At 64.3% G+C, this 115,343-nt stretch carries 89 protein-coding genes, 1 tRNA gene, 1 other RNA gene and 4 pseudogenes (2 of these 95 only partly in view); 42 read left to right on the top strand and 53 right to left on the bottom strand.

The genetic code is table 11. The features are described 5' to 3' along the window. Positions 1 to 1,059, bottom strand: the start of a protein-coding gene (locus QZ656_RS11110; protein ID WP_291993445.1) for a UvrD-helicase domain-containing protein. 1,131 nt of this gene lie to the left of the window's left edge; 1,059 of the gene's 2,190 nt are visible here — the first part of the coding sequence; it begins with the start codon at positions 1,057 to 1,059; its stop codon lies beyond the left edge, outside the window. Between the two features lie 109 nt (positions 1,060 to 1,168). Continuing rightward, a complete protein-coding gene (locus QZ656_RS11105; protein WP_291993444.1) occupies positions 1,169 to 2,791 on the bottom strand; it encodes a methyl-accepting chemotaxis protein in 1,623 nt (540 codons plus the stop codon). Between the two features lie 499 nt (positions 2,792 to 3,290). On the opposite strand from QZ656_RS11105, the gene QZ656_RS11100 reads away from it, so the two are divergent. From QZ656_RS11100 to QZ656_RS11075, 6 genes are all read left to right on the top strand, one after another. Next, positions 3,291 to 4,103 (top strand): FecR family protein, encoded by an 813-nt coding sequence (locus tag QZ656_RS11100; protein WP_291993443.1) that lies wholly within the window; start codon positions 3,291 to 3,293, stop codon positions 4,101 to 4,103. A gap of 106 nt (positions 4,104 to 4,209) precedes the next feature. Beyond that, the gene (locus tag QZ656_RS11095; protein WP_291993442.1) at positions 4,210 to 5,958 is read left to right on the top strand and encodes a CHASE2 domain-containing protein; all 1,749 of its coding nucleotides are present in this window, start codon (positions 4,210 to 4,212) and stop codon (positions 5,956 to 5,958) included. 82 nt (positions 5,959 to 6,040) lie between these two features. Next, positions 6,041 to 6,736, top strand: coding sequence for a DUF599 domain-containing protein (locus QZ656_RS11090; RefSeq protein WP_291993441.1), 696 nt, complete (start codon positions 6,041 to 6,043; stop codon positions 6,734 to 6,736). After that, positions 6,733 to 7,620 (top strand): EamA family transporter RarD, encoded by an 888-nt coding sequence (gene rarD, locus QZ656_RS11085; protein ID WP_291993440.1) that lies wholly within the window; start codon positions 6,733 to 6,735, stop codon positions 7,618 to 7,620. The genes QZ656_RS11090 and rarD overlap by 4 nt, the downstream gene beginning before the upstream one ends. 143 nt (positions 7,621 to 7,763) lie before the next feature. Then, positions 7,764 to 8,384, top strand: a complete 621-nt coding sequence (locus QZ656_RS11080; protein WP_291993439.1) for an MliC family protein — start codon at positions 7,764 to 7,766, stop codon at positions 8,382 to 8,384. A gap of 74 nt (positions 8,385 to 8,458) precedes the next feature. Continuing rightward, positions 8,459 to 9,802 carry a TRAFs-binding domain-containing protein gene (locus QZ656_RS11075; protein WP_291993438.1) on the top strand — a complete coding sequence of 448 codons (1,344 nt, stop codon included), beginning with the start codon at positions 8,459 to 8,461 and terminating at the stop codon, positions 9,800 to 9,802. A 21-nt stretch (positions 9,803 to 9,823) separates the two neighbouring features. Here the strand turns inward: QZ656_RS11075 and QZ656_RS11070 are convergent, their stop codons facing one another. From QZ656_RS11070 to QZ656_RS11060, 3 genes are read right to left on the bottom strand one after another with little or no spacing between them, the layout of a single operon-like run. After that, on the bottom strand, positions 9,824 to 10,279 hold the full coding sequence (locus tag QZ656_RS11070) for a YaiI/YqxD family protein (RefSeq protein ID WP_291993437.1): 456 nt from the start codon (positions 10,277 to 10,279) through the stop codon (positions 9,824 to 9,826). A 54-nt stretch (positions 10,280 to 10,333) separates the two neighbouring features. Next, a complete protein-coding gene (locus QZ656_RS11065; protein ID WP_291993436.1) occupies positions 10,334 to 10,597 on the bottom strand; it encodes a hypothetical protein in 264 nt (87 codons plus the stop codon). Continuing rightward, positions 10,594 to 13,416, bottom strand: a complete 2,823-nt coding sequence (locus QZ656_RS11060; RefSeq protein ID WP_291993435.1) for a cation-transporting P-type ATPase — start codon at positions 13,414 to 13,416, stop codon at positions 10,594 to 10,596. Before QZ656_RS11060 ends, QZ656_RS11065 begins: the two co-directional genes overlap by 4 nt. Before the next feature lie 380 nt (positions 13,417 to 13,796). Between QZ656_RS11060 and QZ656_RS11055 the strand changes: the two genes are divergently transcribed. Both QZ656_RS11055 and gpmI read left to right on the top strand, forming a co-directional pair. Further along, positions 13,797 to 14,768: a hypothetical protein gene (locus tag QZ656_RS11055; RefSeq protein ID WP_291993434.1), complete on the top strand. Its 972-nt coding sequence runs from the start codon at positions 13,797 to 13,799 to the stop codon at positions 14,766 to 14,768. Positions 14,769 to 15,001: 233 nt separating this feature from the next. After that, on the top strand, positions 15,002 to 16,642 hold the full coding sequence (gene gpmI / locus QZ656_RS11050; RefSeq protein WP_291993433.1) for a 2,3-bisphosphoglycerate-independent phosphoglycerate mutase: 1,641 nt from the start codon (positions 15,002 to 15,004) through the stop codon (positions 16,640 to 16,642). Positions 16,643 to 16,701: 59 nt separating this feature from the next. Here gpmI and lysA read toward each other — a convergent pair whose 3' ends face one another. Then, the gene (gene lysA / locus QZ656_RS11045; RefSeq protein WP_291993432.1) at positions 16,702 to 17,949 is read right to left on the bottom strand and encodes a diaminopimelate decarboxylase; all 1,248 of its coding nucleotides are present in this window, start codon (positions 17,947 to 17,949) and stop codon (positions 16,702 to 16,704) included. Further along, positions 17,946 to 18,125 (bottom strand): lipoprotein, encoded by a 180-nt coding sequence (locus tag QZ656_RS24110; protein WP_366522151.1) that lies wholly within the window; start codon positions 18,123 to 18,125, stop codon positions 17,946 to 17,948. The genes lysA and QZ656_RS24110 overlap by 4 nt, the downstream gene beginning before the upstream one ends. Before the next feature lie 36 nt (positions 18,126 to 18,161). Here QZ656_RS24110 and cyaY point away from each other — a divergent pair, with 36 nt between their 5' ends. After that, positions 18,162 to 18,479 carry an iron donor protein CyaY gene (gene cyaY / locus QZ656_RS11040; RefSeq protein WP_291993431.1) on the top strand — a complete coding sequence of 106 codons (318 nt, stop codon included), beginning with the start codon at positions 18,162 to 18,164 and terminating at the stop codon, positions 18,477 to 18,479. A gap of 179 nt (positions 18,480 to 18,658) precedes the next feature. Here cyaY and QZ656_RS11035 read toward each other — a convergent pair whose 3' ends face one another. From QZ656_RS11035 to QZ656_RS11025, 3 genes are read right to left on the bottom strand one after another with little or no spacing between them, the layout of a single operon-like run. Next, positions 18,659 to 18,916, bottom strand: coding sequence for a DUF6587 family protein (locus QZ656_RS11035; RefSeq protein ID WP_291993430.1), 258 nt, complete (start codon positions 18,914 to 18,916; stop codon positions 18,659 to 18,661). Continuing rightward, a complete protein-coding gene (locus QZ656_RS11030; RefSeq protein WP_291993429.1) occupies positions 18,909 to 20,807 on the bottom strand; it encodes a ferrous iron transporter B in 1,899 nt (632 codons plus the stop codon). The genes QZ656_RS11035 and QZ656_RS11030 overlap by 8 nt, the downstream gene beginning before the upstream one ends. Further along, the gene (locus QZ656_RS11025; protein ID WP_291993428.1) at positions 20,804 to 21,094 is read right to left on the bottom strand and encodes a FeoA family protein; all 291 of its coding nucleotides are present in this window, start codon (positions 21,092 to 21,094) and stop codon (positions 20,804 to 20,806) included. Before QZ656_RS11025 ends, QZ656_RS11030 begins: the two co-directional genes overlap by 4 nt. Before the next feature lie 356 nt (positions 21,095 to 21,450). Between QZ656_RS11025 and QZ656_RS11020 the strand changes: the two genes are divergently transcribed. Genes QZ656_RS11020 through QZ656_RS11000 form a run of 5 tightly spaced genes read left to right on the top strand, consistent with a single transcriptional unit; the run spans position 21,451 to position 24,537 of the window. Next, the gene (locus QZ656_RS11020) at positions 21,451 to 22,818 is read left to right on the top strand and encodes an ATP-binding protein (protein ID WP_291993427.1); all 1,368 of its coding nucleotides are present in this window, start codon (positions 21,451 to 21,453) and stop codon (positions 22,816 to 22,818) included. A 4-nt stretch (positions 22,819 to 22,822) separates the two neighbouring features. Next, positions 22,823 to 23,398, top strand: coding sequence for a response regulator transcription factor (locus tag QZ656_RS11015; RefSeq protein WP_291993426.1), 576 nt, complete (start codon positions 22,823 to 22,825; stop codon positions 23,396 to 23,398). Between the two features lie 17 nt (positions 23,399 to 23,415). Next, the gene (locus QZ656_RS11010) at positions 23,416 to 23,826 is read left to right on the top strand and encodes an RNA-binding S4 domain-containing protein (RefSeq protein WP_291993425.1); all 411 of its coding nucleotides are present in this window, start codon (positions 23,416 to 23,418) and stop codon (positions 23,824 to 23,826) included. A gap of 6 nt (positions 23,827 to 23,832) precedes the next feature. Beyond that, positions 23,833 to 24,135 (top strand): TfoX/Sxy family protein, encoded by a 303-nt coding sequence (locus tag QZ656_RS11005; protein WP_291993424.1) that lies wholly within the window; start codon positions 23,833 to 23,835, stop codon positions 24,133 to 24,135. A gap of 21 nt (positions 24,136 to 24,156) precedes the next feature. Then, a complete protein-coding gene (locus tag QZ656_RS11000) occupies positions 24,157 to 24,537 on the top strand; it encodes a DUF2784 domain-containing protein (RefSeq protein WP_291993423.1) in 381 nt (126 codons plus the stop codon). Between the two features lie 270 nt (positions 24,538 to 24,807). Here QZ656_RS11000 and QZ656_RS10995 read toward each other — a convergent pair whose 3' ends face one another. The 7 genes from QZ656_RS10995 to QZ656_RS10965 all read right to left on the bottom strand — a co-directional run bounded on the left by QZ656_RS10995 (position 24,808) and on the right by QZ656_RS10965 (position 33,053). Continuing rightward, the gene (locus tag QZ656_RS10995; protein ID WP_291993422.1) at positions 24,808 to 25,431 is read right to left on the bottom strand and encodes a PEP-CTERM sorting domain-containing protein; all 624 of its coding nucleotides are present in this window, start codon (positions 25,429 to 25,431) and stop codon (positions 24,808 to 24,810) included. Between the two features lie 712 nt (positions 25,432 to 26,143). Continuing rightward, positions 26,144 to 26,608: a hypothetical protein gene (locus tag QZ656_RS10990; protein ID WP_291993421.1), complete on the bottom strand. Its 465-nt coding sequence runs from the start codon at positions 26,606 to 26,608 to the stop codon at positions 26,144 to 26,146. A 39-nt stretch (positions 26,609 to 26,647) separates the two neighbouring features. Next, positions 26,648 to 27,406 carry a matrixin family metalloprotease gene (locus tag QZ656_RS10985; protein WP_291993420.1) on the bottom strand — a complete coding sequence of 253 codons (759 nt, stop codon included), beginning with the start codon at positions 27,404 to 27,406 and terminating at the stop codon, positions 26,648 to 26,650. Between the two features lie 392 nt (positions 27,407 to 27,798). Continuing rightward, the gene (gene djlA / locus QZ656_RS10980; RefSeq protein ID WP_291993419.1) at positions 27,799 to 28,572 is read right to left on the bottom strand and encodes a co-chaperone DjlA; all 774 of its coding nucleotides are present in this window, start codon (positions 28,570 to 28,572) and stop codon (positions 27,799 to 27,801) included. Between the two features lie 180 nt (positions 28,573 to 28,752). Continuing rightward, a complete protein-coding gene (locus QZ656_RS10975) occupies positions 28,753 to 29,670 on the bottom strand; it encodes a carbon-nitrogen hydrolase family protein (RefSeq protein WP_291993418.1) in 918 nt (305 codons plus the stop codon). Between the two features lie 316 nt (positions 29,671 to 29,986). Continuing rightward, positions 29,987 to 32,056, bottom strand: a complete 2,070-nt coding sequence (locus tag QZ656_RS10970) for an acyltransferase family protein (protein ID WP_291993417.1) — start codon at positions 32,054 to 32,056, stop codon at positions 29,987 to 29,989. A 79-nt stretch (positions 32,057 to 32,135) separates the two neighbouring features. Then, the gene (locus QZ656_RS10965) at positions 32,136 to 33,053 is read right to left on the bottom strand and encodes a carbon-nitrogen hydrolase family protein (protein WP_291993416.1); all 918 of its coding nucleotides are present in this window, start codon (positions 33,051 to 33,053) and stop codon (positions 32,136 to 32,138) included. A gap of 250 nt (positions 33,054 to 33,303) precedes the next feature. Here QZ656_RS10965 and QZ656_RS10960 point away from each other — a divergent pair, with 250 nt between their 5' ends. Next, positions 33,304 to 33,807, top strand: coding sequence for a hypothetical protein (locus QZ656_RS10960; protein ID WP_291993415.1), 504 nt, complete (start codon positions 33,304 to 33,306; stop codon positions 33,805 to 33,807). A gap of 17 nt (positions 33,808 to 33,824) precedes the next feature. On the opposite strand, the gene QZ656_RS10955 is transcribed toward QZ656_RS10960, so the two are convergent. From QZ656_RS10955 to QZ656_RS24105, 3 genes are all read right to left on the bottom strand, one after another. Continuing rightward, the gene (locus tag QZ656_RS10955; RefSeq protein WP_291993414.1) at positions 33,825 to 36,041 is read right to left on the bottom strand and encodes a helix-turn-helix domain-containing protein; all 2,217 of its coding nucleotides are present in this window, start codon (positions 36,039 to 36,041) and stop codon (positions 33,825 to 33,827) included. A 327-nt stretch (positions 36,042 to 36,368) separates the two neighbouring features. Continuing rightward, the gene (locus QZ656_RS10950) at positions 36,369 to 37,517 is read right to left on the bottom strand and encodes a phosphoserine transaminase (protein ID WP_291993413.1); all 1,149 of its coding nucleotides are present in this window, start codon (positions 37,515 to 37,517) and stop codon (positions 36,369 to 36,371) included. Further along, entirely contained in the window at positions 37,514 to 39,628 is a 2,115-nt protein-coding gene (locus tag QZ656_RS24105) for a hypothetical protein (protein WP_366522150.1), read from the bottom strand. Before QZ656_RS24105 ends, QZ656_RS10950 begins: the two co-directional genes overlap by 4 nt. An 894-nt stretch (positions 39,629 to 40,522) precedes the next feature. Here QZ656_RS24105 and QZ656_RS10940 point away from each other — a divergent pair. Together QZ656_RS10940 and QZ656_RS10935 are read left to right on the top strand one after the other, a co-directional pair. Continuing rightward, entirely contained in the window at positions 40,523 to 41,104 is a 582-nt protein-coding gene (locus tag QZ656_RS10940) for a PEP-CTERM sorting domain-containing protein (RefSeq protein WP_291993412.1), read from the top strand. A 128-nt stretch (positions 41,105 to 41,232) separates the two neighbouring features. After that, complete coding sequence (locus tag QZ656_RS10935) at positions 41,233 to 41,856, top strand: hypothetical protein (RefSeq protein ID WP_291993834.1); 624 nt, start codon at positions 41,233 to 41,235, stop codon at positions 41,854 to 41,856. A gap of 46 nt (positions 41,857 to 41,902) precedes the next feature. Here the strand turns inward: QZ656_RS10935 and QZ656_RS10930 are convergent, their stop codons facing one another. The 3 genes from QZ656_RS10930 to QZ656_RS10920 all read right to left on the bottom strand — a co-directional run bounded on the left by QZ656_RS10930 (position 41,903) and on the right by QZ656_RS10920 (position 46,168). Further along, positions 41,903 to 45,418, bottom strand: coding sequence for an AsmA family protein (locus QZ656_RS10930; protein ID WP_291993411.1), 3,516 nt, complete (start codon positions 45,416 to 45,418; stop codon positions 41,903 to 41,905). 98 nt (positions 45,419 to 45,516) lie between these two features. Then, positions 45,517 to 45,894: a hypothetical protein gene (locus QZ656_RS10925; RefSeq protein WP_291993410.1), complete on the bottom strand. Its 378-nt coding sequence runs from the start codon at positions 45,892 to 45,894 to the stop codon at positions 45,517 to 45,519. Continuing rightward, a complete protein-coding gene (locus QZ656_RS10920) occupies positions 45,887 to 46,168 on the bottom strand; it encodes a DUF6516 family protein (protein ID WP_291993409.1) in 282 nt (93 codons plus the stop codon). The genes QZ656_RS10925 and QZ656_RS10920 overlap by 8 nt, the downstream gene beginning before the upstream one ends. A gap of 296 nt (positions 46,169 to 46,464) precedes the next feature. Here QZ656_RS10920 and QZ656_RS10915 point away from each other — a divergent pair, with 296 nt between their 5' ends. Next, on the top strand, positions 46,465 to 46,962 hold the full coding sequence (locus QZ656_RS10915) for a hypothetical protein (RefSeq protein ID WP_366522149.1): 498 nt from the start codon (positions 46,465 to 46,467) through the stop codon (positions 46,960 to 46,962). A 121-nt stretch (positions 46,963 to 47,083) separates the two neighbouring features. Here the strand turns inward: QZ656_RS10915 and QZ656_RS10910 are convergent, their stop codons facing one another. The 3 genes from QZ656_RS10910 to QZ656_RS10900 form a co-directional block, all read right to left on the bottom strand. Continuing rightward, positions 47,084 to 49,339, bottom strand: a complete 2,256-nt coding sequence (locus QZ656_RS10910) for a hypothetical protein (protein WP_291993408.1) — start codon at positions 49,337 to 49,339, stop codon at positions 47,084 to 47,086. A gap of 592 nt (positions 49,340 to 49,931) precedes the next feature. Then, positions 49,932 to 52,817, bottom strand: coding sequence for an adenosylcobalamin-dependent ribonucleoside-diphosphate reductase (locus QZ656_RS10905; RefSeq protein ID WP_291993407.1), 2,886 nt, complete (start codon positions 52,815 to 52,817; stop codon positions 49,932 to 49,934). A gap of 386 nt (positions 52,818 to 53,203) precedes the next feature. Beyond that, positions 53,204 to 54,622, bottom strand: a complete 1,419-nt coding sequence (locus QZ656_RS10900) for a bifunctional enoyl-CoA hydratase/phosphate acetyltransferase (protein WP_291993406.1) — start codon at positions 54,620 to 54,622, stop codon at positions 53,204 to 53,206. A gap of 472 nt (positions 54,623 to 55,094) precedes the next feature. Here QZ656_RS10900 and QZ656_RS10895 point away from each other — a divergent pair, with 472 nt between their 5' ends. From QZ656_RS10895 to QZ656_RS10870, 6 genes are all read left to right on the top strand, one after another. After that, positions 55,095 to 56,936, top strand: a complete 1,842-nt coding sequence (locus tag QZ656_RS10895) for an NAD(P)H-dependent oxidoreductase subunit E (RefSeq protein WP_291993405.1) — start codon at positions 55,095 to 55,097, stop codon at positions 56,934 to 56,936. Then, the gene (locus QZ656_RS10890) at positions 56,933 to 57,661 is read left to right on the top strand and encodes a 2Fe-2S iron-sulfur cluster-binding protein (protein WP_291993404.1); all 729 of its coding nucleotides are present in this window, start codon (positions 56,933 to 56,935) and stop codon (positions 57,659 to 57,661) included. Before QZ656_RS10895 ends, QZ656_RS10890 begins: the two co-directional genes overlap by 4 nt. A gap of 1 nt (position 57,662) precedes the next feature. Continuing rightward, the gene (locus tag QZ656_RS10885; RefSeq protein WP_291993403.1) at positions 57,663 to 58,217 is read left to right on the top strand and encodes an NADP oxidoreductase; all 555 of its coding nucleotides are present in this window, start codon (positions 57,663 to 57,665) and stop codon (positions 58,215 to 58,217) included. A 19-nt stretch (positions 58,218 to 58,236) separates the two neighbouring features. Beyond that, on the top strand, positions 58,237 to 59,715 hold the full coding sequence (locus tag QZ656_RS10880; RefSeq protein WP_291993402.1) for a Ni/Fe hydrogenase subunit alpha: 1,479 nt from the start codon (positions 58,237 to 58,239) through the stop codon (positions 59,713 to 59,715). 19 nt (positions 59,716 to 59,734) lie between these two features. Continuing rightward, positions 59,735 to 60,229: a hydrogenase maturation protease gene (locus QZ656_RS10875; protein ID WP_291993401.1), complete on the top strand. Its 495-nt coding sequence runs from the start codon at positions 59,735 to 59,737 to the stop codon at positions 60,227 to 60,229. 170 nt (positions 60,230 to 60,399) lie between these two features. After that, positions 60,400 to 60,487 (top strand) — tRNA-Ser (locus QZ656_RS10870). 156 nt (positions 60,488 to 60,643) lie between these two features. Here the strand turns inward: QZ656_RS10870 and QZ656_RS10865 are convergent. From QZ656_RS10865 to QZ656_RS10805, 13 genes and pseudogenes are all read right to left on the bottom strand, one after another. Further along, on the bottom strand, positions 60,644 to 61,396 hold the full coding sequence (locus tag QZ656_RS10865) for a pseudouridine synthase (protein WP_291993400.1): 753 nt from the start codon (positions 61,394 to 61,396) through the stop codon (positions 60,644 to 60,646). Beyond that, positions 61,389 to 61,838, bottom strand: a complete 450-nt coding sequence (locus QZ656_RS10860; RefSeq protein WP_291993399.1) for a YchJ family metal-binding protein — start codon at positions 61,836 to 61,838, stop codon at positions 61,389 to 61,391. The genes QZ656_RS10865 and QZ656_RS10860 overlap by 8 nt, the downstream gene beginning before the upstream one ends. A gap of 19 nt (positions 61,839 to 61,857) precedes the next feature. Then, positions 61,858 to 62,118, bottom strand: coding sequence for an RNA-binding protein (locus tag QZ656_RS10855; protein ID WP_291993398.1), 261 nt, complete (start codon positions 62,116 to 62,118; stop codon positions 61,858 to 61,860). Between the two features lie 63 nt (positions 62,119 to 62,181). Continuing rightward, on the bottom strand, positions 62,182 to 63,591 hold the full coding sequence (locus QZ656_RS10850) for a DEAD/DEAH box helicase (protein WP_291993397.1): 1,410 nt from the start codon (positions 63,589 to 63,591) through the stop codon (positions 62,182 to 62,184). Between the two features lie 256 nt (positions 63,592 to 63,847). After that, complete coding sequence (gene recR / locus QZ656_RS10845) at positions 63,848 to 64,450, bottom strand: recombination mediator RecR (RefSeq protein ID WP_291993832.1); 603 nt, start codon at positions 64,448 to 64,450, stop codon at positions 63,848 to 63,850. Positions 64,451 to 64,507: 57 nt separating this feature from the next. Further along, positions 64,508 to 64,771 (bottom strand): annotated as a pseudogene (locus tag QZ656_RS10840) (YbaB/EbfC family nucleoid-associated protein); the annotation flags it as partial. 31 nt (positions 64,772 to 64,802) lie between these two features. After that, positions 64,803 to 66,485 carry a DNA polymerase III subunit gamma/tau gene (gene dnaX, locus QZ656_RS10835; RefSeq protein WP_291993396.1) on the bottom strand — a complete coding sequence of 561 codons (1,683 nt, stop codon included), beginning with the start codon at positions 66,483 to 66,485 and terminating at the stop codon, positions 64,803 to 64,805. Positions 66,486 to 66,605: 120 nt separating this feature from the next. After that, an RNA gene (gene ffs, locus QZ656_RS10830) (signal recognition particle sRNA small type) lies at positions 66,606 to 66,704 on the bottom strand. Positions 66,705 to 66,722: 18 nt separating this feature from the next. Beyond that, on the bottom strand, positions 66,723 to 66,986 hold the full coding sequence (locus tag QZ656_RS10825; protein WP_291993395.1) for a hypothetical protein: 264 nt from the start codon (positions 66,984 to 66,986) through the stop codon (positions 66,723 to 66,725). A gap of 24 nt (positions 66,987 to 67,010) precedes the next feature. Then, positions 67,011 to 67,265 (bottom strand): MoaD/ThiS family protein, encoded by a 255-nt coding sequence (locus tag QZ656_RS10820; RefSeq protein WP_291993394.1) that lies wholly within the window; start codon positions 67,263 to 67,265, stop codon positions 67,011 to 67,013. Beyond that, positions 67,265 to 68,512: an FAD-dependent oxidoreductase gene (locus QZ656_RS10815; protein ID WP_291993393.1), complete on the bottom strand. Its 1,248-nt coding sequence runs from the start codon at positions 68,510 to 68,512 to the stop codon at positions 67,265 to 67,267. Before QZ656_RS10815 ends, QZ656_RS10820 begins: the two co-directional genes overlap by 1 nt. Position 68,513: 1 nt before the next feature. Beyond that, positions 68,514 to 70,361 carry an aldehyde ferredoxin oxidoreductase family protein gene (locus tag QZ656_RS10810; protein WP_291993392.1) on the bottom strand — a complete coding sequence of 616 codons (1,848 nt, stop codon included), beginning with the start codon at positions 70,359 to 70,361 and terminating at the stop codon, positions 68,514 to 68,516. Positions 70,362 to 70,373: 12 nt separating this feature from the next. Then, a complete protein-coding gene (locus QZ656_RS10805) occupies positions 70,374 to 70,847 on the bottom strand; it encodes a 4Fe-4S dicluster domain-containing protein (protein ID WP_291993391.1) in 474 nt (157 codons plus the stop codon). Positions 70,848 to 71,422: 575 nt separating this feature from the next. On the opposite strand from QZ656_RS10805, the gene QZ656_RS10800 reads away from it, so the two are divergent. After that, on the top strand, positions 71,423 to 72,706 hold the full coding sequence (locus QZ656_RS10800) for a DUF3422 domain-containing protein (RefSeq protein ID WP_291993390.1): 1,284 nt from the start codon (positions 71,423 to 71,425) through the stop codon (positions 72,704 to 72,706). Positions 72,707 to 72,862: 156 nt separating this feature from the next. Here the strand turns inward: QZ656_RS10800 and QZ656_RS10795 are convergent, their stop codons facing one another. From QZ656_RS10795 to QZ656_RS10765, 7 genes are all read right to left on the bottom strand, one after another. Further along, positions 72,863 to 73,732 (bottom strand): GIY-YIG nuclease family protein, encoded by an 870-nt coding sequence (locus tag QZ656_RS10795; RefSeq protein ID WP_291993389.1) that lies wholly within the window; start codon positions 73,730 to 73,732, stop codon positions 72,863 to 72,865. A gap of 62 nt (positions 73,733 to 73,794) precedes the next feature. Beyond that, the gene (locus QZ656_RS10790; protein ID WP_291993388.1) at positions 73,795 to 74,583 is read right to left on the bottom strand and encodes a nuclease-related domain-containing protein; all 789 of its coding nucleotides are present in this window, start codon (positions 74,581 to 74,583) and stop codon (positions 73,795 to 73,797) included. Continuing rightward, positions 74,580 to 76,127, bottom strand: coding sequence for a class I SAM-dependent DNA methyltransferase (locus QZ656_RS10785; RefSeq protein WP_291993387.1), 1,548 nt, complete (start codon positions 76,125 to 76,127; stop codon positions 74,580 to 74,582). The genes QZ656_RS10790 and QZ656_RS10785 overlap by 4 nt, the downstream gene beginning before the upstream one ends. 300 nt (positions 76,128 to 76,427) lie before the next feature. Further along, a complete protein-coding gene (locus tag QZ656_RS10780; protein ID WP_291993386.1) occupies positions 76,428 to 78,137 on the bottom strand; it encodes an RNA-binding domain-containing protein in 1,710 nt (569 codons plus the stop codon). Next, positions 78,134 to 79,378, bottom strand: coding sequence for a restriction endonuclease subunit S (locus tag QZ656_RS10775; RefSeq protein WP_291993385.1), 1,245 nt, complete (start codon positions 79,376 to 79,378; stop codon positions 78,134 to 78,136). Before QZ656_RS10775 ends, QZ656_RS10780 begins: the two co-directional genes overlap by 4 nt. Beyond that, a complete protein-coding gene (locus QZ656_RS10770; RefSeq protein WP_291993384.1) occupies positions 79,375 to 82,194 on the bottom strand; it encodes a type I restriction-modification enzyme R subunit C-terminal domain-containing protein in 2,820 nt (939 codons plus the stop codon). Before QZ656_RS10770 ends, QZ656_RS10775 begins: the two co-directional genes overlap by 4 nt. A gap of 5 nt (positions 82,195 to 82,199) precedes the next feature. Further along, complete coding sequence (locus QZ656_RS10765; protein ID WP_291993383.1) at positions 82,200 to 82,580, bottom strand: hypothetical protein; 381 nt, start codon at positions 82,578 to 82,580, stop codon at positions 82,200 to 82,202. Between the two features lie 77 nt (positions 82,581 to 82,657). Between QZ656_RS10765 and QZ656_RS10760 the strand changes: the two genes are divergently transcribed. After that, positions 82,658 to 83,296, top strand: coding sequence for a histidine phosphatase family protein (locus QZ656_RS10760; protein WP_291993382.1), 639 nt, complete (start codon positions 82,658 to 82,660; stop codon positions 83,294 to 83,296). Positions 83,297 to 83,351: 55 nt separating this feature from the next. On the opposite strand, the gene QZ656_RS10755 is transcribed toward QZ656_RS10760, so the two are convergent. After that, positions 83,352 to 83,882, bottom strand: coding sequence for a MarR family transcriptional regulator (locus QZ656_RS10755; protein WP_291993381.1), 531 nt, complete (start codon positions 83,880 to 83,882; stop codon positions 83,352 to 83,354). A 106-nt stretch (positions 83,883 to 83,988) separates the two neighbouring features. Here QZ656_RS10755 and QZ656_RS10750 point away from each other — a divergent pair, with 106 nt between their 5' ends. The 4 genes and pseudogenes from QZ656_RS10750 to QZ656_RS10735 form a co-directional block, all read left to right on the top strand. Then, on the top strand, positions 83,989 to 84,915 hold the full coding sequence (locus QZ656_RS10750; RefSeq protein WP_291993380.1) for a mechanosensitive ion channel family protein: 927 nt from the start codon (positions 83,989 to 83,991) through the stop codon (positions 84,913 to 84,915). Next, a complete protein-coding gene (glgB, locus tag QZ656_RS10745) occupies positions 84,912 to 86,846 on the top strand; it encodes a 1,4-alpha-glucan branching protein GlgB (protein ID WP_291993379.1) in 1,935 nt (644 codons plus the stop codon). Before QZ656_RS10750 ends, glgB begins: the two co-directional genes overlap by 4 nt. 306 nt (positions 86,847 to 87,152) lie before the next feature. After that, entirely contained in the window at positions 87,153 to 90,536 is a 3,384-nt protein-coding gene (gene treS, locus QZ656_RS10740) for a maltose alpha-D-glucosyltransferase (protein WP_291993378.1), read from the top strand. 39 nt (positions 90,537 to 90,575) lie between these two features. Then, positions 90,576 to 91,154 (top strand): annotated as a pseudogene (locus QZ656_RS10735) (sugar phosphate nucleotidyltransferase); the annotation flags it as partial. A 293-nt stretch (positions 91,155 to 91,447) separates the two neighbouring features. On the opposite strand, the gene QZ656_RS10730 reads toward QZ656_RS10735, so the two are convergent. From QZ656_RS10730 to QZ656_RS10720, 3 genes and pseudogenes are all read right to left on the bottom strand, one after another. Further along, positions 91,448 to 92,554 (bottom strand): transposase, encoded by a 1,107-nt coding sequence (locus tag QZ656_RS10730; protein WP_291991620.1) that lies wholly within the window; start codon positions 92,552 to 92,554, stop codon positions 91,448 to 91,450. Then, a pseudogene (locus QZ656_RS10725) lies at positions 92,551 to 93,458 on the bottom strand (site-specific integrase). Before QZ656_RS10725 ends, QZ656_RS10730 begins: the two are co-directional and overlap by 4 nt. A gap of 72 nt (positions 93,459 to 93,530) precedes the next feature. Beyond that, positions 93,531 to 93,686, bottom strand: a complete 156-nt coding sequence (locus tag QZ656_RS10720) for a hypothetical protein (protein WP_291993377.1) — start codon at positions 93,684 to 93,686, stop codon at positions 93,531 to 93,533. Here QZ656_RS10720 and QZ656_RS10715 point away from each other — a divergent pair. Genes QZ656_RS10715 through QZ656_RS10700 form a run of 4 tightly spaced genes read left to right on the top strand, consistent with a single transcriptional unit; the run spans position 93,615 to position 103,324 of the window. Then, a complete protein-coding gene (locus tag QZ656_RS10715; protein ID WP_291993831.1) occupies positions 93,615 to 94,211 on the top strand; it encodes a sugar phosphate nucleotidyltransferase in 597 nt (198 codons plus the stop codon). The two genes, QZ656_RS10720 and QZ656_RS10715, sit on opposite strands and share 72 nt — an antisense overlap. Before the next feature lie 13 nt (positions 94,212 to 94,224). Beyond that, positions 94,225 to 96,357, top strand: coding sequence for a glycogen debranching protein GlgX (gene glgX, locus QZ656_RS10710; RefSeq protein ID WP_291993376.1), 2,133 nt, complete (start codon positions 94,225 to 94,227; stop codon positions 96,355 to 96,357). Further along, positions 96,354 to 98,189: a malto-oligosyltrehalose trehalohydrolase gene (gene treZ, locus QZ656_RS10705; protein WP_291993375.1), complete on the top strand. Its 1,836-nt coding sequence runs from the start codon at positions 96,354 to 96,356 to the stop codon at positions 98,187 to 98,189. The genes glgX and treZ overlap by 4 nt, the downstream gene beginning before the upstream one ends. Further along, positions 98,186 to 103,324 carry a malto-oligosyltrehalose synthase gene (locus QZ656_RS10700; protein WP_291993374.1) on the top strand — a complete coding sequence of 1,713 codons (5,139 nt, stop codon included), beginning with the start codon at positions 98,186 to 98,188 and terminating at the stop codon, positions 103,322 to 103,324. Before treZ ends, QZ656_RS10700 begins: the two co-directional genes overlap by 4 nt. Positions 103,325 to 103,406: 82 nt before the next feature. Here the strand turns inward: QZ656_RS10700 and QZ656_RS10695 are convergent, their stop codons facing one another. Further along, positions 103,407 to 104,186, bottom strand: coding sequence for a type 1 glutamine amidotransferase (locus tag QZ656_RS10695; RefSeq protein WP_291993373.1), 780 nt, complete (start codon positions 104,184 to 104,186; stop codon positions 103,407 to 103,409). Between the two features lie 378 nt (positions 104,187 to 104,564). Between QZ656_RS10695 and QZ656_RS10690 the strand changes: the two are divergent. The 8 genes and pseudogenes from QZ656_RS10690 to QZ656_RS10650 all read left to right on the top strand — a co-directional run bounded on the left by QZ656_RS10690 (position 104,565) and on the right by QZ656_RS10650 (position 112,722). Beyond that, positions 104,565 to 105,499 (top strand): annotated as a pseudogene (locus tag QZ656_RS10690) (site-specific integrase). Then, positions 105,496 to 106,602 carry a transposase gene (locus QZ656_RS10680; RefSeq protein ID WP_291991620.1) on the top strand — a complete coding sequence of 369 codons (1,107 nt, stop codon included), beginning with the start codon at positions 105,496 to 105,498 and terminating at the stop codon, positions 106,600 to 106,602. Before QZ656_RS10690 ends, QZ656_RS10680 begins: the two are co-directional and overlap by 4 nt. A 432-nt stretch (positions 106,603 to 107,034) precedes the next feature. After that, positions 107,035 to 108,339: a chloride channel protein gene (locus QZ656_RS10675; RefSeq protein ID WP_291993371.1), complete on the top strand. Its 1,305-nt coding sequence runs from the start codon at positions 107,035 to 107,037 to the stop codon at positions 108,337 to 108,339. A gap of 118 nt (positions 108,340 to 108,457) precedes the next feature. Next, positions 108,458 to 108,961, top strand: a complete 504-nt coding sequence (locus tag QZ656_RS10670; protein ID WP_291993370.1) for an OmpA family protein — start codon at positions 108,458 to 108,460, stop codon at positions 108,959 to 108,961. A gap of 113 nt (positions 108,962 to 109,074) precedes the next feature. After that, positions 109,075 to 109,491, top strand: coding sequence for a hypothetical protein (locus tag QZ656_RS10665; RefSeq protein WP_291993369.1), 417 nt, complete (start codon positions 109,075 to 109,077; stop codon positions 109,489 to 109,491). A 368-nt stretch (positions 109,492 to 109,859) separates the two neighbouring features. Further along, complete coding sequence (locus QZ656_RS10660; protein WP_291993368.1) at positions 109,860 to 110,762, top strand: ROK family protein; 903 nt, start codon at positions 109,860 to 109,862, stop codon at positions 110,760 to 110,762. Positions 110,763 to 110,784: 22 nt separating this feature from the next. Beyond that, on the top strand, positions 110,785 to 111,483 hold the full coding sequence (locus tag QZ656_RS10655; protein WP_291993367.1) for an MOSC domain-containing protein: 699 nt from the start codon (positions 110,785 to 110,787) through the stop codon (positions 111,481 to 111,483). 33 nt (positions 111,484 to 111,516) lie between these two features. Continuing rightward, positions 111,517 to 112,722 carry an MFS transporter gene (locus tag QZ656_RS10650; RefSeq protein ID WP_291993366.1) on the top strand — a complete coding sequence of 402 codons (1,206 nt, stop codon included), beginning with the start codon at positions 111,517 to 111,519 and terminating at the stop codon, positions 112,720 to 112,722. Positions 112,723 to 112,766: 44 nt separating this feature from the next. Here QZ656_RS10650 and QZ656_RS10645 read toward each other — a convergent pair whose 3' ends face one another. After that, positions 112,767 to 114,005 (bottom strand): hypothetical protein, encoded by a 1,239-nt coding sequence (locus tag QZ656_RS10645; RefSeq protein ID WP_291993365.1) that lies wholly within the window; start codon positions 114,003 to 114,005, stop codon positions 112,767 to 112,769. A 63-nt stretch (positions 114,006 to 114,068) separates the two neighbouring features. Then, positions 114,069 to 115,343, bottom strand: the 3' portion of a protein-coding gene (locus tag QZ656_RS10640; protein WP_291993364.1) for an exopolyphosphatase. The gene runs 276 nt beyond the window's last position; only the last 1,275 of its 1,551 coding nucleotides appear in the window; the start codon falls outside the window, past its right edge; the stop codon is at positions 114,069 to 114,071.

Below are 115,343 nucleotides of genomic sequence, written 5' to 3'. Positions count from 1 at the left end.
CTGGCGCGACACGCCCGCGCGCAGCAACTCGGAAATCTCCTCGACGACGAAGCGCGCCTCGGCGATGTCCGAATAGCCCTCGAAAACACGGATCGGCTCGCCGGCGCCGGCTTCGGTCCATAGCGTCTTGCCGAGGCGGCCGCGGTTCTGCTTGATCAGCGCGTTGGCGGCGTCAAGGATGTTGCCGTGCGAGCGGTAGTTCTGCTCCAGGCGAATGACGTTCGCCAGCTCGAACTCGCGCTGCAGGTCGCGCATGTTGCCGATCTCGGCGCCGCGAAAGGCGTAGATCGACTGGTCGTCGTCGCCGACCGCGAAGAGGTAGGCGCCAGTGCCTGCTGAACTGGCGCGGCCGTGGCCGGCGAGCAGCTTCAGCCAGGCGTACTGCAGGCGGTTGGTGTCCTGGAATTCGTCGACCAGGATGTGCCGGAAGCGGGCCTGATAGTGCTCGCGCAAGGGCTCGTTGCGTTGCAGCAGCTCGTACGAACGCAGCAGCAGCTCGGCGAAGTCGAGCACGCCTTCGCGCTGGCACTGCCCCTCGTATTCGGTGTACAGCTCGACGCGGCGGCCGGTGTAGCTGTCGTAAGCCTCGGCCTGCGCGGCGCGAATCCCCTGTTCCTTGTGCGCGTTGATGAAGTGCATCAGCTCGCGCGGCGGATATTTCTCGTCGTCGATGTTGAGGTTTTTCAGCAGGCGTTTGATCGCTGACAGCTGGTCGGCCGAATCGAGAATCTGGAACTGCGCCGACAGCCCGGCCTCGCGGTAATGCGCGCGCAGGAAACGGTTGCACAGCCCGTGAAAGGTGCCGATCCACATGCTGCGAGTGTTGATCGGCAGCAGCGCCGCCAGGCGCGCCTGCATCTCCTTCGCCGCCTTGTTGGTGAAGGTCACCGCCAGGATGCCCTGCGGCCCGACCTGTGCGGTCGAGATCAACCACGCGATGCGGGTGGTCAGCACCCGCGTCTTGCCGCTGCCGGCGCCAGCGAGGATCAGCGCGTGCTGTGGCGGTAGCGTGACGGCAGCGAGCTGCGGCGGATTGAGGTGGGCGAGTAGATCGGACATGGCACGGGGCTTCCTGGCGAGGCAGGCCCGATTATAGCCGCCGCGCCCAAGCCGCCGATCGTCAGCGATCGGCGGCGCCCGGGCGCCGCCGAATTTGGCCCTTCGCCGTTCACACGCGGAAGCCGTTGCAGACGCGTTCGAGGCCTCGCGACATTTCTTCCAGACTGCTGACGTTCCTGGCGATCTCGGCCTGTGAGTAAGCGTTTTGCTCGGCCATCCGGGCGACCTGCTCGACGCTCAAGGCGATCGTCGTGCTCGCCAGTCGCTGCTCCTCGACGGCGCCGGTGATCTCGCTGACCTCGGCCGCGACATGGCCGAGATTCTCTTTGACCATCGCCATCGCCGCGTAAGCCTTGTCGGCCTGGGCGACGCTCTGGGTGACCGCCGCCAGGCTCGCCGCCATGCCCCGTGCGGCCTCGTCCGAGCGATCGCCGATGGCGTCGACCATCGTCGAGATTTCCTGCGTCGATCGCGTCGTACGCTCGGCCAGCTTGCGGACTTCGTCGGCCACCACCGCGAAGCCGCGTCCCTGCTCACCCGCACGAGCCGCTTCGATGGCCGCGTTGAGTGCCAGCAGATTGGTCTGGTCGGCGATCTCTCGGATGGTGTCGACAATGCTCGTGATCCGCCGCGCCTCGTCGCCGAGCGCGCCGATCACCTGCCCGGCGATGTGCACGGAATCGGCGACGCGGCCGATCTCGGTGGTCATCGCGTGCACCTCGTCGCCGCCGCGCAAGGCGAGTTCCGCGGCCTCGTCGGTGCGGTTCCGGACCTTGTTCGCGAAATCGGCGACCTGCGTGATGCTCGCCGCCGTTTCTTCGACCGAGGCCGCCATTGAGGCGGCGGCGTCGGTCTGCGTTCGCGAGCTCTCGACAACCCGGCCGGCCTCGGCGGTCAGCCGCTCGGCAGCGCCCAGCACCTGGCTGGAACTGCCACGGATGCTGCGCACCGTCGTGGCCAGTCCCTGCTGCATGATTTTCATGTGTGCCAGCAGGCTGCGTTGGTCGTTGGCGTCGACCCGGACTTCTCCGGTCAGATCGCCCGCCGCGACCTGCGCCGCGACTTCGCCCGCGTAGGCCGGTTCACCGCCCAGCAGCTTCATCAGAACGCGGTACACCAGCAGATGCGAGGCGACCACGAAGAGCAGCGCCAGCGCGCCGACCCCCATGCTCGATTGCAACATCCAGTGGCGCGTTTCGGCCTGCGCCGCGTCGCTCCGTTCGCCGAACGCCTGCAGCTCGCCGGCCAGACTGTCAAGCTGTTTGGTCACCTGCTCGGCCGAACTGTCGAAGCCATCAGCGCCCTTCATCATCGCGTTGCCTGCCTCGCGCCCCTGGTCGATGTAGGTACGCGCCATCGCTTCGCCGGTCTCGTAGAGCTTCCCGACCGCCGCCTTGAGCGCCTTGACCGGCGCCTGCCGGTCGGGCAGCAGGCTGGCCAGGCGGTCGAGCTGGGCCAGCGCCAGGTCACGCTGGTGGGCGGCGTCGGCGAATTCGGGTTCGCCAACGGCGGCCGCGTCGGTCAGATACTGCTGGATCTGCACGACGTGGAAGCGGGTGTCCTTGAACGCCTGGATACCCTGCTGGGCGATCGCCGCATGGCCTACGGCGGCCTTCAACAGGACGTTGCTGTTCCAGATGATGGCGTTGCCAAGCGCCAACAGCGCGCAGAGAACCAGCGCTGATACGGCGAGCAGTCGCTTGATGGTCAACCCGGCCATGATTTCAGTCACCTTTCTTCTTGCTTGTTGTCGGAACCGGCTGGCGTCGATCGGGAAGCTGACGCCCGCTCTGTTTATTGCCTGGGCATTATCCATGGCGCGCGTATTTTAGCTGTTAAAACAGGCCCGAAGGAAGTGTCTCGAAAGAGCTCCCGGGCACGCCATGCGAGGCCCGCGGCCGTCGCTGCTGGTACCGAAAGAGTGTCTCCGGGTGATGATCTGCGCGGTCGCCGGCGTGCTCGACATAAGCGGCAATGGCCCACTGCCGCTGACCGCGCGGCAGCCGACAACGCCCGACAATTGCCGCTGGTGGCGGAGCGCGTTTGTCTTTGCTGCTCGCGCTGAATATACTCGGGCCGTAGTTCATCGACACCCCGCTGGCTGGCCGCCGTCGCTGGCCGGAAGTTCCAGGCTTTTTACCCTGGCCTGCTTCAGTTCGCCTGACTCGCTGGCTGCGCGCGCAAAGAGCAAGGCCGTGCCGCTGCCGAGCCACCGCATGGAGGGCATTCGCATGGCTTCAAGCACGCTGAGAGATAGTCCGTCTGACTGGTTCACGTGGCTTCATTGCTGCCGGCTGGCGGCGCTGCTGGTGTTGGCCCCTGGCCTTGGCGGCTGCGCTTCGACGACGCTCAACGTCGTCCAGAATGGGCAGCTGATTGAGGGCAGCGCCATCGCTGGCGTCGACGTCGTACACCGGGGCGTGCGGATGCAGCCGCAGCACCGTATGGCGCTGGAGGTCGGTGATGAAATCGAGACCGACGCGCAATCGACCGTCGTCCTGAGTTTCGCCGACGGCGCGCGGGTCTACGTGCAGCCCGCCACGCACGTTCGCCTGGGATCGATCTTCGTCTTCTTCGGCGAGGTGCTGGTCAAGGTCAAAGGCTATTTCAAGGTCCAGACCGAGTACGCCACCGCCGCTTCGGAAGGCACCGAGTACCTGGTTCGCGTCGACCCCGAGCAGCGCGTCAGGGTCGTCGCTGCCGAGGACAGCGTCGGCTTGACGTCGAACAGTGGGCGGTGGACCAGAACGTCGCTGGCCGTCGGACGCGCGGCGTCGATTGTTGGCGCCGGGCTGCTCGAAGTCGGGCCAGCGAATGCCGGCGAAGTCGAACAGATCCGCCGCCGGATCAGCGATCTCGACAAGCTGGTGCCGACGCCCAGCAACTTTGGCACGGCGGCGCTGGTCGGCGGCATATTTGCCATCGGCGTCGGCACGGCCAGTAGCAGAGGGTCGCACGATAGTTATGACGACGTTCGGCAACCGCCGTCGGAACCAGCACCGCGAGGACGAGTGCCACAACCCCTGCCGAAAGAGCAGAAATGAGCGATCGACGGCAGCTGCCGCGGCGTTGCCCGGATCAGCACCACGATCCAGCCTGGCGTCCTTGCTTGGGTTCGCTGCGGCCAGGCTGAGCGGCGGCGCCTGACCCGTGCGGCACGACCCGCCGAGGCTGTTCATCAGCTATCGCCGCGAAGACAGCGTCGCTTACGCCGGGCGCCTGTACGACCACCTGAGCGCGCACTTGGGCCGCGAGCGGGTGTTCATGGATATCGGCCAGATCGCTCCGGGTGACGATTTCGTCGCTGTCCTCGAGGCGCGTATCAAGGCCAGCGAGGTGGTCATCGCGCTGATCGGCCCGGCCTGGCTGAGCGCGCATAACGAGCAGGGCCGACGTCTCGAGCAGGCCGACGACTTCGTTCGCTACGAACTCGCCGAGGCGCTCAAACAGCGCAAGCGAGTCATCCCGGTGCTGGTCGGCGGCGCGCGCATGCCCGACGTGAAGGAGCTGCCGGCGGCGCTTGGCGCGCTCGCCCGCCATCAGGCGCAGCCACTTGACGACACGCGCTTTCAGCTCGACCTCGACGCGCTGATTCGCAGCATCGAGCAGCGGCCATCCCTGCTCGGCCAGTTTGCGCAGCTGCTGAACAGCGAACGCTTGCGCAAGTGGCGGCGCTACAGCGTCGTCAGCGCCGCGCTGCTGATGCTCTTCCTGGCCTGGCTGCAGCTCTTCGACGCGCTCGGCGTCGATACGCGAATCGAGAGCTATACCATGGCGCTCGGTGACCTGGTCGCCAGCGTGCCGGTCAGCGAGCGCATCGTCATTGTCAGCTTTAACGAGAAATCCGAAGAGCGCCTGGGCAAGTTCGGTCCGCACTGGCGTCACGAACACGCGCGCGTCATCGACCGCCTGGTTGATGCCGGCGCCAAAGTGATCGTCTTCGACGTCTATTTCGAAAAACCGGCGGCGGCCGACGGCGAACTGATTGCCGCCGTCGAACGCGCGCGCCAGCATGGAACGTCAGTGATCGTCGGCGTCAATCGACTGATCGACGAGCAGCCGGCCGTGATTGCCGGGCTCGCCGGCAACAGCTGGGGAATGCTCTGCGTCGGTGGCCGGCTCGGCTATGCTGCGGTGGCGCCGCTGGCCGTTCGCAAAGCGGCCCCTGCCGGCGCCGGTGGTGATCGCATCACTGGCAAATTCGGCGCCATCGGCACGCTCGCCGTCGGCGCTACGACGCTGGCCGTGGACGAGCAGCGGCACGAGCTGACGGTCGTCAGTGAAGCCGGCAAGACGCTCTGGCGCGGGCCGCTACAAGCGCTGCCGGCGCGCGTCGGGCAAGCGGGGCAGGCGCGCAACGATTGCCCCTTGCTGAGCGCCGGCGACGAAGTCGCCGAGACGCTGATTCGCCTGGCGCCGCTGCCGGCCTGGCGAGCCGCACCGCAGCGCTACGATTACGAACAGCTCGCCGGGCCAGCGGCGACGATCGGCAGCGGCGAACTCGCCGGCAAGATCGTCCTGATTGGCGACGGCCGTGCGGGCAGCGACGAATTCCGCGTCCTGTACGGCATCGGCGCGGAACGACGCCACGGCGTCGAATTGCACGCCGACATCGTCAACAACCTGCTGCAGGGAATCCACGTTCGCCCGCTCGAGCCCTTGCTGCAGGGCCTGCTGATGGTCGGCATGGCCGCCGCCGGTGCCTGGCTGCGCGTCTTCAGGCCGGCGCTGCGCGCGCTGCCGCGGCGCCTGCTGGTCGCCGCCGCGCTGCTGCTCTACCTGGCGCTGACCGTCGTCGCCTATACGCAGTACGGCGTTCTGTTCAATACCGCTTACCACCTCGGGGCCTTCCTGCTGACGTACTGGCTGCTCGGCCGGCTCGGCAAGCTCGAGACCTGACGTCGCGGCGGACTGACGCGCCGCTGCTCCGGCGTCGGCAGCGTGGGCATGGCGGCCGCGCATTCTGTGGCAAGATGGCCCGATGCGCGCGCTTCAGCAACTCTCTACCGCCGACTGGCTGGCCCTGCTCGTCTTCCTGGCGTGCTGGACGGGTTACTCCTGGTTTTCCGAACACAGCCGCTGGGCGTGCAAGGGGCTGATCGGCAGCAGCCATTCGTACCGCGTCGAATGGGCGTACCGCATGCTCGAACGCGACGTTCGGGTGACCGACTCGACGCTGATCGGCAACCTGGTGAGCAGCGTTTCGTTCTACGCCAATACCACCATCTACATCATCGCCGGCCTGGTCGCCGCGCTCGGCGCGGCCGACCGCCTGCTCAGCTTTACCGCCGACCTGGCGTTCGCCGGAGCGGGCGGCCGGACGCTGCTGGAGATCAAGCTGCTGCTGGTGCTGGCGAGTTTCGTCTACGGCTACTTCAAGTTCACCTGGGCGCTGCGGCAGTTCAACCTGTTGTCGATCCTGGTCGGCGCGGCGCCGATCGGTCAGCGCGGCGACCCCGAGATTGAACCCTACGCACGGCGGATCGGCGGCCTCAACAACCTCGCCGGCGATGACTTCAATCGTGGTATCCGCGCTTATTACTTCGGTCTGGCGGCGTCTGGCTGGCTGCTCAATCCGATCGTTCTCGGGCTACTCTCGGTGATCATCCTGGTCGTCCTCTATCGCCGCGACTACCGCTCGGCAACGCTCGCCGTCCTGCGGCGCGAGTCGCAATGAGCAGCGACCGGCAGCTCGCCGGCGTCGGCTTCGGGCTGCTGGCGTATGGCATCTGGGGCTTCTTTCCGCTGTTCTTCCGACAGTTGTCGCAGCTCTCACCCATGGATGTGTTGAGCAATCGCGCCGTCTGGGCCTTCGTCCTGGTCGGTTTGCTGCTGACGCTGCGCCGGCAATGGCCAATGGTCGCCGCCGTTTTCGGCAACGGCCGGCATCTGGCGATGCTCGCCGTCGCCGCGCTGCTGATCGGCAGCAACTGGCTGGTCTTCCTGTGGGCCGTCGCCAACCAGCAGGTGATGGCGTCCAGCCTCGGCTACTTCCTGACGCCGCTGGTCAACGTCCTGCTCGGTCTGCTGGTGCTCAAGGAGCGCCTGAACCGCCTGGAGTGGTTTTCGGTCGCCCTGGCACTGCTGGCGATCGCCAATGAAGTCGTCGCCCTGGGCAGCTTGCCGTGGGTGTCGCTGGTCCTCGCCACTACTTTCGGCACCTACGGACTGGTGCGCAAGCAACTGCCCGTAGACGCCATCTCCAGCCTGTGGCTGGAAACCCTGGCGATGCTGCCGGCTTGCGGCCTGTACGCGTTGTGGCAGGCGCAGCACGCGCACGCGGTGTTCAGCGGTCACGACCTGCGGACGACGCTGTTGCTGATTAGCGCTGGCGCGATTACCGCGCTACCACTGATGGCCTTTGCCGCCGCCACGCAACGCCTCAAGCTGGTGACCGTCGGGATGCTGATGTACATCAATCCGACGCTGCAGTTGCTGACCGCGGTGTGGGTCTTCGGCGAGCCGATGAGCAGCGCTCGGCTGCTCAGCTTCGCGCTGATCTGGTTGGGCCTGCTGGTTTTCAGCTACAGTGCCTGGGGCAAATACCGGCGGCGAACGTAGGCCGCCGCGTCAGGGCGTCCGACACTTGTCAACCCTCGCCGAGCCAGCGGACAATCAGGCTACGTTCCGGAAACGGCACGCCGACCGGGCGGCTCGCAGCGAACACTGAATGCCGAGCGCTGCCGCTCGGCGGGAGATGCACCATGAACAGCAATCGATGCAAGACCCTGTTGGCTGCCGTGACCGTCGTCCTGGCGCCGCTGTGCTCGGCGAGCGTGCCGACGCCAGTCGTTGTGCAGTCGGTCGACTGCCGCCAGGCGACGACCAGCAGCATCGACGAACTGGTCTGCAAGGACCAGGAACTCGCCGCGCTCGACCGCCAGCTGGCCGGCGTTTTTGCCGAGGCGCAGCAGAAGGCGATCGACGAACACCCGCCGCGGCTGCCGGCGAGCCAACGGCGATGGCTGCGCGAGCGCAACGATTGCTGGAAGAGCACCACCCGGCGCGAGTGCGTCGACCACCGCTACCGTCTGCGCATCGCCGAGTTGCAGGCCAGGTATCGCCTGCTTCCGGGCAACGGCCCGATCAGCTATCGCTGCGCTGGCCGGCCGGCGAGCAAGGTCGTCGTAACCTTCTTCAAGACCGAGCCGCCGACACTGATCGCCCAACGCGGCGAGAAGACGTCGCTGATGTTCGTGCAGGCGAGCGCCAGCGGCGTCAAATACCAAAGTCAGAACGAGTCGTTCTGGGAACATCAGGGCGAGGCGACGATCGTCTGGGGCCGTGGCAGTCAAGCGCTGCGCTGCCGCCCGGGCCCTGAGTGATCCTGCGGCGCGCAGGTCCGCGCGTGCGGCTATCGCGGTAGCGCGGCCGACGTTGACTTTTGGTCAAGGAGAAAATGATGCGACAGCTCTGTTTCGTGCTCATGCCCTTTGGCAAGAAGCCCATTGCCTCGGGGACGACGGTCGATTTCGACGCTGTTTACCACGACTTGATCGCACCGGCGATCGAGGCCGCCGGCATGGAAGCGCTACGCGCCGACCAGGAGCTCAGCGGCGGCGTGATTCACAAGCCGATGTACGAGCGGCTGATTCTCTGCGATTTCGCCGTCGCCGACCTGACCGGTGCCAACGCCAACGTCTTCTACGAGCTCGGACTGCGTCACGGCGTTCGCCCGTCTACCACCGTCCTGCTTTACGCCGGCAGCGAGCGCATGCCTTTCGACGTCGCGCCTTTGCGTGCCTTGCCCTACCAGCTGGCGCCCGACGGCAAGCCGAGCGACGTCGAGGGTGCCTGCCAGGCACTGCGCAAGCTGCTCGAAGCCGCCAGGGCCGGCGCCGGCGGGGCGAGTACCGACAGTCCGGTATTCCAGTTGGTCGACGGCTACAGCGCGCCCGATATCGCTCGCCTGAAGACCGACGTATTCCGCGATCGCGCGCAGTATGCCGTCGCCGCCCGCCGGCAGCTGGCGGCCGCGCGTCGCCAGGGCAGCGCAGCGCTCGGCAAGGCCGTCGGCGAACTCGGCGAGCTCGGGGATCTCGAAGCCGGCGTGCTCATCGACATCTTCCTGTCGTATCGCGCGCTCAGCGACTGGCAGGCGATGGTCGACCTGGTGGCGCAGATGCCGGCGCCGCTGGCGCGGAGCGTCATGGTCCGCGAGCAGCTGGGCTTTGCCCTCAATCGTCTCAAGCGCCGCGACGAAGCCGAACAGCAGCTGCTCGAGCTGATCGGCGAGCGCGGCGCGAGCAGCGAAAGCAACGGCCTGCTCGGTCGCGTATATAAGGATCGCTGGGACGAGGCCTGCCAGGCCGCTGATGGGTTCGTCGCCGACGGCTGGCTGCGCAAGGCGATCGAGACCTATCTGCAGGGCTTCGAAGCCGATTGGCGCGACGCTTACCCGGGAATCAACGCGGTGACGCTGATGGAGCTGCAGAACCCACCCGACCCGCGCCGCCTTGAACTGCTGCCGGTCGTCGCTTATGCCGTCAAGCGGCGCCTGGCCAAGGGCACGCCGGACTACTGGGAGCACGCGACCTTGCTCGAACTGGCCGTTCTGCAAAAGGACGAGGTGGCGGCAAACAAGGCGGCCAGCGATGCCCTGGCGGCGATTCGCGAGAAATGGGAAGCGGCAACGACGGCGCGTAACCTGGCGCTGATTCGTGCCGCGCGCGCGACGCGCGGCGACGAAATGGCCTGGGCGACAGCGATCGAGCAGGCCCTCGACAAGCGCGCGGCCGACTGACCCGGCGCGCTGCCTGGCCAGCTACACCTGCCCGGCTTGCCTGGCGAGAAAGCGATCGAGTTGCGCGGCAAACGCCTGCCGGTCGCTGTGCCTGAAAGCCGCCGGACCGGAAATGTCGACGCCGCTGCCGCGCAGCTCTTCCATGAAGTCGCGCATGCGCAGGCGTTCGCTGATGTTCTCGGTGGTGTACAACTCGCCGCGCGGATTCAGCGCGTGCGCCTGCCTTTCGATGACCAGGGCGGCGAGCGGGATGTCGGCGGTGATGACCAGGTCGCCCGCCTGCAGCTCGTTCACGATGCGCTGGTCGGCGACGTCGAAACCCGACGGCACCTGCCGCGCGCGGATGTACGGCGACGGCGGCACGCGCAACATCTGATTGGCGACCAGCGTGGTCATGATCCGCGTTCGCTGGGCAGCGCGAAAGAGGATCTCCTTGATCACGCCGGGGCAGGCGTCGGCGTCGACCCAGATTTGCATGTGTTCTACCTCGATGAACACCGCCCGCTCAGCAAGACGGCGTGTTTTTGTGCGCTACTTGTCGCTGCCGAGCCGCGCCATGGCTTCGCCGTGCGTTTGTCCGGGTGCTGCCCGGTGCGCCGCGACATAGGTCAGCAGGGTGTCGTTGAGCGGCTTGCCGGCGACGGCAAAAGCACTCAGTGCCGCCAGCAGTTCGAGCGCCGTGGCCTTGATCTGCGCGGCGTCGTGCAGGTGGCCGACGTAGCGTCGGCAGCTGGCGAAAATCGCCGTTGGGTCGTTGCCGCTCAGCGCCAGTAGCAAAACAAGAAATTTCTTCATCGGACGAGGGGGGCTTCCGTTTGCTTTGCCGGTGCTCGCTGCCGCTCGCGCAGCCGCTTTTCGATGCCGACGATGAGGTAGGCCAGGACGCCGACGGCGAAGATCTCAAGCCACTGACGGACGCCGATCGGCGCCGTCGCGAAAAGGCGGTTGAGTAGCGGCAGGTAGGTCAATAAGGCTTGCAGGACGGCCATCGTCAGCACCCCGTACCAGACCGCCGGATTGGAGAACAAGCCGATGTGCAGCGCCGAGCGCGTCAATGAGCGGCAATTGAAGAGGTACATCGCCTCGACGACGACGAAGACGTTGAGCGCCACGGTACGCGCTTCGGCCAGCTCGTGGCCGAGCGCCAGTTCGCGCAGGAACAGTCCGAAGGAACCGGCGAGCAGCAGCAAGCTGACCAGGACGATCCGCCAGACCAGCGCCTGATCGAGAATCGGTGTACCTGGCCGGCGCGGTTGTCGCTCCATGACATTGGCCTCGATCGGCTCAAAGGCCAGCATCAGCCCCAGGAAGACCGCGGTGGTCATGTTGATCCACAGGATCTGCAGCGGCGTGATCGGCAGGGTGGCGCCCGCGACAACCGCCGCCATGATCACCAGTCCTTCACCGAAGTTGGTCGGCAGCGTCCAGGTGATGAACTTCACTAGGTTGTCGTAAACGCCTCGCCCTTCCTCGACGGCCGCCTCGATGGCGGCAAAGTCGTCGTCGGTGAGGACCATGTCGGCTGCGTCCTTGGCCACCTCGGTGCCGGCCAGGCCCATGGCGATGCCGATGTCGGCCTGCTTCAGCGCCGGCGCGTCGTTGACGCCGTCGCCGGTCATCGCCACCACCTCGCCGTTGTTCTGCAGCGCGCGCACCAGGCGCAGCTTCTGCTCGGGATCGACGCGTGCGAAGACGTTGACCTCGCTGACCACCCGGCGCAAGCCAGCATCGTCAAGTGCCGCCAGCTCGACGCCGGTGAGCGCGGCCTCACCGTCCTTGGCGATAGCCAGTTGGCGGGCGATCGACAGCGCGGTGACCGCGTGATCGCCGGTGATCATCTTGACGACGATGCCGGCGGCGTGACAGGTGTGGACCGCGGCCATGGCTCGCGGGCGCGGCGGGTCGATCATGCCAACCAGCCCGATAAACTCCAGGCCGGCGTCGGCGCTGCTCTCGACGAGGCTCATTGCCGGGCCGACGGCGAGGCGAGCGATGGCTAGGACGCGCAAGCCATCGGCCGCCATCTGGCGAGCGTGGCTCTCGATCTGCTCGGCAAGCAGTGGCACCGTCTGGCCATCGCCGTCGAGCATGCTCAGCGAGCGCGGCAGTAACTGTTCGAGCGCACCCTTGAAGTACGCCAGTCGGCGGCCGTCGATTTCGTGCAGCGTCGCCATGTACTGGCGCGTCGAGTCGAAAGGGATCTCGTCCAGGCGGGGGAATTTCTTCACCAAGCTCTCTTCGTCGAATCCTGCTTTGCGGGCGACGACCAGCAGCGCGCCTTCGGTCGGGTCGCCGACGATCTGCCACTGCCCCTGGCCTTTCTTTTCGCCCTTGCCGGCGTCTGCCGGCACTTGGCGTTTCTCGCGCTTCTCGTCTTTTTCGTCGTTCTCTTCGTTCTCTTCGTTCTCCTGGCGCAGGCCGGCGTCGTTGCACAGCACGCCGGCCAGCAGGCATTCAGCGAGCGCGGCGCCGATCTTCTCGCCGCCGCCGACCTGGCCGATCGGCGAGTAACCGCTGCCGCTGACCGCGACGAGCTCGCCGCCGGCGTACAGCTCGCGGACCGTCATCTGGTTTTCGGTCAAGGTACCGGTCTTGTCGGAACAGATCACCGTCGTGCTGCCGAGCGTTTCAACGGCCGGTAGCTTGCGGATGATCGCTCGCCGGCTGGCCATCCGCGAGACGCCAATCGCCAGGGTGATGGTCATCGCCGCCGGCAGGCCCTCGGGGATTGCCCCGACGGCCAGCGCCACGGCAGCCATGAACATCTCGAAGGCCGATGAACCGCGCCACATGCCGACGACGAAAGTAAGTAGCGCCAGCAAGCCGATGGCGATCAACAGCCAGTTGCTGAACGTCGCCATCTTGCGCGTCAGCGGCGTGGTCAGGTCCGGAGCGTCGGCGATCAGCTGCGATATGCGGCCGGTTTCGGTGCGATCACCGGTGGCCACGACGACGCCAGCGCCACGACCGGTGATCATCACCGTGCCGGCATAAGCCATATTGCTGCGGTCGGCAAGAACCGTTTCTTTCGGTAGCGCGTCGCCGTGCTTGGCGACCGCCGTCGACTCGCCGGTCAGTGCCGACTCAATCGCTTGCAGCTCCTTGGCGCGGAACAGCCGCAGGTCGGCCGGGACCTTGTCGCCAGCAGCCAGCAGCACGATGTCGCCAGGAACCAGCGCGGTCGATGGCAAACGTTGCTTGCCGCCACCGCGCAGGACCGTCACCTCGCTGCTGAGCGAACGCGCCAGCGCCGCCAGCGCGTTCTCGGCACGACCTTCCTGGATGAAGCCGATTAGCGCGTTGATCACGGTGACGGCGAAGATCACGCCAGAATCGACCCATTCGCCGAGGAAGGCGGTGACCACGCCGGCCAGCAGCAAGACCAGGACCAGTGGCTGGACGAATTGCAGGGCAAAACGTAACAAGGGTCCTTTGCCGAGCTTCGGGGTAATCCGGTTCTCGCCGTGCACGGCGCGGCGAGCAAGGACTTCGTCTTCGGCGAGTCCGTCGTCGCAGCACGCGGCCAGGCGTGCCGCCGCTTCAGCGGCGGCGATGTGATGCCAGTCGTTGTGCTCGGGCTGTTGGCCTGCTTGTTTGGCTGGCTGTTGTGTCATGGTCTCGCCGAGTGCGCTGATCGGTGTGTCGACCGCCATCTGCCAAGCATCATTTTGTCTTCCCGATATCCCCAGTCTGGTCAGGAACATTATAGGGCAGAGCGCAAGCAGCCCCGTCGCGGGCCGCTTGCTCCGACCGGAAATCCGCCGCAGGTGAACGCGCTGAAAGGCTGCGCCGCCGGCTCTGCGGCGATTGTGGCGGGCTCTGGCAAGGCGCAAACTCGGGGGAAGGGCAGCCTTGGCGCTGCGCAAAGCTGTCGAAAAATTTTACAATCGTCGGGCCTTCTTGCGGCGTTGTTTTGCATCACCCTGTTTTAACGCGAAGTTAACTTCAAGGCGTGATTCTTGCTTTGCCACCTCTAGTCGTCCTGGATTTTTTCATGCCTGGATATTTCAACCGCTGGCGGATGTTGCTGGGCTTGCTGCAGGCGGCGCTGCTTGCCGCCAATGCGGCGGCCCACCCGATCGACCACGATGCGCGCCAGGGCCGAAGCCAGCTCAGTAACGACCAGCGCGAGTCCACCGACGTCGCCGCACCCGCCGATGGGCGTTCGCTCGCCAGCGACGGCCTGGCCAGGCGCTTGCTGTCGGACGGTCGAGAAGATGGCGACAACGCCTGGTCGCCAGGCGCTGCGCGCGGCGTCGAGCGGGCGGCAGCCGCTTCGACATTTGTCACCGCGCAGCCGGGCGGTGACGACAACGCGAACCTGACCGGCATCGACCAGCGCGATCCACTGAACAAGGCGTTGCGTTCGGTGATCAACGTCAATCGTCAGAGCAAGGCCGGCGCGCCGGCGGCGGCATCCGCCGCGGCATCCGGCGCGCCGGCGGCTTCGATAGACGACGCGGATATCGCTGCGGCTGTTCTGAAGATGGAGGCGTCGCTCGCCGGAGTGCTCCGCGAGGCACTCGACGCGCGGCTGGACAACGATGGCCGGGTGACATTTTCGCTGGTCGGTATTGACGGCTTTCACGTCGACGCGCGCGACGGCGCGGTGTCGCTTGGCCATGGTGACAGCTCGCTGGTGACCGTCAGCAGCCGCGGCGAAAGCGACCAGCGGCGCCTTGCCGAGCACGACTCTGGCGACTGGCAGCCGCCGCGGCGGGGCGGCAATCCGCTCGGCGAGTTGATTGACCTGGTCCTGATGGTGCTGCGCTATCCGCTGGTCTGGGTACTGGCGGCGATGTTGCTTATCGGCAAGATCACGTTGATGATCGCCACCGCGCAAAGCCGAAAGCGGGCGCGCAGGCACCGTAGCGCCAGCCAGCCGGTCAAGGTCAAGCTGAAGCGTTCGCGTATTCGCTCGCGCTTCAAGCGCTCGCGTTCGCCAGTCGAACTTCAGGAAGGCTGAGCCGCCGCGCCAAGAGCGGTCGCCGTCTGGCGGCAAGCGTTTCGCTGTCGGCGCACCCCCGGCCGCGCAGCAAGTTCAGTCGTGACGCCATTCAAATCGTCCAAGTATCCGTTTTGAAATGCAATTGGCGGTCTCTCAAGGCCTGGCCGGCTTGCGGTATACTGGCCATGACGCCGCTGAGCCAAGGTTCATTACGGCCTTCCTTCTGACTTCTAACTCCCCAGGAATCCATCATGTTGCAGAAATCTGCCTCTTTCCCCGGTATTCAGGGCCCGATCGTGACGATCGTCATGGACGGCTACGGCATTGCCAGGTCGGACGTCGGTAGCGCCATCGCCGCCGCCAAAAAGCCTACCCTCGACCGCCTCTTCGCCAATTATCCGAACATCAGCTTGCGCGCGCATGGCGTCGCTGTCGGCATGCCTTCCGACGACGACATGGGCAATTCCGAAGTCGGCCACAACGCCATCGGCGCCGGTCAGGTCTATAGCCAGGGCGCGTCGCTGGTTGCCGACGCGATCGCCGCCGGGTCGATCTGGCAGGGCGCGGCGTGGCAGGAGATCGTCGCCGGCGCCAAGGCCGGGCGCGGGCTGATCCACTTCCTCGGTCTTTTTTCGGACGGCAACGTGCACAGCCACGTCGACCATTTGCGGGCGATGATCGCTCGTGCCAAGGAAGAAGGCGTCAAAGCGGTGCGGATTCACATCCTGCTCGACGGTCGTGACGTTCCCGAGACCAGCGCGCTCGATTATGTATTGCCTTTCGAGGCCTTCCTGGCCGAGATCAGCGACGCCGGCTTCGACGCCCGCATTGCCTCGGGCGGCGGCCGCATGAAGATCACCATGGATCGCTACGAGGCGAACTGGAAGATGGTCGACGACGGCTGGCACACGCACGTCCTCGGCGAGGGCGTGCAGTACGAGAGTGCGGCGGCAGCCGTTGAGGCGCTGCGCGTGAAGTTTCCGGGAACGATCGACCAGGATCTGCCGGCATTCGTCATCGGCAGCGGCGGCCAACCGGTCGGCACCATCGAGGACGGCGACTCGGTAGTCTTCTTCAACTTCCGCGGCGACCGCTCGATCGAGATTACGCGCGCCTTCGAAGAAGCTGCGTTCGACAAGTTCGAGCGGCTACGCGTGCCGCGCGTGACCTACGCCGGCATGTTGCAGTACGACGGCGACCTCAAGCTGCCGAAGCGCTTCCTGGTCGATCCACCGGCGATTCTCGACACCATGGGCGAATGGTTCGCGAAGGCCGGCATCACCCAGTTCGCCTGCTCCGAGACGCAGAAATTCGGGCACGTGACGTATTTCTGGAACGGCAACCGCTCGAACAAGTTCGACGGCGAAACCTACCAGGAGGTGCTCAGCGACGTCGTGCCCTTCGAGCAGCGGCCGTGGATGAAGGCCGCCGAGATCGCCGACGCGATGATCGAAGCGCTGCGCAGTGGCCGCTATCAGACTCTGCGCTGTAACTTCGCCAACGGCGACATGGTCGGCCACACCGGCAATTTCCGCGCCGCGACGATGGCCATCGAGGCGGTCGACCTGCAGCTGGCGCGGATCCTGCCGGTGATCGACGCGCTCGGTGGCGTGGCGCTGATCACCGCCGACCACGGCAACGCCGACGAGATGTACGAAATCGACAAGAAGACCAAGCAGCCGGCCAAGAACGCCGACGGCTCGTTCAAGGCGAAGACCGCGCACACGCTCAATCCGGTGCCGTTCATCCTCTACGACAACGTCAGCGGCGGCAGGCTGGGTCTGCAGGCGAGCGAAACGGCGGGTTTGTCGAACATCGCGGCGACGATCGCCAATCTGCTTGGCTTCGAGAAGCACGCGAAATGGGACGACAGCGTGCTGGTCGTCAAATAGCCTGGCGCACTGCCTCAGTAGTACGCGAACGGCCGCCGTCAGGCGGCCGTCGCTTTTTATCAGGGCAGGCGCTGCTCGAGCGCGTAGAGTTCCTCGGCGGTCTCGCGGCGGCGCACCAGGTGCGCCTGCTCACCGTCGACCATCACCTCGGCGGCGCGCGGGCGGGTGTTGTAGTTGGAGCTCATGACCATGCCGTAGGCGCCGGCCGAGAGGATCGCCAGCAGGTCACCGCCGGCCAGCGTCAGGGCGCGGCCGTGGCCGAGAAAATCGCCCGATTCGCAGACCGGACCGACGATTTCCCAGGTGCTGGTGGCGCCCGGACGCGCGACCACCGGAACGATCTCGTGCCATGAGCCATAGAGCGCCGGGCGCGAGAGGTCGTTCATCGCCGCGTCGACGATCGCGAAGTTCTTCACTTCGCCGGGCTTGAGATACTCGACGCGGGTGAGCAGCACGCCGGCGTTGCCAACCAGGCGGCGGCCGGGTTCGAGCAGCACCCGCAGCGCGCGTCCCTTGATCCTGGCCAGCAGCGGCTGCAGGTAGGCCTTGACGGTAGTTTGTGCGTCGTCGTCACGATAGCGGATGCCGAGGCCGCCGCCGAGGTCGATGTGCTGCAGGACGATGCCTTCGGCGGCGAGTTGGTCAACCAGCAGTAGCAACTTGTCGAGCGCTTCGGCGAACGGCGCCGGGTCGAGCAACTGCGAGCCGATATGGCAGTCGATGCCGGTGATTTCGACATTGCCGAGCGTCGCGGCTTGCCGGTAGAGCGCCAGCGCCTCGTCGTAGGCGACGCCGAACTTGTTCTCCTTGAGGCCGGTCGAGATGTACGGATGCGTGCCGGCGTCGACGTCGGGATTGACGCGCAGGCTGATTGGCGCGGTCTTGCCGAGCCTGGCGGCGACGGCGTTCAGGCGCACGAGTTCGGCCGCCGACTCGACGTTGAAGCACAGGATGCCGGTGGTCAGCGCCAGCTCCATCTCGGCGCTGGTCTTGCCGACGCCCGAGAAGACGATCCGCTGCGGCTCGGCGCCGACCGCCAGGACGCGCTTCAGCTCACCCGCCGAAACGATGTCGAAGCCGGCGCCACGGCGGGCGAGGACGTCGAGAACGGCGAGGTTGGAGTTGGCCTTGACGGCGTAGCAGACGAGCGCATCGAGGCCGCGCAGCTCGTCGTGGAACTCGTCGAGGGCGCTCTCCAGAGCGTGTCGCGAGTACACCCAGCAGGGCGTGCCGAACTGCTCGGCGAGCACGGTCAATGACACCGATTCGGCGTGCAGGACGCCAGCGTGCGTGACGAAGCTGCTCATCGGGTGGCGCTCCCGGGCGTGCTAGAATCGTCGGCAGGTTTCGCCTGGGTGTCTGTCGCAGGCGTCGCCGGAGTGGCTGGCAAGGTCTGTTTCGGAGGGAGCGTCAGCGATCCCGTGGTGCCACAGGCGCCAAGGGTGATGGTCGCCAGCAAGGCCAGCGCAAGATAGTGCCGCATAGGTCAGGGTGCCAAAACGAAAAATGGTAGCACAGGATGAATGATAGCGAATTCGGCACGCTTGCCGACGCCGCGCTGCAGCGTATCGAAGCCGCTCTCGAACACTGTAGCGCCGACCTCGATTTCGCGATGATCAGCGATGGTGTGCTCGAGATCGAGTTTGCCGACGCCAGCAAGATCATCGTCAACCGTCACGACGCCGCCGGCGAAATGTGGGTTGCCGCCAGGTCCGGCGGCTTCCACTACCGCTGGGACGGTGCTGCCTGGCACGACACCCGTGGTGGGGGGGAGCTGATGGCGGCGCTGTCACGGCTGGTTTCCGAGCAGGCCGGCGAAAGCGTGGCGCTGCTCTAGGCTGCGGCCGAAAGCGCGGTTGTGCTTTCGGCCGACAAGGCGGCCCGCCCTTGCCGACCGACGTACGCCGGTGTCGCGGCGAAAGTGTCGGCGGCGCTCGCCGTTGCGCGCCTTACACCTGCTCTGCCGTCAGTCGGACGCTGCGCTCGCTCTTCGGCGGTGTTCGCGGCAGCCGTATCTCAGCGTTTCTTGATGCGGATGATTGCCACCGCGGCTGGCGTCGACTTGCCGGCGCAAGCGTTGCAGCCGCCGCAAGCCGTTCTGGCGCTGGCGCGCCGGCGTGCGGCCGCGGGGTCGGCGGCGGCACCGCCCAGACGTTGCGCCAAGCTTGCCGCGGCGTCGCCTAGCGCCGCGCGCCAGCCGCCCGGCAGCAGTCGCCAGCTGGCGTAGGCAGTCGCCCAGGCAACTGCCGCGAAGACCAGAAAATCATCAAGCATAAGGACCTCCGAGCAAGGCCAGTGAGACGCGATAGGTGACAAAAGCAGCGCCGTAAGCGAGGGCGAAAAGATAGCCGGCCATCAGCAGCGGATAACGCCACGAGTTGGTCTCGCGCTTGACGACCGCCAGAGTGGACAAGCACTGCGGCGAGAAGACGTACCACGCGAGCAGGGAGAAAGCGGTCGGCAAGGACCAGCCGGCAGCGAGCATCGGCGCCAGCTGCGCAGCGACGTCGTCGCCGCTGGCCGACAGCGCATAGACCGTGCCGAGGGCGCCGACGGCGACTTCGCGTGCGGCCATGCCGGGGACCAGCGCGATCGAGATTTGCCAATTGAAGCCGATCGGTGCAAAGACGATTTCGAGCGCGTGTCGGAGCATGCCGGCGTAGCTGTACTGGATCGCCGGGCCGATGGCGTCTGCGGGTGCCGCCGGGAAGGTCGACAGGAACCACAGCACGATCATCAGCGCGAGAATGATGTTGCCGACGCGGTGGATGAAGATGCGCGCGCGCTCGAGCAGGCCGAGCAGCAGATTACGGCCATGTGGCCAGCGGTACGACGGTAGTTCGAGCATCAGCGGATGCTGCAGGCCTTTGGCGACGGTCATCTTGAGGACGCCGGCAACGGCCATCGCGCTAACGACACCGGCGAGGTAGAGGGCGAAGAGCACCAGTCCCTGCAGATTGAAGACGCCGGCGACGGTCGTTTGCGGAATGAAGGCGCCGATGATCAGCGCGTAGACCGGCAAGCGCGCCGAGCAGGTCATCAAGGGCGCGATCATGATCGTCGCCAGCCGGTCGCGCCAGTTGCTGATCGTGCGCGCCGCCATGATCCCGGGGATCGCGCAGGCAAAGCTCGAGAGCAAGGGGATGAACGATCGTCCCGAGAGGCCGACGGTGCCCATCAAGCGGTCGAGCAGGAAAGCCGCACGTGGCAGGTAACCCGAATCCTCGAGGGCGAGAATGAACAGGAAGAGGATCAGGATCTGCGGCATGAACACCAGCACGCTGCCGACGCCCGCGACGATGCCGTCGACCAGCAGACTGCGCAGCAGTCCCTCGGGCAGCTGCGCCGCGAGCAACTGGCCGAAGGCTTCGACGCCGCCCTTGATCCACTCCATTGGTAGCGCGGCCCAGCTGAAAACGGCCTGGAACATCAGGAACAGCGTTGCCGCGAGAATTAGCATTCCCCAGAACGGGTGCAGCACGACGCGATCGATCCGTTCGTCAAAACGTGTGTCGATCACCGGCTCGCGGACGCTGGCGGCGAGAATGCGTCGCACCTCGCGCTGCGTGGCGGTGACGTCGGCGACATCGGGCGCTTGCCAGGTGGCGGCGTGCGGCACGACATCGCGCACCGCCAGTTCGAGTTGCTCGAGCAAGGCGCTGGCGCCGCCGCGCTTGACGGCGACGGTGTTGACCACCGGCATGTCGAGCTCGCGCTGCAGCGCCGGAACGTCGATTTCGATGCCGCGTTTACTCGCCAGATCGGTCATGTTCAAGGCCAGCAGCATCGGCCGCCCCAGCCGCCGCACTTCGAGAACCAGGCGCAGGTTGAGCTTGAGGTTGGTGGCGTCGCAGACACAGACGATCAGGTCGGGGCGTTGCTCACCCTCGCGTACCCCCAGGACGACGTCGCGGGTCACTTCCTCGTCGATGCTGACGGCGTTGAGGCTGTAGGCGCCAGGTAGATCGAAGACGCGGAAGCGCTTACCCAGGGGCGTCGTCATTTGCCCCTCCTTGCGGTCGACGGTCACCCCGGGATAGTTGGCCACCTTCTGTCGGCTGCCGGTCAGGAGGTTGAACAGCGCCGTCTTGCCGCAGTTCGGGTTGCCGAGGAGAATCAGGTGCAGCGCGCTATCTTCGGCGTTTGCTGCCAGCGCGGCGTTCATGCGGCGACCTGCTTGCCGCCAGCCAGCGGCGCAACCAGAACACGTTCCGCCTCGAAGCGGCGCAGGGCGAACATCGTGCCGCCGACGCGTACCGCCAGCGGATCGCCGCCAGGATAGCCACGGGCGATGACGCGCACCCGTTCACCGTCGACAAAGCCGATTTCGAACAGCCGCAGCGCCAGTTCGCGGTCGGCGGCGTCGCCGCTGCCAGCGAGGGCGCTGGTGCTGACCGTTCCCTCCTGACCTTTAGCCAGCTCGAAGAGGGTGATCAATTCAGTTGCTTTCATGACAGCTGCTACCTTTCCTGGCGTGCGCATTGCGGTCGGCACGGATGTGGAAACGCCCAAAAAATCGCGAGAGACGGTCTCGCAGGAAAACCAAGGCGTTCAGCGCACAGCCAACGCCAAGTGGAGCGGAATGAGTATTTGCGTAATATACATGCGAATCATTCTCATTGCCAGAGGTTGATTGAACTTTTTGCAAAATAGCCGTTCGCCGGCGAGTCAACAGCCACCTGCGGCGCCAACTACGCCGCGTGGACCACCGCCAGCCGCCTGCGACCGATGGTCGCAGGCACCGTGAAGATTTTACCTCTCGGGGTAAGATGACGGCTTTCGACCCCTGCCAGGCGCTACCTCGACCGATGTCCCGAACGCTTCAAGCGCAGGCTTTCTTTGCTGGCGCCGCGAATCCGCTGCGGCGGCTGGTCGCGCTGCGCCGTTTCGAGGTGTTGACGCAGGCCGTGGTGCTGGTACTGGCGGTGGCGTGGCTGAAAATGCCGCTCGAAGTCGTGCCGATGGCGGCGATCGTCGCGCTGCTCGCCGCCGTCAACCTGCTCACGCAATGGCGGCTCGAGGGCGGTCGCCCGGTGCGCGAAAACGAAGTTTTCGCCCACCTGCTGATCGATGTCGGCGCCCTGGCCGTGCTGCTGTACTTTGCCGGTGGCTCGGCCAACCCTTTTGTTTCGCTGTTTCTTCTGCCACCGATTCTGGCCGCAGCGATGTTGCCGGCCAGGCACGCCTGGGCGATGACCGCCAGCACGCTGGCGGCCTACACCTTCCTGGTCTTCTGGAAATTGCCGCTGCCAGCGCCGCTGGGCGATCTGGCGCAGTTCGACGCGCTGCTCGCCCGCGCCACCGGCGACGCCACCGAACACGCCGGGCACGGCAGCGGCTTTGCTTTGCACGTCCTCGGCATGTGGCTGAATTTCGTGATCAGCGTCGTCGTCGTCGCCTTCTTCCTGACGCGCATGGCGGCGGCGCTCAAGGAGCGCGAACGCGAGCTCGCCAGCGCCCGCGAAGTCGTCCTGCGCGACGAGCAGATCCTCTCGCTTGGGACGCTTGCCGCCAGCGCTGCCCACCAGCTCGGGACGCCGCTGGCAACGATGGCCGTGGTCATCCGTGAACTGCAGCTGAATCATGGTGAGCAGCAGGAGTTGCAGGAAGACCTGCAAGTTCTGCGCGGCCAGGTCGATCGCTGCAAGCAGACGATCGCGCAGATTCTCGCGTCGACCGACCACAGTCGCGCCGAGAATCGGCGCGCCGTGGCGCTCGACAGCTACCTGCAACAGCTGCTCGACGAGTGGCAATTGATTCGTCCGCAGGCGCTGCTCGGCGTCCTGCTGCAGGGCGAGCAGCCGGCACCGCTGATCGTCACCGATCGGACGCTGGCGCACGCCATCCTGAACTTGCTCGATAATGCCGCCGACGCCAACGGCGGCAACGGCGAAGCCCTACGCTTTACTGCCTGCTGGACGCTGGAAACTTGCCAAATCGAAATCCTCGACCGTGGCCCCGGCTTGAATGCCGAAGCGCAGCGACGCCTTGGCGAAGCCTTTTTCACCACCAAGAGCGAGCATCCCGAGCGTAGCACCGGCCTTGGCATCGGCCTCTTCCTGAGCAACGCCACGATCGAGCGCTGCGGTGGCAAGGTCGAACTCTTCAACCGTGATGATCCGCGCGGCGGCGTCTGCACGCGCGTCACGCTGCCGCTGGCCCGACTGAAAGCCTGAACCTATGACCAACCATCCCGAGCCACGCCCGCAGCGGCCTGACGACGATCGCTCGACACTGCTGCTGGTCGACGACGACGACGTTTTTCGCCGCGTTCTGGCGCGCGCCCTCGATCGCCGCGGCTACGCGGTGAGCGTTGCCGCCAGCGTTGACGAGGCCATCGTCAGGGCGCAGGAGCAGCCTCCCGAGTACGCCGTCGTCGACCTCAAAATGCCTGGCGAATCCGGATTGGTGCTGATCGAGAAGTTGCTCGAGCTCGACCCCAATACGCGCGTCGTCATGCTCACCGGCTACGCCAGCATCGCCACCGCGATCGAGGCGATCAAGCTTGGCGCGATTCACTACCTGGCCAAACCCTGCGACGCCGACCAGGTCGTCGCCGCGCTCAACAAGAGCAGCGAGGGCGACTCGGCGACGCCGGTCAGCGGCTCGCCGCTGTCGATCGACCGCCTCGAGTGGGAACACATCCAGCGCGTGCTGAACGAGCATCAGGGCAATATTTCGGCGACCGCGCGCGCGCTGAAAATGCACCGGCGCACGCTGCAGCGCAAGCTCGGCAAACATCCGGCGCGGGCCTGAAGGACGTTAGCGTGGAAATGAAAGCACCAGGGAACGGGCAAGCGGCGCTGCTCAGCATGCGCATCGACAAGTGGCTGTGGAGCGCGCGCTTCTACAAGACGCGCTCGCTGGCCGCGCAGTCCGTCGCCGCGGGTCACGTCAAGCTCGCCGGCCACACCGTCAAGGCCGCTCGCGACCTGCGTCCGGGCGACAGCCTGGAGATCGCCGTCGGCGACGCCGTCTGGAGCATCGTCGTCTGCGGCCTCAACGAGCAGCGCCGCCCGGCGGTCGAAGCGCAGCAACTCTACGCGGAGAGCGCCGAGAGTCGCCAGCGACGCACCGCACAGCAAGAGGCCAGGCGCCTGGCACCGGTACCCGGCAGCGAGCTGCGTGGTCGGCCGACCAAGAAGGCGCGGCGGCTGATCAAGGGTTTCAACGACGTTTTCTGAAGCGGCGTGCCGACGGCTCCGGAGGTGATGGCGATCAAGGCGACCAGGAGCATCAGCGAACTGGCCAATCTCGGCCCAAAGTCGAGCGCGATGCTGGCGCTCGCCGGCATTGCGTCGCTCGACGAGCTACGCGCCATCGGCGCCGTCGCGGCGTATCTTCGCGTCAAACGTGTCAGCGCTGGCGCCAGCCTGAATCTCTTGTGGGCCCTCGAGGGCGTGCTGAGCGGTCGCCGCTGGCAGGACGTCGCCCGCGACGATCGCTGTCGTCTACTGCTGGCGCTCGACGACGCGCAGCGTCGCCATGGCTGAACGGCGGAGCGCCGCGTCGGCATGAGCGACCGCCTGCTGGCCGACGCCGTCGTCGTGCTGCATCTGCTGTTCATCGTCTTCGTCATTTTCGGCGGCTTCGCTGTGCTGCGCTGGCCAGCGCTGGCGCTGGCTCATCTGCCGGCAGCGTGCTGGGGCGTGCTGATCGAAGCGAACGGCTGGATCTGTCCGCTGACGCCCTTGGAAAACCGGCTGCGATACGCGGCCGGCGACGCTGGCTACGGCGGCAGCTTCATCGAGCACTACCTGCTACCGATCATCTACCCGGCCGGCCTGACGCGCGGCATCCAGTGGGCGCTGGCGGCGCTGGTGGTGGTCGTCAATCTTGCGCTGTATGGCTGGCTGCTTTACCGGCACGCCTCGCGACGTGGGAGATCGGCATAGAGCGGATCGTGCTTTGAACGGACTTTGCGCACGCCAGCGGGGTCAGACTTTAACCTTTGCCCTGGACGGGTTTCGAGGGCCACGGCAAAAGGCAAGAGCCCGGCGTTCCACGTAGTTGCATCAGGCCGCAGTGGCTGTTGGTCTGTGGGTGCATCGGTGGTGGCTGACGGTGATCACCAGCTACCGCGAGAACTCGCTACAGCGATCAGGGGCCTGCCTTTACACAAACGGCGACCGAAGTCGCCGTTTGTTGTGGTGCCGAAAAGACGCTCAGGACTTGCGACGGCCGATCACGCCCAGGCCGGCCAGAAGACCCAGGCCGAGCAGCGCCAGGGAGGTGGGTTCGGGAACGCTGCTGCCTCCGGCGAGTTCGATGTTGTCGATTGCCAGTGCTTGGCTGGCGTTGTCGCCGAAGGCTCCGAAGGAGCCGCTGTTGGCACGCAGCCGAACCGTATCAAATCCCCCGCCCGAGAACCCGATATAACCGTCAGCCCCGGAGGGGAAGGTGAAAAACCCCAACAAGAGGCTCACGCCGTTGTCCAGCAACTCGTACTGGAGAGTAGAATAGCCAAATTTTATGCTTCCGATATCGAGCCCAATGTCGCTAAAGTCAGATGCATCGGTTTTGCTGAGCTCGGTCCAACCGTGGTCGCCGCCGTTGGGATACCAGCTAAGAGTGCTGTTGGAATACCAGCAGGCCCCCTCGCAAGATGACCAGATGTCATTGAGTTGGCCATTCACCTGATTGACCTTGATACCGTCCTGAGAGAACGTACCAGCGAAACCAGATCCCGATCCGATCGGTTCGAAATCGACGAAGTTGGTTCGACTGGCGTTGTTGATGAAATCGGAGGTGTGGACCGTGGGTGCGCCAAATGCGGCAAAACTCAGCAACGCGGCGGAAGCCAGAAGGGCTTGGGAAATTAGTTTCTTTTTAATGTGAGACTCCTGGGGAAGGTTAATTCGTACGCAGCTGGGGTCAGGTCTTTACTGTTTCCTGGCACGTGGTTTCGATGGCGAAGACGAGACCCCGGTGACCGTGTGGGGCAGCGAAACGCCTGTGACCTTGGCAACAAGTATCTCTGGGAAGCGCCGGCCCTTCCAGGAACTAGCGCACACTTGCTGCTACGTCCGACATAAATCCAGAAGTCGTCGTGCAGGCTTTTCGAGTTAGCAACGAAGGCCGAGTCGCATGCGGGCAGCGGTCGATCGAGCCCCGGCGGCAAGGTGGCGGGAAAGCTTTGGTGCCGCTCGGATGGCGGCGTTCGCCAGGGTGCCGCGGGGCCGTAGGGATTCATCTGCCGCGGGTGCTAGCGGCGAAGCTCCACGGCAAAGCGCCGACGCGGTCAAAGCGTGCTGCAGGTGGGGTCTGGATGCGGATGGCAGGGATGCAGATAAAGTCAGTCTGGGCTTTTGCCCTGCGCAAGCCTGTCGTCTGCTCGGCTTGCCGCATGTGGCAAGCGATTTATGGGCCCAGCCGACGTGAACGTGGTCTGGTCAAAGCCAGGACGGCGGGCGATGTCGGCAAGCAGCCCGTCTTCCGCCGGCTGAATATTCCCGTCAGCTGCCGAACGGTGCTGGCTGCGCCGCGTGCTGTCGCAAGGGCTTACCTGGCCAGCATCTTCTCGAGGGCATCGATCTGCGCCGTCGCTTTTGCGGCCGGCGTGAATCGCTGCGGGTGGTCGGCGAGGAAAAGGCCACGCTCATCGGCGTTGCGCTGGCGCAGGAACCACAGCCCGGACTGCCCAACGCGGTACTGAAGGTCGGAGCTGGAGATCGATCGGTCGGTCGCCGGCAACACCAGAAGAGCGACCGACTGGCCGGCCGCTCCTTTGTACACGGTGTCTATCTTGATCACTGCCAGAACCATGTTTTCGCTGGCGGTACGTACCGCACTCTGGCCGATCAAGGTACCGCTGACCACCAGATCCGAGCGCTCAAGCAACTCGGACTCCGACATGCGCGCCCACATCGCGGCGGCGTCAAGGCAAACCAAGAGCAGCAAGCAGCAGAGGATCTGGCGGGCGCATGCCAACGCGTGCTTCGGGATCGCAGCGAGGCGATGCGCCATGCCGATTCCCCCGGAGACGCCGGCCTCCGGGGAAGGCTTTCAGGCGACCGCTAGCGCTGCCGCGCGGCGCCGACGGCCGAGCGCACCCAGCGCCGCAAACGCCAGACCCAGCAATGCTGTCGTTCCGGGTTCGGGAACGCCCTGAACCTGCGCCGGGCCATAAATGAACTGCATGCCGGCGATGTCATCGGCCTGCGGACCGGCGAACGCTTCCGTATAGATCGGATTCATCAGCGAGTTCGGGACGGCGGTGTGATCGAGGCCAAGGGCGTGGCCGATTTCGTGCGCGGTGACCTGGAAGATGTCGAAGGCGTTGAGATTGCCGCCGAAACCGACTTTCCAGGTGTCATCGGTGTCGTAATGCATGTCGCCCGCTGCGGTGGTGCCATTGAGCGGCGGGTAAAAGCCGTGCGCCAGGACGTTGAACTGGCCGTCGAAGGGGTGGCCACCGAAGCGCAATTCGCCCGACGTCCCTTGGTTGAACGGCAGGCCGTCATCAACGACCTGGTTGAAGGTGAGGTTGGCGACCGACGACCATGCGGCCAGCGCCGCATTGATCGCCCCCAGGTAACCCGCAGGCATGAAGTCTGCCAGGGCTTTAATCGTGCAGCCAGCGAATTCCTGTGCGCAACTGGTGCCGGTGGGCATGAAGCTGTAGCTTATCGTGGCACCGGTGCCGAATACGGGCGGACCCCATTTGCCGGGAGTCGTTGGCCCGAGAACGTACGCGGACGCCGGCACGGCGGCCAGCGCGCCTGCCGTAAGGAATGCTGCAGCAATGATTTTCCGTAGTTTCATGCCAATTATCCTAGTTTATGTGGGGGTGTCAGCTTAAAAGCAATTGCCGTGCCAAAGTTCGCAAGCGATTGATCCGTATAGAGTCGCACGTTCTCGTCGGTAAACAGAGAGCGCCAGGTGTAAAGAATTCCGACGCCTCGCCGTCTCCCCGAGCAGCGTCAGGCGGTGCTACCGTCGTGCCCGCATGCCCGCTCGAGCGGCGATGGTGCGGAACGGCCGCGCTGATGCGGCCTTGGCTCTTGCCCGGCGCGAGGTTTCGATGGCCAAGGCAAAGGGGACGATCTGAGCCCGGCAAATGCCCTCTTCGGCGCGTGTTGCCAGCGATCGCTTGAGCCAGCCGACGTGGTCGATCCCACCGGGGAAAAGTGGCCGGTCTCGATGTGGTCGGCAATTCAGATATTCCGGTGCTTTTCGATCAGATCGTGCGCAAGCTGGATCTCCTTGGCCTTTTCGCTGGCCAAGGCGATCATGTCTTCCGGCAGGCCTTGGCCGATCAACTTGTCGGGATGGTACTGGCTGATCAGTTTGCGATAGGCGCGCTTGATTTCCTGGTCCGTATTGTCCTTTGTCACCCCCAGGGCTTTATAGGCGTCATCCAAAGCCCCTTCTGTGCTGGGCTGCCCGGGCGCGAAATGCGCTTGATTCAGGACCATCTCGATCAATTGCCTGAACGTCGCCTGATCAAAGCCAATACGGCGGGCGATGTCGGCAAGCAGCGCTTCTTCCGCCGGATGAATGCCTCCGTCAGCGGTCGCCATGGCGATCAGATAGACGAGCAGGACGTGCTTGAGATGCCGGGTGCGGCCACAAACCGACATGAATTTCGCGTAGGTCGACTCAATGGCGAACGCCGGGTCGGCGCCCTGTTTGAACAAGGCTATCGCCTGAACGCGATGCCCCGCGGTCATGCCCAGCTTGTCCATCAACAGCTCGGCATGCGCGATCTCGTCTGGCGAGACCTGGCCATCGGCCTTGGCCAGTTTGCCCATCGAGATGAACATCGTCTCGAGGAAAACGCTTTGCCGGAGCGCATTCTGCAAGGGGTTTATACCGCCAGCACCATACGCGCGCGTGCGATCAATGATTGAGCCCAGAAAAAGACCGAGGAGCGCACCGAAGAACCCGAAAAAGTAGAACCCCGCAACAAACCCTATGAGCTTGAACAAAGCGACCCCCGATAGCATTCAAGGAAAGCGTGAAAGTGCTGGACGGTCAGGCCTGCGACACGGCCTGGACCCTTTGAGCACGAGGCGGTGGGGTCACGTCCGGCACCCCAGGCCAGGTGGTATGGCAGGAATTTTGCCGCCAGGAACGTCCTCATGGCGTCCGTCACCGACGTTGCTGTGTCAGGAGTGACCGTCGTCATGCCGATGGTGCAGGGCGCTCTCGATCTTCTTGAGCTCGGCGATACGGTCCATGCGGCCCGGCTTGATCAGCGGGCCGAGCGAATCGAGATAGGGGTGCCTGGTGTCCGGCCAGTAGATGCTGAAATCACCGAGGTGGTCGCGGAAGCTCTTGAGCGGCTGCCCGAGGCGCAGCATACCGAGTTCGCGGCTACGGCGAACGCGTTGCACGTCGAGCTCGATCGGGATGATCTCCTCGTTGTTCTGCGCCTGGTAGAGGACGCGACCATCGGGACCGCAGATGATCGAGCGACCGCTGCCGCCGCTGTCCAGGCCGTTGACGTCGAACAGGAAGCACTGGTTGATCGTCGCCATGGCGCGCGCGATCGCCAGTTCGTTGTCGCGGTCGATGGTGCCGGTGAGAGTCGGGTGAAGAATCACCTCGGCGCCCATCACGGCCAGCGTCCGAATGGTTTCTGGAAACCACATGTCGTAGCAGATCGAGACGCCAAAGCGGCCGACATCGGGGACGTCGAAGACGCAGTACTCGAGGCCCGGCGTCACGCCTTCTTCGTAGGGATAGAAGGGGAACATCTTGCGATAGCGGGCGACGACCTCGCCTTGCGGGTTGATCACCGAGGCGGTGTTGTAGATCTTGTCGCCGACCTTTTCAAAGATCGACCCCGGCAACAGCCAGATGCCGTACTTGTGCGCCATCTCCTGCATTTCCGCTTCGAAAGCGCAGGGAAACTCCTGGGCGGTGTAGGTCAGCGGGCCGTAGGCACACAACTCGCTGAACACCACCATCTGCACCCACGGATAGAGGTTCATGGTGATGTCGAGCTTGAGCTTCATGGCTGCGACGTTCGACTCGACGGCCGAAACGTTCATCTGAATACCGGCGACGGCAAAGTTGTTCATGGTTGTTCTCCGAGAAAAGGGGCGGATGGACCACGAGGCCGTCGTCAGTGGCCCCGCCGGCTGCGCGCAAGCCCTGTTCTGGGATCCGGGGACGAACGCGCGGCACACTGCGGTCAGAGGAGCGCAGGCGCCTGGCCAAAGGTCTGCGGCTGCCCCTGCAGAGGTCGAGCATTGTAACAGGCCGCCAAGTCAGCGCTCCGAGAGCTCGCCTTCGTGCCTCAGAGGGGGCAGGCTTCGACTCTTGCCGACACATGCCATCTCATACTATCTCGGTGGCCAGAAGAAAGACCCCGGCGCTGGCGCTCGCCGGCCCGCGTCACGGCCTGCGGGCGGCGGCCGTGTCGGGCTTGCCAAGCAACCAGGCGAGATCGGCGGCCAGGTAGCGGCCGAGACCGCGGGCTGCGGCGCTGGTGATGTGATCGTCGTCGTAGTAGAGAATCTTGCCATCCAGCACGGCGTGGCAGGTCACCGCGTCACAGAAGAAGTCGATCGGTTCGATCAGCCGCGTATTGGCATGCCGGTCAACCACTTCGGCCAGTGCCTGGGTCGCGTCGGTCAGCATGACTTCGTTGCGCGCGCGCGGCACGTCGCAGTGCGACGCGCCTCGCAAGGCCACGCATTGCGGTGCGGAATAGAGGAGCTGCGGTGTCGGCGCGAGGACGACAACGCGCAGGCCGAGACCCTCGAGCGTCGTCAGCGTGCTGTCCAGGCTGTGCTGTATCCCGGAACGGATCTGCGCCATCGTCTTCGCGTCCGGCGCCACGGTGCCGGGCCGCTGGTCGGCAACGGCAATGCTTTGATGCGCGAAATGCATTGGCCATCTTGCCGAAATGACGACGCCTTCAAGGCCGGCCTTTTGCAGCTCCGCGATCTCCTGCAGGACGCGCTTGTTGAAGTCCAGGCAGGCGTCGCTGGTGAGCAGCGTCCGCGACTCTTCGCCGAACAGCGGCATGCAGGTGGCCATCGTCAGTTCATACACGGTGACATCGGGAAAGGCTTCGGTCAGCATCGGCAGCATGTGCAGGGCATGCGAATCGCCCCACAGCAGCAGCCTGGGGTGAGACTTGTCCGAGCCGTGCGCGCATTCTTCCAGCGGCAGGCCGGCGACCGGCTGCGTCGGTTGCGAACAGGCTTTCGTGTGGCGAAGGTGGTCGGCTTGCGCCTCGACGACCCAGTGGTAGGCGTCGGCAGACTTCTGGTACTCGCGCCACCCCCACAGACCGGCGGAGAGCAGCAGCGTCGTCAGGCAAATCGCGCCGCCCGCGAAGAGCGTCGCTCGGACGCTGGCGAAGAGCCACGGTCGTCTGCTCCGCACGGGGTGCTCGACGCAGAGGTAGGTCAGCCAGGCAAGGATCAGCGCGATGCTGATGAGCACCGCGTTGGCCGCCAGATCCTGAATGCCCAGGTTGTGAATCCGGTAGAAGGAAAGCAGCGGCCAGTGCCACAGATACCAGGAGTACGAGAGCAAACCGATCAACACCATCGGCCGCGATGCCAGCAGACGCCGCAGGTAGCCGTCGGCGTTGGCGGTCGTGCCGACGATCAGCAAGGCGGCGCCGAAGACTGGCAGCGTCGCCGCCGCTCCCGGAAATGGCGTGCTGTCGTTGAAGACCGTAACGCCATAGACGACCAGGGCCAGGCCGACCATCGCCAGGGCTTCAGCCCAGCGCCGCAGACGATCGTAAAACACCGTTGTCGCCAGTCCGACGATGCCGCCGATGGCGAATTCCCAGACCCGGGCGGGCAGCAGGTAGAACGAGAAATTCGGGTGGCTGGAGGTGATCGCGATCGACAGCGCCAGCGACCCCGCGAGCATTGCCGCGAGCGCCCACAGCACGCGCGCGCGCATGCGGCTTTCGGCGGACCTTGGTCGCGACAGACGGAAGACCAGGAGCATCAGCAGCGGCCAGAGCAGATAGTATTGCTCTTCGACGGCCAGCGACCAGGTATGCAGTAATGGCATGCTGAACGATGGTGCGTCGAAATAGCCACCGGTCGTTTGAAAGAAAAAGAAATTCGAAGCGAAGAAGGCCACCGCCATTGCCGAGCGCGCCAGCGCGCGTTGCTCATCGGAGACGGGCGGCATGAACAGGCCGCCGAGCACCAGCGTTACCGCCACCACCAGCAGACCGGCCGGCATCAAGCGGCGCACGCGTCGGGCATAGAAAGCGCTCAGGCTGACGCGGCCGCTGGCCGCGGCCTCGTTGAAGAGCTGCGCGGTGATCAGAAAGCCCGATATGACGAAAAACACGTCAACGCCGACGAAGCCGCCGGAAAAGCCGGGGAAGCCGGCGTGATAGAAGACCACCGCGATAATCGCGATGGCTCGCAATCCGTCGATGTCCGGGCGATAGCGGGCTGGGGTTTTTTGAGTGGGTGCGAGCATCGTCAGGAAAATATCAGCGAGTGATCGTCTGCCGGTCGCCGATTAGAGCCGCAGGCGGCGGCCACCGACGGCGGTCGTGTCAGAAGGGAGCGTCGTCATGCCGATGGTGCAGGGCGCTCTCGATCTTCTTGAGCTCGGCGATGCGGTCCATGCGCCCGGGCTTGATCAGCGGGCCGAGCGAATCGAGATAGGGGTGCCTGGTGTCCGGCCAGTAGATGCTGAAATCACCGAGGTGGTCGCGGAAGCTCTTGAGCGGCTGCCCGAGGCGCAGCATACCGAGTTCGCGGCTACGGCGAACGCGTTGCACGTCGAGCTCGATCGGGATGATCTCCTCGTTGTTCTGTGCCTGGTAGAGGACGCGACCATCGGGACCGCAGATGATCGAGCGACCGCTGCCGCCGCTGTCCAGGCCGTTGACGTCGAACAGGAAGCACTGGTTGATTGTCGCCATGGCGCGCGCGATCGCCAGTTCGTTGTCGCGGTCGATGGTGCCGGTGAGAGTCGGGTGAAGAATCACCTCGGCGCCCATCACGGCCAGCGTCCGAATGGTTTCTGGAAACCACATGTCGTAGCAGATCGAGACGCCAAAGCGGCCGACATCGGGGACGTCGAAGACGCAGTACTCGAGGCCCGGCGTCACGCCTTCTTCGTAGGGATAGAAGGGGAACATCTTGCGATAGCGGGCGACGACCTCGCCTTGCGGGTTGATCACCGAGGCGGTGTTGTAGATCTTGTCGCCGACCTTTTCAAAGATCGACCCCGGCAACAGCCAGATGCCGTACTTGTGCGCCATCTCCTGCATTTCCGCTTCGAAAGCGCAGGGAAACTCCTGGGCGGTGTAGGTCAGCGGGCCGTAGGCACACAACTCGCTGAACACCACCATCTGCACCCACGGATAGAGGTTCATGGTGATGTCGAGCTTGAGCTTCATGGCTGCGACGTTCGACTCGACGGCCGAAACGTTCATCTGAATACCGGCGACGGCAAAGTTGTTCATGGTTGTTTTCCGAGAAAAGGGGCGGATGGACCACGAGGCCGTCGTCAATGGCCCCGCCGGCTGCGCACAAGCCCTGTCCCGGGGACGAACGCGCGGCGCACTGCGGTCAGAGGAGCGCAGGCGCCTGGCCAAAGGCCTGCGGCCGCCCCTGCAGAGGTCGAGCATTGTAACAGGCCGCCAAGTCAGCGCTCCGAGAGCTCGCCAGCCAAGTGGGCCTATCCCCGCTGGCGCGGGCGAAACACCGGAGCGTATGGCCAATGCGGTAGACGGATCGATCGCTGCCAAAGATACAAAGCGCCATGCCGACGATCGAGCATTTCATGAAAAAGATGGAATGATCCATCCCGGCGATAGAACGATCCATGAAAAAGATGGAATGATTCATCTCGGTGATAGAACGATCCATGAAAAAGATGGAACGATCCATCCCGGCGATAGAACGATCCATGAAAAAGATGGAATGATTCATCTCGGTGATAGAACGATCCATGAAAAAGATGGAACGATCCATCCCGGTGATAGAACGATCCATGAAAAAGATGGAATGATCCATCCCGGCGATAGAACGATCCACGAAAAAGATGGAACGATCCATCTCGGTGATAGAACGATCCATGAAAAACACGGAACGATCGACCCCACGATGGAAGTATCCACCACCCACGTCGAACTATCGCAAGCCCCGCCTGGCCAGTGCCCACCCACCTTTGAGCACCGTCACTGCGAGGAGCGCAGCGACGCGGCAGTCCAGTAGTCCCAGAAAACCTGATCTCACGGATTTTGCGATGTACCGAGTTGCAGGATCAAGCGGAGGTTGGAGCGTGGGAAGACAGTCTCGGTAGAGTTCAACTCGTCACAGAGTTTTCGGACGGCGCGGTCAGACACGCCATGGGCCATGTGGTGCAGGCGTACGGTCAAGGTTCCAGCCTGAGCGTCGGGGAGCAAATCCGCTTCGGTCGTGTAGATCGCGCGTAGCAAGCTGCGTGCCTCGTCCGGGCGCGCGAGCAAGGGTGCCAGGACGTTGGCCATGGCCGTTTCGGCGCGATAGGCAATCATCTTGAGCGTGTCGAGCAGCTGCTTGCTGTGGGTGCTCAGCCGGCGAAATCGGTTTTCTTCGGGCAAGTCCTTAATGTCGAGATGAGAGGGTGTCTCCTTGCGTTGTTCCTTCAGGGTCTTGAGTTCGTCTTGCAGATGTTCGATCTCGTCGTGGGCCGCGGCCTTTTTTGCGACAAAAGCATCGACTTTCACGGGGTCAATCGTCTCGTTGAGGTTGAGCGCGCCGAATTGGGCGAGCCGGCGGCTGAGCTTGCTGGTCAGCGAGCGCACCTGGCCGTCGAGGGTTCTGCGAGCCGGGTTAACGACGCGTGCGGTATCAGGAATTTGTTCGGTCTGATAGTCGGCCAAGCGGTCCAGGGCAAAGTGTTCACGGGCATACTTGAAGAAATTTTCCTGAGACCACCGGGCGAACAGGGTGGCCGCCAGGAGCCCTATGCCGGATTGGTAATCCGTGCTGATCAGGGCGACCTGGCGACCGGTGTGACAGAGCTTGCGTATCTCGCGTACCCACAACACGCCACCGAGAAGCGTGCCCCGTTCGGCGAGTTGCATGCGTACCCGTTCACCGCTGCGCAACTCGACCGTTCCGTCGACAAACTCCTCGGCTGACCAATCGTCACCGGGGTACTTGCGATAGGAGAGACAGGCAATGCGACGAGCCTTCAGGCGTTTGAACAACTCCGGACTATAGCCTTCGCGATCGAAAACCAGGGTGAAGCGATGGCGCAACGGTTCGGCTGCCAGCACTTCGGCGTTCGGCTGGCCCGGGATATCCCGTTCCAGACGGGGTAGAATCTCGCCCTCGAGGACCTTGATCAGGCCGGGATCGACGGCTTGCGTGACCCGAAAGAAGGGCTGCCCGTCGATCGCGTTGACCCAGTAATCGGCCGTCGCCCGCTGGCACAGCCGCTGCCGCGCGATGTAGTGGCGCGGCAGCTTGGTCTGCTCGCCGTAATACACCCGCACATGCGCGTCGACGTAAAGGATGCCCGCTTGTGCCGGCGCCGCCGCCATCCAGCGCCGACACAAATCGGCACTCCATTTTTCGGCCTGATCACCCTGACTCAGGAGCTGAATCTTCTCGCGCAGGGTGCGCACTTCGGGAATCCGATCCAGACCCAGCAGTTTGCCCCATTCGCCAGGCGCACAAGTGCGCAGGGACTCGACCGATTCCAGCCGTGCCAAGGCCATGAAGGCGATCAACATCAACAGACTGTCAATCCCATAGTAGCCCGGTGGCAGGGGAAGCCCCTCCGCTCCTTCGAGCAGCCCAACTGCCAACAAGGCGGGCAGCGCAAACAACACGCCGCCACGCGGCACGTCGACGGCCAACTGGAACTGCGGGAGCACCGCATTCAGCCCACCCACGCTAGCCGCCACCCGGGCTTCCACGTTGCTGGCCCCAACCCCCATCGGGGCGGCGCTGTCGAGTGCGCTCCGCTCGCTTTTGGTGCTCACGACGAGCGCGCAGGTCCCCTTCGCCGCCGGAACATGCAGCCGCCCAGCGCGCACCGCTTTCGACAGGGTGTCGCTTTTGATCCCCAGTTCAGCCGCCGCGCTGGGTACCGTTTGGCCCTCGTCCAACAAGGCCTGCGCCTGCTTCAACACCTCTGCCGTCAGCACCGCCGGACCACGGCGCCGCGGCGGAACATAGAATCCTTTCGGCCCCTCCTGCCGATAGCGCTTCAACGCACGCTTGACACTCAACGCGGGCACCCCGAAGGCGCGCGACACGTCCACCACGCGTAAATGACCCTGCGCGATAAACTGCGCCGTAATCATCCGGAACGTCGCCAGATCGTCCTCGGCATGACTGAACACCGGCAGGACCCCGTGGAAATACACGACTTGTCCATCCTCTTTCCCGACAGACAGCAGTTCCTTGACCGGCGTGACGGCATCAGGAAAAATCGGCAACAGCAGTTGGGGCATCCGAATCTCCAGCAAGCTCCGCGTGGCGCCGAGCAAAAACGCGTACTATCTACCTTTCTCGGTATCTTCGCAATATCCGACACGCCCCCCCGCCACAAACCCGAACTGCTGCTCGTCCGGCAACCTAACCTCATGAACTGCTACGGATTTAGAATGACGATCGTGCAAACGTCATGGCGCCGAGATCAGGTTGTCTGAGTCCCCTCCGAATTGACGACGATCACCGCGCTGGCTCCGCCGCTGCAAACCGCCTGGATTTCTGCACTCCGTTCGCGGGCGCAGGGTGGCGTCAGTCCTTACTCCCGCCGCATGCGTGCCAGCGGGCTTTTATGAGGAAGGCGAGACGGAAGAGCTGAGCCCGGAATTTTCGGTCCGGTGGCGCGATTCGCGATGCTGGAAGTCGGCCATGAAGCCGACCAGTTGCTCCACGGCGGGAAGTGTCAGCGCGTTGTAGAGCGAGGCGCGAATGCCGCCCACGGCACGGTGACCGGCGAGGCCTGAGAAGCCGGCCTGTGTCGCGGCGGCAAGAAAGCGCGTTTCGAGTTCGGCACTGTCCAGGTTGAAGGCGCAGTTCATTTCAGAGCGGTCGACAGGTTTCGCGCGGCCGCGATAGAAGCCGTCACTGGCGTCGATCTGCGCATACAGCAGGGCGGCCTTGCGCTGGTTGATTGCCGCCATGCCCTCAAGACCGCCGATGTCGTCGAGCAGCCAGCGCGTCACCAGCAGCACGGCATAGATCGCGAACACCGGCGGCGTGTTGAAATTGGAGTGCGCCAGGGCGTGGTTGCGATAGTCCATGTATCCCGGCAGGTTCGGCGGAACATCCTTGAGCAGTTCGTCGCGCAGCAGGACGATGGTCACCCCGGCCGGGCCGACGTTTTTCTGGGCGTGCGCATAGATCAGCGAAAATCGTTCGGCCGCGCACGGCTGCGACAAAAAGTCCGATGACATGTCGCAGACGCGCGGCACGTCGTCGCGGCCGAGCAGACGGTGGAACTGCAGGCCTTCAACGGTTTCGTTGGAGACGTAGTGGAGGTAGGGGGCGTCGGCGGAAAAATCGAGATCGGCAACAGTGGGCAACTCGCGGAAGCCGCCCTGCTCGCCGCTCCAAAGCACCCGCACCGGCCCTTCGCGTTGTGCTTCGGCGACCGATTTTCCGCTCCAGTAGCCGGTATGCAGGTACTCTGCCGGCGCCCGCCTGCCGCGCAGCAGGGTCATCGGAATCATCGAGAACTGCTGCGTCGCACCGCCTTGCAGGAAGAGAACGTGATAGCCCGTGGGCAGGCCGAGCAGGCTGCGGATATTGGCTTCCAGTTCGGCGACCACGGCGGCAAACCAGTCGGAGCGGTGGCTGATGCCAAGGATCGAGAGGCCGACACCGGGAACTTCGATGATCGCCTGCTGCAGTTGCTGCAGGACACATTCCGGCAGCGCGCCCGGGCCACCGGAGAAGTTCAGGCGGTTGCGCGGATTCATCGTGCGGCTCTCTCGCGTCGAGGCTTCCATACGCTGGCCGCATCGGCCGCGCGGCAAACGAGCATGTCGCGAAAGGCGTCGCGGATTCGGTGCATGCGCTCTTGCTTGTAGGGGAACATCTCCTCCGGGTCCATCGCGTGCACCACCATGGCATGATCGATCTCGAATACGAGGAGTTTGCCATCCCGGGTCTCGGCGCAGTCGATGCCGAGGTAGTCGAGCCCGGTTCTATTGAAGATCGCCGTCAGCGCCGCATCGTGGCGCCAGACGAATGAATCGAAGTTGGCCATGAAGGCGGCTTCCTCGTCGCGCCGCGCCGCCTCTTTATACATGTCGGCATTGACGTAATGGACCATCCAGTGCGAAGACACCGCCATGTGGCAGGCAAAGGCTTCGCCGTCGATCAGGACAATCCGGAATTTGCGGAACAGACCGTCGTCGCCACTGTAGTCAATGAAGTTGGAGACGAAGAAATCGGCATCGTCGACTCTCGCCAGATAAGCCGGGATCGCCTGCGGGGAATTGATGGTTTCGAGGTCGCGTCCGGCCTGCGAACCGAGCGGGCGGACAATGAGCGGATAGCGGCAGCCTGCGCATGCGGCCTCGATGCCATTTCCGCTTTGCGCGATTTCGGCCAGCGCCGCGCGTGTCACGCGCAGGGTCGGCGGGATGCAGACCCCTGGCGCATCGTGCAGCAGCGTGCTGGCCGCGTTGCGGTCGAGATTCGGAATCCGCGTCGGGCGGTTGATGACCGCTTGCGGCCAGGTGGCCAGCGCGCCTTCCAGCATCGCCAGCAGGCTCGTCGTTTCGTTGCCGATGCCGATCCCGACGAACAGCACGTCGTGATCGGGGAGCGCTGGCAGTGAGGCTTGCGTCAGCGCGAGATAACAAAACTCCAGATCGATGTCGCAATCTTCGAGCAGGCAGTCCAGCGGCACGTTCGCCGCCAGGTCGCCCGGCACGGCGAGGATCAGGAGCTTGAGTTTCGCCGGCTGCCGCAAGGCCGCAAGCGAGTAGTGGCGCTGCATTGCCAATGCCTGTGCCTGGACGGTCAGGGCGAGATCGCGCTGACCGATGCAGAACATGGCGGTCGACAGGTTCATCCAATGATTGGCATCGATGCTATGGCACTGGGCCTGGGCCAACAGATCCTGGGCGATCGGCAGCAGGTCGATGCCGGCCAGGTCGAGGCGCAGAAATGGGGCGAGCCCCATGAACGCGGCTTGTCCGGTGTCGTCGGCCGGTCCCGGCGCCAGGGTCGCCATGTCGCTCAACAGCGCTGCGGCTGGACGTCGCAGGGGGCGGTGCGGGCGTTCGGTGGCGAGGAAGTCCTGCATGTAGCGACGTTTCTCTGCGCTGCATGGCCTGACCCAGAAGTCATCGATTCTCATCACTTCAGTGCCGGCGCGGCAAATCGAAATCTCATAGCGCCTGTTCATCAGCACCGAATGCACATAAGTCGCGAAGGTTTCGGCGAAGTCGTCATAGACGCTGGTCGCCGCATAGAGCGTGGCGAAATTGCTGCCTTGCAAGCCGGTATAGAGCGGCACGATCTGATCCGCAGAAAGCGGGCGGTCCCCGTAATAGACGACCTCGTCGCGCCGGGTGAAATCCTGGTGCGGACGCGGCACGATTTTACGGTCGCCAGCATGCTCCGTTACCTGCCAGTCGATGGCGAGAAACGAATAGGCGTCGTCCTCCGTCTTCAGTTGTTGCGCATCCAGCCACCAGTCGGGGACGGCGGCTTCGCCGACGCAGACGACGTGGCCGAATTCGTGCAGCAGCAGGAACTGGATCGCTGCCATACGGCTGTCACGGCCGGGCTCGGCGATCTTCGCCGCTATCGTCATCGTCGGTGAGGGGAGGAAGGGCGTGTTCTCCTTCCAGCTGATCCAGTCGTTTGCGCTGCGCTGCATGAAAGCCTTGGGATCCATCGCGACGACCGCGCCGATGGCCTCGCCATGACGATTCAGGACCACGTCGGTGACCGCCGAAGAGTCCAGGCCGTGCACGAAATAGATGCCAAGGAGCTTGTCGGCGAGCAGCCGTTTGACTTCTTCCGGCATCCCGTCGATGGCCGCGCGCACATCGTCGCGGAAATCGTCAGCCACTACCAGGGCACGCACCGGGCTGCTGGCGCCGGCCGCTGCATTGACCCGGCCGATGAACTCGATCAGTTCGTCGGGTGCTGTCCCCAGACGCTCACCGATCGGGAGCTCGAGAATCCTGTGCCAGTGGTTCGATTCAGTGGTGACGATGTTGGCTTCTCCAGTTTTCGCGACGCTGATTCTTTCGCCCCCTGCGGCGCATGACGCAATCTACCTCGATTCGCGAAAGCGGCGGGAAGACGCATTGTCGAACTTGTGGGACATGACTTGTCAGCGGATTGGCAATGAACGTCAGCCACTCTCACTTGCTGAGCTTTCCGCGGCGTATTCGCTTGCCATCTCACCGCCGCGGACAGTGCGAGGGTGCCTCAGCGGCCGCCTGCGGACAGCTCCGGCGGGGTTCGATTTGGCTCGCTGAGCTTCGTCGCCAATCGGGACTTATCAGGGTTAGCGCTATCGATGCCGCAGACCTGTCCGGCGCTGACCAATTATACCTTGTCGGATTGCATCACAGTTTCAGGCAGAAAGCACTTCGGCGTGTCGGCGATGGCTGCCGCCAGGACTTCGTCGGTAAGGAATTTCGCGGGCCGCTCAAGGCGCCTGATCGCGACCAGGGGGATATCGGTTTAGCTCGTTTCGTGTGCAAGCGACCCCGGTGCCCGCGCGTGTCATCACCAAGGCACGATCAGCGGCGCCCTCGACGCCCGCTGCGCACGCACGGCAGGCTCGGCCCATTCCGGCAAGACGTGCGCTATATCACGCAAGCGCGGTGGCGCCCCTGTTCTAATGAATCCGTGCCTTGCAGGCGCCCGCAAACGATCAGTACGACGCTTGCCGGGATCAAAACAGTGGTGTGTGCGTAGCGCACCAGAGCTCTATCTATTGAAGGATTTGGCGATGAAGAACAACATGATCCGCGCGGCGATTGCTGCGCTTGCCTTCTGTGGCGCCGCTACGGCCAACGCCGCTCTTTTCGACGTCGCAGCGGCTGCCAATAGTTCGTCCGGAGGCGCCGGACTGAACACCGGCATCACGCTGAGCGCCAATCAGGCATTTTCAGTGACCGCCGGCACCAACGACCTCTGGAGCGCCGGTGCCTTGCCGCGCTGGTCCAACGCCGACGGCCTTGTCGCCGATCTGTTTGCCACCGGCTCGGACGAGTCTGGGCAGGCTGGCGGGACGCTGATTGGTCAAAACTTCGGCCTATGGAGTCAGCACGCGCTTAGCGCGCCCTATGGTGCCCTGATCGGCGAGTTGGCCGGCACGTATTTTCTACTTGGCACGAACTTCTCCGGCCTCGCGCCCGTTGCCGGGACACTGAATCTCTACTACTGGGACAGCAATAATGGCGACAACTCGGGCAGCATTCGTGCCGACGTTCGCGTTGGCCAGGCCGTCCCGGAGCCGCTAGCACTCAGCCTGGTCGGCATCGGACTCTTCGGACTTGCTCTTTCCCGCCGCAAGCGGGCCTGGCAGTAGCCACATTTATTCAGCGGTGACGCTTCCCGAGGTCAGTTCTTCCCTCTCGTCCCATACCTGTCGTCGGGTTTCATAACGAAGGCCAGAAGAAGGATTTGACCCCGGGCTTAAAAGCCCTGAACGCACGCTTGCAGGCGCCGGCCGAAGGCAGGCAGCCTTCTTCGAGAACACAGCGGAGTGAAGATGAAAAAAGGACCAACTACTACACAGATCTCGCGGCCGACTACTCAAGGCCCGGTCTGGTAGCGGAGTCATTGCAAAACGAATTTCTCGCGCTTTCTTTGAAGATCAACGCGATGCAGGAGAAGTCGCCGCCCGTGATCGGTGACGACTATACGATGTCGCAGGTCGAGCAGGAAAACAAGGAATGGTGGCCGACGCATTGCGAGGCCTTGCGACAGGGCCGCGGCGACATCCTGACCGGTGAATACCGGCCAGACCTGGTTTACTTCTGCCAGGATGGCGCCTACTACGGAATTGAAGAGCAAAAAGTCAGGGAACAGCATTGGTGGGCCTTGATCGCCCAGCCGGGCGCCACCATGACCTGGCCGATTGTCATGTTTCATGGCGAGTACGTATGGTTCGAATGGAGCTGTATCGATGACGATACCAACGAAACGCTGGCCAAAGGAAGCTGTGTCTGGGTGAGGCGCGGTCATCGCGGCGGTTGCAACTTCAAAGGTGAGCAATTGACGTTCTACAGGGATGTTTTTTCATCGCCGGAATTGCTGGAGTTGATTACCAGGAGTTGACAGCAGAACTTGCCAGTGCCCCCAGCGTTGCCAGCGCGTCCCGATGTCAGAACCGGGACCCATCCGTCGGGTTTTGCACACGGCGACGCTTGCGCGCCTCTTCCTCAACCTTCTCACAGGCGCCTGGCGAGCTGATCCAGCGATCCCAGAGACTGCTTGCGAGAATCGACGCCCCCAAGGTGGCAACCGCAACGCCCCCTTCGATCGCCGCGCCTTGAACGTTCAGATCAAGTGCCGGAGCCTGTAATGTGCCGCCAAGCTTGATGAAGGGGTTGATCAGATGCCCGGTGCTGAAGCCGACGCCTTGTAGCGGTACGACCTTGAAAGTGAAGTCAATCTTCTCCGAACGCAGGTCGATTGTTCCTCGCGACAAGACTGAAAGGCGGTCGGTTTGCAGAACCACTGCGGGCGCGGTTTTGACGCGCCCCTTGCGGGCCTCGAGGTAAATACCGCCGCAGCTCAGCGTCGAGTAGGGGCTCTTCTTGGCAAAGGGATTGAGCGTGTTGAACAACTCGAAGGCAAAATCACCGAACAGCACACCGAGGTCCAGCGAGCGAAATTCGCCGGGGGAACTGCGCAACCAGAAATAGCCATCAAGTCCTGCGGCCAGGGCGCTGACGCTGTTTCCGCTTGCCGAAAACTGACTGCCGACGGTGTGATGCGGAAGCTTGGCTTCATCCTCCTCGCTTATCCCGCGGACAAAGAAGATCACGTCGGTCGCTTTGAGCTGCCCCTTGACGACTGGCTGCCGACCCCGCACATCGAGCGTGAAGTTGGCGGCCACTTTTCCTTGCCGCCCCTGAGCCTGCAGCTGTTCCACGGCCAGCAGGCCGTCTTGCAGAGTGGCGGCGGCGTGAACATTGTGCAGCTGCTGTTGTCTGCCTTCGACCTTGGCGAACGATGCCAGCAGCTTGCCGTCGAAGGCACGCAGCAGGTCCAAAGGCAGCGCTTTGTCGGAAAATAGCTTGCTGCTCCTGGTGTTCTGCCGCGCTTGCTTCACCGCGCCCGCCTTGTTCGACCCACTCGCTTTCTTCGCCGACTCTTCCGGAGACGCCAGCAGCGGCTGCAGGTTCAGATAGTCCGAGCGCAGGTCGAGATCGATGCGTGGCCGGGTCGTCGTACTGATGCGCAGGCTTCCCTTGAGGTCACTTTTACCAAGGGTGGCCTGAAAATCGTCCATGCGCACGCTGTCCTTGCTGCCGGTCATGGTGCCGCTGAGCGCGAAGGGCTGGTCGACCAGGGGCCAGGCCTTGAGACTGCCGAGTTCCGACAACTTCGGGCCCTGCACCGACAAGCGAACGGCATCCGCCGAGAACACCGGTTTCAACACCAGCTTGCCGGCAAGAGCGATGCTGGCAGCCGCGATCTTGCCGTCCAGGCGTTCGATATTCACACTCGCCGCGTCAGCCGTGCCCCTGGCTTCTACGTGAAAGGCAGCCGGCGCGGCGACGTAGCCAGGAATCGCCGGTAATGAGGCGCGCAGGTTGCTGCCCGCGGCAAGCAAATCAAAGGTGATTCGTTCGGGCTCGCGAGGCCATCCCGTCGATAGCCGGCCGCTCAAGCGGCTATCCGCCAGCGAGAACTGCAGATCGTTCAGCGCCATACCCTGATCGGACATCGTCAAGTGGCTGCTCAGCGAAAATGGCGCCGCCGGGACGCCCTCCAGAAGCTGCGGTTTGAGCAGCTCGGCAAGGTTGCCACCCTCGGCGGTGATTCTGGCGTCGACACGTGGCGTCTTTCCTGCCAGATCGAGCGAAGCATCGACGCCAAAGACGCTGTTTCCCGCCCGTGCCTCCGCACTGGTGAACTGCAGCCGAGAACCTTGAAGCCTGAGCTTGCCGGCCAGCTGAAAGGGCCCAACAGGGAAATAGGCGGCGTCCTTGGCGCTGAAAAACAAGCCCGCCAGGCTGGACAGGTCAGCCCCCCGCATCTGCGGCGTCAGGTCGAAGAGCGTTTCCGCGGGCCGGAAGTCGATATCGCCGCTGGCGGACAACTGATTGTCGGCGATGCTCAGCGCGAGTCGGGCGAGACGCAGCCGTTGCGAAAGCAGCGCCAACTCGCCGTCCAGGCGTGCGGGCAGCGGGCTTTCCGCGGGCAAGCGAATACCGCGCGCGCGTAGCAGTTCGCGGAGGTCCGGGGAGCTCGCCCGATAGCTGAAGGTGGAGCCGGCCAGATCCTTCTTCTCGCTCAGCTTGCCCGATAGCTCGCCGGCAATATTGCCGAGGGTGAAATCGCCCTGCAGCGCATCGCTGCCGCCAGCGCCCTGGTTCTTGACGCTGGCCTTGATACGCAGCGGCAGTGCTGGCAAGGAGGGCAGCGATAAGAGCTTGCCGAAAGTCTGCAAGTTGGCCACCTTGGCGTCAATATCGAGATCGACGTTGGCCAGTTCCGGCAACTTCGGCGCCGTGCCTGATGCCTTGAGCAGGAGACCGTCGCTGCGGTATGAGAACTGCCTGACTTGCAGCGTCCGTCCACTGCGAGTGGCGTCGAGCTGCAATGAGTAGGGCTCTTCCGGCAGCTTGTCGACCCCCAGCAGCTGCCCCAAGGCAGCGACGCCGGGTCCTTCGGAATGCAAAAGCAAAGAGAAATCGTCAAGCGAAGAGAGACGTTTCGTCGTCAGCTTGCCGTCCAGCTTGAAGGCGCCGAAGTTGCCCTGCAGCGTGCCGCCCAGACGGTCTCCGACGGGCGCGACCGCAGCGTGCAGTTCGATGTTGCCCTGGGTCAGTTCGGGAAGCGCCAGGGCGCGCAAGGCGTCCGCTGCGTCGGCCGCAAGCAGCTCGAGGTTCATGCGCGGTGCGCGCGGATCAGAAAGGCGATCGAAGTGGCCACTGGCCTTGAGGCTGATCTTCGGCGCTGCGAGATCGAAGTCGTAGTCGATGGCGCCGCCAGCGATGAGTTCGTGGAAAGGACCGATGCGACCGTGTCCCTTGATCGTGCGTTGGTCGATGACGGCGTCGGTGCTGATCACCAGCATGTCTTCCGCATCTCGTTGCTGGCTTGCCTGCACGACGTCGACCAGCAACTCGTCGGTCATACCGGGGTGGCGGACGCGGATCTGGACATTGCGCAGCTCGGTTTGACCGAGAACCAGGTGCAACGGCGTCGAGCGCTCGTCGGATTTGCTTTTGCCGCTCTGGCCAATCTCCCAGTTGAACTGCCCTTCCTTGCTCCACTCGAAAAACAGCACGGCGTCGTCCGCCTGCGCGTTGCTGATCACGATCGGGCCACGAATCAGGCTCCAGAGATCGATCGAAAGTGACAAGCTCTTGGCCGAGAACATGTTGGGCGACTGGCTCCAGCCCGGATTCAGCCAGCGAATGTCGGTGCCACGCACGGTGGTGATGCGGCCGAGGCTGATCGCGAACTCACCGTCGACGTGAAACGGGCGATCACTCAGGGCGGAGACGCTTTCTTCGAGCGCCACGCGCAGGCGATTGTCGTCGAGCAGTAGCCACGTCGCGATGCCTGCCACGGCGACGACCAGTAGCGCAAATGCCAGCGCGACATAGGCTGCCCAGCGGCGCCTGGTGTTTGGCTTGGCTGTTATTTGCGTTGTCGACAATCCTGCAGACCTCATCGCTTGCTCGGTTTCTCGCTAGGCGTGCCATCGGGTGATATCACGAAGGCAAAAGGAAAGATATGCCCCCGGCGTTGGTGTGTTCAGGCGGCCACGGTGTCCGGCATCATGACGTCCACTACGATCTCGGAATAAGGCGCGGTAACCAGGCCCTGGGCGTCCTTTTCGACGGCCAGCCATTCGATCAGTTTTTCCACGTCGCCATGGACATTCTTGTAGTTGCGACCCAGGCGTCGAGCGAGTTCGGCGACGGTCATGGCCCCTCCCTGACGCAGCGTCGCGAGCAGTTCCCAGCGTTTGGGGGTAAACACCGCCAGCATCTGGCTGGCATTCTGGAAACCGACGCCAAAGTAGGGCGGCGCTTCGTCGCCGCGCTCCAGCGCTGCCATGGCGATGGCGGCACGCTCCAGATTGTCTTCAACTCGTGCCGCCACTCTTACATTCAGAATTCGTTTAGTCATCGTCGATTCCTTTCACGGCATCCCAGAAGTCGGCCATCAGTTGTCGCGGGCTGGTGAAGTGGTAGGGTGCTTCACCTTGACCAATGTGTTGATGGTCGCCTTTTCCTCGCTCGTTGTCGAAGCCGACCACCCGTTTGCCTTCGACCACATAGACCAGCCGATACTTCCACGAACGTTCGGACGGCGGCACCGGTTGCGGCACTCGCCAGATGACGATTTCAACGATGCCGCGACCGTACTGGTCTTTCGTCCTGAAGAGTTCGCTGGCCTTCATGTGGGGTATTACACCACAGGTTTGGTATGGTTCCTAGAACCATAGAGCTGGACGAGATCACGTTATGCTTCGCTGATACGCCCAGGCAATCACCTTCGCGCGGAAACGCGGGATCAAGCACGCGTGTAGGTGAGGTCAGCGTGGGGTCTGCCGCGTGCTTTCGATCAAGAAGACAAAAGGAAAGACCTGACCGTTCGCAGTAGAAGCAGAGCACTCGGAGTCAATGTGAAAAAAGAACCAACTATTACACGGATCTCGCGGCCGACTACTCAAGGCCCGGTCTGGCAGCGGCGTCATTGCAAAGCGAATTTCTCGCGCTTTCTTTGAAGATCGACGCGATGCAGGATGAGTCGCCGCCCGTGATCGGTGACGGCTATACGATGTCGCAGATCGAGCAGGAAAACAAGGAGTGGTGGCCGACGCACTGCGAGGCATTGCGACAGGGCCGAGGCGACATCCTGACCGGTGAATACCGGCCAGACCTGGTTCACTTCTGCCAGGATGGCGCCTACTACGGAATTGAAGAGCAAAAAGTCAGGGAACAGCATTGGTGGGCATTGATCGCCCAGCCGGGCGCCACCATGACCTGGCTGATTGTCATGTTCCATGGCGAGTACGTATGGTTCGAATGGAGCTGTATCGATGACGATACCAACGAAACCCTGGCCAAAGGAAGCTGTGTCTGGGTCAGGCGCGGTCATCGCGGCGGTTGCAACTTCAAAGGTGAGCAGTTGACGTTCTACAGAGATGTTTTTTCATCGCCGGAATTGCTGGAGTTGATAACCAAGAGTTGATAGCAGAACTTGTAAGTGCGCAAGTGGGGGCGGGGCTTTACTCTTGCTCATAGGTGTCGTCGGATTTTATCAAGAAGGCAAAAGGGAAGACCTGGCCCGGGGGCGTCTTTAAAAAGTCGACTTACAAACCCGCAAGATTCTTAATGCCATCCCAAACGCCACCCTGAAACGAGCCGGTAACTGCCGTTATCAAAGGAGCTGCCAGTATCAGCTTCCCTACCGATAATAGTCTGGCCAACCACCAGTTGTTGAGTGAGGGGTGCTTGGAGATGTAGTATGGTGCTACTGAACAAGCTAGCGCCAACGGCAGGATTAAGGCGGCGCCGGTGATAGTCCACACTCCCCAAGTTTTAGTTGGGTCAGTAATTATATTTTGTATAAAGGAATGGGTGTGCCAACCTAGAACTCCGCCAAGAACTATTGGAATAGCAGCAAAAAAAATGAAGAACAAAAGCTTACGTAAGAACGTGTCCTTTGCGGAGAGTTGTTGCTCTTGTTTTAAACTCTTTTCCTCTAACTTGGCAGCACGTTCTTCAGCGTTCGTTGCTGTTCGTAGCGCCTCGGCGAGGTCAGTTTCTATTTGCGCAGCCTTTCGGTTTGTTTCATCTAGCTGAAGATTAGTATCTGCAAGCAAGCGCTGTGACTGTTCACGGCTGATACGTTCATCCATTAGATGGGCTTCGGTACGTGCCAGAGTTCCTTTTGTGTCGTGAAGGGAATTAACCGTGGTTTGATGCTCTGCGAGCAGTTCTTCTCTGACTAAAGTAAAGATTTCATCATTTGAGGCATCTGCTCCCCGCAAGCGGGTTCGCAGTGCCTTATTGGCTAAAATGACCTTGAGAGTTGATTCGGGAAAATCTGTTACGTTTTCGAAGCGAGATATGGCCTCCAGCACCTTGATGGTTGCTTTTTCGTCCTCAGGGTCAAAAGATTGAAAAAACAGTGGCAGTTGGAGGCTGTCCACTAGGCTTTCCTCTAGGTCAGGACTACGTGGCACCCAAAACTGTATGAACTGCACCAAGTTACTTGGATAGAGAACAGCTGGGAGCTTGGACAAATTGGAAGTACGCTTTTTTCTATCGAAAGCAATCAGACGCCAATCAATTGACACAGCCCAATACTCAACCTCAAACGGTGTACTTGCATTGTCAGCACGCCTGTCCGTAACTACGTGCCAAAGGACCGCATCGTGCAGCAATCGGTCGTAGCCTTTTCGGCGGTGGGTCGGTATTTCCTCAGTTTCTCGTTCTTGTTCAGAAAGAACATCGTCAATGACATCTTGGCGCTGAGCGTAGATGTGCTGTGGTGTTTCCAGTACATGGATTCCCTTGTCACGGAGAATCGTACGCAAGTCATCAATGTAAGGCCGGAAGAAGGTTTCAGCCGTTAGCCCAGAGCTACGCTTGGCGGCGTCAAAAAACTTCTTGGCGATACTGGGCAGGGGTTGGGTTACGGCAACGTTTGCCATTGCAACAGTCGTACGAATTCTCTCGACGAGATGAAGTTGGCTGCTCAATGTTCGCTGTGCTTCATCTAGAGTTCCAGGCAGAACATAAAATTTAATCTTTAAGTGGCGCTCATTTCGTTTTGCAATATCGACGAGGGATACGACGGAGTCGTCTGCTGGATTATCGTGCAGCCCGAGCACCGAAAAAAGGAAATTGGTGTCCAAGATGACCTTGATTGTGTGCGTTTTTCGTGCACTTTCAATAACGGCGAGTGTTTCTGGTCGAAGTTGGGAAGCCTCGGCAAAAAAATGAGCGGACATTAAGCGGAGAACTTGATTTCTGCACGCTTGATTGGCCGGTGCGAAAAATTCTGAAAGAGTCTTGCGAAGACCTGTTGTGTGTTCAGGCGGAAACGGGCGAAGAAAAGGGGCTAGCCAATCACCTTCCTGTTCAAGGTTCCCGCCTGCAATGAGGTGAAACAAATTGGCACCTGCTACCCGAACGGCATTCAACAGTGCTTTTGAAAATTCGGACCAAACTTTCTCTGATGGCAAGTCTGGACAGTGATTAGTGCAAGAGGTTAGAAAGGCTGAGCGACACAGCTCTTGTTCAGAACAAGCTTTATGATAGGCTGCCGTGAGTGCTTGATTAGTCGCTTCGGTAAGCTTATAGCTTTGATTCGGCATGCGAGTAAGGCAGTTTTGAGATGAAAGAATTTCTATCTGCCTAAGTAGAACCTCGTCCGGCAGTTGTATGCCCACTTCTCGCTTTAGCCCAATCCTGAGTTCGGCTTGAGACAACGGTTTTTGTGATTTCCACAGAACGCCTTTGATGACTTGACCAATGGCTTTTTTCCACCAGCCTGACTCATTTAGTTCGACATGGTGAATAAGGGAAATAATTTCAGGGGATAAATGACGAATTGTCATTGCTTTTCTTTCAACATTGCTCGTTGGTAAAAGAAGGCGTCCTTACTGTAGCAGAAATAAAAAGCGCACCTTGGAGGTGCGGGCGCTTGACGAGGTTAGGAAAGCCCAGTTGCACCTTTTTATTATGTGTCGCACTTGACTGACATCTTGATAAGGGAGTCTTGACGCTAAGAAGTTGAACTCTATAAATTCTCAATTTATGTGTTTCTTTTCAAGAAACATAAAGGCAAGTCATCGTGTTTTTGAGAGCCACTGGCAGGCACGGGTGGTTGGGAGGCGAAAAAAAGCGGCTCTATGTCGTTTCCTGTGGAACCGGCCGCTGGCTACCGCCGTCATCCGAGGTGCTCCGCGATCCAGATCCGCGATGTTGAGGGCGTCAGAAACAGCCATACGCTCAAGGGCTTGGGGCTGATTGCGGCTTTCGCGTGCAGCGCCCGAGCCGGTCCGGCGGCAAGGACTTCACCGCCCTCGGCGGCGGGCAAGGGGTGGGAGAACCCGAAGGGCTCGGCAGAGGCATCCGCCTCACCGGAGGCGGTTCCTCACGAAACGACACAAACCCAAAAAAACGAAGGGCCGATCGATACGTGCCAACCTACCCGCAACTCCCCACCGCCCCACAAGCCGTACAAAAATCACACCCATCCTTGCGAATCATCGTCCGATTCCCGCACTCGCCACAAAGCTTCCCGGCCGTCGGTTTCGCTGCCGTTCCACCCGCTGGTGTTTCGAGAATCCCCATCTGCTGCAGCGGCAGGCCGGTTTCGTCGAGGATGCCGAGCATCGCGTAGCGGTGGATGATCAGCTGCGCCAGGTAGGCGACGGTCGAGGTGTAGTTGGTTTGGCGGCGGGTGCCGGGGACGAAGGCCATGAAGTCGCCGAGCGGCTCGGGGTAGTCGAGCAGTTTCCTGAGCTTCATGCCGATCCACGCCGGGTCGAGGACGCGCATGTCGAGCGACAGCAGCTTGGTCAGGCCGTCGAGCGCGCGCGGGTAGTTGCCGGCGAGCCACACCGAGTAGGGACGCGTGACGCCGTCGGGCAGGGTGATTTCCTTGAGGCCGAGGACGAAGTCTTCGCCGGTCGCCGGGTTGAAGACGTCTACGGTCCAGGAGAGCGTGCCGTCGGTGCCGGTCTTCGGTTCCTTGAGGCTGAACATGGCGTCGAGCACCGGCGTCGGGCCGTCGTGGTTGAAGGCGCCGATCTTCTCGACGCGGTGCTGGATCAGCTGCGCGACGGCGGCGACCACCGAGGGCATGCGCTTGCGCTCGCCGTGCGGCGGGAAGGCCATGTCGAAGCCGTCGTCGCCGGGCGTCTTGGCCAGCGATTCGAGTTTCAGCGCCAGCCAGCCGTGGTCGTTGGCGCGCATGTCCATCGACAGCGTCTTGGCGACGGCGCCGAGGCCGCGCGGTTGCTCGGGGCCGTTGACCCAGGCTTCGAAGGGCCAGTGGCGGCCGTCCTGTTCGATGTGCCCGACGAAGAGTGCGAACTTGCCGTGCGTGTGCGCGATCATGTAGGTCCACGCCATGTTGCCTTCGGGCAGCTGCGGGCGGTTCGGCCAGCGCAGGCTGGCGAGCACCGGCGCCGGCAGCGTCTTGATCGACAGGCGGCGGTTGGCGTCGCCGTTGACGAAGTCCTGCGGCTGCTTCTTCTCTTCGGCCTGCTTCTTCGATTCGACCGACAGCACCGAGCCCATGACGCTGTTCGGGCGGTAGGTGGCGAGGCCCTTGAGGCCGGCTTTCCAGGCACTCATGTAGAGGTCCTGGAATTCCTCGTAGGGGTAGTCGGCGGGGACGTTGACGGTTTTCGAGATCGACGTGTCGATGTACGGCGCGACGGCGGCGACCATGTCCTTGTGCGCCTTGGCCGAGATTTCGAGCGCGGTGACGAAGTAGTCGGGGAGCTTGTCGACGTCGCCGCCGAGGTGTTTGTAGAGGCGCCACGCGTAGTCCTCGACGGCGTACTCCTTGAGCGTGCCGTCGGCCATCCGCTTCTTGCGGCTGTAGGTCCAGGAGAAGGGCGGTTCGATGCCGTTCGAGGCGTTGTCGGCGAAGGCCAGCGAGATCGTGCCGGTCGGCGCGATCGACAGCAGGTGCGAGTTGCGCAGGCCGTGCTTGCGGATCTGGTTCTTGATCTCGTTCGGCAGGCGCGAGGCGAAGTTGCCGCCCGAGAGGTAGAGCTCGGCGTTGAACAGCGGGAAGGCGCCGCGCTCTTTCGCCAGTTCGACCGACGCCAGGTAGGCGGTGTCGCGCATGTATTCGGAGATGCGCGCGCCCATGGCCATCGCTTCCGGGCGGTCGTAGCGCAGGCGCAGCATGCACAGCGCGTCGCCGAGGCCGGTGAAACCGAGGCCGACGCGGCGCTTGTTGTTGGCTTCCTCGCGCTGCCGTTCGAGCGGCCAGGCGGTGACGTCGAGGACGTTGTCGAGCATCCGCGTCGATAGCTTGATGACCTCGCCGAAAGCGGCAAAGTCGAACTCGGCGCGCGCGCTGAAGGCGTCCTTGACGAAGGGCGTCAGGTTGATCGACCCCAGGCAGCAGCAGCCGTAGGGTGGCAGCGGTTGTTCGGCGCAGGGGTTGGTGGCCTCGATCACTTCGCAGTAGTAGAGGTTGTTGTCCTTGTTCATGCGGTCGAGGAAGAGGATCCCCGGTTCGGCGTGGTCGTAGGTCGATTTCATGACCTGGTCCCACAGATCGCGCGCGCGTACCCGGCGGTAGACCCAGCTGCCGTCGTCGCGCTGGAAAGCGCCGTCGCGCTTCATGTCGGCGTTGGGCTCGGCGCGGTGCGAGAGTTCGACCTCGGCGTCGTCCTCGACGGCTTTCATGAAGTCGTCGCTGACAGCGATCGAGACGTTGAAGTTGGAGAGGTCGCCGTGGTCCTTGGCGTGGATGAAGACTTCGACGTCGGGGTGGTCGCAGCGCAGCACGCCCATCTGTGCGCCGCGGCGGGCGCCGGCCGATTCGACGGTTTCGCACGAGCGGTCGAAGACGCGCATGTACGACACCGGACCGGAAGCGCGCGACTGCGTGCCCTTGACCAGCGCGCCCATCGGCCGGATCGACGAGAAGTCGTAACCGACGCCGCCGCCGCGGCGCATGGTCTCGGCGGCCTCGGCGAGGGCGCTGTAGATGCCGGGTTTGCCGTCGACGATCTCGACCACCGAATCACCGATCGGCTGCACGAAGCAGTTGATCAGCGTCGCCGCGAGCGTCGTGCCGGCGGCCGAGTTGATCCGCCCGGCGGGTACGAAGCCGGTTTCCTGTGCCCACAGAAAGCGCTCTTCCCAGTGCGCGCGCTGTTTTTCGTTCTCGTTGGCGGCGAGTGCGCGGGCGACGCGGCGACGGACGTCGTGAACCGAGGTTTCATTTCCCTTGGCGTACTTTTCGACCAGCACCTCGACCGATATTTCCTGCTCGGTAAGTGGCGTGATGGTCGGCGCCTCGGCGACGGCCGACAGGGTTAACTGGTGTTCGAGCTGGCTCATGGGTGGTCTCTCCGGGTGGTGACGGCTGCTGGCCGTTCTTGGCTGCAAAAGGCGTGCTGAAGTTCGGGGAAGCGCTGGCGAAAGCGAGTGTTCGTCGCTTGCCGTGCGCGCCGCCGCCTACGGGTAGGGCGCAGGGCGCGGCCGCTTTGTTCAAGTTGAAGTGGCGTAAACCTACTGCATACAGTGGGCAAAGGCAATAACGCGACTATATGTAGTTTTCGGATCGCGCCCGCCGAGCGCCCGGAAAAGCCTTGAAATCACGGCCTTGCGGGCCTCCGGGGGCGGGAAATTTTTTTTGCGGCGTCTGGCCGCGGCGCGGCGCTGTGGCGCCTCTTCGGCCGCGGCGTCGCGTTCGCTTGGCGAGCGCTCGCGGCCCCGCGGCTGGCTCAGCCGGCTTTGAGCTTCTGGCGCGCGTCGTGGGCGATCAGCGCCGCGATGACGCACGAGGCAAGACGCGTCTCGGCGGTGTCGGCACGACTGGTGAGGACGATCGGCACGCGCGCGCCGAGGATGATGCCGGCGCTCAGCGCGTTCGCCAGGTACTCCAACTGCTTGGCGATCATGTTGCCGGCCTCGAGGTCGGGGACGACCAGGATGTCGGCACGCCCGGCGACCGCCGAGACGATTCCCTTGGTCTTGGCGGCGTCGAGCGAGATGGCGTTGTCGAAGGCCAGCGGGCCGTCGACCAGGCCGCCCCTGATCTGGCCGCGGTCGGCCATCTTGCACAGCGCCGCAGCGTCGAGCGTCGATTGGAGCTTGGCGTTGACGGTCTCGACCGCCGACAGGATCGCCACCTTCGGTTCGGGAGTGCCGATGATGTGCGCCAGGTCGATGGCGTTCTGCACGATATCGACCTTCTCGGTCAGCGTTGGCGCGATATTGACCGCCGCATCGGTGATCATGATCGGTCGTGGGTAGGTCGGCACGTCCATCAGGAAGACGTGGCTGATGCGCCGACCCGTGCGCAGGCCCGTGCTGCTCGAAATCACCTCGGCCATCAGCTCGTCGGTGTGCAGGCTGCCCTTCATCAGCGCCTCGGCGTCGCCGCTGCGGACCAGCGCCACGGCCATCGCTGCCGACTCGTGGCTGTGCTTGACGTTGACGATCCGGTATTGCTTGAGGTCCAGGCCGTTCTCTTCGGCGACGGCGCGGATGCGCTGCTCGGGGCCGATCAGGATCGGTTCGATCAGCTTGGCCTCGGCAGCCAGCAGCGCGCCTTTCAGTGACTCCCGGTCGCAGGGGTGAACCACCGCCATGTCGATCGGTTCGAGTCCTTCGGCGCGCGCCACCAGCACCTGCAGGCGCGCGTACTTGTCCGAAATGGTGATTTCCGGCATCGCCTTGCGCTTGACCCGGATCTTTTCGTTCGGCGCCAGCACCTCGGCGCTACCCGAGACGACCAGTAGATGGTCCTGGTTTAAACACGCGCATTCGAGAACGATGTGCCGGTTGCGGGCAAACTTCTGCGCGACGGTGACGGTCACCGTGATGGTGTCGCCGATGGCCACCGGCCGCGCAAAGTGCAGGCTCGAATCGACCATCACCGTTCCCGGGCCGGGGAACTGCGTGCCGAGCATCGTCGACAGCAGCGACGCGCACCACATGCCGTGCGCGATGAAATCCTGGAACAGGCCGCTGTGCGTAAAGTCGCCGTTGGCCAGCGCCGGGTTCATGTCGCCCGACATCAGTGCGAACAGCTTGACGTCCTCGGGGCGCAGGGTTCGGATCAGCGACGAACTGTCGCCGACCTCGATTTCGTCATAGGTCCTGCTTTCGATAAATTCCAGGGGGGTTTCGACGTGCATGGCGGGGCTCCCGACGGTACGGATCAGAGGCTATTATGCTGCAACGCAGCAGGAATGTGTGGCGCGATCTCTGGAGCGTGCACTCTAATGCCCGCTGATGGTCTCGGTGCCTTCTGGCGCGCCGCGCATCGACCGCACTGCAGCTCCGCCAGCCTTGTTCTGGATTGCTTCACTTCGTTCGCAATGACGATTTCCGCGCATCCGGCCATTCCGCGCATTCCGCGCATTCCGCCATCCGGCCGAGCCCCACGTCTCGACGCCTGCAAGTCCCCGGCACCCCGGCCGTCACGGCGAGGAGCGCAGCGACGTGGCAGTCCAGGGCTGTTTCCCCGGGCAATCCCGGCGGCTTGCAGCGCCCGCTCGACCGGGCCTTTTGTTGACGTGTATCAGCACCGGCCGGCGGCAGAGAGCCTAAGCTTCGCCAAGGTATCGGCGACGGTGGCGCAGTGGGCGACCCTGGTGGGAGACGATGGTGACTGACGAAAGCTTTGACGCAGGACGGCTCGACGACACGCTGCAAGCGATCGTCGATGGCCATGCGCGCCAGCCGGGGCAGTTGCTGCAGATTCTCCTTGCCGCGCAGGATTCCCTCGGCTACCTGCCGGCGGCCGCGCTGACCGCCATCGCCCGGGCGCTCGACTTGCCGCGCGCGCAGGTCGAAGGCGTCGCCGGCTTTTACTCCTTCTTGCATCTGGCGCCGGTCGGCCGCTATCGCGTGCTCTTCTCCGACAACATCACCGACCGCATGCTCGGCAGCGGCGAGCTGCTCGATCGCCTGTGCAACAAGCTGTGGATCGAGCGCGGCAAGCTTTCCGAGGACGCTCTGGTCAGCGTCGATACCACCTCGTGCACCGGCCTGTGCGATCAGGGGCCGGCGCTACTGGTCAACGGCCGGCCGCTGAGCCGCCTCTCGGCCGAGCGCGTCGACCGCATCGCCGAGCTGATCCGCGGGCAGCTGCCGCTGGCCGACTGGCCGTCCGAGTACTTTCGCATCGACGACAACATCCGCCGCCGCGACGCCGTGCTCGCCGGCGAGTGGCCGGCTGGCCAAGCGCTACGGGCAGCGCTTGGCCGCGGCGCCGAGGCCATGCTTGGCGAAATGAAACTCGCCAACCTGCGCGGCCGCGGCGGCGCCGGCTTTACCACGGCGATCAAATGGGAGTCGGCGCGGCGCGCGCCGTGCCACGGCGAGAACGGCGTCCGCTACGTCGTCGCCAACGCCGACGAGGGCGAGCCCGGTACCTTCAAGGATCGCGTCCTGCTCAGCAGTTACGCCGACCTGCTGTTCGACGGCATGACGCTCGCCGGCTTCACGATCGGTGCCAGCCAGGGCCTGCTCTACCTGCGCGGCGAGTACGCCTATCTGCTGCCAGCGCTGCGCGACAATCTCGCTCGCCGTCGCCGCGACGGTCTGCTCGGCCCTGCGCTCTGCGGCCAGGCCGGGGTGGACTTCGAGATCGACATCCATCTCGGCGCCGGCGCCTACGTCTGCGGCGAGGAAACGGCGCTGCTCGAGTCGCTCGAAGGCAAGCGCGGCATCCCGCGCAGCCGCCCGCCATTCCCGGTAACAGTTGGCTATCGCGGCCAGCCGACGGTGGTGAACAACGTCGAGACGCTGTGTAAGGCGGCGCTGGTCGCGCTCAAGGGCGGTGCCTGGTTTGCCGGCCTCGGCACCAAGCAATCGACCGGAACCAAGCTGCTGTCGATCTCCGGCGACGTCGAGACGCCGGGCATCTACGAGTATCCCTTCGGCGTTTCGGTCAAGCAGGTGCTGTACGACTGCGGTGCCGGCAACGCGCAGGCGGTGCAGGTCAGCGGCCCTTCGGGCATTTGCCTGGCGACGCACGAATTCTCGCGCTGCATCGCCTTCGAGGACGTCCCGACGGCTGGCGCGCTGATGGTTTTTGGTGCGCATCGCGATATGTTCGAGGTGGCGCGCAATTTTGCCCACTTCTTCAAACACGAGAGCTGTGGCTTCTGCACGCCGTGCCGCGTCGGCACCTCGCTGGTCGTGAACTGCATGGACAAGATCGCCAACGGCCACGGCTCGCAATACGAAATCAACGAGATCTTCAAGATCCATCGCCTGCTGCACGCCGCCAGCCACTGTGGGCTTGGCCAGGCGGCGTGCAATCCCTTGTTCGATACCCTGCAGAAATTCCGCCCGGCGTACGAGCGGCGCCTGCGCTCGCTCGATTTCGAGCCGGCTTTCGACCTTGACCAGGCTTTGGCGGCAGCTCGCCAGATGACTGGTCGCGACGACGCGGACGCGCATTTCGGGCTGGCCGCCAGGGCCTCTGGAGTCGACTCATGAGCCCGCTCAGTATTCTGCTCGACGGCCTGCCGGTGCCCTTCGAAGATCACCAGACGATCATGGACGCGGCCCTCGCCGCCGGCATCTACATCCCGCACCTGTGTCACCACCCCGAGTTCGAGCCGCAAGGCAGTTGCAAGCTGTGCACCGTCAAGGCCAACGGCCGCTACGTCTCGGCGTGCACCATGCCGGCCAGGGATGGCATGGAAGTCGAGAACAATTCGCCGGACCTCAACGACAAGCGGCGGACCTTGTTGCAGATGCTGTTCGTCGAAGGCAATCATTTCTGTCCCTCGTGCGAGCAGAGCGGCAACTGCATGCTGCAGGCGCTGGCCTACGAACTCGAGATGCTCAGCCCGCATTTCGACCAGTTCTACCCCAACCGGCCGCTCGATGCTTCGCACGCCGAGGTGCTGCTCGATTTCAATCGCTGCATCCTCTGCGAGCTGTGCGTGCGCGCCAGTCGCGACGTCGACGGCAAGAGCGTTTTCGCGCTGTCGGGTCGCGGCATCGGCAAGCACCTGATCGTCAATGCCGAGTCGGGGCGGCTGGCCGATAGCAATTTCGCGTTGAGCGACAAGGCGGCGCAGGTCTGCCCGGTCGGCGTGATCATCGAGAAGCGGCGTGGTTTCGCCGTGCCGATCGGCGAGCGCCGCTACGATGTCGAGCCGATCAGCGTCCAGGCCGAGCGCCTGCGCCCGCGCCGCGCCGGCGAGGAGTGCTGAGATGGACGCGCTCCCCGGCCGTGGCAAGCTGCGTATCGCGACGGCGACGCTGGCCGGCTGTTTCGGCTGCCACATGTCCTTGCTGGACATCGACGAGCGGCTTTTCGAACTGCTCGAACGCGTCGACTTCGATCGCTCGCCGCTGACCGACATCAAGCGCTGCGGACCCTGCGATATCGGCCTGATCGAGGGCGGCATCTGCAACGCCGAGAACGTGCACGTTCTGCGCGAGTTCCGGCGCAACTGCAAGCTGCTGATTGCCGTTGGCGCCTGCGCGGTGAACGGCGGCCTGCCGGCGCAGCGCAACCATCTTGACCTCGGGCTGTGCCTGCAGGAGGTGTACCTGACCGCGCCGGGAGTCGTCGGTGGGCAGATTCCCAACGACCCGGAATTGCCGCTGCCGCTCGACAAGGTGCACCCGATCCACGAGATCGTCCGCGTCGATTACTTCATCCCCGGCTGCCCACCGTCGGGCGAAGCGCTCTGGAAGTTCCTGAGCGACCTGCTTGACGGGCGCACGCCACGCCTCGGCCATCCCCTGCTGCACTTCGACTGAGAGCCGAACGAGAGAAGCCATGCCCAGCGATCAATTCGAACTCGAAACCGCGCCCGCCGACGTCGGCACGCTGCGTCGCGTGGCGATCGACCCGGTGTCCCGCGTCGAGGGCCACGGCAAGGTGACGCTGCTGCTCGACGACGACGATCGGGTGCAGCAGGTGCGCCTGCACATCGTCGAATTCCGCGGTTTCGAGAAGTTCATCCAGGGCCGCCCGTACTGGGAGGTGCCGGTGATGGTGCAGCGCCTGTGCGGTATCTGCCCGGTATCGCACCACCTGGCGGCGGCCAAGGCGCTCGATCATGTGCTCGGCGTCGAGCGGCTGACGCCGACCGCCGAGAAAGTGCGGCGGCTGATGCACTACGGCCAGATCCTGCAGTCGCACGCGCTGCATTTCTTTCACCTGTCGTCGCCCGACCTGCTGTTCGGCTTCGCCAGCGAAGCCGGCCGGCGCAACATCGTCGGCGTCGCCGCCGCCTACCCCGAGGTCGCCAGACAAGGCGTGCTGCTGCGCAAGTTCGGTCAGGAGGTGATTCGCCTGACCGCCGGCAAGCGCGTGCACGGCACCGGCGCGGTCCCCGGCGGCGTCAATCGCTCGCTGCGCCGCGAAGATCGCGATGGCCTGCTCGCCGAGATCGCCGCGATCATCGGCTGGAGCCAGCAGGCGGTGCAGCTCGTCAAACGTCTGCACGCCGCCGACCCGGTGCTCTACGACGGCTTCGGCACTTTCCGCTCGAATATCCTGTCGCTGGTTGGCACTGACGGCGCGCTCGACTTCTACGACGGCCATTTGCGCGCCCGCGACGCCGACGGTCAGATCCTCGTCGACGGCTTCCCAATCGAGAACTACCAGCAGCTGATCCGCGAAGAAGTCAAAGCGTGGAGCTACATGAAGTTCCCCTTCCTCGCCGCGCTGGGCCCGCAGCACGGCTGGTACAAGGTCGGGCCGCTGGCGCGCGTCCAGAACTGCGATCGCATCCCGACGCCGCTGGCCGAAGGCGAGCGCCGCGAATTCATCGACCACGGCCAGGGAAAGCTGATCCACGCACCGCTGGCCTACCACTGGGCGCGGATGATCGAGATGCTGCACGCCGCCGAGACGATCGAGGAGCTGCTGCACGATGACGACCTCTCCGGCAGCGCGCTGACCAGCAGCGGCGCCCGCCAGCGCCGGGGCGTCGGCGTCATCGAGGCGCCGCGCGGCACGCTGATCCATGACTACCAGGTCGACGACGATGACCTGGTGAGCAGCTGCAATCTGATCGTCTCGACGACGCACAATAATCAGCCGATGAACGAGGCCATCCGCCGCGTCGCGCAACGCTACCTGAACGGCCGGCAGCTGACCGAGGGCCTGCTCAACCACATCGAAGTCGCCATCCGCGCCTTCGACCCCTGTCTGTCGTGCGCCACGCACGCGCTCGGCAAGATGCCGCTGCAGGTCGAATTGCGCGACGCCGCGGGCATCCTCGTCGGGCGCCTGGCTGCGGCGTCCTGAGGCGCCGGAGGACGCCGCGATGCCACTTCCGCCGGTCGTCATTCTCGCCTGCGGCAACCCCAGCCGCGGCGACGACGCGCTCGGGCCGCTGCTGCTCGAGCGCCTGCAGAGCTGGCTCGACGCCAGCGCTACGGGCGCGGGATGCGAGCTGCTCGGCGACTTCCAGTTGCAGATCGAGCACGCGCTCGACCTCGTCGGACGGCGATTGCTGCTGTTCATCGACGCCGGCCAGCAAACGCCGGCGCCATTCGTCTTTCGCCAGGCGCAAGCCGCCGACGGCGTGGCGCACAGCACGCACGCCTTGACGCCCGAAGCGCTTCTCGCCGTCCTGCTGCGGATCGATCACGAGCCGCCACCACCGGCTTTCGTGCTCTGCGTGCGCGGCGAGAGCTTCGCCTTGGGAGAGGATTTGAGCGCCGCCGCGGCGAGCCACGCCGATGCCGCTTTCGAGCTGCTCGAGGCGCTGCTGCGCCGGCCGGAACTCGACTACTGGCAGTCTCTGCTGAGCCGCTGAGTCGCTGAGCCCGCCCGCGCCGGGATCGCCAGCGGCGGACGGCGAGTGGTGCGCCACCACCGCCGATGACGCTTGGCCGCGCCGGCGTCAGCACCAGAAGCTATCGATTTGCCACAGCGTGCTATCATTCGGCCCGCCGTACCGGCAGATCAGTCGCCGGCAGCCGTGCAGGAAGCGTGGCAGAGTGGTCGATTGCACTAGTCTTGAAAACTAGCGACGGGCAACCGTCCGTGAGTTCGAATCTCACCGCTTCCGCCAGAAAAATACCCCCGGCCCGAAAGCCGCATCAAACCACTCCGCTAGCGCGCTCTCCCGCACCCCCCCGTCATTGCGAGGAGGCGCAGCCAACGCGGCAGTCCAGTTTGGCGACCGCTTGCCGGCAGCTGCGTACTGGCTATGCCGGCTTGCCGACCCTTACAGCGGCACCGCAGCGGCCCATCCCAGGCGCCCGAGCAGGCGCGCGAAGTCCTTGCTCAGCGGCGCTGTCAACTGCAGCGGCGCGTCGGTGACCGGGTGCGTCAGGCGTAGCTCGGTGCTCGCCAGGAGCAGGCGGTCGCAAGCAAACAGCGTCTGGAACAATCGGTTATGGCGGCCCTTGCCGTAGGTGGCGTCGCCGATAATCGGATGCGAAATGTGTTTGAGGTGGCGGCGCAGCTGGTGGCGGCGTCCGCTCAGCGGTTCGAGTTCGAGCAAGGCGTAGCGACTCGTTGGATAACGGTCGACGCGGTACGGTAGTTCGATCGTCGCCAGCCGTCGGTAGCGGCTGCAGGCGTCCTGCGCTGGCGCCTCGCTCGCCGCGGCGCTGGCATGCTCAGCCGGGTCGACGACACGCCGTAGCGGGTGGTCGATCTCGCCGCTTGGCGGCGGGTGGCCGCGCACCACCGCGATATAGCGCTTGTCGACCTGCCGCTGTTCGAACATCGTCCCCAGGCTGCGGGCAACGGCGCTGCTCAGGGCGAACAAGAGCACGCCGGAAGTGCCCCTGTCGAGGCGATGCGCGGCGTACACGCGTTGGCCGATCTGGTCGCGCAGCATCTGCAGCGCGAAGCGCCGCTCGCGTCGGTCGATCATGCTGCGGTGTACCAGCAGCCCGGCGGGTTTGTCGATGGCGACCAGGTGCTGGTCCTGAAAGAGGATCGTCAGCGCGCCGTCGTCGGCCTCACTCATCGGCCGAGCGCGGCCGCCTGATCGCCGCGCGCGACGATTTCAAGGGCGTGCTTGGACACTCGCCGTCGACGTAGTACCAGCGGCCGGCCTCGCGCACGAAGCGGCTGATCTCGTGCAGGCGATACGCGCGCCCCTGCACACGATAGCGCGCGACAAATTCGACGATCGCCGTCTCCGGGCCGGTCGCCAGATGGCGCCGCACTTCCAGCGCCAGCCATTTCGGTGCTGCCGCTGGATCGTCGGCCGCCACCTGCTGTGGTCGCGTAGACGCGTGCCAGGTCGCCAGCAGGTAGCTGTCGATGGCCAGCACGTAGGCGCTGTAGCGCGAACGCATCAAGGCCGCGGCGTCGGGCGCCGCCAGGCCGTCGTGCAGTGGCGCGCAGCACGCCGCGTAGCTCAGCTGGCTGCCGCAGGGGCAAGCCGCGACGAGCGGCGCCTTCATCGTCGGTAGCACGGCGCGACTAGCGGCGCCGGCCGGCAGTTCGGCCCATCGCCTCGTTCACCCGTAGCGGCTGGCCGTGCAGATCCTTGCCGTCGAGCGCGGCAATAGCCGCCAGCGAGTGCGCTCGGCCAGGCATGTCGATAAAGCCGAAGCCCTTCGAGGCGCCGCTGAACAGTTCGCGCATCACCTGTACCGATTTCACCTGGCCAAAGCCCTGGAACAGGTCGCTGAGTTCAATTTCAGTGGTCTCGTTGGCGAGATTGCCTACAAAGATATTCATTGCCGACTCCTGATCAGGGCTTGCCGAGGATGGGATGGCCGGCTCGCCGCCGGCCAATATCGCTTAGCCGCCGCGTCGTGCCGGGCTGCGAAACAGCGCGGCGGTCGCCACGCCGGCGTCTGCGCGCGGCCGCTGTGGCGCCCGCGGTGGGCTCTGCGGCGGCGCCGCCCGGACTGGCGCTGGCGCCGGCGCGCCCGAGCGTGCCGGTGCCTGGCCGCGATTGCGCGCGTCGCGGCCAGGGCTGCCGCCGCGCCGGTTGCCGTCGTGGCTGCCGCGTGGTGCTGCCGGCGTCGCCGTGGCCGCTGGCTGTGGGGTCTTGCCGGGCTCGAAGCCTTCGACGATCTGTTTGTCGATCCGCCGCGTCAACAGCTTCTCGATCGCCGCCAGCAGCGGCCGCTCTTCGGCTGAAACCAGCGACAACGCCTCGCCGGAACTGCCGGCGCGGCCGGTGCGGCCGATGCGATGGACGTAATCTTCGGGAACATTCGGCAACTCGAAGTTAACGACGTGCGGCAGTTCTTCGATGTCCAGACCGCGGGCGGCAATGTCGGTCGCCACCAGCACGCGCACCGTGCCGTCCTTGAAACCGGCCAGCGCGCGCGTGCGCGCCGGCTGGCTCTTGTTGCCGTGGATCGCCGTGGCCTCGATACCGGCCTTGCACAGATACTCGGAGAGGCGGTTGGCGCCACTCTTCATGCGCGTGAACACCAGCACCTGTTTCCAGTCGCCCGACGACACCAGATGGACCAGGAGGTCGCGTTTGACCCAGCTGTCGACCGGGTGCACGCGCTGCGCGACGAGTTCGGACTCGGCGTTGCGGCGGGCGACTTCGACCATCGCCGGGTTGTGCAGCAGGCCGTCGGCCAGCTTGCGGATTTCGTCCGAGAAGGTCGCCGAGAAGAGCAGGTTCTGACGCTTTGCCGGCAGCACCGCGAGGACGCGGCGGATGTCGCGGATGAAACCCATGTCGAGCATGCGGTCGGCTTCGTCAAGCACCAGGATCTCGACGTTCGACAGTTCGAGCGTTTTCTGCTGCAGGTGATCGAGTAGTCGTCCCGGTGTCGCCACCAGGATATCGACGCCGCGGCGCAAGGCGTCGATCTGCGGGTTGATGTTGACGCCGCCATAGATCAGCGTCGACTTGAGTTTCATGTACTTGCCGTAAGTGCGTACGCTCTCCTCGATCTGCGCCGCGAGTTCGCGCGTCGGAGTCAGGATCAGCGCTCGCACGCGCTGGCGTGGCTGCGCATTGGCGTCAGCGCGGGCCGGCATGGTCGCCAGGCGTTGCAGCAGTGGCAGGGTGAAGCCGGCGGTCTTGCCGGTGCCCGTCTGCGCGCCGGCGAGGACGTCGCGGCCTTCGAGAATCAGTGGGATGGCCTGCGCCTGTACTGGCGTTGGCTCGGTGTAGCCTTGTTCGGCGACAACACGGGTGAGCTCGGCCGACAGGCCGAGAGCGGAAAACGATTGGCTCAAAGAAAATCTCCGGTGAACAACCTGCTGTGGCGTGACGCCAACAGAGCCGGTTCAGGCGCTTGGAACGGATGGGATGGGGGGATGCTTCGGGGCGATCGGCAGGTGCCGATGGGGGATCAACCGCGAGAGGACCGAGCTGCCGACCGGATGAAACGCGGCTCTGTTCTGAGCGGCACTATACACGCTTTGGCGTGAAAGCCGTTAGTCTGTCTGCTGGCGACGGACGATACAGCCTTCTCGCCGCCGCCCGAAATGCTCAGGCGGCGAGTGTTCGGCGCTCGCGCAGGGCCTGCGCCAGCGTGCCGGCGTCGACGTACTCGAGCTCGCCGCCGACCGGCACGCCGCGGGCGATTCGCGAGACGCTGACGCCACGGCTCTTGAGCATTTCCGAGAGGTAGTGCGCGGTCGCTTCGCCCTCGTTGGTGAAGTTGGTGGCGATGATCACTTCGCGGACCACGCCGTCGCTGGCCCGCGCCAGCAGGCGGTCGAGCCGTAGTTCGCCGGGGCCGATGCCGTCGAGCGGCGAAACGCGGCCCATCAGCACGTAGTAGAGCCCCGAATAGGCGTGCGTCTGCTCCATCATGTTCATGTCGATCGGCGTTTCGACGACGCACAACAGGCTGGCGTCGCGTTTGCCCGACAGGCAGCGTCCGCAGACCTCGGACTCGGTGAGCGTGTTGCAGCGCCGGCAATGACGCAGTGCGGTCAGCGCCAGTTGCAGCGCGTCGGCGAGACGCTGCGTGCCTCCCCGGTCGTGCTGCAGCAGGTGGTAAGCCATGCGCTGAGCCGATTTCGGGCCGACGCCCGGCAAACAGCGCAAAGCCTCGATCAGCGAATCGAGGCTCGATGGCGTGCTCATCAGAACGGCAGCTTCATCCCGGGTGGCAGGCTGAGGCCGGCGGAAAAAACCGGCCATGCGCTCCTGCGACAGCGCCTCGGCGCGCCGCATGGCGTCATTCAGCGCGGCGGCCACCAGATCCTCGAGCATTTCCTTGTCGTCCATCACGCTTGCATCGATGGCCACCCGGCGCACGTTGTGGCTGCAGGTCATCAGTACCTTGACCATGCCGGCGCCCGACTCGCCCTCGACTTCGAGCTGGGCCAGCTCGTCCTGGGCTTTTTTCATGTTCTCCTGCATTTGCTGAGCCTGTTTCATCAGGCCGGCGATTCCGCCTTTCATCATCTTTGTTGCCTCTTCTTGAAATAAGGGGTTAAACGGGTTTTATGGAAGACTCGATCAGCGTGGCGTCGAACATTTCGATGACTTCACGAACGAAGCCATCTTCCTCGACCGAAGCGATAGCGCGGTCCTGACGTTGCTGGCGATCACGTTGCGCGGTCACCGCCGGGGTATCGCCAGCGGGTGCTTCGAGTTCGATAAACAGCTTCAGGGGTTTGCCGAAATGCTCGGAAAGCGCCTGCTGCAGCTTGTCCTGTGCGGCTTTCATCAGCAGGTGACGATGCGTCGGCGAGAGGCGCAAGGCAACGCGCGTTGCCACCATTTCGCGCCACTCGCAGTGTTGCGCGAGTTCGCGCGCCATGCCGCTGATTTTCAGCGCGGCAAGGATTTCGTGCCAGTCGCCCGGTGCTTGCTCGCTGGCGACGACGGCTGGCCTTGCAGGGCTTACGGCGGCTGGCGCGGACACCGCGGCGGCGACGACGGTCGGCGTTGCGGCGCTGCCGCCAGCCGCTGGCTGACTGGCCGCAGGCGTCGCGGCTGCGGCTGCCGGTGCTGCTGCCGGCGCGTTCGCCGAGCGCTGCCCGCCGACTGCCCTGGCGAGCGGCGGTGGCGTTGCTGAATTGGTCTCGAGCGCCGGCCGGAAGGCGTACAGACGCAAGAGGGTCATCGTGAAGCCGGCGAGCTCGTCGGGCGCCAGTGGCAGTTCCTGTCGGCCATGCACGGCGATCTGGTACGCCAGTTGGACGAATTCCGGGTCGAGCGCGGCGGCGAGTTGTTCAATCCGCTGCCGCTCGGGCCAGTCGTCGGCGACGGCTTGCGGCGCCAGTTGGGCAATCTGCAGGCGGGTGAGGACGCTGGCCAACTCCTGCAAGGCGGCGTCGAACGACAGACTGCGCGCCGCCATTTCGTCGGCGACGTGCAACATCGCCGCGGCGTCGCCGGCGAGCAGGGCGTCGAGGATCAGGAACAGGTGATCGACGTCGACCGCGCCGAGCATCGCGCGCACCTGCGCTTCGTCGACCTGCCCGGCGCCATGCGCGATCGCCTGGTCGAGCAGCGACAGCGCGTCGCGCATGCTGCCCGCCGCCGAGCGCGCGAGCAACTGCAAGGCGCCGGCTTCGGCACTGATCGCCTCGGCTGCGAGGACCCGCTTGAGGTGCTCGGCGATCAACGGCTGCGTCATCTGCTTGAGATTGAACTGCAGGCAGCGCGAGAGAACGGTGACCGGGATTTTCTGCGGGTCGGTCGTCGCCAGGATGAATTTGACGTGCTCGGGCGGCTCTTCGAGGGTCTTCAACATGGCGTTGAAAGCCGCGTTCGAGAGCATGTGCACTTCGTCGATGACATAGACCTTGAAGCGGCCACGCGTCGGGGCATAGACCGCGTTCTCGAGCAGCTGCCGCATCTCGTCGACCTTGGTGTTGGTCGCCGCGTCGACTTCGAGGAGGTCGACAAAGCGGCCACTGTCGATCTCCTGACACGCCGAACAAGTGCCGCAGGGCGTCGCCGTGACGCCGGTCTCGCAATTGAGCGCTTTGGCCAGGATGCGCGCCAGCGTTGTCTTGCCGACGCCGCGGGTACCGGTGAACAGGTAGGCGTGGTGCAGGCGTTGCTCGGTCAGTGCGTGCGTCAGCGCTCGCACGACGTGCTCCTGGCCGACCAGGGTGGCGAACGTTCGCGGGCGCCACTTGCGCGCCAGGACTTGGTAACTCATCGGCGGATTCTAGCAGACGGCGGCTTGCCGCAGCGCGGCAGTTGGTCGGTCGTGGCCCGCCTGCGGCAGCGGTGCTGGCGAGCGGCCGACGATTGGCGGCGTGCAGAAGCGCAGGGCAAGGGTGGCGAGCCTTACCCCCGGCACTCACATAAGACAGCTGTGGCTGCTTCCTTCCGGACCTGACCAGGTTCACCATCCTGCGATGCGGGGAGACCCGCCACGAGGAATGCTATCACATCAGCCGCCGCCGCGTCGGAAATGGCGCTGGAAGTCGTCGATGAAAGCCGCGTGCTGATCGGCGTTACCGCCGTCAAAGGCAATCGAGACCTGCAGGCGGGGCAGCGCCAGCGCGCCCAATTGCAGTGTCGGCAAGGGCTGGCAGCGGATTTCGGCGCGCCGCTCGCCCTGCTGTAGGCGCCAGCCGTCGGCCAGCGGTGATACCTGCCAACCCGCCAGCAGCGGTTGCAACTGGCGCGTGAATTCAGGTAGCGCCAGGCTCATCGCGAATTGCCGCACGGCTTGTTCTCAGCCGCCGGCGATCGGCGGCCAGATCGCCAGCACGTCGCCCGCCGACAGGCGCTGCGCGTCGCGCTGCGGCGCTGGCACGAACTGGCCGTTGAGCAGCACCAGATGCACCAGGCGCGGCGGTAGCGCGCGCGCCGCGATCAGCGAGGCGACGGTGCTCTGCTCGGGGATTTCCAGCGCCAGGGCGTTGCTGCGGCGGGCGTCCGCCGGCAGGTAGTCGGTCAGAAAGGCGTACAGCTTGAGCGTGATCTGCATCAGGCGGCGGCCAGCCCCCGCGCCAGATAGGCCTCGCTGAGCAGCGTCGGGTTGGCGAGCAGGCGCTCCTGCCACTCGCCGAGACGGACGCGGCCCTGGATCAGGCCGCGCAAAACGCCGATGTGCTCGGTATGTCCGATGCTGTTCGAGCCGACCAGTCGATCGCCGTCGAAGACCAGCCGCAGATAGCGGTAGGCGGTTTCGTCGAGCAGTTGTGCGGTCTGACGACCTGGCGCGTCGTGCCACTGGCCGAAAGACGCCGAGATCAGCCCGAGCGTGTCGAGAACGTTGAACACGAAAGTCCCCGGCAGCGTCGCCGCCTGACCCGCCATGTTCAGCGCGGCGACGCGCGCCTGCTCGACGGCGTCGGGTTGAATGGCGTTGACGACGCGGCGACCGGTGGCGAACTCGACCGCCTCGGCGACGTCACCGGCGGCGTAGATACCGGCGATGTTGGTCTGCATCGAATCGTCGACGAGGATGCCGGTGTCGACCGCGACGCCGCTGCCGGCGAGGAAGTCGATATTCGGCTTGACGCCGGTGGCGTTGATCAGCGCGTCGACCTCGAGGCTCTCGCCGTCGTCGAGTTTGACCAGCAAGGCGTTGCCTGCCGCAGTAATGGACACCACCCGCCGACCGGTACGCACCTGCACGCCCTTGCTTTCGCACCAGCGACGAATCATGCCGCCGGCCACCGCGTCCAGCATCCGCGGCACCATCCGGTCGCCCATTTCGACGACGCTCAGGCGCCGGCCGTGCGCGGCCAGCGACTCGAGGATGATGCAGCCGATGAAGCCGGCGCCCATCTGCAGCACGCGCGCGCCGGCGCCGACGGTGTCGGCGATCGCGCGCGCGTCGGCGAGCGTCCAGCACGACAGCACCTGTGGCAGGTCGATGCCGGGAATCGGCGGCCGTAGCGGCCGCGAGCCGGTGGCGAGCAGCAGCTGGTCCCAGGCGAGGACGCGGCCGTCGGCCAGGGTGAGCGTGTGCTGCGCGCTGTCGAGCGCGCTTACCCGAGCCTCCAGCAGGCTGATCCGCAAGCGCGCGAAGTGATCGGCATCCTTGCGCAGATAGGTTCCCGCTTCGCCGATCTTGCCGGTCAGCAGGTAGGGAATCGCCATCCGCGAGTACGGCGGCTCGGGCTCGTCGCCGATCAGCGTGATCTCGGCCTGCGGATCGGCACGGCGCAAGGTTTCGGCGGCAACGACCCCGGCCGGGCCGTTACCGACGATCAGGTGCTGGCGCACCTCAGAGGCCCAGGCGTGCCCGCGTCGCCGCGGTCGGCACGCCGTCGGCCGTCCAGCCGCGCGCGCTGTAGTAAACCGGCAGCATTTTGCCGATTTCGGCGACCATCCCTTTCGAGCCGCCGGTCTTGCACGGTTCGTTGAGCAGCCGCGGTGGCAGCGTGTCGTCCTTGCCGGTGATCCCCGCCGCCAGGTTGAAGTCGCGTTCGAGGTTCCAGATCCGCTCGCCCATCTGCAGCAGCGAATCCTGCGACCAATCGCCCTCGCAGGCGGCCTGAATCTGCGGCTGGATGTCGTTCATCGTCCACGCGAAGGTGGTGAATACGCACAGCCCGCTCGAATCGACGACCGCGGTGGCGTCCTGGAAGGCCTTCAGCATTTCCGGTTTGCCTTCGGTTTCTCGTGGATCGGTCTTCACCGGGATACCGAAGACCTCGCTGGAAACCATGTAGCCGCGCAGATGGCAGGCGCCGCGGTTCGACGTCGCGTAGGCCAGCCCCATGCCTTGCAGCGCTCGCCCGTCGTAGGCCGGAAACTCCTGCCCCTTGACGGTCATCGACAGCTCGGGCCTGCCGTACCTGGCGCACACGCGCTTCGAACCCTGGCCGAGGATCTTGCCGAAGCCTTCGCCACGCGCGGTCATCTCGGCCAGCTTGCAGAGCGCTGCGGCCGAGCCAAAGGGCACTTCCAGGCCGATCTCTTCCTTGCTCAGGATACCCAGGTCGTAAAGCTCCATCACCGCGCCGACGGTGGCCCCGAAAGAGATCGGGTCCATGCCGTCTTCGTTGCACAGCAGGTTGGCGAACTGTAGCGCTTCGAGATCGTCAACGCCGTTGGCGCTGCCCAGTGCCCACGCCGCTTCATATTCGAGACCACCGTTGGCGCCCCAGTATTCGGGCCGCGTCTCAACCGAGAAATGCGTCTCGTCGATTCGCGAAATCCGCCCGCAGGCGATGGTGCAGCCAAAGCACGCCTGATTGGTGACGAGGTGCGAGCGGCCGTCGCTGGCACGTTTTTCGTGCATCGCTTCGGCCGAGATCTTTCGCGCACCTTCGAACTCGACGTCACGGTGATTGCGCGTCGGCAGCGCGCCCATTTCGTTGATCACGTTCATCAGCACCTGCGTGCCGTAGGTCGGCAGGCCCTGGCCGGTAACCGCATTTTCGGCGAGCATTTTCTTGCCGGCGGTGGCGGCGGCCATGAACGCCTTGGGGTCGGCGATGTTGCCGACGCCGCGCGTGCCACGAACGGCGATTGCCTTGAGGTTCTTCGAACCCATCACCGCGCCAACGCCGGAGCGTCCGGCAGCGCGGTGCAGGTCGTTGACGATCGCCGCGAAGAGGACCTGATTTTCGCCAGCGCGGCCGATGCTCGAAACACGCAGCAGCGGATCCTGGTGACGCTTCTTGAGCGTCGCTTCGGTCGCCCAGACGGTCGTTCCCCACAGGTCGTCCGCCGGCAGCAGCTCGGCCAGCTCATTCTCGATGTGCAGGTAGACGGGCGTCGGCGACTTGCCTTCGACGATGATCATGTCCCAGCCGGCGAACTTCAATTCGGCACCGAAGAAGCCGCCCGAGTTCGAGCACGCGATGACGCCGGTCAAGGGGCCCTTGGTGACCACCGAATAGCGCCCGCCGGTCGACGCCATGGTGCCGGTCAGCGGTCCGGTGGCGTAGATGATCTTGTTCTCGGGAGAAAGCGGGTCGACCAGCGGGTCGATTTCACTGACCAGATACTTGCTGGCCAGCCCGCGTTGTCCGAGGTACTGCGCCGCCCATGCCATGTTCAGCGGCTCGCTGACACAGCTTCCCTGGGTGAGGTTGATGCGAAGAATCTTGCGAGTCCAGGCCATGGTCGTCTCTCCTCAAACCCGTGCCGCACTGTCGGTCTTCTGCGCCCACTTGCGCATCCGCTCGAGGCCGGTCCAGTCACTGTCGATATAGGTGATGGCGTCGGTCGGACACGCTTCGGCACACGCCGGCTCGCCGCCGCAGAGGTCGCACTTCTGGACCTTGCCGGTTTCGTGGCTGTAATTGATCGTGCCGAAGGGGCAGGCAATCGTGCACACCTTGCAGCCGACGCAGACCGCGTCGAGAACGACCTTGGCGCCGGTCGCCGCGTCGATCTTGATCGCCTCGACCGGACACGCGTTGAGGCACCAGGCTTCGGCACACTGGGTGCAGGTGTAGGGAACCTTGCGTCCTTCGTGGTGGAAGTCGAAAACCTTGATCAATGACCGCGACGGGTTGAAGGCCCCGGTATGCTCGTACGAGCAGGCCATTTCACACTGCAGGCAGCCGGTGCATTTGCCCGGGTCGATGTGCAAGGATTTCTGCATGACGTCTCCTCCGTAAACAGATCAATGAGATTCTGCTGAATGACGCCGCAGTCCTCTCTTCCCCGCTGCGACTGACTGCTCACTATAGGCAATAGCGGGCACTTGTAAAAGTTGCGTTGCACCAATTTTCCGCCGACCGCTATTCTCGTAAGGGAATGCGTCCGACGACAGCTTCGCCAGACGTCGGCAACAGCCCGGTCAGGGCGCTGATGTTGACGCTCAGGCGGCTCGCCAGGCGCCAGGCTGGATCAGTCGCCTGTCCGGGGTGTCAGGCTTGTCCTGCGCTCGGGTAGGGCATGTGCGCCCGCAACAATAGCGGCGCAGAGAACCGGCCCGGACCGGCGACACGCTTGCTCCATCTGCAGCCATGTATTGCTGCGCCGCAGCAATACAGGTCAACGAATGCCGTCGTGACGCGTTATCCTCGGTCATTGGCGTAAATTCGCCAGAAGCGGCATACCGGTCACAGGCCGAATCGTTGCGCGGCGTCGCTGCCAAAGCTCGCGCAGCGAGGGCGTCAGGAGGCATCGCGCATTGGCCGGGCCTGCCGCCCACGAAACAGATAAAGGAAGCGCATGACAAAACCCGCCAATCACCCGCAGCGCTTTGCGCTCAACTATGAGCTGCACGCTCGCCCCCCGGAAGCGCTGAGCATCCCGGAGCAGGCCTCGTATCTGGCGCTGGCCACCGAGCCGTCGAACAGGCAAGCCGAGTACGAGAGCATCGTCGAGCTATGCACGCGTTACGGCGTCACTTCGCCGGCGCCGGAGCTCAATCACTTCAAGGTCGATCTCGGCACCTTCCGGCTCAAGTGGGAGCGGCGCGCCGAGTGCAGCAGCTACACTTTTTTCCGACGTGGCGACGCCGGTGATCCCTTTGCCCAGCCGGTAATCGCCAGCGTGCCGCAGGCCTGGCTCGACCAACTACCGGGGCAGGTGCTGGTGGCCGCGCACGTGGCGCTACGCAAGGCCCCGGCGGCAACGCCCGAAGCCGAGGAACTGGCCAGTCTGTTCGAAGGCAACCTACTCGTCGGTGGCCGCGTCGGCGACGGCGTCGCCAGCGTGCGCGCCGACTTTCGCATCCACGCCGACGGCTTCAGCCGCTTCCTGATCGACGACATCAGCCTTACGCCCCGCCAGGCGGGACGAATGGTGCAGCGCTTGCTGGAGGTAGAAACCTATCTGATGCGCGCCTTGCTGACGCTGCCGGTAGCCAGGGCGACCTTGCCGGTACTGGCCGATGCCGACCGGCAGCTGGCCGCTTTGCTCAACGAAATGGTCGACGTCCGAAGCGAGGACGAACCCGCGCTCCTTGACCAGCTGACGCGGCTTGCCGCGGTCGTCGAGGGCACCATCTCGTCCACCCTGGGCAAGATTTGCGCCGCACGCGCCTACCAGGATCTGGTGGAACGCCGCCTTGCCGAACTGCGGGAAGTGCGTGTCGAAGGCGTGCAACCCATCGGCGAGTTTGTCGAGCGTCGGCTGCTGCCGGCGATGAGCACCTGCGAAACCGTCGCCAGGCTGCAGGACAGCCTGTCGGAACGGATCAGTCGCGCCAGCGAAATGCTGCGTACGCGTGTCGACATCTCGCTGCAGCGGCAGAACCAGTCGCTGCTCAGCACCGCCGCCCGCCGGGCGAAACTGCAGTTGCGCCTGCAGGAGACGGTGGAAGGCTTGTCGGTGGCCGCGGTGAGCTACTACGTCGTCGGCCTGGTCGGCTACGCCGCCAAAGCCATCAAAGCCGCGGGCGCGCCGGTCAATCCGGAAATCGTCACCGGCGTCGCGATTCCGATCGTCGTGATCGTCGCCGCGCTGGGCGTTCGCCATATCCGCCAGCTGGTGCAGCGCGCGGTCACTTGACGGGCGCGCAAAGGCCCTGCCATCGAGAACCTGGGCCTGCCTGAAGGCAGCGGTCGGCCCGGGTTTCGCGAGTCGACTCCTTGACGAGGGTTTGCCGTACCCGATATTCCTATGCGTTGGCGGATAGTCCGCAAACCGCCGCGGAATAGTCGCCGCTCAAGCAGTCGCCTCCCGCTCCTGCAGCTCCTTGAGCGTCCGCCCCTTGGCATCTTTCCACTCAACGCGGCCGTTCGCACTACGCCCCAGCGCCACTGCCGCGGCGGTAGACGGCGAGCTGAACGGGTAGTCCTGTGAGAAGCAGTAGCCGTCGTCGTCGCACGCCAGTACGCCATTCTTGATCAGCTCTTCCCGCAGCTCGTACATGCCGCGAACGTGCAATTGCATTGACGGCACGGCATCGCGCACGGCACGTGACCCAGCCTTCACGACAAAGCCCTGGTTCGACTCGAAGCCTGTGGCCACAACGCCCTTGCCCCTGCAGGTCAACAAGGTTGCAGTAGCGACGGCAGCGGGCGCCGCCTGCTCGAAGGCATGCACGCCCAGCACCGGCAGCATACCCAGCATGTTTTCCAGGAACACCACCATGTCGGCACGGTCGGCCTCGCTCAGGGTCGGCTCGCTGGGCGTGTTGCCGTTCTCCAGCGGCAGCCGCTTGGCAGCCTTTGCCAGGCGTACCAGATTGGCCTCGAGAAACTGCACATGTGCCTTGTTCAGTTGGCCCGGAGCGGCCACAAAGAACACCGCCCGGTTCCAGAAATCTTTCTGCGCGTAGTGGCTCTCCAGCCTTGGCCGGATGGGATCGCCTTCGCCGATATAGAGCTGCTCGCCTTCGCCATCCTCACGTGGACCCAGCAGCAGGTAGACGCCGGTCTGGCCGAGTTCGGCGCGAGCCTTCACGCGCGGCAGTAGGGCGCGCGGGAACATCAGTGCCTTACCGATCCAGTTCGAGCGCTCGACCACACGCAGACCGTCGGGATCGCCATCGGCGACGAATATACGCAGTGAGAAGGGTTTGGTGATGTTCATGTGTTGGCTGTCCATGCTACGTTTGGCTTGTTGAACCGCCGTCGGCGCGATCGCCGCAGCGGTCAAAGTGCGGCTCTCTTGCGCTCTTCCTCGCGGATAAATCGCGACAGATGAAAACTCGCCAGGGCGATATCCTCTTTTTTGAGGATCATCGACTCCTTGGCCAGAAATGCGGGCAGTGCCTTTGGTTCCAGGACCCAGACCTCGCGAGCGCTTCCAGGCCCTTGCTCCACATACCATCCCGGGAAAAGAATCACGGCACGAGCGGCGTAGGTTTTCCCGGTGCTGGCCGACAGCAGTTGCTTCAACCACGCCGCTTGCGCCTTCGCCTGGATCAGCGGGTTGCGATCCGGCTCCAGCGAGCTGACGCGCAGCGAATCGCCCTCGCAGACGACGCGGGCGTCGCCCTTGAGGGGCTTGCTCCAGGTCTTGGTTTCGATGGTGAAGATACCAGTGGGGCCGATCAGCACGTGGTCGATGTTGAAGCCATCGCCCATGAGGTCGTGGAAGACGTGATAGCCGTTCTCCCGCATGCGTTCGAGGAACTGGCCGACCGCTCGTTCACCTTCAATACCTTGCCGGAGTGCCCGGAATCGTGGCCGCAAGCGCCAGAATCTCCACCCGACAAACGCTAGCAATCCGAGGGTGACCGCCGAGAAGAGTTCGGGCTGGGGTGGCCGATCGGCGTAATAGCTCCACCACTCCATCCACGTTATACCGAGAAAACCGATCGCCACAATGGCTGGGGTTTCCAACTTGTCTTCAAGCAGTTTCCGGCGTTCCTCTTCGAGCGACTGCCCCGGATTGCGCAAGGGCTTGTCCTTCAGCGGCGATCGCGTTTTCGGGCTCATACGGTCTCTGCGGCAGCACCGTTCAAGTCACTGGCAATCAAGCGAAACTGCTCCAGCGCCGCTTCGAGGTCGTCGACGATTTCCTGCGCGATCACTTCGGGTGCTGGCAGATTGTCGCTGTCGGCGAGGCTGTCGTCCTTGAGCCAGAAGATGTCGAGGCTGGCCTTGTCGCGGGCGATCAGTTCGTCGTAGGCGTACACCCGCCAGCGGCCGTCGGGGCCGGCGCCGCTGGCGGCGGCCACCTGCGCGCTCCAGGTGGCCGCGCGGTCGTGGCGGTTGGCCGGGCGATCGGCCGGCTCGCCCGCACGTCGCCCCTGATACAGGCGGACGAACTCGTCGAGATCGGCGCGTTTCAGCGGCCTGGTCTTCAGCGTGAAGTGCTGGTTGGTGCGCAGGTCGTAGATCCACAGCTGGCGGGTCCACGGCGCCTTGCTGGCCGGTTTCTTGTCGAAGAAGAGCACGTTCGCCTTGACGCCCTGCGCGTAGAACAGCCCCGTCGGCAGGCGCAGCAAGGTATGCACGTCGCACTCGTGCAGCAATTTGCGGCGGATCGTTTCGCCGGCGCCGCCTTCGAAGAGGACGTTGTCGGGCACCACCACCGCGGCGCGGCCGTGCGACTTGAGCAGCGTCTTGATGTGCTGCACGAAATTGAGCTGTTTGTTCGAGGTCGTCGCCCAGAAGTCGTCGCGCTCGATCACGTCCTTCTCGGTGCTGCGCCTGCCGTCGGCGCCTTCGATCTGCGTACTGCTCTTCTTGCCGAACGGCGGATTGGCGAGCACCACGTCGAAGCGTTCGCCGGGGTCGGCCGCCAGCGCGTCGGCGACGACGATCGGTACGCTGGTTTCCGAGCCGATGCCGTGCAGCAGCAGGTTCATCGCACACACGCGTGCCGTGCCCTGCACCAGTTCCCAGCCGCGGAAAGCGCCTTCCTTGAGGTGGCGCTTCTCGTCGCGGGTGAGGTTGGGGTAGTTGCTGGTGATGGCGTTGTGCGCGGTGAACAGGAAGCCGCCGGTGCCGCAAGCCGGATCGCAGACCGACTCGCCGGGCCGCGGCGCGATGGCGTCGACCATCGCCTGGATCAGCGGCCGCGGCGTGAAATACTGGCCGGCGCCGGACTTGGTGTCCTGTGCGTTCTTCTCGAGCAGGCCCTCGTAGGCGTCGCCTTTTACATCGGCGCCGAGCGACGACCAGTCTTCCTCGTTGATCAGGTCGACGATCACCCGCCGCAGCTTGGCCGGGTCCTGGAACTTGTTCTGCGCCTTGTTGAAGATCAGTCCGAGCGTGCCTTTCTCGCCGCCAAGCCGTTCGAGCGCGTGCCGGTAGTGGTCGAACAGTTCGTCGCCGTCGCGCGTCAGCAACTCGGGCCAGGCGTAGAGCGCCGGGATGATGCTCGGCTGCCGGTACGGCGGACGCGATCGCTCGTCGGCCATCTTCAGGAACAGCAGGTAGGTGAGCTGCTCGACGTAATCTCCGTAGCTCATGCCGTCGTCGCGCAGGACGTTGCAGTAGTTCCAGAGTTTCTGGACGAGGGTGTTTGAGTTCATCTTTCGGGGTTCGGTTTGAAGCGCGTCAGCGCTGTTTCAATGGCTTGCTGGGGTCGTTGGTGCTCCAACCTGCGATGCGGCCCAGCTTCTCTTCGTCGAATCCGCGCGCATACTCAGTGGCTAAGCGGTGATGGAGGTCCTGTGGTCTGCACTGTTGAGTCTGGGGCGTTCGCAGACGCGGGTTTGGACGACTTTTCGTCCCAATTGATAGCCGCGCCTATTGACCGGACGAATTCATCTGCTCGGGTATCAATAGGCATGTGCCGTAAAATCAGCGGCTTGTCTGCATTCATGGCGGGATCATCGCTGGTCGTTATTGGTTTCTTTTGATCTTCCAGCCGGGCGTCCCGCACCCGCAGGAACCCACTTCGGCCAGCGCCGGCTGCCCTCATTGACGATCAGGCCGGTCTCGGCCAGCCTCCGCAACAGGTTGTGGATACGGTTGAGCTTCTGCGCGGCGGTCAGGACTTCGGGCAGCTTGTCCAGGAGCAGGCGATCGATGTCCGCCCTCGCCACGGGCTGATGCTCGCGTACCAGCGCGACGATCATGTCCTGGTAGTACTGGCTGTCGAATCCGCGATCGCGTATGTGTTGCGCCTTCTCACCGACTGCCGCAGCGACTCGGCTGGCGACGAGAAGGTTCGGGTAGCGCCCCTCTACGAGGCTGGCCGCCTTGAGCCGTTTGCTGTCGTCGGCCGAGATGTGCTGTCGCTTCTGCACCTTGTCGAGCAGCATGATCAGTCCGAGATCCAGGTCAGTGCGCACCATCAACATTCGCGTGTAGCGCTCGTCCAGAACCCGTCCGCGCAGTGTTACCTTGACCCGCTCGGGTTCCGACAAGTCGTAGTCGGGCATCGGGAAGAAGCGCTGTCGCTGCTTCTGGAACATACGCTTGATACCGCCACCCTGCGTGTCGATCATGTTGAAGTGGACCATCGCCTCGGCGAGGAAGGGGTTACGGTAGATTTCCAGTGGCGCGTCCTGCTCGATAACCGTTTCCACTCTTCCCGGCAGGAAGCCACCGACGTTGGTCAGCAGCAGGGTGTCGGGGGTCTCCACTACCTGCACCCGCCCACGCAGCCCGTAGTCCTGATGGGCGATGCAGTTGTGCAGCGCCTCGCGGATGACCCACGGATCGTATTGAGTCAGCTCGACCGGGAACAGCGTGCCTTCCGGCAACTCGCGCACCGTGAGGTTGCGAATGCGGGCCAGCACCTTGTCCACGTTCAACAGGAACGGCGGACCGAAGTGCTGGTAATCGAGTTCCTCGTTACGTTCGTTCTTCAGCAGCCAGGTGATGCGCGCCACTCTCGGTACCAGCAGTGTCGACGATTCCGGGCGGCCCAGCAGAAGCAACGCGGCGTTCGTCACCGAGCGGCGAATCGTCAGCTTCGCCTTGCTCAGAAACGTCGCGTCGTCCCAGCCGGCCACCATCGCAGCCTGGGTGGCGAACTTGGTGGTGAACTGCGCACGAGCCTTCTCTACGGCCAGCGGGTCCAGGTCTTCCAGCGTGGCTTGCTCGCAGACCACCGCGCTCCAGTCCACGCGGCGATTCCAGATCGCACGTTCCTTCTCCGGGTACTTCGCCAACTCGGTCTTGCTCGTGCCGTCCCGGATGTAAGCAGTACCGTAGAAAAGGACCGGCCGGTCGAACGCCGGATGCACTTCAAACAGCAGCACCCGCTTGCCCTGGTAGATGAAGGTGTGGGTTTCAAAGCCGACGTTTGGGTGCAGGCCAAGCGACAACCAAAGCGACAGCAACTGCGTGCCTTTGCCTTTCTCAGCTTGTGGGTCGAAAGTGGTGCCCATCACCGCATGGCTGCCGTCCTGAATGCCGAACACCAGGTAGGCGCGCGGCTTGCCAAGCAAGCAGGCGGAGTTGGCCAGCGCCGACACGTATTCGCCAAGCACTTGGGGCTCAAGGCGATTGGCCTTGAACTCCAGCCACTCGGTCTCGCGTGGTTCCGCGCGCAGCCGGTCCAGCAGGGCGGTGAGTTCAGCGGTGTTCATGTTGCGAAGGCCTTGGCCAGCGTGGCCTGCCGCAGTGCCTGCGCGCGCTTGAGGTTGGCATCGACCTCGGACTCGACCTCACGGACGATCGACAGACGGCGGTCGACTTCGGCGACGATGCGGTGTTGTTCCGCCAGCGGCGGTACGGGAGTGGGCCACGCGAGCATCCGCTCCGCCGTCAGATGCAGAATTCCAACACCCGGCGCCAATCGCGCAAACTGACCTGTCAGGCACGTGTGAAGAAAGAAGTAGTAGACGAAGCGGGGCGTTAGCAAGCGCGCGTCTGTTCGTATTCGAATCAGCGTTTTCTGGTAGCACGCGTTCGGGATCTCCCCATTCCAAAGCGCTGGTTTCCCAACCTCATTTGGGCTACCGGAGGCCTCAGATAAAAGAATGTCGCCAACTCGAAGCCGGTAGCGCTCAATGTTTGGAAACCCCATGAACTTGACATCACTTAGATCAAGCCCATCCCAAGTCACATTGGCTGCACGAACGTAGGCGGTCTGTTCCGAGGCAGCCGCGTGAACCGGCGCGCGTTGCTGGCCGAGCTGCACTTCAGCGACCGCTTCTAGACGTTCCAGAGCCCATGCCACGGATGTGGCTGGTTCAACAAGGCGGCCTTCCATGGCGGCTTTGAGGACGGCGGCCTTGTAGCGTTTGAGGTTGACCTTGACGCGATTGAGGTTGGCGACGGCTTCGTCGAGGCGGGAGAACTGCTTTTCGATTTCTGCGACGATCTCTCTCTGCCTCTCAAGTGGCGCGATCGGAATTGCAATTTTCTTTGCATTCGCACCCGAAAGCTCCAGGAACGTCGTGCCGTTCGCTAGGCTCTCCGCGCGCCGTTTGGATCCCTTCAGCCACCAATAGACGTATTCCGGCAGAACGCCGTCGTGAAGCACGAAGCTCTTGAATCCCTGGTTTGTAGCGATCGGATTGCGCGCAATCGCCACATAGCCGATGGGGGCGCGCGAGGTGAACAGAACCGTTCCCGCCGATAGGAGCCGGGCTGCGCAAGACTGGATCCCTTTCTGCGTGATGAAGCGAGCACCGTGAGCAATGTACTTCTCGGTGTAGCCAGAAAGGTCAGCAGGAGTCAGCCAAGGAATGTCGCCGTTTTCGAAGTTGGCTGCGTCGTTTGTGCGCGGAGTGCCACCGCCTGCGACTTCCGCGATTTCGCCCATGGTCGTCCACCTCCATCCCTCAGTTACGGTATCCGGCCTTTCTACGGGAACGGCGCTCACGCCGCCAACTCCCTGTTCAAGTCCTCAATCACCTTCGTCAACTCTCCGCCAAAAATCTGATGCACTCTCCCCAGCCCGCCCCGCTGGTCGAAGGGTGCGTAGCTGAAGTCTTCTGCCTCGACGCCGAGATTGGATGCGATGTGCTCGGCCATCTTCTCCAGCCACCAGCGCTGCTCGTCGGTGAAGCCCTTGCCTGCCTCCTCCTGCTGCACCATCCACGCCTTGAAGTTGGCGGCGACGCGCTCGGGGTAGGGCACCAGTTCGTTCTCCTGGTGCATGGCGTAGCGCACCAGCGAGACGAGGTCGGTGAGGATACGTCGCTGGCTGGCGCCGCGCACCTTCTTGCCTCCGCTGGATTTGTCGAGCGCGGCATAGGCCTGCCAGAGCTGGCTTTCGGTCCATAGCTGCGGCGGTGCCTGCAGGGTGTCGGCGAGCGACTGCAGTTCGGCGAAACTCAGCGGCGCCCGGGTCGGGCGGTTGTAGAGAATTTGCAGCGCGGTGATCTCGTCGCGATGCTCGGTGATGAAGGCCTCGAAGCTCTGGACGATGCCCTGCGCGCGCTCGCGGGCGGCTGCGGAATACTCGGCGGCGAGCAGGCGATCCTGGGTGACGATGTCGATCACCAGTTCTTTCTGCGCCTTGAGGCTCAGCAGCAGCTCGCGCAGTTGCGGCTTGGCGAGCGGCTTGACCGCCTGGCGCAGCGCGTCTTCGGCTTGCTGCGGCGAGCGGTCGCTGCTCGGGTTGAGCGCCTGCACGATGGCGCGTGACAGCTCCTTCAGCTCGACGCCGCCGGCGGCGCTGCGCACCCTGGCGCGCTCGGCGTCGCTGAGCCGCGCGTCAAGGCGCGACAGGCGTAACGCGACGCTGGACAGCACTTCGGGTTCGACGTTGCCGAGGCTGATGGCCTGCAGCAGCGCGCTCAACGGCACCGACTTCTTTTGGTCCATCGGCCGCGAGTCGGTCTTGTCGCGCTCGCAGACACCAACGCAGTCGACGATCACGAAGCGGTCCTTGTGTGCGTGTTCGCCGGGGGTGACGCCGCGCAGGTCGTCGTCGCTGACGATGCGCACGCCGCGGCCCTTCATCTGTTCGAAGAAGCTGCGGCTCTTGACGCTGCGCATGAAGACGACGATCTCGACCGGCTTGATGTCGGTGCCGGTGGCGATCATGTCGACGGTGACGGCGATGCGCGGGTAGTAGCTGCTGCGGAAGGCCCGGATCAGGTTTTCCGGCGTGTCGCCGGTGCTGCGGTAGGTGATCTTCTGCGCGAAGTCGTTGCCGCGGCCGAACTCCTGGCGAAGGATTTCGACGATGGCTTCGGCGTGGTTGTCGTCCTTGGCGAAGACCAGCGTCTTGGGCAGCTCGCTGCGCTGCGGAAAGAGGTCGCGCTGCCAGTTGTCGCGCAGCGTGCGGGCGATGGTGCGGATCTGGTCGGGCGTCTGCACGCTGCGGTCGAGTTCGGCCGGCTCGTACTCGAAGTCGTCGTCGAGCTGCCAGTCGCGGCGCGCACGGGTAGCCTTGTCGCGCACTTCGAGCCAGTAGCCGGCTTCCACTTTCGCGCCGGCTTCGCTGACTTCGGTGCGGATGCGATAAACGTCGTAGTTGACATTGACGCCGTCGGCGACCGCCTGCTCGTGGCCGTATTCCATCACCAGGTTTTTGTTGAAGAAGCCAAAGGTCTGCTTGTTGGGCGTCGCGGTGAGGCCGACCAGGTAGGCGTCGAAGTATTCGAGCACCTGCCGCCACAAGTTGTAGATCGAGCGGTGCGCTTCGTCGGTGACGATGATGTCGAAGGTCTCGATCGGGATCGCCGGGTTGTAGTCGATCGGCTCGGGCTGCTTGAACAGGGCGTCGATGCCGGCGGTGCTCTGCTCGTCGTCTGCCTCGGCCAGTTCGCGGCCCTTGAGCATCGAGTACATGCGCTGGATGGTGGCGATGCAGACGCGCGCGGTGCTGTCCAGGTGGTTGCTGACGAGGTGCTGGACGATGAACTCCTCGCCGAACTTGAAGTTGTTGACCGGCGAGACGTACTGGTCAAACTCCTTTTTCGCCTGGCGGCCGAGGTTGCCGCGGTCGACCAGGAACAGCACGCGGCGCGCGCCGGCGAATTTGATCAGCCGGTAGATGAAGCTGATCGCGGTGAAGGTCTTGCCACTGCCGGTGGCCATCTGGATCAGCGCGCGCGGCTTGTTGGCCGCCAGTGAACGTTCCAGGTTGTTGATGGCGGTGATCTGGGCCGGCCAGAGTCGCTGCTTGCTGACGCCGTCGCCCGCGTAGCCCCACTCGGTGAGCAGCTCGGGCATATGGCGCATACGGGCAAGGAAGGTGAGCGGTGCGAAATCGGCGTGCGGGGCAGCGTTGCCGCTGCCGGTGGCGAAGACCGGCGTTTGCGGCAGCGCCTTGAGCCATTCGCTGAGCGTCGCCGGCTGGTGAAAAGCGAAGACGTTACGGGCGCGTGGCTCGGGGTCGAGGCCGTTGCTGAAGTGCGTTTCGGCGCCAGTCGATTCGTAGATGAAGGGTAGCGGCCGCCGCCATGCCGGCAGGCTGCGCGGCAGGCCCTGCGCGTAACGCGCCGACTGGATCTCGACGCCGGTGAGCGTCGCGCCCCGCTTCTTGGCTTCGATGACGCCAGCGGCCTTGCCATCGACGTACAGCAGGTAGTCGGCAAAGCCGTTCCCGGCTTCGAGCGGGAACTCGCGCAGCGCGACGCCACGCGCGGCATGAATGTCGGCTGCAGCGACGTCCTGCACGGCCCAGCCGGCGGCGCTCAGCAGCTGGTCGATGTGCTCGCGGGCGAGTTGCTCGGCGGTGCGCATGGCTTCTACGCCGGGGTCGGGAGCGTGGTGTTGACGACCATCGCACGCGGTGGGCAGTGCTCCGGTGAGCGCCGGTATGCGGGTGCTCGCGGCGTCAGGAACATCGCTTCAACCTCCCGAGTCTGTTTTTTCTTTTGGCTTTGCGTCGCGCACAGTTCAGCGTCGAGCGTGCCTGCGGCGATGAAGCCGACATCTTGCCACAGCGATGCGTGGACGGCGCAGCGAACGGGCGCACGCATGTCGGCCACCTCGCCGTGCCCGCCGCTAGGATGGCGGGCGGCAGCTGGTGGGTGGGCCGACGCGCGGGCGCCTTCGATTGCACCCGGCACGCAAAACAGCTGCTGCAAATGGCTTAGAATCTCGGCTTCCCGAACCTGACCAAGCAAGGCTGCATGCGGGCGAAGTCTGGATCTTCTCGTCGGCCAATGCCTGGCCGCCAACGCAGCTAGTGAACGAAAACCTTATGGAAGCCACCCGCATCTGCTTTGTCCGCCATGGCGAAACGTCCTGGAACGCGGAAAAGCGTATTCAGGGAAATATCGACGTTGGTCTGGATGAAGCGGGGCTGGCGCAGGCCGATGCTGCCGCACAGTGGCTGGCGCCGCTGGCGTTCGACGCGCTCTACAGCAGCGACCTGCAACGCGCGCGCCAGACCGCCGGGCGCATCGCGGGCGCCTTGAAACTGGTGCCGATCCTGCGGCCGGAGTTCCGCGAGCGGCGCTACGGGCTTTTCGAAGGGCTGACCTACGAGCAGTCGCGGAGCCGCTACCCCGACGTGTACGCGCTGTTCGAAGCGCGCGTGCCGGATTTCGTGATTCCGTACGGCGGCGAGAGTCTGCAGCAACTGCAGCTGCGGGTGAGCGCCGGCTTGCGACGCGCGGTCGACGAGCATCGCGGCCAGACGATCGTCGTGGTGACGCACGGCGGTGTTCTGGACATCGTCAACCGTCTGGTGCGTGGCACTTCGCTGCGTCAGCCGCGCGATTTCACGATCCCCAACGCGGGCATCAACTGGGTGACTGCCACGGGCGACCGCTGGCACATGGAAGCGTGGGGCGTGACCGACCATCTGGCGATGGTCGGGCTTGACGAGCTACCGTAGCGACCTGGCGACGCCAGGCCGCCAAGCGGGAAGTCGCCAGGTCGCGTTCAGGCGTTCAGGCTTTCGGCTGCACCGGGCTGCGGCGACTTGACTCGCCCATCAGCTCGAGCAGCGACGCCATCCCCTGGCGCAGATTCCCCAGCACCGGCGGCGGCATTTTCCCCAAAGCGCCGCGCAGCTGGCCCTGCATCGGGCCGGGAATATCCTTGATCACTTCGGCGCCCTCATCGGTGAGGTGCAGACGGACCACGCGGTTGTCGGTGTCGCGCCGTTCACGGCGCACCAACTGGCGTGCTTCGAGCTTGTCGAGCAGGTTGCTGGCGGTGGAAGGCCTGATATGCAGGGCACTCGCCAGCTGCGAGACACGCAGACCGGGGCGCGCCGAAATCTGCCACAGCGCCCACAGCTGCGAGCCGCTCAGACCGTGCGTGTCGTCGATGTTCTGCATGCCGTTCTGAACCGAGCGCACCAACTGCAGCAGCTTGCCGAAGGCGTCATCCGCGCCGGCAGCGGGCCCGTCTTGCTGACCATCAGGCAGCTGCTCTCGCGAACTTTCCTGGCTACCGACTTTCTTTGTTTGAGTCATCTATCAACCCCTGCGTTGCCTGAAAACTATTTTCATGCAATACTATTTGGCTCAAACTGTTTGTACAAGCAAAATTTTCGCCAGATGCTTGCCAACCCGGATTTAAATGGACAAAACAATACTCGATCAAATTCTTTCCTTCGGCCAACAGCTCACGCCATCAATGGCGTCGGCCTTGCGCATCTGCCTCATCCTCGTGCTCGCCTGGCTGGCGATGGCCTTCTCGCACAAACTGATCCGCACTTTCCGCATCTACATCAGCAGTGGCATGCACGATGGTGAAGAGGTGCAGCGGGCGGCGACGCTCGGGCGCGTCTTCCGCTACGCCGTGTCGGTGATCATTTCGCTGGTTGCCGGCATCCTGGTGCTGGCCGAGGTGGGCGTGTCGGTTGCTCCTATCCTTGGCGCTGCCGGTGTTGTCGGCGTCGCCGTCGGTTTCGGTGCGCAGAGTCTGGTCAAGGATTACTTCTCGGGTTTCTTCCTGCTGCTGGAGAACCAGATCCGTCTTGGCGATGTGATAGACGCCGGTGGCAAGAGTGGCATGGTCGAGGAACTCACCTTGCGCTACGTACGTATGCGCAACTACGACGGCCACGTGCACTTTGTTCCGAACGGCAGCATCACGACGGTCACCAACATGACCCGTGGTTTCGCGCAGGCAGTCGTCGATGTCGGCGTTGCTTACCGCGAGAGCGTCGATCAGGCGCTGGCGGTGATGCGCACCGTCGGCACCGAGTTGCGCGCCGATCCCGATTTCGCGGCCAAGATCCTCGACGACGTCGAGATCGTCGGCGTCGATGCCTGGCGCGATTCGGCGGTCATCCTGCGCTGTCGCTTCAAGGTTGTCGCCATCGAACAGTGGACCATTCGCCGCGAATACCTGCGCCGCCTCAAGGACGCCTTCGATGCTGCCGCCATCGAAATTCCCTATCCGCATCTCACCGTCTATCCCGGCCAGGGCAAGGATGGCTCAAGCCCGCCCTTGCATCTGTCGATGGATGGCGCCACGCAGCATCCAGGAGGTACGCAATGAAAGTTAGCAATCCCGTCGTCGCCAATAGCCTGCTCAGCGAACACGACATCTACCTCTTTCGCGAGGGCAGCCACACCCGCCTCTACGACCGTTTCGGCGCGCACGCCACCACCAAGGCCGGCAAGGCCGGTTTCCAGTTCAGCGTCTGGGCGCCCAACGCGGAGAAAGTCTCGGTGGTCGGCGACTTCAACAACTTTCAGGCCGACAGTCATCGGTTGCATCGTCGCGGCGATAACTCGGGCGTCTGGGAGGGCTTCATCGCCGGGGGGGCGCTCGGCGACAGCTACAAATTCCAGATCACCAGCGGCATGGGGACGCAGGAGAAAGCCGACCCCTTTGCCCGCCAATCCGAAGAGCCGCCGCGCAGCGCTTCGCGCCTGTGCACGCTCGACTACAACTGGAGCGACGGCGAGTGGATGGGCAAACGACGGGCGATCAATGCCCTCGACGCGCCACTGTCGATTTACGAAGTACATCTCGGTTCGTGGCGGCGCGTTCCCGAGGACGGCAACCGTTCGCTGAGCTACCGCGAAATGGCGCAGGAGTTGAGCGCCTACGTCTGCGAAATGGGCTTCACGCACGTCGAACTGATGCCGGTGATGGAGCACCCGTTCTACGGCTCCTGGGGCTACCAGACCACGGGCTATTTCGCGCCGACGGCGCGCTACGGAAGTCCCGAGGACCTGATGTTCCTGATTGACACCCTGCATCAGGCCGGGATCGGTGTCATCCTCGACTGGGTACCCTCGCACTTCCCCGCCGACGGCCATGGCCTGGCCAATTTCGACGGCACCTGTCTCTACGAACACGAAGATCCGCGGCAGGGCTTTCACCCCGACTGGAAGAGCTCGATCTTCAACCTTGGTCGCAACGAAGTGCGTGGCTTCCTGATGTCGAGCGCGCTGTTCTGGCTCGACAAGTACCACATCGACGGCTTGCGCGTCGACGCCGTCGCTTCGATGCTCTACCTCGACTACGGGCGCCAGGAAGGCGAGTGGATCCCGAACGAGCATGGCGGCCGCGAGAATCTCGAATCGATGAGTTTTCTGCGCAGCCTCAACGAAGCCGTCTACCGCGACTATCCCGACGTGCAGACGATGGCCGAAGAGTCCACCGCCTGGCCGATGGTTTCGCGCCCGACGTACATGGGCGGCCTCGGTTTCGGCATGAAGTGGAACATGGGCTGGATGAACGACACGCTGAAGTATTTCCAGCAACAGCCGCTATTCCGCAAGTACCAGCACGACAAACTGACGTTTACGATCTGGTACGCGTTCACCGAAAACTTCGTGCTGCCGCTGTCGCACGACGAAGTGGTGCATGGCAAGGGCGCGTTGATCGGCAAGATGCCGGGCGACGACTGGCAGCAGTTCGCCAACCTGCGCGTGCTCTTTGGCTTGATGTGGGCGCATCCCGGCAAGAAGCTGTTGTTCATGGGCGGCGAACTCGGCCAGCGACGCGAGTGGCAGCACGACGAAAGTCTCGAATGGCATCTCCTGCAATACCCGTCGCACCACGGCGTGCAGTCCTGGGTCAAAGACCTCAATCGTGTCTATCGTCAGGAAAAAGCGCTGCATGAGAGGGACTTCAGCGCCGACGGCTTCGCCTGGAGCGATGCCCAGAACTGGGAGGAAAGCGTTATCAGCTTCCTGCGCTACGGCAAGAACCGCGACGATACCGTGCTGGTGGTCTGCAACTTCACGCCGGTACCGCGCCATGACTACGTCGTTGGCGTGCCGCGCGGCGGCGCCTGGCAAGAGGTGCTGAACAGCGACGCAGCGGTCTATGGCGGCAGCGGCATGGGCAATTGTGGTCAGGTCGAGGCCTCATCGCAGGCCACGCATGGCTATTCCCATTGCCTGTCGCTGACCTTGCCGCCGCTGGCGGTGCTGATCTTCAAGCCGGTCGCCGAGAGCAAGGCCCTGGCATGAGCGATGGTACGTTCGAGCGGCGCAGTAGAGGGCTTGGCGCGGCCAGTACGGCGGCCGCCCATCCCCCTTGCATGCGCTTGCCAATCGGCTGATGCTTTGCCACTTCATGGTGACGAACAATGACGCCGTGCTCGCCATCGCCCGCCCGGACCTGCAAGACGGTCGGGCCGGGCGGATAGAATTGCCCCTGGCCGAACCGGCTTGCAGCCGGTCCGCCTTGCCAGGCGATCACATACCTACCGATAAGCGCGTTCTCGTTGCGACGAGATGCGTAACTTTGACGACTTCCCTTGAGTGGAGGAAATGATGCAAAAAGCCAATGAGTTTATGGAAAAAGCCGCCGCAGCGGCTGAGCTGACCTGGGAAAACGACCCCCTGTGGTACAAGGACGCCATCATTTATGAATTGCACGTCAAGGCGTTCAAGGACAGTGGCGACGACGGCATCGGCGACTTCAAGGGATTGACCGAGAAGCTCGACTACATCCAGGATCTCGGCGTCAATACGCTCTGGCTGCTGCCCTTCTACCCGTCGCCGATGCGCGACGATGGTTACGACATTTCCGACTACCACAACGTCAGTCCCGACTACGGCAACCGCAACGACGCCCGCGTCTTCATCCGCGAAGCGCATCGCCGCGGCTTGCGGGTGATCACCGAGCTGGTCATCAACCACACCTCCGACCAGCACCCCTGGTTTCAGGCGGCACGGCGGGCGCCGGCGGGGTCGAAGAAACGCGATTTCTACGTCTGGTCCGATACCGACAAGAAATTTCCGGAAACACGCATCATCTTCACCGACACCGAGAAGTCGAACTGGGCGTGGGACGAGGTCGCCGGCGCCTACTACTGGCACCGTTTCTTCTCGCACCAACCCGACCTCAACCACAACAACCCGGACGTCGTCAAAGCGGTGATCCGCATCATGCGCTTCTGGCTGGACATGGGCGTCGACGGCCTGCGCCTCGACGCCATTCCCTACCTGTGCGTGCGCGAAGGCACCAACAACGAGAACGTCCCCGAGACGCATGCGGTGATCAAGCAGATCCGCGCGGCCATCGATTCGCGCTACCAGAATCGCATGCTGCTGGCCGAGGCCAACATGTGGCCGGAAGACGTGCGCGAGTACTTTGGCGACGGCGACGAGTGCCACATGGCGTACAACTTTCCGGTGATGCCGCGGATTTTTATGGCCGTCGCCCAGGAAGAGCGCCATCCGATCATCGAGATCATGAACCAGACGCCGGACATCCCCGAAAGCTGCCAGTGGGCGATCTTCCTGCGTAACCACGATGAACTGACGCTGGAAATGGTCACCCAGCGCGAACGTGCCTTCATGTACGAGGCCTACGCCTCGGATCCGCGGATGCGGGTGAACGTCGGCATCCGCCGCCGCCTGGCGCCGCTGATGGACAACAACCGCCACAAGATCGAACTGGTGACCTTCCTGATCCTGACGCTGCCCGGGTCGCCGGTACTCTACTACGGCGACGAAATCGGCATGGGCGACAACATTTATCTCGGCGACCGCAACGGCGTGCGCACGCCGATGCAGTGGAGCCCGGATCGCAACGCCGGCTTTTCCCGGGCCGACCCGCAGCGCCTCTACCTGCCGCCGAACATGGACCCGATCTACGGCTACGAAGCGGTCAACGTCGAGGCGCAGGCGCGCAATTCGTCGTCGCTGCTGCACTGGAACAAGCGTCTGATCGCCGTCCGCAAGAACTACAAGGCTTTCGGCCGCGGCAGCATCAAGTTCCTCGAACCCGGCAACCGCAAGATTCTCGCCTACGTTCGCGAGTACGAAGACGAGACGCTGCTCTGCGTGGTGAACCTGTCGCGCCATGCGCAACCCGTCGAACTTGAGTTGGCGGCGTTCAAGAACCGGGTGCCCGTCGAACTGCTCGGGCGCTCGGCTTTTCCGCCGATCGGCGACCTGCCTTACCTGTTGACGCTGGCCGGCCATGGCACCTACTGCTTCCGTCTGGCGACCGACGTCGAGGTGCCTTACTGGCACGAGGAGCGCCTGGCGCGTCCGGAGTTGCCGGTGCTGGTACTGACCGAGGGCTGGATGACCTTCTCGGGTGGCAAGAGCAGTGCCACCACCGTCCGTCGGGCGATCGCCGCGGCCACCCGCGACCAGCTGCAGCACAAGGTGCTGGCGCCGTACATAGCGACCAAGCGCTGGTTCGCCGGCAAGGGCCACGCCATCGAGTCGATCAAGATCCTCGAACAAGCGCCCTGGGAAACCGACCACGGCAGCTGGCTGGTGACGATCATCGAAGTGCATTGCGCCGACCTCGAAGCGCAGGTCTACTCTTTGCCGCTGGCGATCTGCTGGGACGATGAAACGAGCGAGGAACAGCGCGCCGTACTGGCCGCCTGGGCGCTCGCGCGGGTCCGGCAAAAGGACCGCACCGGCCTGCTCTACGGGGCTTTCGGCGCCGACGGCTTCTGCCGTGCGCTGGCCGAGGGAATCGGCAAGAATGAGGCCGTGCCCTTTGGCCGCGGGCGACTCGAGTTCCACGCCTCGCCGGCATTCGCGACGCTGGCTGCCGGTCTCGCTGCGCCAGTACGCCATCCGGCGCTCGAGCAGAGCAACACCGCGGTGTACTTCGGCGATCAGCTGTTTCTCAAGGGCTATCGTCGTTTGCAGCCCGGCGTCAACCCCGAAGTCGAAGTCGGCCGTTTCCTGACCGACCAGTCGCCTTACGCGCATATCGCGCCGGTCGCCGGATCGGTCGAGTACCGCCGCGCCGACGGCCAGACGACGACCCTGGCGCTGTTGCAGGGCTACACCGAGAATCAGGGTGACAGCTGGAATTTCGCCGTCGACTACCTCGAACGCTTCCTCGGCGAACCCGAACTGCCGGCCGAAGAAGACAACCCCGCCAACCCGCATGCCTACTTCCTTTCACTGATGGAGTTGCTTGGTCGCCGAACCGGCGAACTGCATCAGGCTTTCGCCGTATGCACCGGCAACCCTGTCTTCGAGCGCGAAGCGATCACCTCGGCCGACCTCGGTCAGTGGTCCAGCGCGCTGCAGGCCGACGCGGTCGCCACCTTCGACGAACTTGAAAAGCGTCGCGACAGCCTCCCCGACGACGTCCGTGCCGCGTGTGACCGACTGTCCGCGTTGCGGCCGGCGCTGCTCGACCGCATTTCGCCGCAGGCGCTGACCAGCATTGCGGCGGCCAAGACGCGCTACCACGGCGACTATCATCTGGGTCAGGTACTGCGGGTGGACCACGATTTTGTGATCATCGACTTCGAAGGCGAGCCGGCGCGAGCAATGGAAGAGCGCCGTCAGAAGCATTCGCCGCTGCGCGACGTCGCCGGCATGCTGCGTTCCTTCAGCTATGCCGCGGCGGTAGCCACCAATCGCATCACCGCCGAACGCCCCGCCGACCGCCACCGTGTCGGCCCGCTGGTCGAGGCCTGGGAAGAACAGGTGACCGACGCCTTCCTCGGCGGCTACCGCGAGGCCATCAAGGGCTGCCCGGTGTGGCCGGAGGCGCCCGGCGCCGCCGAGCGTCTGATCGAGTTCTTCGTGATCGACAAGGCGCTCTATGAATTGCGCTACGAAATGGGCAACCGCCCCGACTGGCTGCCGATTCCTCTGTTCAGTTTGCTCCGCACGCTGGATGGCCAGGCCGACGCGGACGCCGACGAGCTGCAAGGAACGATCTAAGATCAACAACACAGGAGAGCAATCGTGAAAGTACTCGCTATGGTTCTGGCCGGCGGCCAGGGTTCCCGACTTCATCCCTTGACCGCCGAGCGGTCCAAACCAGCTGTTCCGTTCGGCGGCCGTTACCGCATCGCCGACTTTGTGCTCAGTAACATGGTGAACTCCGAAATCCGCGGCATCTACATGATGGTTCAGTACAAGTCGCAGTCGCTGATCGAGCACGTCGCCAAGGCCTGGGGGAATTCAAACGCCTACACCGGCCAGTTCGTCACCGTCGTGCCACCGCAGATGCGCGGCGGCGGTACGGAGTGGTTCCAGGGCACCTCAGACGCGGTCTTCCAGAACATCAACCTGATCGAGCGCCACTCGCCGGATTTGGTCGCCGTCTTCGGTGCCGATCACATCTACCGCATGGACGTACGGCAGATGATCGACTTCCACCGCCGGAATTCGGCGCACGTGTCGGTGGCGGCGATTCCGGTGCCACTGGCCGAGGCCTCGGCCTTCGGCATCATCGACGCCGACAAGCGACACCGCATCCGCGGCTTCCTTGAAAAACCAGCCAATCCACCGGCGATGCTCACCGACCCGACGCGTGCCTACGGCTCGATGGGCAACGAATAAGGATAGATCGTGCGAAGCCACGATCTGATCCGTTTGTTGGACGAGCCCGGGCCGGAGCGCTGGGCGCGCCCTCTGCAAATATCTTTTTTGGATTTACCCCGCAGGCATGAATGCCGAAGGGCGGGGAGCGGGCCGTCGCCGCGCGCTGCGGCACCGTCAGCGAAGATCGCGCAAATCCGGCCGTTTTGGCGTCCCGGCCACTGAACTCCGGGCGACCCCGTCACTCAGCTTGGGGAAACTGAAGTCCCAAAGGCGGCCGGACAGCGCTGTGAAGGCGGCTTACACGATCAGGCAGCGATCGCGACGAGCGGTGGAGCAGCGACGAAGGCGGGCGATGTTGATCGAATACGCGTCCGGACAATTGACATCACGGAGCCACAGCACGGGCAAAGCATCGCTGGCCGCTCCTTGCGCGGCGGCGTGAAGCGGCTGGGATCGAACTTCAGCAAGCGGTGCAGCAAACTGATCAGGCGCTTGCAGTTGGCGTGCAGGAAGCCGAAATTGCGGGCGCGGCGAAAGCCCTTGGGTAGCACGTGCTGGAGGATCAGCCAGAGGAAATCGGCGCCGGCTAGCGAGCGCTTTTCCGACTTGCCGGTTTGTGCGTTGCGGTAGCGGAAGCTCACCCGCCCATCCTTACAAGCGAGGATGTCCTGTTCACGGATGACGCCGCGGTAGAGGTAACGACCGAGGTAGATCAGGGCCTTCTCGCCGCTGCCCACCGATTTGCAGTGCGCTACCCATTCCCGCGGATAGGACGCCGGCAGGCAAATGCCGGCCGCCTCGATCGCCGCCAGCATTTTGGCCCGGAAGACCTTGGCCATCGCCTTCTCGTTGAACAGGTAGGTGCCGTTCTTGCCGCGCCGCTTGCGTCGCCAGCGCTGCTTCGCGGCATCGATCGCTGCCGCGGGGACGACGAGATGGACATGCGGGTGGAAGTCGAGCCGACGCGAGTGCGTGTGCAGGACCGCGATGGCGCCGGGCGTGCCCTGCAACTGCCGGTCGTTCTGACTGAAGCGGTGCACCGTTTCCCAGGCACAGCGCATCAAGCCATCGAAGACGACGTCGGCGTGCGCCGCAGCGAGCCCGCGCAATTCGGCCGGCAGCGTGAAGGTCAGCAGAAAGTAGTCGGCCGGGACGAGGCGCTCTATCTGACGTTCCAGCCATTGCTGGCTCTCGTGGTGCTGGCAGTGCGGGCAAAGGCGATGGCCGCAGGAATGCGGAACGAGTTTTTGCTGATCGCAGCCTTCGCACTGGAGCTGCATCATCGGGCTGGCCGGGCCGCGGCAATCGCGCATCGCCGAGAGTGCCCGAAGCTGATCGAAGCTCAGGCGGTGGCGAAATTGCGTCATGAAGTCCGCTTCGAATTCGGCAATGACAGAGCCGAGGCGGATCATCGCGGCGTCCCCTTGCTCAGGCAAAAGCGGTCCATCAGCGCGTTGATGCGGTCGATGGCGTGATGCCGGGTTTGATCCGTCAGATGGGTGTAGCGAACCGTCGTGAGAATCGACTGATGGCCGAGAATGCTCTGCACCTCGGTGAGCTCGACGCCCGCCTCGATCAGGTGCGTGGCATAGGCGTGACGCAAACTGTGCGGCGAAATGTTTTTTTTAGCCCGCAGGATTCGACCACCGCCCGCAGTGCCTTCTGAACGCCGCTGCGATTGAGCGGTGTCCTGGCGCTGCTCGCACCTGGCAAGCCGCCGCGGCGATTGGGAAACAGCAGAACGGGATTACGGTGGCGCTGCCAGAAACAACGCAGGAGTCGGTAGGTGGCCGTCGGCAGCGGCACCAGGCGATCCTTGTTGCCCTTGGCATCGCGGATATGCACCCGCCCGCGCGCGCCGTCGATGTCGGCGACCGTCAGCCGTAAACCTTCGCCCAGGCGCAGGCCGAGACTGTAGAGGGTGAAGAAGAAGACCCGGTAACTGAGCACCTGCGTGGCCAGGAAAATCCGCTCGGTCTCCTCGACCGTGACGATGTCCGGCAGGCGCTGTGAACGCGGCGGCTTGATCAGACCGGGCGCCACCCAGGGTTTCTTCAGCACGTGCTCGTAGTAAAACTTGAGCCCGTACAGATCGAGCTTGAGCGAACTCCAGGAGTGCGTCTCACGCAGGTCGGCGAAGTAATCCAACAGGTCGGCCTCGCTCAGATCGTCGATCTGATGAGCGAAGTAATCTCCCACCCGGCGGACGGCGCGCGAATACGCGTCGATCGTCTTCGGCTGCAAGCCCTTGAGCTTCAGGTGCTTCTGGTGCAGCTCGTAGTTCGTGTCAAAAATCGTCGTTGCGACAGCGGACATCTCTTCCATCTTGCGGTAACCTCGCATTCGTCATGAACGTCCCTCGGATGAGGGGCGAGGTCACATCTTGAGTCAACGCGACGACAGCACCGGGGTTTCCTCCGCGTAGCGGCTTCGTCCAACTATCTGTTCAACACCGATGTCCTGCTCAAAGCGCTGCGCGAGGCCAACGATAATGACGAGCACGATTTCGGCCACCACATCCTGCCGCGGCTGATCAAAACGCATCAGGTGCTGGCCTACAACTTCGCTGACAACCATGTCCCCGGCGTCGCCGATTACGAGGAGCAGTCGTACTGGCGCGATGTCGGCAACATCGACGCCTACTACGCCGCCCATTACGACGTCCTCAGCGCCAAGCCGCGCTTCAACCTCTTCAATCCGAAGTGGTTCATCAACTCCAGCTCTTACCAGGGACCATCGCCGATGATCACTGGCGAGGTCAGCAACAGCACCATCGCCGCGGGCTCGCGAGTCAGCGGCGCACGGATCAAGAACTCGATGCTGCGTCGCGAAGTCATCGTCGAGGAAGACGTCGAAATTGAAGACTGCCTGATCATGGACTACACGGTCATCCGCCGTGGCTCGCGCCTGAAACGGGTCATCGTCGACCGCTACAACGTCATTGAACCAAACTCGCGCATCGGCTTCGACGCCGCTGCCGACCGCGCCCGCTATACCGTCAGCGATGGCGGCATCGTCGTCCTCGCCAAAGGCGAGGACATCGCGGGCGTCACCCGCTACCAGATTTAGGAGATCACCATCCATGAACCTTCCCCTTACCGCAGTCTGGCCTGGCGCTCCCACTCCACGCGGCGCTACCTGGGATGGCGAAGGCGTCAACTTTGCCCTCTTTTCGGAACACGCCGAACGCGTCGAACTCTGCCTTTTCGACCCCAACGGACGCCGCGAAGTGCAGCGCATCGAATTGCGTGAGCAGACCAATCTGGTCTGGCACTGCTACCTGCCCGAGGCGCGCCCCGGCCTGCTTTACGGCTACCGGGTCCACGGCCCCTACGACCCGGCCAACGGTCACCGCTTCAACGGCAACAAGCTGCTCATCGAGCCCTATGCCAAGGATATCGTCGGGCAGGTACGCTGGAGCGACGCGCATTTCGGCTACAAGATCGGTCACCGTAGCGGGGATCTGTCTTTCGACCGCCGTGACAACCACGCCGGCATGCCCAAATGCCGGGTCATCGACCCGGCCTTCACCTGGGGCGACGACAAGGCACCGAACATTCCGTGGCCGGACATGGTGATCTACGAGACGCACGTGCGCGGCTTCACGATGAAGCATCCGGAGGTGCCGCCGTCTTTGCGCGGCACCTACGCCGGCATGGCGACGGCGCCGGTGATCGACCACCTCAAGCGCCTGGGCGTCACCTCGGTGGAGCTGATGCCGGTGCACGCCTTCATCAACGACCGCCACCTGATCGAACGGGGTCTGACTAACTACTGGGGCTACAACTCGATCGGCTTCTTCGCGCCCGACAACCGTTTCAGCGCCAGCGGCGTCGTCAGCGAGTTCAAGACGATGGTCAAGACGCTGCACTCGCACGGCATCGAAGTCATTCTCGACGTGGTGTACAACCACACTGCAGAAGGCAACCAGAACGGCCCGACGCTCTCTCTGCGTGGCGTCGATAACGCCACGTACTACCGGCTGGTCGCTGACAACAAGCGCTACTACATGGACTATACCGGCTGCGGCAACACCCTTGATCTGCAGCAGCCGCGGATGTTGCAGCTGATCATGGACTCGTTGCGCTACTGGGTGCTGGAAATGCACGTCGACGGCTTCCGTTTCGACCTCGCATCGGCGCTGGCCCGCGAACTGCACGCCGTCGACAAGCTCGGCGCCTTCTTCGACATCCTGCTGCAGGACCCGGTGCTGTCGCAGGTCAAGCTGATCGCCGAACCCTGGGACCTCGGCGAGGGCGGTTACCAGGTCGGCAACTTCCCGGCCGGCTGGGGCGAGTGGAACGACCACTACCGCGACACCATGCGCGCGCACTGGAAAGGCGACTGCGGCCTGATCGGCGACTTCGCCAGCCGTCTCACCGGCTCCAGCGATTTCTATCAGCACAGCGGCCGCAAACCCTGGGCGAGCGTCAACTTCGTCACCGCCCACGACGGCTTCACGCTGCACGACCTGGTCAGTTACAACGACAAGCACAACGCGGCCAACTGCGAAGACAACCGCGACGGTAACGACAACAACCGTTCCTGGAACTGCGGTGCCGAGGGGCCGACCGACGACGCCGCGATCAACGAACTGCGCGCGCGGCAGAAACGCAACCTGCTGGCGACACTGTTCTTTTCGCAGGGCGTTCCGATGCTGCTCGCCGGCGACGAAATGGGGCGCACCCAGGGCGGCAACAACAACGCCTACTGCCAGGACAACGACATCAGCTGGGTCAACTGGGAGCTGTCGTCAGCCGACCGCGACTTCCTGGCTTTCGTGCAACGCGTCATTGCCCTGCGCCGCGAGCATCCCGTTTTCCGTCGCCGCAACTTCTTCCACGGCAGTGCCCCCGAGGGTTCGCTGATCAAGGACATCCACTGGCTGAAACCCGACGGCAGCGAGATGAATGACGACGAGTGGGCGCACAGCTACGCGCAATGCCTGGGTGTCTATCTCGGCGGCGAAGCGATGCAGGAGCGCGATCGACGCGGCCGCCCGGTACACGACGATAACTTTGTGCTGCTCTTCAACAGCTATCACGAAAACATCGACTTTCGCCTGCCGCAAGCCCCCGCGGATTGCGAATGGCAGAGCGTTCTGGATACGCACATTGCCGATGGCCTGCAGCCTGACGGCGTCTTCCAGAGTGGCGATACCTATCCCCTCGAGAGCCGCTCGCTGGCTCTCCTGATGCAAAGGAAGAAATCATGAAGCGCCTGCACAGCATGCCCTTCGGCGCTGAACCGCGGGCCGACGGTGGCGTTCGTTTTCGCCTCTGGGCACCCGGCGTCGCGACCGTCGGGCTACAGCTCGACGGTGCGCCCGACCTGCCGATGACCGCCGCCGCGGGTGGCTGGTTCGAGCTCACCGTCGCCGAAGCGAAAGCCGGTAGCCGTTATCTTTTCCGGCTGCCCGACGGCTTGCTGGTACCCGACCCGGCTTCACGCTTCAACCCGGACGATATCCATGCGGCGTCCGAGGTGGTCGACGCGGCCGCCTTCGACTGGCCCGACGGCGAATGGCGTGGTCGGCCGTGGGAGGAAGCCGTTCTCTACGAGCTGCACATCGGCAGCTTCACTACTTCGGGCGACTTCACCGGCGCCATCGAACGCCTCGACTATCTGGTCGAGCTCGGCGTCACCGCTCTCGAAATCATGCCGGTCTCGGATTTCCCGGGGCAACGCAACTGGGGCTACGACGGCGTCTTGCCGTTCGCTCCGGATGCCTCTTACGGCCGTCCCGAGGACTTCAAGCGTTTGATCGCCGCGGCGCACGAACGCGGCCTGATGGTCCTGCTCGACGTCGTCTATAACCATTTCGGGCCCGAAGGCAACTACCTGCACGCCTACGCGCCGGACTTCTTCAACCCGCGCCACGAAACTCCCTGGGGCGCGGCGATCAACTTCGACGGCGAGGGCAGCCGTGTGGTACGCGACTTCTTCGTGCACAACGTCCTCTACTGGCTCGAGGAATTCCACCTCGACGGCCTGCGTCTGGATGCCATCCATGCCATCTGCGACGACAGTTCGCCGGACATCATCGAGGAGCTGGCGGCCGCCTTCAAGGCCGTGCCGGGTCGCGCACGACACGTGCACATGGTGCTCGAGAACGAGCGCAACCAGGCGCGCTACCTGAGCCGCGACGACTTCGGCCGGCTCGTGCACGGCACCGCGCAATGGAACGACGACATCCACCACTGCTTTCACGTCGTCGCCACCGGCGAGACCGACGGTTACTACGTCGACTATGCCGCCGAGCCGGCGCGGCTGCTCGGCCGCTGCCTGAGCGAGGGTTTCGCCTACCAGGGCGAGGCGTCGACCTTTGCCAAGGGCGAAAAGCGCGGCGAGCCGAGTGCGCAGCTGCCGCCGGCGGCGTTCATCAACTTTCTGCAGAATCACGACCAGATTGGCAATCGTGCTTTCGGCGAGCGTCTCAGCCACCTGGCGTCGCCAGTGGCTATGCAGGCGGTCACCGCGGTCCTGCTGTTGGCGCCGCAACCGCCGCTGCTGTTCATGGGCGAGGAATTCGCGACCACGCAGCCCTTCCAGTTCTTCTGCGACTTTGGCCCCGAACTGGCACGCCTGGTGACCGAAGGCCGCCGCCGTGAGTTCGGGCGCTTTGCGCGTTTTGCCGATCCGGCGGTGCGCGAGAAAATTCCCGATCCCAATGCGCTGGCAACCTTTGCAGCTGGCGTTCTCGACTGGAGCGCGATCGAGCGCGCGCCGCACCGCGCGACACTCGAACTGCACCGACAATTGCTTGCCCTGCGCTGGCAGTGGATCGTTCCGCGCCTGGCCGGCATGGCTAACGGCGACCCGCAGCTGACGATGCTGTCGGCGAGCGCGCTGGCCATCGACTGGCGGCTTGGCGACGGCAGCCAGCTGTCGCTGCTCGCCAATCTTGGCGACCAGTCGGTCGACGCCCCGGCGCCGACCGGCCAGCTGCTGTTCGCCACTGCCAACCTCGACGCCGTGGCGCTGGCCGCCGGGCGCTTGCCGCCGTGGTCGGTGGCCTGGTCCCTACACGCCGGAGGCCGCTCATGACTCGACCCGCCCAGAACAGTTCCGAGGCTTTGACTCGGCTCGCTGCCCACTGCGGCATCGCGACCGCTTACGACGACGTTTGGGGTCAGCCGCATGCCACCTCCGAGCAGACGCTGCGGGCGCTGCTGACGGCCATGCATGTCCCCAGCGACGGCGACCCGCTAGCGCAGCTGCAGGCCATCGAAGAAAGCGAGTGGCGGCGACCGCTGCCGCCGGTGCAGGTCCTGGCCGCCGGTACGACGCCCGTTATTCAGCTATCACTGACCGCGGCGCAGGCCCGGCAGCCGCATCGCTGGATTCTGACGCCGGAGGATGGCAGCTCGAGCAGCGGCGAGTTTCAGCCCGCCGAGCTGCCGCAACTCGGTGAACAGCGCCTCGGTGGCAGCGATTTTCTGCGTAGCGAGCTGCGCCTACCGGTCTTGAACGAGCCCGGTTACTATCGTCTGGAGGTCGAACAGCCCGGCCACAGCAGCACGGAGCTGGTGGCGATGACGCTGATCGTCACCCCGGCGAGCGCTTTTCAGCCCGAAGCGGTGCAAGGCGAAGGCCGTGTCTGGGGCCCGACGGTGCAGCTTTACGGTCTGCGCTCGCGACGGAACTGGGGCATCGGCGACTTCGGTGACCTGCGCACGCTGTTCGATCTGTCGGCCGACGCCGGCGGTGGCGTGATTGGCGTCAATCCGCTGCACGCGCTGTTCCCCGACGACGCGACGCGGATCAGTCCGTACAGCCCGTCCAGCCGTAGCTTTGTCAATGTCATGTACATCGACGTCGAAGCGGTCGCCGAGTTCGGCGACTGCGAAGCGGCACGAAACCTCGTTGCCTCCGAGGGCTTTCAGGGTCGATTGCGGCGTCTACGTGCGGCCGAGAACGTCGATTACCCAGAGGTTTCGGCGACCAAGTGCGAGGTTCTGGCGGTACTCTACCGTCACTTCCGTGAACAACACCTGGCCAGCGATAGCCCGCGCGCGCGCGCCTTCCGGCTGTTCCGCAGCGAGGGCGGGCAGGCGCTCGAATGGCACGCGCGCTTCGAAGCCCTACAGGAACATTTCCGGCGCGACAACGCCAGCGTCTGGGGCTGGCCGGCGTGGCCCGTGGCCTACCGCCAGCCGCAGGCGCCGGCGGTCAGCGCTTTCGCCAGCGAACACGCCGAGGCCGTGGAATATTTTGCCTGGCTGCAGTGGCTTGCTGAAGAGCAACTGCTCGCGCTCGGCGAACAATCGTGGCGCCGTGGCCTCGGTGTCGGCCTCTACCAGGACCTCGCCGTCGGCGTCAATCCTGGCGGCTCGGAGGCCTGGGCCTGGCAGGGCGCCTTTGCCAACGGCGCCTACGTCGGCGCGCCTCCCGACGAGTTCAATCCGGTCGGCCAGGACTGGGGGCTACCGCCGCTGGTCCCGCACGCCTTGCGGGAAGCTGCTTACGAACCCTTCATCACCATGCTGCGCGCCAACATGCGCCACAGCGGCGCCTTGCGTATTGACCACGTGATGGGGCTGGCGCGCTTGTTCTGGGTGCCGGTCGGACTGCCGGCAGCGCAGGGTGCCTACGTCAACTACCCGCTCGAAGACCTACTCGGCATCGTCATGCTGGAGAGCCAGCGTAACGCTTGCATGGTCGTCGGCGAAGACCTCGGGACGGTTCCCGAAGGCTTCCGGCCACGCCTGGCCACCGCCGGCGTGCTGTCGTATCGGCCGTTCCTGTTCGAGCGCAGCCCGGAGGGCAACTTCAAGCCGCCGGCCGAGTATCCGCGCCAGGCGCTGGTGGCGGTGAGTACGCATGACCTGCCGACCTTGCAGGGTTTCTGGAAGGGGCACGACCTTGACACCCGCGCCAGCCTGAAACTCTTTCCGTCGGAAGACCAGTACGACCAGATGGTCGTCGACCGTGCCCAGGATCGCGCCCGCTTCCTGATGGCGCTGAAACACGAGGAGCTGTTGCCCGAGGGCGCCAGCGTCCATCCCTTCTCGGTACCCGAGATCACGCAGGACCTGGTGGTCGGCATCCATGCTTTCCTGGCGCGATCGCCGGCACAGTTGCTGGTCGTCCAGCCGGAAGATATTCTCGGCGTCGTCGAGCAGGCCAACCTGCCCGGCAGCAGTGACGATCAGCACGCCAACTGGCGGCAGCGGCTGCCGCTGGACCTCGAGGACTGGCCGGACGACGGCCGCTTTGCCGCCGTTGGCGGCGTGTTGATCAAGGAGCGCGGCACCGCCGTGGTGCCGCCCGAAGAACTGCGGACGCCGGCCCGCGTGGCGGTCATTCCGCGCGCTACCTACCGCCTGCAGTTCAACCGCGACTTCACCTTTGCGATGGCCGGCGCGCTGGCGCCGTATCTGGCCGCACTCGGCGTCAGCCACTGCTACGCCTCGCCCTACCTGACGGCGCGACCGGGCAGCACGCACGGTTACGACATCGTCGACCACGCGCTGCTTAACCCGGAAATCGGCACGGCGCAGGAATATGAGGATTTCGCCGCTGCCCTCAAGGCGCAGGCCCTGAGCCAGGTGATCGACGTCGTCCCCAACCACATGGGCGTCATGGGCGCCGACAACGCCTGGTGGCTGGACGTTCTGGAGAATGGTCCGGCGTCGGCCTGGGGCGCCTTCTTCGACATCGACTGGGAGCCGCTCAATCCCGACCTCAAGGGCAAGGTTCTCCTGCCGCTGCTCGGCGATCACTACGGGCAGGTCCTCAACCGCGGCGAACTGCGGCTGGAATACGATGCGGCGCGCGGCGAGTTCAGCATCTTCTACTACCACCACCGGCTGCCAATCGACCCGGCAAGCTATCCGCGCATCGTCGGCCACCGTCGCGAACGCCTGGCGGCGGTGCTTGGTGAAAGTGACCAGCGCTATGGCGAGCTGGCGGCGCTGCTTACCGCCTTCGGCCACCTGCCGCCACGGACCACCGGCAAGCCGGCGCGGATCGCCGAACGGCAGCGCGACAAGGAAGTCCATAAACGTCATCTGGCGGCGCTCGGCGAAGCCTGCGCCGAAATCGCCCACCACGTCGCCGACAATCTTGCCGAATTCAACGGGCGCCCGGGCCATCCCGCCAGCTTCGACTTGTTGCACGAATTGATTCAGGTTCAGGGCTACCGCCTGGCTTCCTGGCGCGTCGCTTCCGACGAGATCAACTATCGGCGCTTTTTCGACATCAACGACCTGGCCGCGCTGCGCATGGAAGCCCCGACGGTTTTCGAAGCCACGCATCACCTGATCCTCGATCTGGTCGCGCAGGGCAAGGTCGAGGGGCTACGCATCGACCATCCCGACGGGCTCTTTGATCCCGGCGCGTATTTCCGCCAGCTGCAACAGGCGGCGGCCGGTCGGCCGCTGGCCGCTGGCGATCCCTTGCCGATGTACCTGGTGATCGAGAAGATCCTCGCCGATCACGAGCGCCTGCCCGACGACTGGCCAATCCACGGCGCTACCGGCTACCGCTTCGGCAACCTGGTCAACAACCTGTTCGTCGACAGCGCCGCCGAGCGGCGGATGACGCGCATCTATCGTGACTTCACCGGCGTCGACGACGATTTCGAAGAGCTCGCCTACGACGCCAAGAAGTTGATCATGCACACCGCGCTGTCGAGCGAGTTCACGGGCCTCAGCAACCGCCTGGCGCGGATTGCCGCGGCCAGCCGCGATACCTGCGACTTCACGCTCAACGGCTTGCGCGAGGCGCTGATCGAAGTCGTCGCGTGCTTCCCGATCTATCGCACCTACGTCGCCTACGGCGAATTGTCGGCCGACGATCGCCGGCACATTGCCTGGGCCGTGGCGGTGGCCAAGAAGCGTAGCCCGGTCGCCGACACCAGCATCTTCGATTTCATCGAAGGCGTGCTGACTACCGATATCGCCCGCGGCCGCAGCGCTTCGTTCCGCGAACCGCTGCAGGCCTTCGCCATGAAGTTCCAGCAGGTCTCGTCGCCGGTGATGGCCAAGGGCGTCGAGGACACCGCCTTTTATCGTTATCATCGCCTGACTTCGCTCAACGACGTCGGCGGCGAACCGCGGCGCTTCGGCATTTCGGTCGCCGCGTTTCACAAGGCGACGCGCGCTCGCGCCATCCGCTGGCCGCACAACATGCTCGCCACCTCGACGCACGACAGCAAACGCTCCGAGGATATGCGCGCGCGTCTCAACGTGCTCTCAGAGGTCCCGGCGGCGTGGAAGCTGATGCTCAAGCGCTGGCGCCGGCTCAATCGCGGCCGCAAGCGCTTGCTCGACGGCGTCGACGCGCCATCGAGTAACGACGAGTACCTGCTTTACCAGACGCTGATCGGCACCTGGCCGCTGACGCTGCCCGACGACGCGGCGCTCGCCGACTACCGGCTGCGCATCGACGCCTACATGATCAAGGCGCTGCGCGAGGGCAAGGAGCACAGCAGCTGGATCCAGGTCAACACCGAGTACGAATCGGCGGTCAGCGATTTCGTCCAGGCGCTGCTGGCGCCCCGCGACAAGAACCTGTTCCTGGCCGATTTTGTGCCGCTGGTGCAGACCATCATCCATCATGGCCTGCTCAACGCGCTTGGCCAGGCGCTGATCAAGATCACTTCGCCGGGTGTCCCGGATATCTATCAGGGCTGCGAGTTATGGCAGTTCAACCTGGTTGACCCGGACAATCGGCGGCCGGTGGACTACGCGCAGCGCGGGCAGTTTCTCGCTGAGCTACAGGCGATGGTCGACGCACCGGCCGAGCAATGGCCGCAGCGCCTGTCGCCACTGCTGAGCAACATGGCCGACGGGCGTATCAAGCTGTACACGCTGTGGCAGGGTCTGGCCTTGCGCGCGCGCTGGCCGGAGGTGTTCGAGCTCGGCACCTACCTGCCGCTAAAAGTACGCGGCGAACGGCTGGCGCACGTCTGCGCGTACGCGCGGCGGCACGGCGAACGGACGCTGATCACGCTGGTGCCACGCTTGCCGGGACACCTACTCGGCGACCAGCAGGTGCTGCCGCTGGGGACCGCCGTGTGGGGCGACACCGTGCTGGAACTGCCCGAAGCGCTGGCCGCCAGCGGCTGGCGCAACGTGCTCAGCGGCGAACGGCACGCGCCCGCCAGCGAGCTGGTCGTCGGCGATTTGCTGGCGACTTTTCCGGTCGTCCTGCTGGCATCGGAGGAGGTGCCGTGAGTACCTGACCGTCGTGGAGAGGGCGCCTTGGCTGTGGCGCCCTCTCCAGCACACGCTCAGGCGGTGGTGCGCGCGTCGTCGTTCACCAGCGCCTACCGCGGGCGGCGTTGAGGAACTCCTCAAGCAGCGGTGCGCTGTCCAGCAAGTCTGCGCTACCGGGCGGATGAAACTCGGGATGCCATTGCAGGCCCAGGACATACGGCTTTCCCTGCAGGCGAACGGCTTCGATGACGCCGTCCTCGCTGCGCGCTTCGACCTGCAGGCCGCGCCCCAGGGACTTGATGGCCTGGTGGTGAATCGACACCACCTGGCCACTGCTGACGCCAGGGTAAAGCTTCGCCAGGCCAGCGTCGGAGCTCCATTCGACGGCATGACTGTGGCGGTCATAATTGGCGTGAAGGTGCGTCGTCGCGGTCTCGATCTGTGTTGCGATGTCCTGATAGAGCGTGCCACCGAGCGCGACGTTGATCAGTTGCGCGCCACGGCAAATTCCCAGGACGGCCTTGCCGGCCTCCATGAATTCGTGCAGCAGTTCCATCTCGTAGGCGTCGCGAACCATGTCCCCGGCCCAATCCGGGTGCAGCGGTTCTTCGCCATAGCTTTGTGGATTGATGTCGGCACCGCCTTGCAGGATCAGACCGTCGAGATACTGCGGGTAGTCAGACAGCCTGATGCTGCTGCGATTGACCAGGCCGTCGCCGCTGACCGCCGGAATCATCAAGACCATCACGTCGCGTGACATCGCCCAGTGCGCGACCGACTGTTCGAGATAGTGCAGCGACTTCGACTGCAAGCCCGTCGCACCGGCCTGCGGGTGGTAGATCCGTGCAGAAAGACCAATACGTAGTGGGCGCCAGCTCATGGGAGATTCCTTTCAAAGTGTCGGTTGGCCGGGGTTTCTGCTGGCGGCGAGCCGCCTGCCGCGGTGACTGCCGCATCGGAGCAGTCGCTTCGACACCACTATAGCGCTGCTGCCGCTTGCCTGCCAAAGGATCACGGATTGGTGCCGCAGGCGCTGGCCGGCTGCCGGCTGGCGAACCGTGCCGACCAGCAACGGCCCGGCGCGGCGTTGATGCGGCGGAAAAATTCGCTCGCTTCGGCTGCTTTGCGCGCTAGAACTTCGCTCTTAACGGGCGTCACGGGTGTTGGACGAAGCCGCTACGCGGAGGAAACCCCGGTGCTGTCGTCGCGTTGACTCAAGATGTGACCTCGCCCCTCATCCGAGGGACGTTCATGACGAATGCGAGGTTACCGCAAGATGGAAGAGATGTCCGCTGTCGCAACGACGATTTTTGACACGAACTACGAGCTGCACCAGAAGCACCTGAAGCTCAAGGGCTTGCAGCCGAAGACGATCGACGCGTATTCGCGCGCCGTCCGCCGGGTGGGAGATTACTTCGCTCATCAGATCGACGATCTGAGCGAGGCCGACCTGTTGGATTACTTCGCCGACCTGCGTGAGACGCACTCCTGGAGTTCGCTCAAGCTCGATCTGTACGGGCTCAAGTTTTACTACGAGCACGTGCTGAAGAAACCCTGGGTGGCGCCCGGTCTGATCAAGCCGCCGCGCTCGCTGCGCCTGCCGGACATCGTCACGGTCGAGGAGACCGAGCGGATTTTTCTGGCCACGCAGGTGCTCAGTTACCGCGTTTTCTTCTTCACCCTCTACAGTCTCGGCCTGCGCCTGGGCGAAGGCTTACGGCTGACGGTCGCCGACATCGACGGCGCGCGCGGGCGGGTGCATATCCGCGATGCCAAGGGCAACAAGGATCGCCTGGTGCCGCTGCCGACGGCCACCTACCGACTCCTGCGTTGTTTCTGGCAGCGCCACCGTAATCCCGTTCTGCTGTTTCCCAATCGCCGCGGCGGCTTGCCAGGTGCGAGCAGCGCCAGGACACCGCTCAATCGCAGCGGCGTTCAGAAGGCACTGCGGGCGGTGGTCGAATCCTGCGGGCTAAAAAAAACATTTCGCCGCACAGTTTGCGTCACGCCTATGCCACGCACCTGATCGAGGCGGGCGTCGAGCTCACCGAGGTGCAGAGCATTCTCGGCCATCACTCGATTCTCACGACGGTTCGCTACACCCATCTGACGGATCAAACCCGGCATCACGCCATCGACCGCATCAACGCGCTGATGGACCGCTTTTGTCTGAGCAAGGGGACGCCGCGATGATCCGCCTCGGCTCTGTCATTGCCGAATTCGAAGCGGACTTCATGACGCAATTTCGCCACCGCCTGAGCTTCGATCAGCTTCGGGCACTCTCGGCGATGCGCGATTGCCGCGGCCCGGCCAGCCCGATGATGCAGCTCCAGTGCGAAGGCTGCGATCAGCAAAAACTCGTTCCGCATTCCTGCGGCCATCGCCTTTGCCCGCACTGCCAGCACCACGAGAGCCAGCAATGGCTGGAACGTCAGATAGAGCGCCTCGTCCCGGCCGACTACTTTCTGCTGACCTTCACGCTGCCGGCCGAATTGCGCGGGCTCGCTGCGGCGCACGCCGACGTCGTCTTCGATGGCTTGATGCGCTGTGCCTGGGAAACGGTGCACCGCTTCAGTCAGAACGACCGGCAGTTGCAGGGCACGCCCGGCGCCATCGCGGTCCTGCACACGCACTCGCGTCGGCTCGACTTCCACCCGCATGTCCATCTCGTCGTCCCCGCGGCAGCGATCGATGCCGCGAAGCAGCGCTGGCGACGCAAGCGGCGCGGCAAGAACGGCACCTACCTGTTCAACGAGAAGGCGATGGCCAAGGTCTTCCGGGCCAAAATGCTGGCGGCGATCGAGGCGGCCGGCATTTGCCTGCCGGCGTCCTATCCGCGGGAATGGGTAGCGCACTGCAAATCGGTGGGCAGCGGCGAGAAGGCCCTGATCTACCTCGGTCGTTACCTCTACCGCGGCGTCATCCGTGAACAGGACATCCTCGCTTGTAAGGATGGGCGGGTGAGCTTCCGCTACCGCAACGCACAAACCGGCAAGTCGGAAAAGCGCTCGCTAGCCGGCGCCGATTTCCTCTGGCTGATCCTCCAGCACGTGCTACCCAAGGGCTTTCGCCGCGCCCGCAATTTCGGCTTCCTGCACGCCAACTGCAAGCGCCTGATCAGTTTGCTGCACCGCTTGCTGAAGTTCGATCCCAGCCGCTTCACGCCGCCGCGCAAGGAGCGGCCAGCGATGCTTTGCCCGTGCTGTGGCTCCGTGATGTCAATTGTCCGGACGCGTATTCGATCAACATCGCCCGCCTTCGTCGCTGCTCCACCGCTCGTCGCGATCGCTGCCTGATCGTGTAAGCCGCCTTCACAGCGCTGTCCGGCCGCCTTTGGGACTTCAGTTTCCCCAAGCTGAGTGACGGGGTCGCCCGGAGTTCAGTGGCCGGGACGCCAAAACGGCCGGATTTGCGCGATCTTCGCTGACGGTGCCGCAGCGCGCGGCGACGGCCCGCTCCCCGCCCTTCGGCATTCATGCCTGCGGGGTAAATCCAAAAAAGATATTTGCAGAGGGCGCGCCCAGCGCTCCGGCCCGGGCTCGTCCAACAAACGGATCAGATCGTGGCTTCGCACGATCTATCCTTATTCGTTAGACTGCGGACAATGGCGGACTCTGCCGAGACTGCGCGCGAGTCACCGCGGTCCGCTGCCGTCGCGAGTACGGCACGTCGGTGCACATCGACGCACGCACGGCGTGGCGGGCGTCAACGAAACAGACAGGAACCGAATGAATCTCTTCCGCGGCCGCCTCAGCGCCTTCAGATGGCGTACCCGTTTGACCCTATGGGGGGCGGCCGCTGCCGCCGGCCTGGCCGTCGTCGCTTTTACCCGGCTCGCCGACCTCGCGCTGTCGACTTTCTTCCAACTCGCCAATACCCACCCCTGGCTGCCCTTCCCCTGGGTGCCCTTCGTCCTGGCACCGCTGGTCGGCATGATTGCGGTATGGACTACCCGGCGCTTTTTCCCGGGCTCGCAGGGCAGCGGCATCCCGCAGGTCATCGCCGCGACTCGTCTGGCTGCACGCGGCGAGCCGGTCGGCCACCTGGTTTCGATGCGCATCGCCATCGGCAAGGTCGGCGTCGGCTGTTTCGCGCTGCTGGGCGGCTTTTCGGCCGGACGCGAAGGCCCGTCGGCGCAGGTCGCGGCGTCTATTGTGCACTTTGCCCATCGTCTCCTGCCGCACTCGCGCGCCATCGCGCCGGCCGACCTGCTGCTTGCCGGCGGCGCGGCGGGGATCGCCGCGGCGTTCAATACGCCGCTGGCCGGCATCGTCTTCGCGGTCGAGGAATTGGGCAAACGCCTGGAAGCCAAGACGACCGGAATTCTCGTCAGCACGATCATCCTGTCGGGTCTGGTGGCCATCGCCGTGCAGGGCAACGACACCCACTTTGGGCGCATGAAGGTCTCACAATTCAGCGAGCTGGCGATCCCGGTGCTGGTCTATGGCATGCTTTGCGGAACGTTCGGCGGGATCTTCAGCCGCCTCTTACTGTGGCCGCAGAAGCACCCGAACTTCATCGTTTGGCGCTGGCGAACCGCGTATCCGATCCGTTTTGCCGGTTGCTGCGGCGTGGTGGTGGCGGTGGTCGGCTGGCTCGGCGGCGGCCTGTCTTTCGGCAGCGGCTACACGGTGACCGCGGCGCTGGTCTCCGGCGACGCCTTGTCGGCGCCGTGGCACGCTCCCATCACGCGCTACGTGGCGACCCTGGCGACCTACTACTCGGGAATTCCCGGCGGCCTTTTCGCGCCGGCGCTGGCCGTCGGCGCCGCCCTGGGCGCCAGCACCTGCGAGATTCTCGGCTACGCCTTGAACGCGATTCCGATTACCGCCCTGTGCATGGCCGGCTTCCTCGCGGCGGTCACGCAGTCGCCGGTCACCGCGGCGATCATCGTCATGGAAATGATCGATGGGCACGGCATGGTGATCAGCCTGATGGCCGTTTCGCTGATCGCCAATGCGGTCAGTTCGCGCATCAGTCCCGAGCTGTATCAACAACTGGCACTGGGCTTCATGCCCGAACGGCCGCGCTAGGCGCGTGCCGTTTCGGCATGCGGCGCCCACGCTACGGCGTTGCCGCCGTTTTTCTTTTCGCGTGACACCTTGGCCAGCGAGTGCCGATGACACGTGCTCTTCCGGGAGACTCTTTTTCATGCTGACCTCGCCTAGCCGTTTTTGCTGCCTTCTTGTTGCCGCTCTGTCTCTGTCGGGATGCGCGGGCTGGCCGTCGGATGAGGCGCCGCCGCCTGCCACCCCGGCGGTCGTTGCCAATCCGGAGGAGACGGCGGCAGCGCTTGAGGAAAAAGTGATTGCCGCCAACAAGCCCGAGGACAACATCTACTTCACTCTCGGTGCCGTCACGGTCAGTCGCCTTGAGAAGGTGAAGCTGCAGCAACACGCCGCGTATCTCAAGGAAAATCCCAGGAAAACGCTGACCTTGATCGGCTATACCGACGACCTCGGGAGTCGCAACTACAACGTCGCGATCGCCGAGAAGCGGGTGCAGGCGGTCCGCCAGTTGCTCCGCTCGTACGGCGTGCCAACGGTGCAGATTCATCGTTACAGCGTCGGCGCCGAAAAAACGCCAAGCGTTTGCAAAACGACGCGCTGCCGGCAGAAGATGCGTCGCGTCGAACTCGTCTATTCACCAGATTGACGCGTGCGGCCGGCGCTAGTCAGTGCGCGACATGCCACTGCCCAGCGCTGTCGATTTTGTCGCCGGCCATCGCTGGCAAGCAAGCTCAGCGAGATAGGTCGTGAAAGAATGGAGTGGGCGAAGCCAGCAAGCATGACCAGGCAAGCGCGTCGGCCAAGGACCTGAGAAGTCGTCTCGTCGACGCTCACGAAACCAGCCACTTCATCGACCAGGTGCGGACGCGCGACCAAGGCGGCACCAAGCACCCACCCACCCACGCCGTCATTGCGAGGAGGCAAAGCCGACGCGGCAATCCAGCGCCACCCTCTGATTTCTCCGCGGCCGTCGCATCGCCAACGCCAGAAGAAAGACCTGCGTGCGTCGACCCCGTGCGTTTCGCGTCGAGAGCCAGTTTGGATCCTGCCGTTCGCGCAGAAGCTGGTGAGTTCGGTCATATCGTCCGATCCATTGCCGCCGCTCAGGTTTTGCCTGCCAACGTCAGCAATGCAGCGATTGCCGCCGTGGCACTGGGAAGTCGCTACGTCCGTTGATGGCTGCTAGCTGCTACCTGACTCGCCAGAGGCGGTCGGCTCGCCTGCTACTCTTACGGTCGTTGAATGTCGGGGCACTAGCAACAAGCCGTTCGCGGCCGTGAAGCGACTGTTTGATGATAAGTTGCGTTCTGGCATGCGAGCTTTTTCGCGAGACATCGGTGGCAGCCTCGCCTGAGGATCCTCGGCGGTCGACTGCAAACTGAAGGAAATGGCCTCGCGTGGCGCTGGATTGCCGCGTCGGCTTTGCCTCCTCGCGATGACGGTGTCGGCGCGTGCCGCGTGTCGGCCGTGGCGCGCCCGGCAACGCTGGCCGAATGGGACGCTTTTAGGTGCGGCGCTGGACTATAAATTCTCGGATATACAAGATGTTACGGATCGGCATAGACCTTGGCGGCACAAAGATTGAATTGCTGGCACTCGGCGATTCGAGCGAGGTTTTGCTGCGCCGTCGGCGGGCGACGCCACAGGGCGACTACCGCGGCACGCTCGGGGCGATCTGTGAACTGGTTTTGGCCGCCGAAAACGAGCTCGGTCGAACCGCTACTGTCGGCGTCGGCATGCCGGGTGCCGAATCGGCGGCTGACGGCCGGATCAAGAACGCCAACTCGACGTGCCTGAACGGCGAAGCGCTGCGCGACGACCTGCAGGTGCTGTTGCAGCGCGAGCTGCGGCTGGCGAACGATGCCAATTGTTTTGCCCTGTCGGAAGCCATCGATGGCGCCGGCAAGGACGCTGAAGTCGTTTTCGGAGTCATCCTCGGAACCGGCGTCGGCGGTGGTCTCGTCGTTCGCCGGCAGGTCCTGAATGGGGTCAATCACATCGCCGGTGAATGGGGCCACAATCCATTGCCGCGGCTGGACGAGGAGGAGCTGCCGCCGCCGCGCTGCTACTGTGGGCGTTTCGGGTGCGTTGAGACCTGGTTGTCGGGTCCCGGACTGTGCGCCGACCACCTGCGTCATGGTGGCGAAGCGCTCGCCGTCGAGGCGATTTGTGCCCGTGCCAGCAGCGGCGACCCGGTGTGTGAGCAGACCCTGGCGCGTTACGAACGGCGGCTGGCCAAGGCCCTCGCGCAGGTGATCAATATCGTCGACCCCGGAGTAGTCGTCCTCGGTGGCGGCCTGTCGAACATCGAGCGGCTGTATGATGCGCTGCCGCGGCTGTGGACCGCAGAGATCTTCTCCGACACTGTCGTCACTCGCGTGTTGCGCAATATGCATGGCGACTCGTCGGGCGTTCGTGGTGCCGCATGGCTGTGGTCGGGCGATTGACGATTGCGGATTGGAGACTGACGTGAGCGAGGTCCTGTTGTTTGCCGGCGGCTTGACGAGAATCGACGAGCACGGTCAGTCGACCGGCATCTGGAAGAGTCCGTGCACCGCTGGCGTTGAGCTCGGTCCGATGGGCCTGGCCGGCGACGTTCAGGCCGACCGTCGCGTCCACGGTGGCGTCGACAAAGCACTCCATCAGTACGCCCCCGAGAACTATCGCCGCCTCGCCGAACGCTTTCCGGCGATCGCCGCGCAACTGCTGCCGGGCAGCATCGGCGAGAACATCTCGGCGAGCGGCTTCGACGAGAATAACGTTTGTATCGGCGACGTCTTCGGCCTTGGCCAGGCCAGGTTGCAGGTCAGTCAGCCGCGTAGCCCGTGCTGGAAGATCGACCATCGCTACGCCACCGATGGCGTTGCCAAAACGATCGGCGAGCTGGGGCTGACCGGCTGGTACTACCGCGTGCTCGAGGGTGCCGTGGTCAGCAGCGGCGAGCCGCTGCAAATGCTCGAGCGAGCGCCAGCCGCGGTGTCGCTGGCCGAGCTCTGGCAAGTCTGGCGGGCGCACCGACCCGAGCCAGCGGCGCTTCAGCGTTTGCTGGCCGCACCCGGCCTGAATTCGAGCTGGCAGAAAAAACTCGCTGATCGCCTGCAGTGGTTGCGCGCCAACGCCGGTGCTTCGGCGCCAGCTCGCCCGCCCTTCCATTCGCGACCGGACTGAGCCAAGCCAGGCGCTTGCCCAAGCCATGCTCGCATGCTCTGGCTGAGACTATTCCTGCCCTTCGCCGGCGGCTACTTCCTGTCCTATCTGTACCGCACGGCGAATGCCGTCATCGGGCCGGTACTGAGCAGCGAGCTGGCACTCGGCGCCGGCAGCCTGGGGCTGCTGACCAGCGCCTACTTTCTCTCGTTCGCCGCCGCGCAACTGCCGCTCGGGATCGTCCTCGACCGCTTTGGCGCGCGCCGCGTCGAAGCGGCGCTGTTGCTGATCGCCGCCGTCGGTGCGACGGCCTTCGCGCTGGGCAACAGCATCGGCGACCTGGCGTTCGCCCGTGGCCTGATCGGGCTCGGCGTCTCGGCGTGCCTGATGGCCGCCTTCAAGGCCTTTGCCCTGTGGTTCCCGCGCGACCGGCAGGCGTCGCTGACCGGCTGGATCATGAGCTCGGGCGGGCTCGGCTCGCTGGCCGCCAGCGTGCCGCTGGAAGCGGCTCTGCAGCACACCGGCTGGCGCGAAATCTTCCTGGTGCTCGCCGGCATGACCCTGGCCGTCGCCATCTGGCTGTTCGTCAGCGTTCCCGAACGCGCCGCCAGCGGTGAACCGGAGTCGCTGGCGGCGCAGTGGGCCGGCGTCAGGGAGGTCTTCGGCAGCGCGCATTTCTGGCGCTACGCGCCGCTCGGCCTGACGCTGACCGGTGGTTTCCTGGCCGTCCAGACGCTGTGGTCGGTTTCCTGGCTGATGCACGTCAATGGCCATACGCGCGCCAGCGCCGCCGAACACCTGGCCGGAATGAGCGTCGCGATGCTCGTCGGCTATGTCCTGATCGGCGTGCTGGCGACGCGTCTGGCGCGTCGCGGATTCACGCCGGTAATCCTGCTGGCCGGCGGCCTCGGTCTGTCCTTGCTGACCCTGGCGTTGATCGTCAGCGAAGCCTGCCCCCAAACTCGCCTGCTGTGGGCCGCCTACGGGGCTTTTTCGAGCGTTGGGCCGCTGGCCTTTTCGCAGACTGCGGCGGGTTTTCCGGTGGCCTTGTCGGGCCGCGCCAGCACGGCCTTCAACCTGATGGTCTTCGGCGGCGCTTTTGCCGCGCAGTGGGCCATCGGGGTGCTGATCGACGTGCTGGTCGCGCAGGGGCAGAACGCGGCGGCGGCGCACCGGCAGGCCTTTCAGATCTTATTGGCGCTGCAGTTTCTGGCCTACGCGTGGTTTCTCATCGCCGGGCGCCGCTGCCGTTCACAGTGAAGCGTAGCGTGCATTTCCTGGCGGCGGCGCTGCCAGGCGGCCGCTCAGCGATACAGCGGCAGCGCTGCCAGGCGGTGGTCGATCTCGCGGCTCAGCTCTTGAAAAGCGGCGTTGTCGGGACCACCGAAGCGGCGTTGGAAGGTGGCTTCCGAGAGGTCTTCGGGCAGGCCGCCGAGTGCAGGAGCGAGTTCGGCGTCGGCCAGCGATGATCGCCGCGCGGCTTGCAGGCGTGGCGAGTCGGCGGCAATGAGCTCGCCGAAGCGAGTGCCGGCGCGGTCGGCGGCGAGATCGGCAAACGAAAAGCCACTGCCGCCACGCGAGTCGTCGATTTCCTTGTAAATGCCGATCGCGTTCGCCGCCGGCTCGCCAGCCCACGCCGCCAGCGCCGCCGAAATCGTGAAATGCTGGGCCTTGTCGTAGTGGCCGTGCAACGTCAGTTCAAGTGGGCGAGCTTGCGGCCATTGGCGCGCCGCCGGTAGCAGCGTGCTCAGACGCTTTTCCGACAGATAGGCGGCGAGGACCAGCAGTGCCGCGCGATCGTCTTGCAGCGTGCGCTTGCCGACGCGGCTCAGCAGCGGCGCCAGAATCTTGCTCAGCGGCACGCGCGCGCGCGCTGGATAGTCGGCGAGCAGAGCCGCCAGGGCGCGCTGAGCGGCTTCGATATCGGCGATCTCGGTCGGCGTGAACGCCCGCGAGCGGGCGCTCTCGAGCAAGCCGGGTTCCCAGGCGTAGGAGACGGCGACCAGGCCGCGGGCCGGCGCGAATTGCAGCCCGCGAAACGCCTGCCGCGCGAGGTGCCAGTCGGCGCCAAGACCGCTGTACTCGATCGCCAAAGCGATCAGCCATTCGGCCACGCCGGGCGGGATCGGCAGCGCGCCGAGCGACGCCGAGGCGATCCGTGGCTGGCCGTCGACGACCTTGAAAAGGACCGACAGGTTGAGGTAGGGCGCTGCAAGTAGGCGCGGTGCCGCGACGCTGAGGCGAACTTCGGCGCTTTCCTTGGCCAGCGCGAAGGCGCCGCGCCCTTGCAGGACGCGGCTGCTCAGGTGGTTGAGCGCCTCGTCGATCAGTGCCGCCGGGATCAGTGCCGTTCGTTGCTCGCCACGACGCAGCCGGCGTGGATCGTTGCTGGCCAGCAAGCTTTTCGCGTCGGCGATCGACGTCGGCGAGATGCTGGCGCTGCGGCTGACCAGCGGCGCTGCTTCCAGCGTGCTCGCCAGAAGCAGCGCTATGGCCAGCAGTGGCAGCAGCAAGAGCGCGACCAGCCAGGCGGCGAAACGCATCAGCAAGGCGCCAGCAGCGGCAGTTCGCGGCCGCCGTAAGGCGCCGGAGCGATCATCGCGTCATCATGCGCTGGCGCTGGCCGTCGCCGGCGCCGGCAGCTTGCCGGCGCTGCGCAGGCGCAATGCGAAACCCGCCTTGCGCAGTCGCCCGGCCTCAATCTGCAGGTCGGCGCGCGTCAGGGGATGCGCGTCGAGCCACGTTGGCGGGAAAAGCAGTTCCAGTCGTCGCCCGGCGACGCGCAGCGCGACCTCGGGCAGCGCCTCGCTGCTGCGACCGCGGTGCAATACCACCGCCAGGCGCAGGAGGACGCACAGACGTGGCGCCGATCGTTGCCATTCCTTCGGCAGCTGCGCAAAGGCCGTCGCCGGAAAGCCCCGGCGGTGGCGTCTGACCAGCGCCGACAGCAGCAGCTGGTCGTCACGCGAGTAGCCGGGCAGGTCGGCGTGCTCGAGGACGTAGGCGCCGTGCTTGTGATACTGGTCGTGCGTCAACAGCAGGCCGACCTCGTGCAAGTGCGCCGCGCGCCCGAGGACTTCAGCCGCGTTGCCACGCAGTTGCCAGTTGCCGCGCACCTGCCGTAGCAGCGCCAGTGCGGTGGCGTTAACCCGCGCCGCCTGCGCCGCGTCGAGGCTGAAGCGGCTGATGACGTCGGCGATGGTCCGGTCGCGAACGTCTTCGTGACGGATGCGGCCGAGCAGGTCGTAAATCAGGCCCTCGCGCAGCGCGCCTTCCGAGACCTGCAGCTGCTCGATGGCCAGTGCCTCGCAGAGCCCGTGCAGGACGACGAAGCCACCGACGAAGACGCGTGCCCGCGCCGGGTCGAGTTGCCAGCGGCTGGCGATGGCCGCCGTATCGCCGATATCGAGCAGCGCCGCGCGCAGCCGGCGCAGCGCCTCCAGGCTGATTCCTTCGCGGCTCCAGCCTTCGCTGACGACGACGTCCTGGATCGCCTTGATCGATCCAGAAGCGCCGGTCACCACCTGCCAGCCGCGCGCCAGATAGTCCTCGCGTACCGGTTCCAGGTTGAGCTGCACCATCAGCTCGGCTTCGCGCAGCCGTCCGGCGGTGATCCGGCCGTCGCCGAAACACGCGCGGCTCATGCTGACGCAACCCATGCGCAGGCTCGCCAGGTGCAGCGGGTCGAACTTCTCGCCGATGATCAGTTCGGTGCTGCCGCCGCCAATGTCGATGACCAGCCGTTGTCCGGCAACGTCCGCGACGCTGTGCGCGACGCCCAGGTAGATCAGTCGCGCTTCTTCCTGGCCACCGACGATCTCGACCTTGTGGCCGAGGACTTGCTCGGCGCGGGTGACGAAATCGGCGCTGTTGCGCGCCTG

It is taken from the genome of Candidatus Accumulibacter sp. ACC003 (assembly GCF_907163085.1).
Taxonomy (GTDB): Bacteria; Pseudomonadota; Gammaproteobacteria; order Burkholderiales; family Rhodocyclaceae; genus Accumulibacter.
Note: the sequence above shows the minus strand (reverse complement) of the source record. Positions and strands in the feature narration are given on the sequence as shown.

Coding starts and splice junctions, on each gene's coding strand:
- QZ656_RS10700 (WP_291993374.1), top strand. CDS start 98,186: ATGACTCGACCCGCCCAGAACAGTTCCGAGGCTTTGACTCGGCTCGCT.
- QZ656_RS10920 (WP_291993409.1), bottom strand. CDS start 46,168: ATGAAGGCCAGCGAACTCTTCAGGACGAAAGACCAGTACGGTCGCGGC.
- QZ656_RS10755 (WP_291993381.1), bottom strand. CDS start 83,882: ATGACTCAAACAAAGAAAGTCGGTAGCCAGGAAAGTTCGCGAGAGCAG.
- QZ656_RS10975 (WP_291993418.1), bottom strand. CDS start 29,670: ATGAACAACTTTGCCGTCGCCGGTATTCAGATGAACGTTTCGGCCGTC.
- QZ656_RS10730 (WP_291991620.1), bottom strand. CDS start 92,554: ATGATCCGCCTCGGCTCTGTCATTGCCGAATTCGAAGCGGACTTCATG.
- QZ656_RS10805 (WP_291993391.1), bottom strand. CDS start 70,847: ATGCAGAAATCCTTGCACATCGACCCGGGCAAATGCACCGGCTGCCTG.
- QZ656_RS10905 (WP_291993407.1), bottom strand. CDS start 52,817: ATGAGCCAGCTCGAACACCAGTTAACCCTGTCGGCCGTCGCCGAGGCG.
- recR (WP_291993832.1), bottom strand. CDS start 64,450: ATGAGCACGCCATCGAGCCTCGATTCGCTGATCGAGGCTTTGCGCTGT.
- QZ656_RS10860 (WP_291993399.1), bottom strand. CDS start 61,838: ATGAAGGCGCCGCTCGTCGCGGCTTGCCCCTGCGGCAGCCAGCTGAGC.
- QZ656_RS10925 (WP_291993410.1), bottom strand. CDS start 45,894: ATGACTAAACGAATTCTGAATGTAAGAGTGGCGGCACGAGTTGAAGAC.
- QZ656_RS11000 (WP_291993423.1), top strand. CDS start 24,157: ATGAGCGACCGCCTGCTGGCCGACGCCGTCGTCGTGCTGCATCTGCTG.
- QZ656_RS10820 (WP_291993394.1), bottom strand. CDS start 67,265: ATGCAGATCACGCTCAAGCTGTACGCCTTTCTGACCGACTACCTGCCG.
- QZ656_RS10985 (WP_291993420.1), bottom strand. CDS start 27,406: ATGAAACTACGGAAAATCATTGCTGCAGCATTCCTTACGGCAGGCGCG.
- QZ656_RS10780 (WP_291993386.1), bottom strand. CDS start 78,137: ATGAACACCGCTGAACTCACCGCCCTGCTGGACCGGCTGCGCGCGGAA.
- QZ656_RS10810 (WP_291993392.1), bottom strand. CDS start 70,361: ATGGCCTGGACTCGCAAGATTCTTCGCATCAACCTCACCCAGGGAAGC.
- QZ656_RS10650 (WP_291993366.1), top strand. CDS start 111,517: ATGCTCTGGCTGAGACTATTCCTGCCCTTCGCCGGCGGCTACTTCCTG.
- dnaX (WP_291993396.1), bottom strand. CDS start 66,485: ATGAGTTACCAAGTCCTGGCGCGCAAGTGGCGCCCGCGAACGTTCGCC.
- QZ656_RS10880 (WP_291993402.1), top strand. CDS start 58,237: ATGCCCAGCGATCAATTCGAACTCGAAACCGCGCCCGCCGACGTCGGC.
- QZ656_RS10855 (WP_291993398.1), bottom strand. CDS start 62,118: ATGAATATCTTTGTAGGCAATCTCGCCAACGAGACCACTGAAATTGAA.
- QZ656_RS10790 (WP_291993388.1), bottom strand. CDS start 74,583: ATGAGCCCGAAAACGCGATCGCCGCTGAAGGACAAGCCCTTGCGCAAT.
- QZ656_RS11035 (WP_291993430.1), bottom strand. CDS start 18,916: ATGCTTGATGATTTTCTGGTCTTCGCGGCAGTTGCCTGGGCGACTGCC.
- QZ656_RS10645 (WP_291993365.1), bottom strand. CDS start 114,005: ATGCGTTTCGCCGCCTGGCTGGTCGCGCTCTTGCTGCTGCCACTGCTG.
- QZ656_RS10950 (WP_291993413.1), bottom strand. CDS start 37,517: ATGAATCCGCGCAACCGCCTGAACTTCTCCGGTGGCCCGGGCGCGCTG.
- lysA (WP_291993432.1), bottom strand. CDS start 17,949: ATGAGCAGCTTCGTCACGCACGCTGGCGTCCTGCACGCCGAATCGGTG.
- QZ656_RS10965 (WP_291993416.1), bottom strand. CDS start 33,053: ATGAACAACTTTGCCGTCGCCGGTATTCAGATGAACGTTTCGGCCGTC.
- QZ656_RS10910 (WP_291993408.1), bottom strand. CDS start 49,339: ATGACAATTCGTCATTTATCCCCTGAAATTATTTCCCTTATTCACCAT.
- QZ656_RS11010 (WP_291993425.1), top strand. CDS start 23,416: ATGAAAGCACCAGGGAACGGGCAAGCGGCGCTGCTCAGCATGCGCATC.
- QZ656_RS11065 (WP_291993436.1), bottom strand. CDS start 10,597: ATGAAGAAATTTCTTGTTTTGCTACTGGCGCTGAGCGGCAACGACCCA.
- rarD (WP_291993440.1), top strand. CDS start 6,733: ATGAGCAGCGACCGGCAGCTCGCCGGCGTCGGCTTCGGGCTGCTGGCG.
- QZ656_RS10940 (WP_291993412.1), top strand. CDS start 40,523: ATGAAGAACAACATGATCCGCGCGGCGATTGCTGCGCTTGCCTTCTGT.
- QZ656_RS10955 (WP_291993414.1), bottom strand. CDS start 36,041: ATGCCCCAACTGCTGTTGCCGATTTTTCCTGATGCCGTCACGCCGGTC.
- glgX (WP_291993376.1), top strand. CDS start 94,225: ATGAACCTTCCCCTTACCGCAGTCTGGCCTGGCGCTCCCACTCCACGC.
- QZ656_RS11075 (WP_291993438.1), top strand. CDS start 8,459: ATGATGCGACAGCTCTGTTTCGTGCTCATGCCCTTTGGCAAGAAGCCC.
- QZ656_RS10890 (WP_291993404.1), top strand. CDS start 56,933: ATGAGCCCGCTCAGTATTCTGCTCGACGGCCTGCCGGTGCCCTTCGAA.
- gpmI (WP_291993433.1), top strand. CDS start 15,002: ATGTTGCAGAAATCTGCCTCTTTCCCCGGTATTCAGGGCCCGATCGTG.
- QZ656_RS10795 (WP_291993389.1), bottom strand. CDS start 73,732: ATGAACATCACCAAACCCTTCTCACTGCGTATATTCGTCGCCGATGGC.
- treS (WP_291993378.1), top strand. CDS start 87,153: ATGCAAAAAGCCAATGAGTTTATGGAAAAAGCCGCCGCAGCGGCTGAG.
- QZ656_RS11025 (WP_291993428.1), bottom strand. CDS start 21,094: ATGAAAGCAACTGAATTGATCACCCTCTTCGAGCTGGCTAAAGGTCAG.
- QZ656_RS11070 (WP_291993437.1), bottom strand. CDS start 10,279: ATGCAAATCTGGGTCGACGCCGACGCCTGCCCCGGCGTGATCAAGGAG.
- glgB (WP_291993379.1), top strand. CDS start 84,912: ATGAAAGTTAGCAATCCCGTCGTCGCCAATAGCCTGCTCAGCGAACAC.
- QZ656_RS10680 (WP_291991620.1), top strand. CDS start 105,496: ATGATCCGCCTCGGCTCTGTCATTGCCGAATTCGAAGCGGACTTCATG.
- QZ656_RS10760 (WP_291993382.1), top strand. CDS start 82,658: ATGGAAGCCACCCGCATCTGCTTTGTCCGCCATGGCGAAACGTCCTGG.
- QZ656_RS11060 (WP_291993435.1), bottom strand. CDS start 13,416: ATGACACAACAGCCAGCCAAACAAGCAGGCCAACAGCCCGAGCACAAC.
- QZ656_RS10800 (WP_291993390.1), top strand. CDS start 71,423: ATGACAAAACCCGCCAATCACCCGCAGCGCTTTGCGCTCAACTATGAG.
- QZ656_RS10825 (WP_291993395.1), bottom strand. CDS start 66,986: ATGAGCCTGGCGCTACCTGAATTCACGCGCCAGTTGCAACCGCTGCTG.
- QZ656_RS11100 (WP_291993443.1), top strand. CDS start 3,291: ATGGCTTCAAGCACGCTGAGAGATAGTCCGTCTGACTGGTTCACGTGG.
- QZ656_RS11030 (WP_291993429.1), bottom strand. CDS start 20,807: ATGAACGCCGCGCTGGCAGCAAACGCCGAAGATAGCGCGCTGCACCTG.
- QZ656_RS10990 (WP_291993421.1), bottom strand. CDS start 26,608: ATGGCGCATCGCCTCGCTGCGATCCCGAAGCACGCGTTGGCATGCGCC.
- QZ656_RS10875 (WP_291993401.1), top strand. CDS start 59,735: ATGCCACTTCCGCCGGTCGTCATTCTCGCCTGCGGCAACCCCAGCCGC.
- QZ656_RS10885 (WP_291993403.1), top strand. CDS start 57,663: ATGGACGCGCTCCCCGGCCGTGGCAAGCTGCGTATCGCGACGGCGACG.
- treZ (WP_291993375.1), top strand. CDS start 96,354: ATGAAGCGCCTGCACAGCATGCCCTTCGGCGCTGAACCGCGGGCCGAC.
- QZ656_RS10675 (WP_291993371.1), top strand. CDS start 107,035: ATGAATCTCTTCCGCGGCCGCCTCAGCGCCTTCAGATGGCGTACCCGT.
- QZ656_RS10960 (WP_291993415.1), top strand. CDS start 33,304: ATGGCCAATGCGGTAGACGGATCGATCGCTGCCAAAGATACAAAGCGC.
- QZ656_RS11090 (WP_291993441.1), top strand. CDS start 6,041: ATGCGCGCGCTTCAGCAACTCTCTACCGCCGACTGGCTGGCCCTGCTC.
- QZ656_RS11055 (WP_291993434.1), top strand. CDS start 13,797: ATGCCTGGATATTTCAACCGCTGGCGGATGTTGCTGGGCTTGCTGCAG.
- QZ656_RS10720 (WP_291993377.1), bottom strand. CDS start 93,686: ATGCGTTTTGATCAGCCGCGGCAGGATGTGGTGGCCGAAATCGTGCTC.
- QZ656_RS10785 (WP_291993387.1), bottom strand. CDS start 76,127: ATGAACTCAAACACCCTCGTCCAGAAACTCTGGAACTACTGCAACGTC.
- QZ656_RS10670 (WP_291993370.1), top strand. CDS start 108,458: ATGCTGACCTCGCCTAGCCGTTTTTGCTGCCTTCTTGTTGCCGCTCTG.
- QZ656_RS11020 (WP_291993427.1), top strand. CDS start 21,451: ATGTCCCGAACGCTTCAAGCGCAGGCTTTCTTTGCTGGCGCCGCGAAT.
- QZ656_RS11080 (WP_291993439.1), top strand. CDS start 7,764: ATGAACAGCAATCGATGCAAGACCCTGTTGGCTGCCGTGACCGTCGTC.
- QZ656_RS10695 (WP_291993373.1), bottom strand. CDS start 104,186: ATGAGCTGGCGCCCACTACGTATTGGTCTTTCTGCACGGATCTACCAC.
- QZ656_RS10750 (WP_291993380.1), top strand. CDS start 83,989: ATGGACAAAACAATACTCGATCAAATTCTTTCCTTCGGCCAACAGCTC.
- QZ656_RS10770 (WP_291993384.1), bottom strand. CDS start 82,194: ATGCGCACCGCCGAGCAACTCGCCCGCGAGCACATCGACCAGCTGCTG.
- QZ656_RS10970 (WP_291993417.1), bottom strand. CDS start 32,056: ATGCTCGCACCCACTCAAAAAACCCCAGCCCGCTATCGCCCGGACATC.
- QZ656_RS10660 (WP_291993368.1), top strand. CDS start 109,860: ATGTTACGGATCGGCATAGACCTTGGCGGCACAAAGATTGAATTGCTG.
- QZ656_RS11015 (WP_291993426.1), top strand. CDS start 22,823: ATGACCAACCATCCCGAGCCACGCCCGCAGCGGCCTGACGACGATCGC.
- QZ656_RS10865 (WP_291993400.1), bottom strand. CDS start 61,396: ATGAGTGAGGCCGACGACGGCGCGCTGACGATCCTCTTTCAGGACCAG.
- QZ656_RS10900 (WP_291993406.1), bottom strand. CDS start 54,622: ATGCACGTCGAAACCCCCCTGGAATTTATCGAAAGCAGGACCTATGAC.
- cyaY (WP_291993431.1), top strand. CDS start 18,162: ATGAATGATAGCGAATTCGGCACGCTTGCCGACGCCGCGCTGCAGCGT.
- QZ656_RS24110 (WP_366522151.1), bottom strand. CDS start 18,125: ATGCGGCACTATCTTGCGCTGGCCTTGCTGGCGACCATCACCCTTGGC.